Below are 115,343 nucleotides of genomic sequence, written 5' to 3' on the forward strand. Positions count from 1 at the left end.
ACGTAGAGCCGACAGGCATAAGCAGGAAGGTCGCGCGAATTACCCCGGGAGGTCTGATGTTTTGCCTCTGATTTTTTTAGTGTGCTACTGACATCGAGAGATGTTGGGATGGGATATCAGAAGTCAGCCGAGGCCGTAGTAGTGATATTAAACCGATAGCATGAAGGGCTGAACATAATTAACCGTGATTAGGACACTGTTACTCGATGTCGATTAATGATGCACAAGCGCAGAATACCGCGGCCAGTGAGTGCGAAGACGGGCGGAACCTGTCGGGATACGCCACGGGTGCTGAAATTGACACGGCGGTCAGTGGGCGAACGAAAGCGGAACCATCGGTGACGATGGAAGCAGTGACAGACCGAGCCAATATGATGTTGGCCTATCAGCGGGTGGTGGAGAATAAAGGCGCTGCGGGTGTAGATAACCTGAGCACGCTGGATTTAAAACCCTGGTTGAAACAGCATTGGCAAGGTGTGAAGGTCTCACTGACAGAGGGCAGCTATCTACCGCGGGCCATCCGTAAAGTGGACATCCCGAAACCGAATGGCGACGTCAGGACGTTAGGCGTGCCAACGGTGGTAGACAGACTCATCCAGCAAGCGATAGCACAACGGCTAAGTCCGTTGGTGGAACCGCACTTCTCTCAGTCCAGCTACGGATTCAGACCAAACCGCAATGCATGGCAAGCCGTGCAACAAGCACAGCAATACATACGTAGCGGAAAGCGATGGGTTGTAGACATGGATTTGGAGAAGTTCTTCGACCGGGTAGACCATGACATCTTAATGTCGAAACTGGCGCACCTGATAGAAGATAAACGGCTGTTGAAACTCATCCGCCGCTTCCTTGAAGTGGAAATGATGGCCAATGGCCAGCGGGTAACGCGGGACAGAGGCATGCCGCAAGGCGGCCCACTATCACCATTGCTATCAAACATCCTGCTGGATAGCTTAGACAAGGAATTAGAGCAACGAGGTCATAGCTTCTGCCGCTATGCTGATGACTGCAATATTTACGTGAGCAGTCAGAAAGCAGGCGAGAGCTTACTGGCCGATATCACCGACTTCCTGTCTAACGAACTGAAGCAGCAAGTCAATGCCGACAAAAGCGCGGTAGCCCGGCCGTCGGAACGCAAGTTCCTAGGCTATAGCTTTACCCGGCACAAAGAGAGCCGGGTGAAAATCGCCGTGCAAAGTGTAAATCGCTTCAAGGATAAAATCCGCGAAATGACCACAGGGCATTGCTCGCGCTCAGTCAGTGACACGATAAACGCATTAGCACCCGTGCTTCGGGGTTGGATAAGCTACTTCCGCCTGACAAAAGTCAAAGGCGTGCTGGAGGAACTGGACGGTTGGATACGACGAAAACTCCGCTGTTTGCTATGGCGGCAATGGAAACGCGTATACACCCGGGTCAGAAACTTAATGAAGGCAGGCATTGACGAGAATCGGGCATGGTGGTCATCGACCAACCAACGAGGCGCATGGTGGAATGCGGGGGCTAGCCACATGAACCAAGCCTTCAGGAAAGGGTGGTTCGATAAAATGGGGCTGGTGTCACTGCTGGATTGTCACCGACAGTTCCAGTGTTAATATGAACCGCCGTGGTACGGAACCGTATGCCCGGTGGTGTGAGAGGACGGGAGTTGTAAAACTCCCTCCTACTCGATCGGCGTTGGAAAGTTTTACTTAACGGGACTCGCGGGCGTGCCCCTGCCGGTAACCGTGAGTTGCGCTCGCTCTGCTTTTTAGTCTCCAATACGACGGGGTTGGTGTTTCCTGTTAAGGACGGGAAAAGTCAAATATAAGGTCTTAACTTGCTTGGTTTTTACTGTCTGAAAATTGAACAATGGATAAGTTTTTCAATAAGTTATTGTGTTATTATTGGCGTTTTGCGAGACTGGATGTTTAATTCATCATTTACTAATAATAAGGATGTTGTTCAGATGTTTAAGCCGTTGCTGGTTTCCTTATCAGTTGTGGTTGCGACCATACCCGCAATTGCCTCCGCTTCCTACTTAAATTACACAAAAGATGCAGGAACAAACATTATCACAGATGGCTCAGGTCTTGAGTGGATGACTCTTTCTCAAACCAATGTGATGTCGGTAGAAGAAGCTCTTAACTCTTATGCTGAAGATGGGTGGTTTGTTGCATCATCGCAGGAAGTGGACCAACTATACGATGATTTCTTTGGTGAGTTTGACTGGACTGGAGATCGCGGTACTTATGTGTCGCAATACGCCAGTTCTTCACTGACTTCTATTACTAATGAAAGTGTTGATCATTTCTTCGGACTTTTCGGTAAAACAGCTCTGGATGATTACTGCTACGATTTTGTAGGTAGTCTTTACACCTGTGAAATTGAAGGCGAACGATACCCACAAAGTCGCACCAATTTTTTCTTTTCCTCCACAGAGTTAAATGTGTCTGACGATACATTTTATTGGACCTTTAACTCTGCGCGGGTGGTTAGTGAATACGGCCAGGTCAGAACCCATGGTTTAAATGGAAGGATCATTCCTGCCAACGTTGCTATCGACACACGTAATCCGGGTCGTTTTACCTCGAAGAGTGATGGTTATGCTATCGCGCTCACTCGCTCAGTCCCGGATGGCAGTGAAAATAACCAAAATGATGCATCCGAGGTGCCTGCCCCCGGTGCGTTATCTTTATTCGGCCTGGGATTGATAGCAATGATGCTGCGCCGAAAGAAGCTGTAAGCTCAGCTAAAATGGCGCTCCGCTTGGTGCGCCTATGCCTACTGGTGAGCCACGCCCAGCGGATTAAACAGCGGGCTGTCACGTACAATTTGTTCCAGTCGTTTGGTTGCTTCATTGACTTTTTTACCTGTGAATAAAGCAACTTCGGTTTCCGGCAACGGCGGCAACTCCTCATTCAATATCACCAGATCATCCTCCATGGTGTGCAGTGGAATAATACCAATGCCGACACCGGCCCGCACTGCGGCTAATACGCCAGCCCGGCTCTGACTGGTAAAGGCAATCCGGTAGCTAATACCAGCCTCTTCTAAAACCCGTCTGGCATACTGGCGGTGATAGCAGCCTTCATCGAACACCGCTAAGGGTAATACCGGTGAGCCGAGCAGGTGGTGGTCCCGTGAGCCTACCCATACCAGCGAGTCGCGGCGTAAGCGGGTGCCTCCGGTTGAGTCGGCCATCATTTCGACTAAAGCAATATCCAGTTGACCTTTGTCTAATTTTCGTAACAGCGTGTCCGGGCTGTGGTCGCAGAATACTTCTAACTGCGCCTCCGGGTAGCTCAGAATAAACTCCTGCAATAATGGCGATAACGTGCGACTGGCGTATTGATCGTGACTACCGAGGCGCACGGTACCGTCGATATCCATGTTCTGGAACGAACCGACAATCTGATCGTGCAGGTTCAGCAATTGCCTTGCGTGGTTAGTCAGCTGTATGCCTGCCGGCGTTAATCGAACCCCATGCTGACCGCGTTCCATCAACGGGTTGGCTACCAATTCTTCCAGACGGTTGAGCTGCATACTTACCGTGGAGGGCGCTTTATGCAGTAGTCGGGCAGCCTCTGTCAGGTTAAGTGTCTCGGCCACCACCAAAAACGTGCGCAGTAAATTGATTGGCAAATCTCGCATAACCTTAGGCCTTTATCAGAATTCAGAAATACTGAACGTAGATTTGAATATTTATCGATTTACCGAATAAAGGCAAGCGATTACATTTCGTCCAAATCGTAATTTTCATTTCAATGTTGTTTCAGGTTATCGCAAATAGTTAAGGAGTCAGGCAATGAGGATGGCCATCACCTTTGGGTCCAATCAAATTATCAGTCTCGGTTTTGGGTTATTTTTGTTTGCCGCGATGGTGCCGATGATGCAGCAGGATATTGCTATTAGCCATTGGTATCTGGCGACCATCGGCGCAGCTACACAATTGGCATATCTTGGCGGCGCAATGTTGCTGGGGCTATTCGGGCATAAGCTCAACTCTGCCCGGCTGTTACTTTGGTGCGGTGTGATGACCTCTTTGTTACTGTTTGCCATGGCCATTATTCAATCGCCGCTGGCTATGCTGATTGTGTTGGTCTTAATGGCGGCCAGTGCGGCCGTAAGCTGGGGCGGCATTGTTGAGTTAGTCAGCTGTTTTGGTCAACCACAGTACCGCGCAACCAGTTTATCAACCGCTGCCAGTGGCACAGCCTGGGGCTATAGCATTAATGGCCTGATCATTCTGGCTATTGTGCCGCTGGCCGGATGGCAGGGCGGCTGGGTGGCCGCAGCAATCATGGGACTGGTAACGGTAGGCGCTACGGCTTTTATGCTGCGTCGTCTGTGCTGCGTAGCATCGCAGGTGGAGATAGAAGCGCCGCCCTCGATGCCCGCTAAACAATTATTCCGCACTATTTTTAAAGAGCGAATTGCTTTTGTTTGCAGCCTGATGACGTTCCTGGTGGGTTTCGCCACCATGCCGTTTTCAACCTGGCTGAATACGTATCTGGCCGAGCTTTCTTTGCCTGCTGAATTAGGCGGCTATACCTGGTCTTTAATTGGCTTATCAGGCATGGCTGCTGGCTTTTTGGTGGGTAAACTGGCCGATAGCAAAGGCTCAAGTATGGCGTTGCTATTTACTACCTCCGTGTTTGCTATCGGAATTATCGCCTTTCTGCTGGACCCGGCTACCTTTGTGTTACTGGCCGGGTTTAGTTATGGCCTGATGTATTTTCCTATCTGGGGCGTACTGGCCGGCTGGTTGAGTAAGCACTATGGCTCAAAGGCGACCATGCAAATTAACGGTATCGGCATGGTGACCTTTGGTCTTGGCGGAGCATTGGGCAATATGATCGCAGGTGGTTTGTATGAAGCGAGCGGTAGCCTGGCCGATTTATTTGCATTGATCGCCTTTACCAGTGTGTTGCTCACCTTATTGGCTTTGTATATCTTCCGGCTTGAACGTCAGGTTTCGCGGCCTGTTATTGGCGCGGTGTGAGTAACCTATCCTCTGTGCCTGGGTTCACCCCGGGCGTGAGCAGCTTGAAAGCTGTCTCGACAGTACACGGTTCTCGCGGGTAGTAAATGCCAGCTGGTATTTTTGCGTCACTACCTGAAATCGCTGCAGGTACTGACAGCGATAACTCTGATTGGCGGGCATCCATTCAGTGGGGCCTTTAGCCCCCTTAGAACGGTTGGCCGAAAGGCTCACGGCAATAACGTTCAGCGTATCGTTGGCAAAGGCAGCTCTGATGCGTTCAGGCCATTTATCGGCGCCATGCTCGTAGGCCCATTTGAGCGGCACGATGTGGTCGATATCAAGATCATCATCATCGGTAAAGGTATTGTCAGTGTAAGGGTCGTACCAGCGTCCGCTGGTAACCTGACATCCTGCGCCGTCGGCAAAGGCAACGGGCACTTCTGATTGGCGGATAAGTGTCTCGGCCCGGGTGTCACGGCAATTACCATCCTCATCCAGCCAGTGAGGGAACAGGTCCCTGTCGTAGCCATCGGTAATGGTGGCTTGTGAGTTAGTGGCATATCCGGAATAGGCTTTGCCACCGGCCGCCAGGCAATTTCGCATAGTAGCGTACGCGGTAAATTTTCGGGTGCGTTCGTACCACTGACTGTTTTTGTCGTGACACAACCCCGACTCTGAACGTTTAATTACCTCAGCAGCAAAGGCTGTACTAAACGGCAGGCTGACCAGCCAAAGTAAAACAACAAACTTAGTCATGAAAAAGAGATACTTCACTCAATACTACTTCATTGCGGCTAATGTAAATTTACGTGGAGTTGGATTCAAGTATAAAACGTAGGTTTGGCAGGAGTTCAGTTAAAGCGGTCACATAGCACTGATTGCAGGCTCACTTAGCTGGACGGCCTGAGGAAGTAATTAACCTTATGTTTAGCAGGGCTTTTTAATTCAAAGATAGCAACTTGTTTAGGTATGAAAAACTAAAATAGCCCTAATATCCACGAGCCAGTCAGGCTGAGTCAAACTCAATACGTATACAGATCAGCAAGTTTTCTTTTCCCTGCCGAAATCCACATACTCCCAAATAAATAAGCGCTTTAAGCCGTTTTGTCGACTTCTTAGTACGCCATCTTTTCTTATACTAAAGGCTGAATTGTCCGAGTTGTGTGCAATTTTTCGTTGACAATTTGCCAATAAAACTCATAATTCGCGCAGATGTGCATATTGTGACAAATGTGACATTAGGCGCTCGGGTGTGAAGTTACACTGTTTTTTTGCAAAAAAAAAATAATGTGCCACGCTTTGAGCAAGTATAGCGTTTGTGTAGTTTGAGGCGGCCCATGATTGATTTCAGCCAGTTCTCCATTAGAAGTAAGTTTGCTTTCCCTCTCGTCGTCGTAACAGCATTATTGTGTGTTGTTGCGGTTATTTCCGTTTTTTCTCTTAGTAAGCTGAGTGACGATTCTGAGCAAATAGCCAAGCGTTATCTGAATGCTGTCAGCCTTACTCTCAATGCCGACAGGGATTTGTATCAGGCGCAAACGGCTTTGCAGGACGCCATTATTCGGGCCGGTATGCGTGGCCAGGCCATCGATGCTGAAATTACAGACTTCAAAGATAACGCTCAACAAGCCCTCGACCGTATGAACCAAGCGCGCAGTATTGTGCAGGGGGAAGCGGCAAATGTGGGCAGTAGCACTAAATTCAAGAGCGATTATGACAACTGGTTAAGAGATGCCAACGAAGTTGTATCGCTGGTGTCAGCAGGTGATATTGACGGTGCCAATGCGCTGCGCTCAGCCAGTTTAATAGTTAATTTTGAGCAGGTCAGAAGTCATTACGATACCTTTGGTGAGGCAATGAAAAATGCAGCCGATGAGCTTGCTGCGGACATGCAGTCATCCTCACAAAGCAATCAGTTTATGCTGCTGTTAGTGCTGGTTATTGTGCTAATTGTAAGCGCGTTATCTATTATGTATGGCCCCCGTCTGGTGACTGATCGCCTCAATACGCTGATTGATGTGATGCGCGACATAAGCCAGGGCGATGGTGATTTACGCAGCCGTTTAGATAGCAGTGGCAAAGATGAACTGGCAACCCTGGCAAAGACTTTTAACCGTTTCATGGAAAACCTGCAGGAGCTGATCGTAATGATCCAGCAGGATACTGAAAACCTGAAGGGTGCCGCAGCAAATCTAAATGATGCCTCTAATACCGTGAAGTCTGCGTCTCACCAGCAGAATGATAACCTCGACCAAATCGCGACTGCCGTTAACGAGCTAAGCCATGTCGTGGCAGATACAGCCAGCAACAGCCAGGGCGCTATGGAGAAAGTAAAGGTCGCCTCAGAAATCAGTACGTCGTCAAGACAAGTGGTTAATGACTCGGTCAAAAATGTGTCTAATCTTTCAGACTCTATTAGTAACGCTAACGATGTTATTTCAAGCCTGGCCAAAGAGTCCCAAAACATAATCGCCGTGCTGGATGTTATCCGTGGTATCGCAGAGCAAACCAACCTGCTGGCACTGAATGCTGCCATAGAGGCCGCGCGCGCTGGTGAGCAGGGAAGAGGGTTTGCCGTGGTGGCCGATGAGGTCAGAACCCTGGCGAGTCGCACCCAGCAATCAACAGAAAATATCAACGAAATGCTTGGTCGCCTGGAGCACAGCGTGAATGATGCAGTGAATGCAATTGAGCGCGGTGCCAGTGAAGTCGACTCTGTGGTAGCTGTTTCAGAGCAGCTGGCGCGGGCTTTTGATCAGGTAAACGAAGCGGTGAATGATGCTAACGAAACCATTTACCAGATAGCGGCAGCCACTGAAGAACAAAGCCAGGTGGTAACCGATATCAATACCAATGTCACCAACCTCAATACCCTGGGTCAGCAAAATCTCAAAACCATTGAGAATACCGGGAATATTGCAGGCAGTGTTAACGGCACCGTCCAGCAACTGGGGCAAAAAGTCAGTCGTTTTAAAACGTGATGTAACTGACGCCAATCCACATAAAACCAACGTTAAAAATTCCCAGGTGAGAGAAACCGGAGACACCTATGAAATCACTGTATGTAAAATTCGCCAGTATGCTCAGCGTGGCCTGTGCTGCTTCCCTCATGTCACCACTGGTGTTGGCCGAATCGCTTACTTTTGATGTGTCAGGACAGTGGGCCTTACGCTATGAAAATATCACTAACCCGTTATTTCCAACCACCGACGATCGGTTTAATCAGCACAATCAGCGCCTGTCCTCAAAGCTACAGGTGAAAACAGTAATGACATGGTCGCAGTTTGAACTACTCGGCGAATTAGCTGATTCCCGTGTGTATCTGGATAATGATGATCCCACTCTTGGTCGTTCGCAGGTCAACACGCTGGAGCCTGTACAGTTTAACTTCTCATGGCTGGGTAACAGTCAGAATAATGGTGGTCTGAACATGCAGAAGCTCAGCGTTGGCCGGTTTATTCTTGATTTTGGTAGTCGCCGGGTTATTTCCAGCGGGTATTTTAGAAATGCCATGAACACCTTCGATGGGGTAGTCAGTGAATGGCAATGGAACGACTGGAACGTTAACGCTGTTTATTTACTGCCGGTGACCCGCTTACCCGGCGATGCGGCAAGTATCGATGCTAATGAGCGAGGCTTTGATAAGTCGTATTCAGAACGGGCTATGTATGGTGTGTATGCCAGTTCTGCCGATAAAACCTGGCAACTGCAAACTTACTGGTTTGACGAAGAAGATGGTCCGGACCTGAATACTGCCAACCGTGAATTCCTAACGGTGAGTGCGCACTATACCTTACCTAAAGACACCAAATGGCGTGCGGATGCAGAGGTTATCGTGCAGTCTGGTACCCGTCATCAGTCTACCTCGCCCAGTGATGTTACCGAAATCGACCACCAGGCGTGGTTATTCCATGGTGCGTTTGGTCAGATGGTTACCGATACCACTTCTCTGCAGGCTATTGTCGACCTGATAAGTGGTGATAACGACAGCAGTGACGGAAAAAATACCAACTTTGACGCACTTTACGGTGTGCGCCGCTTTGACTTTGGCCCCACCGAAGTGTACCGCACCATGCCACGGCGCAACCTGGTATCACTGGGTCTTAAAATGGTGAGTAAATTTACCAAGAAAGATAACCTGCTGATCCGCTATTTAAATTTAAGTTACCAGAAAACCCCGGTGGGTGGTGAAAGTGACATAGGTAATCAGATTGAGTTTCGCTGGCGTCACCAGTTGTTGCCTAAGTTCCGACTTGAGTTTGGTGGTGCCTACATGGCTAAAGGCGATGCGTTTGCCCAGGGCGATTATCCGGACGATACCGTTTACGGTTATACCGCCTTTTTACTGAAATTCTAGGGCAGGTGTTTTATCGCTGCCGAGCGTGGCAATAGCCCGGCCCACAGTAATGAGAATACCGGGCCGCCCAGGCAAAACAATGCCCAGGGTAAATAATCCACGGTCGCCACTCCCAGTGTGGCGGCCATAAATAAGCCGGAAACCGTCCAGGGCAATACCGGATCCATCAGGGTCACAGAATCTTCAATACTGCGGGATAAATTAACCGGTGCCAGCTTTCTGGCCCGATACCCGGGCTGATACAGGTTACCGATAATTAAGCTGGTCACGCCGCCGTGACTGGTCAGTGACAGTAAAGTAATGCCGCTTACCATAGTGCTTAACACCAAACTAAAAATACCTTTCACCCGCCGGAGCATCGCCTGAATTAATACATTCAGCGCGCCGCTGGCCTGCATGGTTCCGGCGAGTAAGAATGCGGCAATAATGACCACCAGTGTGCCTACCATGGAATACAATCCGCCACGCTCAACCAGTTGCAGAAAGGCTTCATTAGCCATTGCCTCACTGCGCAGTTGCGCAGGTAACATTTCAAGACTAAAGCCATTCAGGTAGGCGTTAACCGCATCCTCTAACCCAAAGGGTTGAACCATTACTGTAAGCACCAAAGCCAGCAGGGTGGAGTAAGTAATGCCGATGACGGGTGGCCATTTTTTAACAATCGCATAAATCACCAGGGCCGGGGGCAACAATTGCCACCACGCCGGGGTGAAAGCGGCTTCGATGAGTTGTTGCATTGCTGCCGTTGCTAACAACGCGTTGCTCTGATCGACCGTGCTTGCGGCCGGGACCAGCATAAACACTATTAGAGCAATCAAAAAAGAAGGCAAGGCTGTGTATACCATGTGGCCGATGTGCTGATATAAGTCGGCTTTGGCCGCAATCGCAGAAATATTGGTTGAATCCGATAAGGGCGACATTTTGTCACCGAAGCAGGCGCCGGAAATCACTGCACCGGCGGTAACCGGTAAAGAGGCCCCCATCACGGTGGCCAGGCCCATTAAAGCAACGCCGATTGTGCCGGCCGAAGCCCATGACGAGCCGGTAAATATGCTCATGATAGCAGCGGCCAGAAAAGCCGAAATATACAGGTAATCCGGATCAATAAGGTGGATGCCGGTCCATACAAAAAACGGGATGGTGCCGCACAGCATCCAGCTACCGATTAAGCCGCCAATGGACAGCAGGATAAGCACTACCGGAAAAACATCTCCAAATTTGGCTACGGCGGCCTGCTCCATTAACTGCCAGCTAATGCCCCGGCTAAAACCTATCAGCCCGGCAACCACCGCGGCCAGTAATATTGCTACCACTACCAGCGTGCCGCCGAGTTCGGTAAACAAAGCGCCACCGGCGAAAACCGTTAACAGCACCACCAGCGGCAGCGCCGCTAACCAAAGCGGCAATGGCTCATTAGGTGAGGCTGACACGGGTTCAGACATGCTGAAAAGCTTGTTCCAGATCGGCTATCAGCGTTTGCGCGGCTTCAAGCCCAACAGACAAACGAATAAGCCCTTGTGGCAGATTCATAGCGGCCAGCTGTTCGGCATTTTCCGGGCGCTGTAATGAGATGGCCAGACTTTCAAACCCGCCCCAGCTAACACCAAGGCGAAAGTGACTCAGGGCATTTAAAAAGCGGGTTACGTTATCGTATGCCGGGTTCTTCAGAGTAAAGCTGATCAGGCCATTGTAGCCGGCCAGCGGGTTGGTCTCGGCTGGCGGCGAATCTTCTTGCCAGGCCGGGTGATAGATCCGCGCTACTTTAGGGTGGTCCTGCAGAAACTCACCAATGGCCAGGGCGCTGGCCTCCTGTTGCTGTAGCCGCACACTCAGGGTACGCAGTCCTCTTTCTATTAACCACGCATCCATGGGGCCTATTGCAGCGCCATTGAGCAAAAAGGTTCGGTAAAAAATCTGTTTAAGCAATGCGTGGCGGGTAATTATCGCACCGGCAATCACATCACTGTGGCCGCCAATGTATTTGGTTAAGGAGTGGGCCACAATGTCGACGCCCATGGTAATGGGCTTCTGGAGCAGCGGCGTTGCCCAGGTGTTGTCGATACCGGTCAGAATGCCGTGTTCGTGGGCAATGGCCACTACCCTGGTAATATCAATGCGCTTAAAAGTCATGGTCGCCGGACTTTCAAACCAGATAAGCCGGGTTTCTGGCCGGATAGCTGCTTGTAGTTGCTCCAGATCGCCTGAGGTCAGGTAAGTAAACGTTACGCCAAACCGCGCGAGTTGCTCAGCGAGCTGAATGGTAGGGCTGTAGACCTGGTTGACAAATATGATGTGGTCGCCCTGATTTACCAACCCGGTAATCGCCGCACTAATAGCGCCCATACCAGAAGCAAACAGTTTGCATGCCTCGCCACGCTCAAGGGCTGCAAGTTTCTTTTCCACACTGGTCATTGTTGGATTTCGCCCACGCGTATAAACCGGTGTGCTGTATTCATTGGCCAGCGCGGCACAGAGGTTCTCAAACTTACTGTAAGAGAACAGTGAAGTCTGGTGAATGGGTTGTGTTACTGGTTGGATATCTGTTTGGGAGACAAAAGCTTCCGGCCCACAACAAATATCGAGATCCTGCTGTGAAATTTTCATGTCGTTGTATTTTTGAATATTTTATACCACCTTACCTGCAATTGCTGGTGGCGTACAAGCTTGTGGTCTTAATATTCTGCTGATTAAGCGACATCATCAAATAAGCCGGCGAATATGCCGGCTTTGTTACAGCAATGATTAACTAAGCCGCTTTTTCCTCAGCAATCCAATTGTCTACCATGCGTTCCAAAATGGTCAGGGGCACAGCGCCACTGCCAAGGATCACATCGTGGAAGGCGCGAATATCAAACTGTTCACCCAGTTCGGTTTCGGCCTTCTCTCGTAGCTCAAGAATTTTCAGCATTCCGATTTTGTAGGAAGTGGCCTGACCCGGCCACACAAAATAGCGCTGAACTTCGGTTTTTATCGCGCCATCAGAAATGGGCGAGTTATCTCTGAAGAACTGATTAGCCTGTTCTTCTGTCCAGCCTTTGGCATGGATACCGGTGTCTACCACCAAACGGATTGCGCGCCACATTTCAGAAACTAAGCGACCAAAGTCAGACATCGGATTCTGGTAGCCACCCATTTCCTTTGCCACCAGCTCAGCATACAACGCCCAGCCTTCAACATAACTGTTAAAGAACGACGTGGTTCTGAATTTAGGTACACCTTCCAGTTCCTGAGCAATGGATATTTGCATATGGTGGCCGGGGTTGCCTTCGTGGTAGGCGATTGCCTCCATTTCGTTCTTAGGCATGGTGGTCATGTCTATCAGGTGAGCATAGTACACACCCGGTGTGCTGCCATCCGGCGAACCGGCAAAGTAATGCTGCGGAGCGCCAGCCTGCTCACGATAAGGTTCTACCCGCTTTACAACTAAATCGGCTTTGGGCAGGATGCCGAAGAATTCCGGTAATTTATCGGCTATGTTATCCAGAAAGGCGGTTGCGTCATCGAGGTAAGCCTGGCGTCCCTCGTCGGTGTTCGGATAATAAAAACGTTCATCGGTGTTATCCGATTTTATGTAGGCAAAGAACTCTTTTAAGGTGCCGTCGAAGCCTTCTGCCTGCTTAATTTTTTCCATCTCAGCCAGAATGCGGTCTACTTCGTTCAAACCAATCTGATGAATTTCATCGGCGGTTAAATCGGTAGTGGTACGTAAGGCCAGCGCAGAGTTGTAATAAGCTTCGCCCTGCGGCAGTGCAGATGCGCCTGTTGCTTCACGAGAAATGTTCGGCAGGTCATTTTCGAACCAGCTAATCAGCTTGCCATAAGCTGGCATGACTTTATCGAGCAGTGCGGTCTCGGCTTCCTCAATATAGGTCGCAGCCTGTTCGGCTGTGATCTCGCCGCTTTCCTCAAGCGCTGCCACCTTGGTTTTTACGTCTGCCAGCAATGAAGAATCCTGGTCACTGTCGGGGTCAAAAGGTTTGCCTGAGATAATCGCTTTGCTTTGTTTGATAACGCCTTCGTAAGCAAAGTACGGCGCTTTAACGCCCTCGTCTGCATTGATGGCAACCCGGCTGGTTAATTGTTCAACCGCCCGGCCAACGCCTTCCAGTCTGGAAATATAGGCTTCCATGTCCGAGGTTTCGGCGACTTTATGATAATTGATCAGCAGAGTTGGCAGCATGGACTGCATGCCATTCATTTGCGTGAGTACGTAATTACGGCGGCGAAATTCAGCCTGCTTTTTGGCCTGTTCAAACTGAAACATCCAGATGTCGTAGGATATTTTAGTGTCTTCATCTAACTTGCTGTAATCAAAATTGGCTTTGAGTTCGTCAACGGTGGCCGCCATCCATTGCAGACGTTTATCCTGGCCTTGTTCCGACATGTCATCAATCTGGTCGTAGAGATCCTTGCGGCCAAGGCGGGTCATCATCAGCGGAGAAAACTGCAGTTGTTGCTCGTATTTTTCTTCAAACCAGGCATTCAACCGCTCGGATTCGCTAAGCTGGGCGCTTTCGGCTGTGGTGGCAGGTTGTGACGCAGTACTGGTTTGTGGTGCTTCGGAACAGGCGGTCAGCGCAAGCGCCACCGCACTGAGTAAAAAGAGTCGTTTCATGGTGTAAGCCCCTGGATAGTGGTCAATTATAATTGCTTTCGGTACCAGTAGACCCTGATGCGGGGCTTATTTCAATCACTTCTGTTGTTCAGCGTTGTGTCAATTTGTCGGTAAATGCTTTGATCCTCGCCAGACCTTCATGCAACAGCGCTTCCGACGTGGCATAAGACAGCCTGACAAACTGGTCGCCACCGACAACACCAAAATCATTGCCGGGTGTCATGGCCACATGAGCCTCACTGAGTAAGCGGTCACAGAACTCCATGGCAGACATGCCTGTCTGGCTAACGTCAATATAAACATAAAACGCGCCGTCGGGCTCAACCGGAACCTTGAGGCCCGCGTCAGCCAGGCCTTGCAGAACGATTTTGCGCCGTGACAGTAAGGACTGCCGCCGTTGCTCACAAAGCGCGAGGGTGGGTGGTGTAAAGCAGGCTAAAGCCGCAAGCTGGGCCGGTGTGGAGGGGCAAATATATAAGTTTTGCGCCAGTCGCTCGATAACCGCCACCATGTCGTCCGGTACAATCATCCAGCCTAACCGCCAACCGGTCATGCCAAAGTATTTTGAAAAGCTGTTGATAATAATCGCATCGTTATCAAACGACAGCGCTGATTGCGGCGGGCCGTTGGTATCGTCACTCAGGTTTAGGTAGATTTCATCGATTATCCGCCACGCGCCGCGGGCTTTGGCAAACTCGCACATTTTGGCAAGGTCGTCAGCAGATACCGCTGTACCGGTGGGATTGGATGGTGTGGCAACCATCAGCGCCCGGGTTGTCTCCTGCCAATGCTGTGCTACCAGTGCAGGCGTTAACTGGAATCGGTCGGCAGCAGCAGTTGGGACCAGATTAACCTTGCCGCCGAAGGTGGTAACAAACTGGCGGTTACAAGGGTAGGAGGGATCGCCCACCATCACTTCATCACCCGGATTAACCAGTGCGGCACATACCAGTAACAGCGCCGCTGACGCACCGGCGGTTACCACTACCCGTCGCGGGTCGATCTCCAGTCCGTGCATGGTCTGGTAAAAGCCTGCAATGGCCTGGCGTAGACGGAAGTCGCCCAGTGCCCCGGTGTAGGGTAACTGATTCTCTGCAACGGCTTGTTGCATGGCTTGCTGAACCGCTGGCGGTGCGCCAAAGTCAGGCTCGCCAATGTTTAAACGAATAACGTTGTGCCCGGCGTGCTCAAGCGCCGTGGCTTTTTCGCCGAAGGCCATCGCATAGAATGGAGTGATGGCCATGGCGCGGTCAGAATACTGCATGAAACTCTCTATTTGTTTTAGTGTAACCAGCCTGCGCGAACACCGCGCTGGCTGATTAGTACCAGTAATAACGCGATGGAAGTTACGATAACAGGCATTACTACAATGCCCCAGCCCATGATGCTGATGGCATCAATGACCACAAAATTATAATACTGCTGCACAATTACCCCGGCGAGGGAGATCACCAACACAGGGAAAGCGAGCTTTTTGCCCAGAGCCAGTAAGATACTGCCTGTTAAGCCGCCAAAAACGGCCAGGGCGTAAGCGCTGTAAGACCACACTGGGATGTCCCGATAGACTGCCTGTTGCGTCTCAGGAAGCTGAGCAATCATCTCCGGCGTCATCATGAGTTGACTGAAAAATGCCGCTACGCCAATACCATTCCAAAGCACCATCAGCCAGGCAAACACCTTAAGGCCGGTTGACATCCGTTTTGTGCTGCTCATTTTGACCCCCTTAAACGAATTCGGTAACAATTATCAGTATTACTATACGTGAATTTTGTGTGATAGATAACGGATTATACCTTCTTATACTTTTGTCTAAAGTGGTGCAATTGGTCAGCTTTTCATCACAAAAAATGTGCAGCATCGATTATTACTCAGGAATAGATTGTTAAGTAATTGTATTAAAGATACTGTATACGATATCTTTTATGTAGACTGTCGGTTGCTGCTGGTAATTTATCCCAAAACAGCCGTCGAATCAGTGAATTGGTACAGGGATTGAAACGCTTGTGTGAATACCGCCTACGGAAAGGCGCAGAATAACAACACGGTCTCGAATTCAAACTCCCTGAAACAAGACTGAGAAAATAACGATATGGCACATAAATACACAAGCAAAACCTTTTCACTTTCCCTACTGGCTGGCGTTATTGGTCAGCTACTGATTGGTTCCCAGGCCTATGCCCAAACCAATAACGAATCAGAAGCTCAAAAAGAAGAGAAAATCGTCGTCGTCGGCCGTCGTATTTCACAAACCGACATCGCTATAGGTACCGATGAAGCAACCAACACGCTGGCCGTTACCCGTGACGAATTGCTTTCTGCACCGTCGGGTATCTCCGGCTTAAAGATGCTCGAAAATTTACCCGGCTTTAACGTACAAACTGATGGGGCGTTAGGGCTTTATGAATTTGGTAACTCGGTGCAGGTTCGGGCTTTCCAGTTAAGCCAGATGGGCTTTGTTCTGGATGGTATTCCTATGGGGCGCTCCGATGCTTTTGGCGGCAGCCCTATCTTCCGTTATGTAGACAATGAAAACCTTGGCGCCGTTGTCGCCTCACCAGGTGCCGGCGATGTATCTGCGCCAACCTATTCATCTTTGGGCCCGATTGCTTCTTACAGCACGGTTCGCCCATCTGAAGACATGGGCGGTATGGTGGCCGTCACTGTGGGTGATTTCGACCTGCAACGGACTTTCGTAAAACTGGAAACCGGTGATATCGATGGCTTCAGAGCCTACGTGAGTCGTTCTAAAACCGATAGTGACCTGTGGCGTGGCCCGGGTACCATCGACCGCGAGCATATCGAAGCCAAAGCGTTGTACGAGTTCGGTGACAGCTATATCCAGGCTACCTATGTAGCAAACGATTTCTTCGATTATGATTCACCATCTGCGCCGGCCTCTACTTTCGCCAGCAACTATTACTACAGCTATGTCGACAGTATCCCGGAAGGGTGTATCAGTCCGGCAGGCAGCGTATATGACTATAATGGTGACGGCAGTATCGATGACGATGACTTTACGCCGGTATTCACCGGCTCAAACTGTACCAGCTATTACGAAGATCGCATCAATATTCGCGATGATAAGCTCTATTCATTAGGTTTTGGTACTTATTTCAGCGAAGATGTAAAGCTCGATGTAACCGCTTATTACGAAGATAAAGACGGTTATGGGGTATCACCAGACAGCTACTCTAACACTCTGGGTATTTACACCCGCCAGGCAGCGGCTGGTCTTGATGTGGTGCATCCACGCGGTGTTCAGTACGGACTTTCCACCGTAGGTGGCGAGCGTGAGGGTATCGTTGCCGGATTAACCTGGTATATGGGCGACCATAAAATCGAGTTCGGTGGCTGGATTGAAGATGATACCTACAACCGTACCCAGGCGCGCCTGAATAAAACCGGCGGCAGCGCCGACGGTGATGTAATCATGGATGAGGTGGCTTATTACCGTCGTAATTACACCGCAGTGCGCGATACCACCCAGCTATATGTAAAAGACAACTTTAGCATGATGGATGACAATCTGATGCTGGAAGTGGGCTTTAAGTCATTGTCTATCGATTACTCACTGGATGGCTACCGTGATTACGCGGATTACGAAATTGACAGTCAGCCGGGTTATGGCCCACAGTCGGTTGAAGCTGAATACAGCGACAACTTCTTACCCATGGTGGGTGCGGTTTACCGGTTAAATGATACCGATCAGATCTTCGCCTCATTCGCACAAAACTATGCGTTACCGGCCGGTACCGACGATATCTTCGATAACGCCGTTGGCTTTGATGCCCCGGATCCTAAAGGGGAAGAAGCCGATAACTATGAGTTCGGTTTCAGAACCAACCGCGAAACATATAACGGTGCGATTGCCTTATTCTATACCCGTTTCGACAACCGCTTAATTGCCAGCAGTGTAATGAATCCGGCCACCGGTCAGCCAGAAGCATTCTACGTGAATGCAGGCGCCTCCAAGGCCTACGGGGTTGAACTGAGCGGTGTGTTCCAGCCAGAAGTCTTTGATCGCGAGCTCTACTTTAATGCCAACTTATCTTATAAAAAAGCTGAGCTGGTGGATGGATTTGGCAGTAACCCTGCTGGCAGTCAGTTACCAGACAGCCCGGAATGGCTGATGACTGGCGGTGTAACCTACGAGCCGACAGAATGGCTGGTAGCCAACTTCTCGGCTAAATATACCGGTAAGCGCTACACCGACTTCGCCGAGTCTATTGAACTGGACAGCTACCTGGTAGCACAGGCTTATGTCGATATCGGCGGTCCTAACAACTTTGGCATGCCTGAAAATATGCGTCTTCGTTTCAACATCGACAACGTGTTCGATAAAGAAGTGATGTCTTTTGGCTTTACCGGTTCGACGTTTGGTCGCCCGCTTAGCCCGCGTACCTTCCAGGCAACCCTGACGGTAGACTTTTAATGAAGATAAAAATTAAACAAACATTGTGCGCGTTAGCTGTGGCTGCTTCATGCAGCCCGGCTTTCGCCGCGGCCGATGCGGCGAAACTGCATGATTCGCTGGTGGTTATGGACACGCATCTTGATACGCCTGCGCTACTCGTGCAACCGGGCTTCGACATAATGCATTCGCACACTTTTGCCGACGATTTCTCCCAGGTGGATGTGCCGCGGATGAATAGTGGTGGTCTGGATGGTGGCTTTTGGGTGATTTACACGCCGCAGGGGCCGGTAACTGAAGCAGGATTTAAGTCGTCCCGTGATACCGCGTTACTGCGCGCTATGGCGATCCATAAAATGGTAGCGGCTAACCCTGATACGTTTGCGCTGGCAACCGAACCGGAAGACGCTAAAGAGATTGCTGAGCAAGGCAAGAAGATTGTCTATGTCAGCATGGAAAATGCGTACCCACTGGGTGAAGACCTGAGTTTGCTGGACACCTTTTATAAAATGGGTCTGCGCATGGTGGGGCCAGTCCACTTTAAAAATAACCAGTTTGGTGACAGCTCTACCGATCCCGATGGTCAGCAGTACGGTGGCCTGTCGCCGCTGGGTAAAGAGCTGGTGAAAAAGGCCAATGAGCTGGGCATTATTCTGGATGGCTCCCATGCCCACGATGATCTGTTGGAAGACATGATTGAGTTATCCAAAACACCGGTGATCCTGTCGCATTCCGGCACCAAAACGATCTATGACCACCCTCGCAATGTGGATGACAGCCTGCTTAAGAAGCTGGTGGAAAGCGGTGGCGTTATTCATGTAAATGCCTATAGCTCTTACCTGAAGGAATTACCTCAGGATCCGGAACGTGGTAAAGCCTACGGCGAGTTATTCCGGCAAATGGGTAACATTGCCCAAATGAGCGAAGCCGAAATTGCAGCGCTTAAAGCAAAACGCAAACAGATCGATATGGAACACCCTGCAGTCAGAGCGACCTTTGAGGATTATATGGAGCATTTCCTTCATATTCTTGAAATCGCCGGACCAAAGCACACCGGTGTAGGCGCCGACTGGGATGGCGGTGGTGGTGTCGAAACCATGATGGATGTGGCCGCGCTGCCTAAAATTACCGAGCGCTTACTGGCCGAGGGATATACCGAAGAAGATTTAGCTGATATCTGGGGGAATAACGTGCTGCGCCTGTTACAACAGGCGAAAGACTACGCACAATCCCTCAAAGAATAGTTTTTATTGCTTGTTCTCCGTAAAAACAGCAATGCGGGCACACTTCGGTGTGCCCTTTTTATTTTTTGTCGCCTGGTCGCATAAAGCGGTTTATTGCGATTTCTCAGTTTCCTCTATCTTTTGCCATAGTGCTTCTGCATCAGCAGTGAGCATTGAATAGGTCTTTATATCGCCATTGCGCTGGGCATGCATGGCCTTCTCCAGCAGGGCAGAATGTTGCTTTCGAAGTTTTGCGGTCGGGTCTTTTTTGAATAATCCAAACATTGTATTTGCCTGTTGGGTTTTCCCTGTTAACGAGTCCCAGACCTTTTGGGATCAACTAAAAAATACCGGCTTGGACGAATAGCGCCAATTTGTGGCGCATCTGTTTCCTTCTGCCTGGTGAATTTTCTTACCTTATATCCACAGACAGCAAGCAACACATAAACCGCTTTGCTCTCTGCCTGTTTAACTTTTGGTTTAAGGAAACGACTATGAAAATTTCTCGATTTGTAAAAATGGCCGGCTTAGCTGGCTCTATTCTGTTTAGCAGCCTGAGCTTTGCGTCAGCGGTAAACATTGCTGAAAACGATGTCGCCATTCACGGCTACGACCCGGTGGCCTACTTTACCCAGCATAAAGCGGTTGAAGGTGCAGCTAAGTATACCGCGACTTACGAAGGGGCTATTTATCGCTTCAGCAGTGCTAAAAACCGCGACATGTTCAAAGCCAATGCGGCCAAATATGCTCCGCAGTTTGGTGGCTACTGCGCAATGGGTGTGGCTCTCAATAAAAAGCTGGATGTCGACCCTGATGCTTTCTACATCGAAGACGACAAGCTGTACCTCAACCTCAACAAGGCTGTCCAGAAAAAGTGGCTGGAAGATGTACCGGCTAACCTAAAAACCGCTTACCGGGTTTGGGATGGCATTGAAACTTTATCGGTGGCCGACGCTAACGCTGAGGAGTAAGCGCAATGGATGTTGGTACTCAGGCCATAACGGCTAATGGCCATCAATACCCTGAACCATTGGTGATGCTGTGGTTCAGTGCCGAATGGTGTGGCCCGTGCAAACAGATTGCGCCGGTCATCAACATGATTGAGCAAGGCTACGCTGGCACCGTCAGAGTGGTAAAGGTTGATGCCGAAGAGGATTTTGAACTGGCCCACCGCCTCGGCGTGCGGGCGGTTCCTACCCTCATACTGCTTGATCACGAAAAGCGACTCGATACCAAAGTGGGGTCGGGTAGCTACGCTGAGCTTACTCAGTGGATTGATTCACATATTAACTTAGTTGCTTAAAGAGGTAATGACTATGACTAACAAACGTACGATTGCAGCGGCAGCCCTGGCGATGGCTTTAACCTCCGTGGTTGCTGCACCGGCCCAGGCGGCTGGCAAAGAGAAGTGTTATGGCATCGCGGCCGCCGGTCAGAACGACTGCGGTAATCTGGCGGGCACCCATAGCTGTGCTGGTCAGTCGACCATGGACAAAGACCCTGGTGAATGGAAACTGGTAGCTAAAGGCAGCTGTGAAGATCTCGGCGGCATGCTTAAAGCTGAAGCGAAAAAGCGTTACGAAGCTGAAAAGCGCCGTAACGGTTAATCGATAGCGGAGGAAAAATGATGGCGGCTTTAAAACCACTTAGTCAGGCTCCAATCAGCTCTACTCCGGTGGGGGTTGGTTTACGTCACGAGCATTATTCGGCGGCTTTATCGCAGCCATCACCTGCGCTTGATTTTGTTGAAATCCATGCCGAAAACTTCTTTGCCGAAGGCGGTGCGGCAAGTCGGTTGCTGGATCAAATTACCGAACACTACGCGGTGAGCATTCATGGCACCGCGATGGGATTAGGCTCTGCCAGCGGTGTAAATCGTCAATATCTTAAGAAGTTTGTCCAACTGGTAAACCGGGTGGACCCGGTACTGGTTTCCGATCACGCCTGTTTTACCTGGGGCGAAGTAGGGCAGGAGCCGGTACATAGTGGCGATCTTCTGCCACTTAAATTTGATAAAGCCACACTGGATATCCTGTGTACCAATATAGATACCGTACAGCAGGCGCTGGGCAGACAACTGCTGGTGGAGAATATCGTCACTTACCTGCCGTTTGACGCAGGCGATTTCAGTGAGGCGGAATTTCTGGCCCGGGTCGCCGAGAGAACCCAATGCGGCTTGCTGGTGGATTTAAACAATATTCTGGTGAATTACCGGAATTTTTCCCGCGGCAACCCGCTGTCACTGGCCTGCGACTGGCTGGCACAACTGCCGGCCAGCGCGGTCAGAGAATTACACCTGGCTGGCAGTTCTGCGGTGGGGCCCGGAATGCTGATTGTGGACGACCACGGGCAACCGGTTTCCGACGACTGTTGGGCACTGTTTCATGAAGCTCACGAACGGTTTCCCCATGCCGCCACGCTGATTGAATGGGATAACAATCTGCCTGTTTGGCAGGAGTTACTCGAAGAGGCTCATCAGGCCCGCTGGCGGATGGACATGGTTACATTAGAGGTTGCCGGATGAGCGACCAGTTACCTACCGTTACCGATTATCAGGCCAGCCTGTTGACCAGCATAATGACGTTTTCTCCCAGTGCGCCGGGCTCGGGGCTGCAGGTCTATCAGCACAACCTGCAAATGACAGCCGTTCGTAGCCTGAGTATTGCTTTTCCGGTTCTGGCAGCGATGCTCGGTGAAGAGGCCGTGTATGTTCTGGCCCGTCGATTATTCACATCGGAGAAGCCATGCAGTGGCGACTGGGCTGACTGGGGGCGTACATTGCCTGCGCTGTTACGTAGCAGTGAACTGCACGAAGAGTATCCTTATCTTGCCGATATAGCGGCGTTTGAATGGGCTTTTCATCGGGCTGCACGCAGCCGGTATGTGGCACTGCAAGCCGATACCCTGAATAGTCTGACTCAGTGCGAGCCGGATACTATCCGTATTCGCCTGCAACCTTCTTTAACCCTGGTCAGCAGTGCCTTTCCCCTGTTTGGCCTGTGGCAACTACATCGTTCTCAACCGCCTGGGCGTGCCCCGGGGCTGGCTGAACTGGAGGCTGTTATGCAAACCGAAGAAAGTGGCTGTTATGTTATTTCACAAAGTACCGCCACCACTCAGGTGATGGTAATTAATGCCCAAGAGTATCAGTGGCTTGAGGGCGTGAAGCAAGGCATGACACTGGGCACACTGCTGGATGTTTACCCCACACTCGATTTTGCTCAATGGCTCACAACGGCACTTACCAATGAGTGGGTAACAGGCCTGAGCTAATACCTGTATGACTCCTGTCGGGGACAATCCTTGTCTCCTGCCTTTGGCGGTGTGCTACTACACCGCCTTTTTTCGCCTGCCACACACATTCTTTTTCGCCTGACAAATGGATAAATTTTCCATACGGACGGCCAATTTTACCCGCTCCCCTCGCTCTACACTTGCGGGCACTTATCAAACCGGATTAACGGAGTCTGACGTGACCCAATCAGAGCGAATATTTCGACGATATGGCCGCTATTTCGCAGCCTTTCTACTCACACTATGCATCTCTTCTTATGCCCAGGCGGCTTCACTGGCGGTGGATTATCTGCGCGGGGAAGGTGATGTGGAGGGCATCAAAGTGGCTTATCAGTATTACCACCAGGCGCTGACTGATTACAGCGATGACTTGTACTGGTATGTGGAAACCAGTGTCAATTTCTGGGAATACGGCGTTGAGCGCCAGCATGACACTAACTTTATCGTGGCTTTGTCGCCGGTGCTGCATAAAACCTTCTTTCATCGCCCTCAGGGGCGCTTCTATGGTGAGTTTGGTATCGGTTTGTCGCTGCTCGATGACACCACTTTTGCCGGCAAAAATGTCAGTACCCATTATCAGTTTGAAGACCGCTTAGGGCTCGGCTACGAGTTTGGTGAGGATCATAAGTACCGGCTCGCGCTGCGCTATTTTCATTATTCCAATGGCGGCGTAAAAAAGCCTAACCCCGGGCTGGATTTCATTAGCTTGTCTTTTGCTATGCGGCTTTAGCAACAAGACCTGGCAGAAAGAAAGTCGGGTTAACTACGGTCATATAAACCATCATCATGAGTAAAAGAAGTAGAGTTATCATGCAAAACACATCGAGCCGTGTAATTGGCATTATTCTGTTACTGCTTGCCGTTAACTGGCCAACAGTAGCTCAGGAGCAGAGGCCGGCAGTGCAGCAGGCGCCGTCTTTTCATTTTAGCGGACTGAATGGTGAATCTTTCGATTTTCCGGCGCAGCGCGCAGACAAACCTGCCTTGCTGTACTTTTGGGCAACCTGGTGTCCGTATTGTAAAAAGGCCACCCCCAGGGTAGTAAAACTGCATGAGCAGTTTTCTGAGCAGATCAACGTACTGGCAGTGAATGTAGGAATTAATGATTCGGTTGCTAAAGCCCAGCAGTACCTGCGGGATTACGATATCCACTTCCCGGTGGCTTTTGATCACGAAAGCCAGATCAGTCAGGCTTACCATGTGTTTGGTACACCGGTGTTCGTAATTGTGTCGCAGAGCGGGCAAATACTTTATCGCGGTCACCGCTATCCTGACGGTATTGAACAGGCGCTGACAAACTAATGGCCACGCCGCGCAAAATGCCCTCACGAAGTGAGTTAACCGGAGCGCTAAAAACGGCTGCCGTAGTGGGTAGCGTGCTGCTACTGATTAACCAGTACGAGGCGGTGATGGGACAGATGGAGTTTAATTTAACCAAAGCCATCCTGAGTTATTGTGTGCCTTTTTCGGTATATTTGTATGGCCGCTTAAGCGTTGCTAGCAGTGGCTAGCAAGGCCTTTTGTTTGTCCTGAATTGATGTATACTGATCTGTGTACTTACTGAGGTGGCAATATGACGCAGGGTCGTAAAAGCAAACGCGAGCATTTGGTTGAAACCGCGCAACAGCTGTTTTATCGAGAGGGCATTAAAGGCACGGGGATTGATACGGTGCTCGAACATGCCGGTGTAGCTAAACGCACGCTGTATAATCATTTTAAATCCAAGGATGAGCTGGTTATTGCTACCTTGCAGCGCCGCGATCAGGAATTTATGGCCATGCTGAAAGCCGGGGTTAAGAAGTTTGAGTCCAGGCAAACCGGCGAACCGGCATTTGCCCGGGTGCTGGCTTATTTTGATGCCATCGAAGAATGGACCACCTCAAAACAGTTTTCCGGTTGTATGTTTATTAATGCGTCGGCCGAATATCCTCGCCAGGATCATCCTGTACATGTCATTTGTGCCATGCATAAGCGTCTGGTGATCCAGTACATTGAAGAGCTGATGTCAGGATTAACCCTGGCCGATCCCCATGACCTGGCCGTACAGTTAGCTGTGCTAACCGATGGCGCAATTGTTAATGCCCATACCACAAGTAACCGCAATGCGGCTCAGGTAGCCAAGCAAATTGCCGTGTCATTACTCACCCTGCATACTCAGCCGGCGCATTAATATCAGGCGCCGCTTATGGTGAAGTAATTGATCAATACCGGGTAAATGTTCGGCAAGAGGCCTTCGGTGATGCTGCCGAACAATGGATCTTACCCATCTCACTGGCATTGTAAGCGCGATAAATCACGACTAAGTAACGTTGGCTGATGCCGGCATAAATCCCTCTATATCGCAGTGTCTGCTCAGGCGGGCCTCAACGTCAGCATGCAGTTTACGACCAACAACCAGCGGTGCACGGTTGCGATCGATACATTCATTATGGGCAGCTAACCGCTGATAGAATTCACTGTGTTTGGCTTCTGTGTTGCGTTGTCGGGTTTGCAGTGACAGGTTAGCCAGACTCACAGCACTATAAGACTGGCTAAAGCGGGCAATGCCCTGGTAAGTAAAGTGTTCGGCCACCTGATCATTGCTGCGTTGAATAAATAAATCCATCAGGGCAAACAGCAGTTCATTGGTTGACGACGATTTAAGCAGCAGCGTATCGGTAGTGACCTGTGTTTCTGCTAGCTCGGCAAGCGCTGTCGGGCGTAGCGCTATATCCACCAGTAATTGGCCGTTATAGCGTTGTTCGATATTAAGTATGGATAGCGCGGCATGGTCAAAACGTAATTGCCTGCACAGGGCTACGGCCTCCCTAAGAAACTGACTCAGCGCCTGGTTGTTTTGCCGGTGGCGTAAGGCATCTGCCTGACGGACAAATAAAGGTAAATCCTGGTGGGTACTGAATGGCGCACTCTGCTGCCCGTTGACAGTGAGTTTAAATCGCTCCCTGACTTCATGCTCGCGGGCTTTTTTGACGGCCAGAAAAATGGTTTGGATGAGTTCAGAAGTTGGAAAATGAGGTTCGATTCGCCAGCGCCGGCCATACACCAGTTTACGTTTTGTTTGTTTGTGGCGCGGCCGGTAAGTATCGAAGCCGATAACACCAATTTGAATGAATAATCCCTGCTGGTCCTCGCCAGCCATGATCAGGTAATCATCGTCAAACTGACAATCACGGATAACCTGTTCGACGGTCTGGCGAGTATGTGTATAGGCCAGGTAATGCTGCGGAATGCAGCGGTCTCCGCTGTCTAAAGTGACAGGCGGAGCGCCGGGTAGGGGTGTTTCACCGGATAAGTGCAGCTTAGTCACGGCAAAAGTCTCACGCTGTGGTTGGGGTAACTTGAATTGGCCGGGCTTTATGTCGGGTAATCACGTGATCCAGCGACAGTTTGCCAGCCCCCCAAACAGTGATATGCAGTAAAATGAGTCCCCAGATAACATGGCCATACAAGGCGGCAGGAGCAATCTCTTCCAGGCTTATCACGGCTACCACATTCACAATACCCAGCCCCAGGGCACTTAATCGACTGACAATCCCAAGGCTTATTAACACCGGTAGCAGCAGCTCGGCAATGGTTGCCAGACAAGCTGCCAGCGCGAAGGGGAGTAGCGGCACGTGGTACTCGTATTCGAACAAAAACAGGGTGGTTTCCCAGTCATTGGTTTTCGTCAGTCCTGAAGCAAAAAACACCCAGGAGACATACAGTCGTCCGGCTACGGAAAGGACTGACTGTAAGGGCGTAAACAGGTTGGTAGTGATGGCACTTAAGCGGCCAAACATTAAGGCTAATGGTTTCACAATGGTCTTCCTACGTTAATAAGCTAATCAATAAGTTCTGGCCTGTTGCCATTGAGATAACTGTAAGGGATCCAGGGTGGGCAAAAGCGACCAATCGTCTGCGCTTTGTATCTATTCGTTTTTATCCGTGGTGAGCTGATGTGCTGTTTTAAGCGGTTCATTGTGACCGGATACAGGCTGCTTTAGCCATTGCTTGGGCGAGATGCCGAGTTTCTTGCGAAACAGCCTGGCCAGCGCGGAGCCGTGCTCATAACCTACCAGGTTGGCCACCAGATTAACCGGCTTGTTGTCCTGCAACATTTCCTGTGCCAGAGCGATGCGAATATCGGTTAAGTAATCGTTGGGAGTCAGGCCCACCACACTTTTAAATGTGGCAGCAAACCGGGAGCGCGACATCGCCGCAATGTCAGCCAGTGAATCCACTGTCCAGTTGACCTCCGGCTGATTGTGCATGGTACTTATCACCTTTGCCATCATGGGATGACTCAGAGCTGCCAGTACCCCGCCTTTCGCCAGGTCGTTTTCCAGAATATAGCGCAGGACCTGCAGCAGAAAGATTTCGCTAAGCTTGTCGATCATCACCCCCCGGGTTACCGAACGACTAAAGGCTTCGTCAAACAGCCATTGCGCCGTTTGCCCGATGTATTGCTCGGTATCCAGCGCCAGGGTAATTAGCGGTGGAAAAGCCTCCAGCAGCAGCTTTTGATGCGCTGATTCCATGCTGATAGTGGCACAAACCATTTCGGCACCGGCCGACTGTTCTGCCAGAATCCGATGTTCAACCGGGCCCGGTATAAAAATCACAGAGGGTTTGTCGATGACCCGTTTAGTGCCATCTTTCATAACTATGGTTAAGCAGCCGGATTTAAGCAGGTGCAGGTGACCTTTCTCGTCGTTGCTGAACGACTGGATCCCGCACAGTTTACCACTAAAAAATACTTCGGCTTTTAACGAAATCCGTCTAACGATGTTTGCTATGTTGTCCATCTTTATCCTCTGAATCGACAGGCGGCTAAACCATGGCCCCCGCTGTTGACGCCTGATTTCCGCGACTTTGTTGCAACCACTGGCGTGGCGATACCCCCAGCTTTTTCTTAAAAATCCTGACCAGCGCCGAGCCGTGCTCGTAGCCCACTTCTCCGGCGACAAAATTGACCGGCTTGTTGTGCCTTAACAGCTGCTGGGCAACGGCTAAACGCAGGTCGGTGATGTAGTCGTTGGGCGTTTGCCCTACCAGGGTTTTAAAACTCTCAGCAAACTTAGACCGGGACATCGCGGCAATACTTGCAAGTTCGTTCAGCGTCCAGTGATGACCCGGTTGATTGTGGATGACTTCGATGACTTTGCGCATTTGCGGGTGATTAAGCGCGGCAATGGCACCCTGGTGCAAACTGCCCTGTTCGGTGGCATGACGCAGTACCTGCAACATAAAAATTTCACCGAGCTTATTGATCATGACGTCCTTACCAAACCGCTGCTCAAAGACTTCGTTAAATAGCCATTGCACGGTGCAGGACAGAGAACAGTCCGGGGAAACCTGCAAGTACACAATGTCCGGTAAGGCGTTGATCAGCAGTGACGAACTGGCAATGGTAAAGGTTACGCTGGCACTGATAAGTCTGGCCGGTTTGTCGCTAACCGACTCCAGGTAATGTGAAGTGCCTTTGGGAAGTAACACAACCGACGGGCGATCCATCAGGATTTCCCGCTGTCCTGGTCGGTTAAGGCGCACGGTGCCTGATTCGAGCAGATGTAATTGGCCGTGCTGGCCAAAGTGTTTTATGCCGCTCAGCTGACCGCTGTGGTTAATGGTGGTAGCGAATGTATGTTGATTAAGAATGCCGCTTAAATTGTCCATGTGATATCTCTCTTTACCGGTTTACAGGTGTGTTGAGATAACCTCAGCGCTGGGAGACGGTAACGAATCACAGCGTGACAGCCGTTATCTTAAAAAAGTAAACAGTTCTGTATAGAAAAAGCAGGTTGAATGGCTTAAAACTAAACTGCTCGCCATACTTTCCGCGTTTGCTATACCGCTTAAAATTAAAAAAAGCGGGGCAGTGTTGCCCCGCAACAGGGGGCTAGAGGCCCAGTTGAGACAAACCCGGATGGTCATCGGGACGTCGTCCCAGTGGCCATTTAAACAGGCGCTCTTGCGACGTGATCGGCAGATCATTCAATGAGGCGTGGCGGTTAACCATCAAGCCCTGGTTGTTGAACTCCCAGTTTTCATTGCCGTAAGAGCGGAACCAGTTAGATGAATCATCCCGCCATTCGTAGGCATAACGCACTGCTATGCGGTTTTCAGTAAATGCCCACAGTTCTTTGATCAATCGGTACTCAAGTTCTTTGTCCCATTTGCGGGCCAGAAACTGAGCGGCCTGATCGCGACCGTGAATAAACTCAGCGCGGTTACGCCATTGGGTGTCGATGCTGTAAGCCTGGGCAACCTTTACCGGATCACGGCTATTCCAGCCATCTTCGGCGAGGCGCACTTTTTCAGTCGCCGTTGCCAGGGTGAACGGCGGCAATGGCGGACGAGGTGGTTCGGTGGTGTTCATGTGCCGATCCTCGCTTACACCGGGTGAACCAGAGGAAAATCAACCTCTGCCCGGCCAGCGTTATTGAGATAATTAGTAAAGATATTCAGCGCAACATGCTGTACTACCTCTACAATTTCGGCGTCATTCAATCCGGCTTCACGTATTCTTGCCAGGCTGTCATCGCTGACCTTGCCCCGCTGTGAAACCACTTCGCCGGTAAACTGCAATATCGCCTGAGTTTGACGATCCCTGGACAGCCCTTTGCGGTTGGCAGTAATTTCACTGTCTTCCACCTTGACCAGGTTCGCGGCCAGAAAAGCGTGGGCCGACAGGCAATAATCACATTCGTTCAGCTGTGCAACCAGCAGCGCAATAGCTTCGCGGACGGAGGCCGGTAATACGCCTTTGCCCAGTGACTGAGACATTTCAAGGTAGCCATTGAGAGCGGCCGGACTGTTGGCAATCATGCGAAATAAATTAGGTACACTGCCGAGTTGCTTAAGCACGCCCTGTAACGGGATTTGCGAAGCAGCCGGAGCATCATCGATAGAAGCGGGTACATGTAAACCTGACACTGACATAACATTTCTCCAAATAGGAACTGTGAATAAACCTGAGGCGCTTTTGAGCGACCGTTCAAGTGGTGTTATTTAAAATACACAGATCTGTCTACTTTGTGCAATGGGCAGGAGTAAGAAAAATTGCTCAAAATTGAGAAGCGATTGTTTTTTCTATAAATATACTTTTCTGTCTACTATTGAATTTGTGGCTGTACAGCTGGATTTTGGGATTTAAGAGGGGCTAGGTATACTTTTTTGTCTAGCGGTTTATGTGCTACCGGGGCGGATCGGATTTACCAAGCTGTGCTTCGTTCTACCTGGCTGGGGGACATGCCTATGACCCGCTTGAACGCTCGCGAGAAGGCGGCTTCAGACTCGTACCCACAGTTCAGGGCGAGTTCGATAAGCGGCACTTTAACACTTTTAAGCTGGTAATAAGCCAGGGTTAAGCGCCATTCGGTGAGATAGTTTTTGGCACTGGTACCCACCAGTTCGGTAAATCTTGCCGCAAAAGCAGAGCGGGACATGCAGGCAATGGCGGCGAGACTTTCTACCGTCCATTTTTCTTCCGGCTGCTGATGAATGGCTTTTAGCGCGGCGCCGATTCGGCTATCACGCATAGCCGCAAACCAGCCTTCATTTGCCAGCGGATCGTTGTTCAGCCAGTACCTGAGTAATTGAATTAACATGATTTCGGCGAGCCGGGTAATTATGGTTTCACTGCCCGCGGCGAGGTCTGTGGCCTCGCGTTTAATTAATTCCAGGGTGGATGTCAGCCAGGCCTGATCCTGATAATCATCAGCCGTCAGGCAAATGACTTCGGGTAACTGATCAAGCAGGTAATGGCCAATCAGAGGATCAAAAGACACCACTGAGCAAATCAGTTTTGTGGTTTCACCCGAACCCGGAATATCCAGTACCTCAAGGTTGGGCGAAAGTTGCTTTACTCCGGAATCAAAAAACGGCACATCCCGGACGTGAGCAGCAGATTTGAGGCTGTGACCCTTGCCATGGGGGATTAACACCAATGCCCCGGCAGACAGTGCTAATTGTGATGTTTCGGTGGTGATCAGGCAGTCGCCGCTCATTACCACATGCAGCATCAGACGTCCCGGCATGGCGGGTAAGGCTAGTCCCCAGGGAGCGGCAAGGGTTGAAAAACAGTAAAGACTGTTCTGCGGTTTCAATTGCTCGATGAACGGACCAAAAGGGTCATTATTGGCCGGGAAGACCGGTGAGTTTATCGTGTCAGTCATGGGAGCGCGTCTCTGCTGGGTCCTTGCAATCTGCCTGTTTACTATACGATTGATTGGTAGCTTAAGTCTAATTTGGCCATCGCTGGACGAACGGTAAGGTATTGTGGACCCCTGGCTATGTCCGCTTAAAGGCTCTGTTCATACTATAAGCACTGCATAAATGTTAAAGCCGTAGCAGGAGCTCAGATGACACAGTTAGTTAATTCCTCAAAACGTTTTCTGGTACTCGGAGGTTCCGGTAAAACCGGCCGCCGGGTGGTTAAACAGTTACGCCAGAAAGGTGAAGAGGTCTGCGGGGTGTCCAGAACTACCACGCCGGCTTTTCACTGGCACGACAGCACACATAGCTGGCAGCAGCTACTTGATGGCTTTGACAGCGTCTATGTTACTTACCAGCCGGATCTGGCTATTCCGCGTGCCGCCGATGACATTGCTCGTCTGGTGGTAGCAGCCCGGCAAGCCGGTGTTAGCCATATGGTATTGCTCTCCGGGCGGGGTGAAAAAGGTGCGGAGGAGGCCGAACAGGTAGTTGCTGACAGTGGCTTGCATTATCACATTCTCCGTGCCAGCTGGTTTTATCAGAATTTCAGTGAAGGATTTCTCCGCGACATGATAGAGGCTGGCGAGGTGGCTTTGCCGTGTGGCGATACGCCGGAGCCTTTTATTGATGCCGGTGATATCGCTGCCGCAGCGGTACGCTGTCTCACCGATCCTGATATCGCCGCGGGGCTGTATGAAGTAACCGGCCCGCATCTGCTGACATTTAAACAGTGCATAGGGCAGATAGGCGCAATAACCGGCCAGCCACTGTCATTCGCAGACCTTAGCGTTGACGCCATGGTGGACGCATTAACTTCGGCAGGCTTCGAACGCGATATGGTGTGGCTCATGGGGCACCTTTTCAGTGAGGTGCTCGATGGTCGTAACAGCCATACAACCGATACGCTGGAAAAATTGCTGGGCAGGGCTCCGGTTTCTTTTAGTGAATATACAAACCGCGCTTTTGCGGCAAGTTCGGCTGAAGCAACTTTCAGCAAGCTTTCGCATATTGAAGAAGGAGCAGGCCAGTGATCTTTTATCTGACTATGCTAGCCGCCTTACTCTGCGCTTTGATGGCGGGGATTTATTTTGCTTTTTCTGTGGTCGTAATGCCCGCTCTGCGCCGCCTTGGTGATGAGCAGGGAGTCAGGGTAATGCAGCAGGTAAACCGGGATATCCTGCAGTCTTTGTTCATGCCGCTGTTCTGGATGTCCAGTCTGGTGTGTCTGATTTTGCTGGTGGGTGGTCAGTCAGAAATGACCATGTTCGCAGGCGCTATTTACCTTGCCGGAATGCTCGGCGTGACCGCATTGTTCAATGTGCCGTTGAACAACCAACTGGAACAGGCCAGAGAGAACGAAATCCACGAAGTCTGGCCACACTATCTTAGTCGCTGGCAATGGTTTAATCACATACGAACGGTAAGTGCTGCGCTAAGTGCCTTGTTATTCGTCACCGCAGCATAATCCGAACAGGAGGAAGAATGGCTAACGTCAGGTTATTTTCAACTTACACCAGTAAAGGAGACGCGCATGGCTGATCTTCTTTACTGGATATTGATGCAGGTGCAACAGACGTTGTTCTGGGCTTTATTTTGGTTTAGGAGTCTCACGGACTATGCCCCTACCGCGCTGCTCGCCTGAGTGACTTAAGCGTTAGTCAACGCTCTGCCACCATGGCTTGCTGGCAGGCGGCGATGCCAGGTTTATAGGCTGGCCAATCAGCGGCGTATGAAGCTGATAAGGCGCATTTTCGCTGAGTGCCCGAATTTCTTCGAAGGGTTCTTTCCAGGGATGGCGTGCCAGCGCAAAGCGACCAATGTGAATGGGTAGCAGTGCCCTGGCGTTAACATCTATCGCTGCCTGCTTTGACTCACTGGCGGTCATGTGAATATAAGGCCAGCGTGGATCGTATTGCCCGGTATCAAGCGCCACCAGATCGAAGCCGCCAAAGCGTTCGCCAATGGCTTTAAAGTGCGGGCCGTAACCTGAATCCCCGCCCAGCAAGAGACGGAATTGCGGGCTGGTAATAACAAATCCGCCCCACAAGGTCTGATTGCGTGTCAGGCTGCGTCCTGAATAGTGTCTGGCCGGTACCAGGTGAATCTGTACGTCATTGTCTAACTCCAGGCTGTCATACCAGTCTGCTTCGTGCAGCTGCTCTGGTGTGTAGTCCCAGTGAGAAAAATGGGCGCCGATACCCAGCGGAACAAACACCTTTTTTACCTTGTTTTTCAGCGCTACGGCGGTGTTGTAGTCGAGGTGGTCATAGTGGTCATGGGAGATCAGCAATACATCAATCTCTGGTAAATCATCCACCGTAAAGATAGTCGTCCCCTTAAACGCTTTAACCATAAACGAGAACGGGGAGGCGTAGTCGCTGAAGACCGGATCTACCAGAATGCGCTGGCCGTTAAGTTGCAGATAGAAGCCTGAGTGGCCTAGCCAGACCATCAGGTTTTCCTCGCGGGGCAGGCTTTTAAAGTCTACTTTGTTTACCGGTATCGCACCTTGCGGTGCCAGATTATCGGCCGAGGAGGTAAGGTTACCCCACATCACTGACCAGGTACTGACGCCTTCTTTAAGTACCGGCGTGGTTACCTGATTATGAAAAGCTTGTTCCCCGGCATTGTAGTTAGCCGACCCCATATAAGCCTTCTGCTGTTGTGCGTCCGGCGCCGCGCCAAACCGCGCGAGGTTGAGGACCACACAACCACCCAGAATTAGTGTGGCTGCGATAATCAGTAATACTGTTATAACGCTTTTCATTTTGAGTCTTCTCTTTGCTGCTGCCGGGTCTGATATTGCCATGCTACCGGGTCATTATCACAGACCATTGCTGCCCCTGACAGCCACAAAACGCGGTATCTCTTGCCTGATACTCCTGTTCAGGCAACTGCCGAAGGTTTAAATAGGTATTGTGAATTGTTGATCCAAATCTAAGTTATTTCATTCATAGCCAAAGGGATAAGAGTGCTCTGGGGCCACTTTGTGGTGAGATAAGCGGGTAGTTGTTGAGAGGTCTAAGATAATCCCATGCACAGTAAATCCCACCCTGCGGAAGTTCCTTTAAATGACACGGATGTGTTGCTTTCCACAACGGACATGGATAGCCGGATAACCTATGCGAACAGCGATTTTTGTCGTATCGCCGGATTCAGTACAGAGGACATGTATGGTCAGCCCCATAATCTGGTGCGCCACCCGGACATGCCGGCGCAAGCTTTTGCCAACATGTGGCAAACCATCCGGGCTGGTCAGTCGTGGATGGGGCCGGTTAAAAACCGCTGTCGTAATGGCGATTACTATTGGGTTAATGCCTTTGTTACTCCCATTCGCGATAGCGCAGGCAATATTTGCGAATATCAGTCGGTGCGCACCAAGCCGGATCCGGAAGTGATAAAAAGAGCCGAACAGACTTATCAGCAACTGAGTAATCATAAGGATAAACCGCAGTTGTCGGATCACGCCAATGCGCTTCCTCAACTCAAATGGGGGCTGATATTACTGGCCGGATTAAGCTTTTTGTCTGCCTTTTATAGTGAGCTTTCTCTCTATGTGAATTGGGTTGTAGGGCTGCTGGCGGTGGTAATGTTTAGCGTTTTCATGCGCTGGTCCGCCCGCCTGCAGGCGCTGACTGAAAAGTCCCGCCGGATTTTTGATAACCCTCTGATGAGCTTTCTTTACTCGGGGCACCGGGATAGTCTGGCGGCTATTAATCTGGCGATTGAAATGCAGCAGGCACAGTTAAAAGCGGTAGTTGGCCGGGTGAATGATGCGTCACTTAATGTGTGTGAAAATTCTGCCAGCAGTCTGCAGTGTAGTGACGAAGTCAGTTTGCATTTACAGCGTCAGATCGGTGAAGTCAGCCAGGTTGTTGCGGCAATGGAGCAACTGTCGCAGACCATCGGTGAAATATCGGGTAACGTTAACGGAGCCGCCGAAGTGGCAAATGAGTCTGAGGCCAGCACCTTTTTCGGCAAAGGCAATGTCGAGGCAACGATTCAGAATATTCAGAGCCTTAATCGCCACCTGCAGCTCGCTGATCAACAGGTCGCTGGCATGAGCAAAAGTGTGGCGGATATCAGTCAGGCCCTGCAGGTCATCGAGGGGATTGCCGAGCAAACCAACTTGCTGGCAGTCAATGCGGCCATCGAGGCTGCGCACAGTGGTGAGTCAGGTAATGGTTTTGTAGTGGTGGCCACTGAAGTCAGAGAACTGGCAACCCGAACGCAGAAGGCTACAGATTCCATTAAACAGGTGCTCGAATCTCTTTCTTCCCATTCAGGCAGTGCCCGTCATGGAATGCAGCAGGCTCTTAACTCGTCCCTTGATTGTGTGGGGCTGGCAGAAAGTTGCGGCTCGAGCCTGATGACGATTCAAAATGAAGTGAGTCGTCTGGCCGACCTCAACCGCAGTATCGCCGCGGCCATTGAACAACAGTCAGCAGTTGCCACCGAAGTGACTGGCAGTATCAACAATATCATGGCGCTGGCATCACAAAGTGGTGAAGTGAGTTCGCAAGCCAAGGCGCTGAATGCGTCACTGATGGATAAAGTTGAAGAACAAAGCGCGTTAATACGGCAGTTTGTGTAGGTAGAACATTCAGGTGGGGAAAACCTGGCTCCGAAGTGAACCGTAGCGGCGCTTTTACGGTACTCATACCACAATCAAATAATGAGGCAGTTTATGTGGTGTGCAGAGTGTGAGTCGATTGACGAGTATTTTTATTCTAATACTTACTTTTGGTTGTTTTTACCCACCAGCGAAGCCATCGATAAAGTCACTAAGATGGCTGAGTATGCGAAGTATCCGCTGGAAAGCGTTGAGCATAAGTGTTTGCGGGTGCAGGTTGAGAAAGGTCAGACGGGGAACTTTCTCAATCAGCTCAATGGTTGCCTCGATGGGCCTGAATTTGGCGGTACCAAGGTAACCACTTCTGCCCAGCCTTCACAGCTTGCCATTGAAGAGATAGGCAGGATGACTACGGCTGAGGTGCTTACCCGCCGCTATCAGGCCCAATGGCTGGCTGAAGCCATGGACAAGCACACTTATGAAAGCTGGTTTCAACCTATCGTCAGGGCGGGCAGCGATGTGGCAGACCCGTCGATCTTTGCCCATGAGTCACTGTTCCGTATCTTTGATGCTAATGAGTCTTTAATACCGCCTGGCTTTGCGTTCTCGCTGGCCGAGCAAAGTAACTTACTGTTCGCGCTGGATCTTACTGCCAGACGTTCGGCAGTTGAGTATTTCTCACGGGCTAAACTGAAGGGTAAGGTGTTCATTAATTTTAACCCCTCAAGTATTTACGATCCGGCTTATTGCTTACGTGCCACGGCTTCAGCTATCAATGAACTGGGTCTCAAGCCCGCAGATGTGGTGTTTGAAATTGTAGAAACCCACCGCGCAAATGACATGAACCACTTAAAGGGGATCCTGTCATTTTACCGCAGCTCAGGATTTGGGGTGGCGCTCGATGATATTGGCTCAGGCTGGTCTGGTTTAAATCTGCTGGAGCAGTTGAGACCGGACTACGTGAAAATTGATATGGAGTTAATCAGTGGTATTGACGAAAACGCTTACAAGCAAAATATCGTTAAACACCTGATTCAGATAGCCCGTAAAAATCGTACGGAAGTGATTGCTGAGGGGATAGAAACTGAAGCCGAGGCGGAAATGCTCAACGAGCTGGGAGCGGACTACTTGCAAGGGTATTACTTCGCTAAACCAAAACGTTACAGTGACCGGATCAGCGCTGAAGAACGTGAGTCGATTTATCAGTCAACCCGGCCTATTGAAGAGGCAAAGAAAGCACACCAATTCTCATAGTTCGCCCTGAGAGCGGTGCATATTTGAATAAAAAAAGACAAGTATTATTTACATTTGTCTTTTTTTAAACTACATTAAGTAAAGTTTGTTTTACTTAGTGGAAGGTTTAATTGATATGGGTGACTCTCAGGAACTTAGCCGCCGGCAGCGCAATCAGCTTAATCACCGCCGACTGGCCGGTTATACACTGGTATGGCTGGTGTCGTTAGCTCTGGTGTATTTTGGCCACCGCTACTTATGGGCTGGATCAGCTCTGGTGACCACTGCAATGGTCGGGCTCAATATTATTGCGGGTATCGCAATGATGATGGCCAACAAAAAACTGCTTGCCGGGCTGGATGAGCTGGAGCAGAAAGTTCAGCTGGAAGCCATGGCCCTGGCGTTAGGTGCTGGCTTGGTCGGAGGGTTTGCTTATTCAGCGCTGACTCAGACCGGGGTATTGCCGTTCCATGCGGACATCTCACACCTTGCCGTTTTTATTGCGCTGACTTATCTGGTTGCCATGGTTAAGGGAGTGAAGAAGTATCAATGAAAAACCGATTGAAAGTGCTCAGAGCAGAACGAGACTGGACCCAGGCCGATTTGGCCGAGCGACTGGATGTGTCCCGGCAAACTATCAACGCTATCGAGAAGGGCAAGTTTGACCCGAGTCTGCCCCTGGCGTTTAAAGCATCACGGTTATTTGGCTTAACCATCGAAGAAATATTTCAGGACGAGTAACCCTTAGCAAGCGGAGAAAATTATGTACAACCTAAACTGTAATACAAAAAATCATATCATTATCGCACTGATATTTGCTGCCGCAATGCTGTTGAGCAGTTGGCTTATGCAAGGTCAGGAGAACTCAGCGGCGGTGTTTATTGGCCTAATTAGTGCCTATCCAATCCTGACTCGTTTGCTTAAAGACAAACGCTCAGCTGGGTGCTAGTGATGCGTAGTGGTGTGCCTGGCATGAAGGTATGGGTCTGTCATTCCTCCCCTTCGCCAGGCTTCATTTCAGGAGCGCGGCTGTAAGTATCCGGCCAGTTGCTCAAACAGCTTCAGACGTTCCACCGGCTTGCTGATGACATCAGTAAAGCCAGCTTCGAGGTAGGCGCGAACATCGTCCTGCATTACATTGGCAGTGAAAGCCAAAATGGGGATGTCAGGGTTGAATTCGCGTATTTTGGTGCAGGCCTCAATACCACCCATAACGGGCATTCTGATATCGCACAGGATCAAATCATATTGTGCCGACTTTACCGCCTCGACCAACCTGGCGCCGTTATCCACAAACGTTGCCTGAGTACCACACTCCTGCAAAAAAGCCTCTACAACCAGTTGGTTAATCTCATTGTCTTCTGCAATCAACACCCTTAAATGACTCATATCCGGTGCTTCAGGAGCAGATGGTTGAGTGCTTATGGGGTCAGATATTGCTTCGAGATGGCAAGCTGTGCGCGGCAGTAATATGGTAAAGCAGCTACCAATATCGGGCGTGCTTTCTACCTGTACTTCTCCGCCCATCAGTTGTACCAGTTGTTCAACAATGCTCAAACCAAGACCTGAGCCGCCATACTGACGGGTTGTGGTAACATCCCCTTGCGTAAAGGGCGTGAAAAGCTTTGCCAACTGCTCCTGGCAGATACCAATGCCGGTGTCTTTGACCTGTATTACTACCAGGGGCTCGGGTGTGGTCCGGGTTTCCACAGCGACTAAAACGTAGCCCTCATGGGTAAATTTAATCGCATTACTTACCAGGTTAGACATCACCTGTTTAAAACGAAGCGGATCAATTTTAAAACTGCTGGGTTCATCGTCGGGGTAGGCCAGGGTTAACGCTATCTGTTTTTGTCGGGCAACGGCAGACTGTTCATTAACGACCTGGTTAAGCAGTTCCTTAAGGTTTACCGGCAGCTCTTCCAGCGTCATTCGATTTTCTGCTGCTTTTGAATAATCCAGAATGTCGTTGATAATAGCTACCAACGTGCGGGCGCTGCTCAGCGACTGAGTAATGAACTGACTTTCGCGATTACCCGTCGCCAGGCCTTCCAGAATTTGTAAACTGCCGATGAGACCGTTAAGTGGTGTGCGGACTTCATGTGACATCAGGGCTAAGAAGCGTGATTGTGCATGATTGGCGGCTTCAGCGGCCTCTTTGGCTCTCTCTAACTGCAGGGTGCGTTCTACATCCGCTGTGATATCCAGGTTGACGCCAATCAACTGTCTGACTTTACCCTCATTATCGTGCAGCACAGATGCCATGGTCCTGATGTATTTTAGCGTATTCTGTGGTGTGATAATCCTGAATTCCCGGATATACGGTTTGCCGGTCAGCATGGTCTCTTTAAAGGATTGCAAGGTAGCGTGTAGGTCCTCCGGGTGTACGGTTTTTCGCCAGTCCTCCAACTCGCCCGCGAAGAGCTCAACGGGCGTTTCGTAAATGGCAAACATGCGGGAATCCCAGACCAGTGTGTCGTTATCTACCTGATATTCCCACACGCCGATTTTAGAAAATTCCAGCGCCAGCGCCATACGGGTATGCATGCGCTGTTCTTCCTCGTGCTTACTGACTTCTTCGGTAATATCCTTAAATGTGCCGTACAACCGAACCACTTTATTACCTATTTTCTGCGCATAGCCGTGAGCATTCACTATTCGTTCATCACCCTTAGCCGATACAAAAGGCAGTTGCAGGTCGTATGGTGTGCCATCTGCCTCGAGTTTGGCCAACGCTGTTTTCAACGAGGACTGCGCGGCAGGCGGGAAAAAAGACAACGCATCGTCAATGCGGGGCGTGAAGTGTTGGCTGTCGGTTTGATGAATCTGATGGGTCTTTTTAGACCAGTAGGGCGTATTGGTTTGTTTGTCGAGCTCCCAAACGCCCGTGGCGGTTACTTCCTCGAGAATTTCCAGCGAGGCAGTGCTGCGTTTTAATTCTGTGACGTCCTGACCAATCCAATACATGTGTTCGTTACTTTGATCGATATCCGTATGCCAGAGCAACCAACGGATACCCGAGGCGCTGGCATAGCGAGTCAGAAATTTGTTACCTACGCCGGAGGCTGCCGACTGTGCTAACTGAAAAGAAAAAAAGTGTAGTTCGTCGGCACTGACAAAGTCAAAAATCGTAGCGGGTGTTTGCTCTTTGCCAGCCTGCTTATACAACAGCTGCGCGGCGGGATTGCAATGCACAATATCACCATTATAAACGGTGACTAACTGGAGGTCTGCCGAGAGTCGGTTAAACCTTTCAAAGTTGATGTTCTGGCTCACAGGGGTCTCATTTAGTCGCTTATTAACGTACTGCAACCGCTAACAGCGGTTTACGTTTAGTGCAGAGCCGGGCTTATAATTCCCTGTATTGCCATAAAAATGATCAACCCATTCAACGGACTCCGTTACAAGCGTAGGAAACTTTGCGCAGATTTTCTAATTTCTACTATCTTTGAATTATGCATGGCAGGTAATTGTTAAGGCTTATGATTGATAACATTGACAGATGAAATGGATGGCACGATGAATCCGAAGGCGAAAGTATCAAATCAACCACCGCAAGCAATCAACAGCGCCCAACATTGTGTCGGCTGCTACCTGCGTCACGCCAACGTTAACAATGCAACTTCAGCCTGTCGTTACTGTTTTACCGGAAAAATTGTGGCGCCGGACACGCTTGTTCTGCCGCCGGTCTGGACTGGGTTAAATGCCCTGTCGGTGTTCTCGGCGATGCAAGACCTGCCTCTGGAAGCACTGCAAAACAAGACGCTTAAAATTGATTTTTCACAGGTTGAATTTCTCGATTCGTCAGGGTTGGGGGCGTTGGTAGGACTGCAAAAACAACTGGTGGAAAACCAGATTGTTATTCAGATTATTGGTGCTGATGCGCATGCCCGGCGGTTACTGAAAACCGCCAACCTGCATCAGATGTTCTTTATTAATTAGCGGATAGTCCGGCTAGATGAATTTACTCAAATGAGGGTGTGCAAGCTCGATCCACTGCTTTAAACAGGGTTCATCGATGAAGCTGAAATCAGCAAAGTCAAAGCCCGGCGCAACCGAGCAACCTACCAGTGAATAGTCTCCGGTAGTAGTGGCTGCCTGATAGTGGCCTCCGGGGACCACAGTTGCCAAGTCATCCTCCGGTCCACCAATGCGTTTTTCATGTAGCTGTTGCTGGTGCAACTGGTACAGCGTGAGCGGCGCGCCATCATAGTGGTTCCATATTTCGTCGTGCAGAACTCTGTGAAAGCGACTCACCTGACCCTTTAACAGCAAAAAGTAAATATGCGTAACAGCGGGCCGGGGCAAACCGTGTTTAGGTGAACTGACCTGGTCTGCAGAGCGGTAGATTTGACGATAGTAGCCGCCCTCCGGATGAGGTTCCAGACCGAGTTTATTAACTAAAGGATGCATTTATTACTCCACTGAGGACATGACCAATATTCCCGTTATTGGCAGAAAAGTCTTAAATACAGGCCGTAGCGGCTTGATTAAGATTTAAGCATACATAAGGGAAACGCAATGTGCATCTGTTTTATTAATTTATTGTTAATTTATTGCTACGAAATAGGGCGTAAAACAAGGCTTTGAACTTATTACACACCCGGGTACGTATAAATTTCATAAAATCGTTCAGGTGTAATACTGTTTATATGTAAGTGTAAGAAATTTATGAGGTTATTGACTGGTTAGGAAAATGCATGAACGGTTAAAGGCAAGTAATCACAGCAATGAAAAAGGAAGCGTAAAACATGAAATATCAAACCTATTCGCCGCTAAAGGTGAATGATCATTCCTATTCTGCGATCAGTTTTGACAAGCTTTCCGAACAGCACGACCTGGCAAGACTGCCGTTTTGCGTCAAAATTCTCCTCGAAAATCTGTTAAGGCACGAGCACACAGACTTTGTCAGTGATACCGATATTGAAACCATCGCCCGATGGGATACCAGCGACGGCGATGACCATGAAATTTCTTTTGTGCCAGCCCGGGTCATTCTGCAGGACTTCACCGGCGTGCCGGCAATTGTTGATTTAGCCGCCATGCGCGATGCCATTAACCGTTTAGGTGGTGACGCGCAGGCGATCAATCCGCTCAATCCGGTTGAACTGGTGATTGACCACTCGGTAATGGTAGACCATTTCGCCGAGGAAGATGCGCTTAAAAAGAACACCGCTATCGAGGTAGAGCGTAACAAGGAACGCTATCAGTTTTTAAAATGGGGACAATCGTCCTTCGATAATTTTAAGGTGGTGCCACCGGGCCGCGGGATCGTGCATCAGGTTAACCTTGAGTACCTGGCACGATGCGTATTTGCCAAAGAGCAGGGTGATGAGACTCTGGTTTATCCCGACACGCTGGTGGGAACCGATTCCCACACCACTATGATTAATGGTCTTGGCGTACTGGGCTGGGGCGTTGGCGGCATCGAAGCAGAAGCCGCGATGCTGGGCCAACCGGTTACCATGTTACTACCTCGTGTGGTGGGTTTCAGACTAACCGGCAAATTGCCTGCCGGCGTGACGGCAACCGACATGGTACTTACCATTACCGAGCAATTACGTAACCATGGCGTAGTGGGTAAATTTGTCGAATTCTATGGTCCGGGCCTCAGCTCGCTGACGACCGCAGACCGCGCGACCATTGCCAATATGGCCCCTGAGTATGGTGCAACCTGTGGTATTTTCCCGCTTGATGATGTTGCACTGGATTACCTGCGTCTGACCGGCCGTGATGAACAGCAAATCGAGCTGGTGGAGGCATATGCTAAACAAACCGGCTTATGGCACGACGATAACAGCAAAGATGCGGAATATCATGAAACCCTGGAGCTTGATCTGGGCGAAGTGGTGCCGTCCGTTGCCGGGCCAAAACGTCCACAAGATCGTATTGCACTGGACAACGCTGCAGCGGCGTACAATGAATGGTTGTCGCAGCAAATCGATGTCGCTGATGTTACTGAAGAGGCCGATTTTGTTGCCGAAGGCGGTGATGCGCCGGTGGTCGACGAGGATCACGCTTCCTATGTGAAGCTGGATGACAATGCCTTCAATCTGGAAGATGGTGCGGTGGTCATCGCAGCCATTACCAGTTGTACCAATACTTCTAACCCGTCGGTGCTGATTGCAGCCGGTCTGGTGGCCAAGAAGGCTGCTGAACTTGGTCTTACCCGTAAACCCTGGGTGAAAACCTCACTGGCACCTGGTTCGCAGGTGGTCACTCAGTATCTGGAAGACGCGGGCCTGATGCCTTATCTGGAACAGCTGGGCTTCAATCTTGTTGGTTATGGTTGTACTACCTGTATCGGTAACTCAGGACCACTACCTGATGCTATTGAAACGGCAATTCGCAAAGCCAAACTGTCGGTGACTTCAGTACTTTCTGGTAACCGTAACTTTGAGGGGCGTATCCATCCTGATGTAGCCGCTAACTATCTTGCCTCACCACCGCTGGTGGTCGCCTATGCGCTGGCAGGTAACATGAAGATGGATATCGCTAACAGCCCGATAGGTAAAGACTCTCAGGGCAGCGATGTATATCTTAAAGATCTGTGGCCAACGCCTGAAGAGGTTCAGCAATACATTAAAGACAATGTGTCGGGCGAGCTGTTTAAAGCCAAGTACGCCGACGTGTTTAAAGGCAGCGGTGTTTGGAATGAACTGGAAGTCTCTGATACCTCTGTGTATGACTGGCCGGACTCTACTTACATTGAACATCCGCCGTTTTTTGAAACGATGTCGACGACACCGGATCCTATTGGCGCCATTAAAGACGCCCGCTGTCTGGTAAAAGTAGGGGACTCTATCACTACCGACCATATTTCACCGGCAGGCGCCATTGCGCCGGACAGCCCCGCAGGTGAGTACCTGCAGGAACTGGGTGTAACGCCGGAGCACTTTAACTCTTATGGCTCACGCCGGGGTAACCATGAAGTGATGATGCGCGGTACTTTTGCTAATGTACGCCTGAAAAACCAACTGGCGCCGGGCACCAGTGGCAGTGCTACCACGCACTTCCCTAGCGGCGATGCCATGTCGATTTATCATGCTGCCATGCGTTACAAGGAAGAAAAGGTACCGGCTATTGTTATCGGTGGTAAGGAATACGGTACCGGTTCCAGCCGCGACTGGGCAGCCAAGGGGCCATCGCTGATGGGCGTTAAGGCAGTGATTGCCGAAAGCTTTGAGCGTATTCACCGCTCCAACCTGATTGGGATGGGGATTTTGCCGTTGCAGTTCAGTGACGGTGACAGTGCCGAATCCTTAGGTCTTGAGGGTAATGAGCAGTTCTCTATCGAGCCGGTGGAACGTGGTCAGAAAAGCACGCAAATGACCGTTACCAAGGTCGACGGCAGCACGCTGACTGTTGATTTAACGGTGCGAATTGATACCGCCAATGAATTTACTTATTACGAGCACGGCGGCATCCTGCATTACGTGATCCGTGAGTATCTTAAGGCGTAAATGCTGACAACAAAAAAAGGGGCCGAGGCCCCTTTTTTTATGCTTGCTAACAGACTTAGTACTTATCGTTCAGACGACTAACCGTCAGGTAGCCCTGCTTGATGGTTTCGACCATATCGTCGGTTTTGTCTCGTTCAACAAATTTATGCTCAATACCCGATAACTCACCATGGGCGAAAATATCGTCAAAGTTAATGGTGCCTTTACCCACGTCGGCAAATTCGCCCTGAGCATCCATGTCTTTCACATGCCACAGCTTAAAGCGCCCCGGATTACGCTTGAAATAATCTACCGGATTCAGGCCCGCTTTGACTGTCCAGTATAAGTCCAGTTCCATGGCAAGCAGGTCGGCATCACACTCATCCAGCAGCACGTCGTATGGCACCTGGCCGTTCATGTTCTCAAACTCAAAATCATGGTTGTGGTAGGCAAGCTGAATACCGTTGGCCTTAAAGGTTTCGCCCAGTTTGTTTAAACGCTCGGCAAGGCGCTGATAGCCGGCAATATCAGTACTGCGATCTTCAGGGAAGATATACGGCACTACCACGTATTTGTGACCCATGGTTTTAGCGATTTCGATTTGCTTTTCGACGTCAGCGTCGGTAGACATAAATTTAAGTAAAACGTGAGAGGACGGAGCGGTTAAACCCAGTTCGTCCATTAACGCTTTAACGTCTTTAGGGTCGTTGTCGTAGAAACCGGCAAACTCCAGCTCTTTGTAGCCTACGCTGGCAACCAGTTTTAAGGTGTCAGTTACGCTTTTTTCCATCATGCTGCGCAGCGTGTACAGTTGCAGGCCAACGCGATTGTCTTTGGCGGCAGTGGTCACCGTGGATGCTCCGCCACAGGCTGCGGCACCAAAGAGTGCGCCAACGCCGGTGGCCGACATTTGCATAAAACGACGGCGACTCAGCTTGCTGGCAGAGGCGGTGGTGATGATTGAGCTGTTTTTACGGTGTTGCGACATAGGTTGTCTCCCTTTTATTGGCATATTCACAGCCTTACCGGGTTAGGTTTACCGGTTGCGCCGGGGCTGGCCCTGTGCTGTTTCGGATAATTAACTGGTACGGCAGAATGACTTTTACTGCACGTTTGGCTTTGCCCTTTAAAACATCAATGAGCAGGTTAATGGCGGTCTCACCAAATTCCTCTGCCGGCTGAGCGATAGTGGTTAATGGTGGATCGCTGAATTTTGCAAAGGCGATATTGTCGAAGCCGGATACTGAAATGTCTTCAGGAATGCGTAAACCGGCGGCTTTCAGGCGGCTGATAGCGCCCAGCGCCATTTCATCGTTTTCGCAAAAAATGGCGCTAACAGGATGTGACTGGCTAAGGATGCGGTCGGCGGCATCGTACCCGGATTGCAGCGTAAAGTCGCCGTCGAACATCAGCTCTTCGCAGAATTTGAGCCCGGCAGTTTGCAGGGCATCCTTAAAGCCCAGCATCCGCTCACGGGTTAAGGGGCTGGAAGCCGGGCCTTTGATCATGGCGATGTGCTGATGGCCGAGTTCAACCAGATGTTCGGTCATTGCCGTAGCGGCCAGACGGTTGTCCAGTGAGACAGTGGGGCATTGGGGCGTATCGAGGATCTCACAGGCGTTAACCATGGGTAATAACCCCTGCTCATCTGCGTCATTATCACTGAAGGGGTTAAAGGCGCGAAGTTGCACAACACCATCAGCCTGGGAGGTATGGATCATCCGCGCGTAAATTTGTTCGGTCGCGTTATCGCCCATGGTATTTACTAACAATAAAGAGTAACCCTCAGCAGCAGCTGCTTCCTGCATGCCACGGATCACCCTGGCGAAAAACACGTTAGCTACGGTGGGCACCAGTACCACAATGTTGTGGGTTTTTCCTGAACGAAACTTCACCGCCATCAGGTTAGGCTTGTAATTGAGTTCTTCGATGGCGCGGGTCACTTTAGCCCGGGTTTTTGGCGATACCAATTCTGGTTGCTGTAACGTTCGTGACACCGTGGCCACCGAAACGCCTGCTAGGTCAGCAACTTCTCTTATATTCGACAACTAATCGCCCTCACAAGCTTGAATAAACAATGTAACCGATAACATTTATTGTTTTTTTATGTTAACAAAGTTTCTGTTTTCAGCTAGCTAAAAATGCGTGTTCTCCGCGCATTAACCAAAAAATACTCCATTTGATTAACATATTTGTCATCAATTTGGACTAGATCTGGTGAATAATCTTGTTATACTCCGATGTAATCCGTTACATTTTTACATCATTAACAAAAAGTACACAAGTGCGTTTTGGACGAAAACTGCAAATCGAGGTTTGAACGTGGCAAAAACTGCGAAAATTCGCTTAGGCATGATCGGCGGCGGTCAGGGTGCTTTCATTGGTGCGGTGCACCGTCATGCAGCCGGGCTGGATGGACATTACGAACTGGTGTGTGGCGCGTTTAGCCGCAACCAGGAAAATAACCTGGAAACTGCCGAGTCACTGAGTATTTCAGCGGACCGCGCTTATGACAGCTGGCAGGCGCTTATCGAACAAGAGTCGAAGCTGCCCGAAGAGCAGCGCGTACAGGTGCTGGCGGTAGTAACGCCTAATCACCTCCACGTGGAAGTTACCAAGGCTGCACTGGAAGCCGGCATCCATGTGTTCTGCGAAAAGCCACTGGCTATTTCCCTGGATGAAGCCAAAACACTCAAGTCAGTGTTGCAGGAAAAACCGGTATTACTGGGTCTGGCGCATACCTATATTGGTTATCCCATGGTATGGCAGGCGCGGCACATGGTCGCTAACGGCGAACTGGGTAAAATCCGCAAAGTGTTTGTGGAGTATCCGCAGGGCTGGTTAAGCGAAGGTATCGAGTTACAAGACAACAAACAGGCTGGCTGGCGGACCGATCCGAGCAAATCCGGCGGCAGTGGCTGTATGGGCGATATTGGCACCCATGCGCTGAACATGGCGGAATTTGTGGCTGGTGATAAGGTCACCAAACTGTGCGCCGACATGCATACCCACGTGGAGGGGCGCCGTCTGGATGATGATGGTGCGGCACTGCTGCGCTTTGAAAACGGCGCATCTGGTGTGCTGATGGCCAGCCAGGTGTGTGCAGGTGAAGAAAACGGCCTGAAAATCCGAGTTTACGGTGAAAAAGGCGGCTTAGAGTGGATGCAGATGAACCCTAATTCACTGCTGGTACGTTCGCTGAGCGGTCCGATGGTCACTCTGCGCGCAGGTGGCGGCATGCCTGGTCTGTGTGATGAAGCCAACGCCCGTTGCCGCATTCCGGGTGGTCACCCGGAAGGGTACCTGGAAGCCATGGCTAATCTGTATACCTTTTTTGCCAAAGCGGTTCGCAGCGGGCAAACCGGTAAAGCCGAAGGGGTGCCGGGTCTGGAAGACGGTTTACGCGGTAACGCCTTTATCGAAACCATGCTGGCGAGCACGGCAAGTGACGCCAAATGGACCGACTTTTTCGACGCTGAATAACACGCACCTAATTAACGAATTAAGCAGGAGAGTAAACCATGTCTGCGATTAAAGGCCCGGCTATCTTTTTAGCCCAGTTTGTCAGTGATAAAGCGCCATTTAATAAATTGGATACCATTGTTAAGTGGGCTGCTGAGAATGGCTATAAAGGCATTCAGATGCCTACCGGCAACGACGATATTTTTAATTTAGAACTGGCTGCTAACAGCCAGGATTACTGTGATGAAGTGATGGGCATTTGTCGCGATGCCGGCATTGAGATCACCGAACTTTCAACGCATCTGCAAGGTCAACTGGTGGCGGTGCATCCGGCTTATGACGAGCTGTTTGATAACTTTGCACCCAAACACCTGCACGGTAAACCGCAGGAACGCACGGAATGGGCAATTGAGCAATTAAAGTTTGCCGCTAAGGCAAGCGAACGGTTGGGACTGAAAGCTCATGCAACCTTTTCCGGTGCGTTGCTGTGGCACCTTGTTTACCCATGGCCACAGCGTCCCGCTGGCCTGGTTGAACAAGGCTTTGCTGAACTGGCTAAACGCTGGAAGCCAATTCTGGATGCATTTGATGAAGCTGGTGTGGATGTGTGTTATGAAATTCACCCCGGTGAAGACCTGCATGACGGCGCAACCTTTGAACGTTTCCTGAAAGCGGTGGATAACCATCCCCGTGCCAACATTCTGTTTGACCCCAGCCACTTTGTGCTGCAGCAACTGGATTACCTGGACTTTATCGACCGTTATCACGAGCGCATTAAAATGTTCCACGTTAAGGATGCTGAGTTTAACCCTACCGGTCGTTCCGGCGTGTACGGCGGCTATGAAGACTGGAAGGGACGTCCCGGACGTTTCCGTTCACTGGGGGATGGTCAGGTTGATTTCAAATCCATCTTCAGCAAGCTGACCCAGTACGGGTTTGATGGCTGGGCGGTGCTGGAATGGGAATGCTGCCTGAAAGACTCTGCGCAGGGTGCCGCCGAGGGCGCGCCGTTTATTGCCAGCCATATCATTGAGCCTACCAAACATGCGTTTGATGACTTTGCCGGCGCTGAGGCGAGCGAAGAGCGTAACCGCCGGATCCTGGGTTTAAAAGATTAATAACAACACGTAACTGGTACAAAAAGTACGGTCAGTACAGACATTTGGCGAGGAGCCTATGAACACAATAACAATACGTCTGAGTATTATGATGTTTCTCCAGTTTTTTATCTGGGGTGGTTGGTTTGTAACGCTGGGAACCTTTCTCGGCGGCACGCTCGGTGCGTCGGGCAGTGAAATCGGTATGGCATTCTCAACCCAGTCATGGGGCGCGATCATTGCACCGTTTATCATTGGTCTGATTGCTGACCGGTTCTTTAATGCCGAGCGTATTCTGGGTATTCTGCACCTGGTGGGCGCGGCATTAATGTACATGATGTACATGTCGACCGACTTTGCCGGCTTCTATCCTTACGTACTGGGTTACATGATTGCGTACATGCCAACCCTGGCACTGGTTAACTCGGTATCGTTCGGACAAATGGCTGATCCGTCTAAAGAGTTTGGTAAAATTCGTGTGTGGGGCACCATTGGCTGGATCGTTGCTGGTCTGGTTATCAGCTACGTGTTCTCGTGGGATTCACAGCAAGGTATTGCCGACGGTATGCTGCGTAACACCTTTATGCTGTGTGCAATTGCCTCACTGGCGCTGGGCATTTACAGCTTTACGCTGCCAGCCACACCACCTGCTGCAAAAGGTTCAGAAGCGGCCAGCCTTGGCCAGTTACTGGGCCTGGATGCGCTGGCAATGCTTAAAGACCGTAACTTCTTTGTATTCTTTGCATCAAGCGTGCTGATTTGTATTCCACTGGCCTTCTACTACCAGAACGCTAACCCGTTTCTTACGGAGATCGGCGTTGAGAATGCCACGGGTAAAATGACCTTAGGCCAGGTGTCTGAAGTGCTGTTTATGCTGGCGCTGCCGGTATTCCTGAATCGCTTTGGCATTAAAATGACGCTATTGCTGGGCATGGCTGCCTGGGTACTTCGTTATGCATTATTTGCGTTTGGTGACGCCGAGTCGGGATTATTCCTGCTGATCATCGGTATTGCCTTGCATGGTATCTGCTACGACTTCTTCTTTGTGTCGGGCCAAATCTATACCAATGCTAAAGCGGGCGACAAAGTAAAAAGTGCTGCACAGGGCCTGATAACACTGGCGACTTACGGGGTAGGTATGCTGGTAGGTTTCTGGGTGGCCGGTCAGATTACCGATAACTATGCTGGTGACGCAGGCCATGCCTGGCAGCAAATCTGGCTGTTCCCGGCAGCGTTTGCCGCAGTGGTACTGGTACTGTTCCTGTTAATCTTCAAGAAAGAAGAGGTTAAGGCTGATGTCTGATAATTCAAGGCAATCTGCTTTGTCCGACGCGCTTATCGCGCGTCGCGACCTACTTAAAAAACTGGTGCTCGGGGTAGCCGGCGCCAGTTTAAGCTCGTCGGCGCTGGCGACATTGCCGGATGACATTGCGGGATTAAAGCTGAAAGGAAATATCAATCATTCCGTGGCTCGCTGGACATACAGAGAACTGAGTGTGGAAGAATTATGCATTGTCACCAAAGCCATTGGCTTTAGTGCCATCGATCTGATTGGTCCTGCTGACTGGCCAACGCTTAAAAAGTACGACATCGACAGCTCCATGTGTAATGGTGCCGAACTCAACCTGGAAGATGGTTGGGCCGATCCGAAGTTTCACGACCAACTGACAGAGCGTTACTTACAGCATATTGATTTAGTCGCCGATGCGGGTTATCGCAACCTGATTTGTTTTAGCGGTAACAAGCGCGGTGCGACCCCGGAAGAGGGGCTTGAGCATGCCGTAAACGGGCTTAAACGCATTATCGGACACGCAGAAAAACGTGGCGTAGTGCTGCAAATGGAGCTGTTTAACAGCAAGGTGGATCACCCGGATTACTTCGCGGATAACTCGGCGTGGGGGATAGCTCTGTGCAAACAGCTTGGTTCAGCTAATTTTAAGCTTTTATATGATATCTATCATATGCAAATCAGTGAAGGTGACATCATTCGTACCATCCGGGATAACCATGAGTACTTTGGTCACTATCATACTGCCGGTGTACCTGGCAGACATGAGATAAACGACACCCAGGAGCTTTACTATCCGGCGATTATCAAAGCCATAAATGAAACCGGCTTTAACGGGTACGTGGCTCAGGAATTTATACCAACCCCAAAAACCATTCAGGATCAGATAGAGTCGCTGCGCGAGGCCATTCTGATTTGTGATGTGTGATTGGGCAACACACAAAAATCGATGACCGTAAATAGTCGATTTAAGGGGAGAAGTAATGGCAGATAATGTCTATGATGCAATCGTAGTTGGTTCAGGGATCAGCGGCGGTTGGGCAGCTAAAGAGCTGGCCGAAAAAGGGCTTAAGGTCCTGATGCTGGAACGTGGCCGTAATATTGAGCATATCAAGGATTACGTAAACGCTCACAATGAAGCGTGGAATTACCCGCACCGGGATCTGGCTACCCAGGAAATGAAAGAGCTGGAGCCGGTGATCAAGCGTGACTACCCGCTGAATGAATCCACTTATGGCATGTGGGAAAGTCACCAGACGTCACCTTATGTCGAGAAAAAACGTTTCGACTGGTATCGTGGCTACCACGTGGGCGGGCGCTCGCTGTTATGGGGCCGTCAAAGCTATCGTCTGAATGAAGAAGACTTCATGGCCAATGCCAAAGAAGGTGTTGGTGTAGACTGGCCAATCCGTTATAACGATTTAGCGCCCTGGTATGATTATGTAGAACGTTTTGCCGGCATCAGCGGTAACCGCGATGGCCTGGACGTACTGCCTGATGGCCAGTACCAGCCGCCAATGCCACTCAACGTGGTAGAAAAAGACCTCGCCAAGCGTTTGCAGAAGGCCTTTAAAGGCACTCGCCATATTATCAATGGCCGCAGTGCGAACATGACTGAGCCAAAGCCTGAACAAAACCGGGTGAACTGTCAGTACCGTAACAAGTGCTGGCTGGGGTGTCCGTTTGGTGGCTACTTCTCTACACAGTCGTCAACACTGCCGGTAGCGATGGCCACCGGAAATCTGACCGTGCGTCCTTTCTCTATCGTCACCCGCGTGCTGTACGACAAAGACAAAAAACGTGCAACCGGTGTTGAAATCCTTGATTCGGAAAATAATCAGACTTACGAATTTAAGAGCAAGATTGTCTTCCTTAATGCATCAGCGCTTAACTCGGTATGGATGCTGATGAACTCAGCCACCGATGTTTGGGATGGCGGCCTGGGCAGCAGCAGCGGTGAGCTGGGCCATAACATCATGGATCACCACTTCCGCGTAGGCGCATCAGCCGACATCGAAGGTTTTGAAGATAAATACTATTACGGACGCCGTCCGTCTGGCTTTTACATCCCGCGCTTTCGTAACTGGGGTGATGATAAGCGTGACTATCTGCGTGGCTTTGGTTATCAGGGCTCTGCAAGTCGTCAGGGCTGGAACCGCAACGTGGCCGAAATGGGCATTGGTGCCGATCTGAAAAATATCCTGAGTGAGCCGGGTAGCTGGTCCATTGGTATGACGGCCTTTGGCGAAATGCTGCCGAATCACGACAACAAGGTATATCTCAACAAAGCACAAAAAGACAAGTGGGGCTTACCAGTGCTGGAGATGGACGTTGAGATCAAAGAAAACGAATTTGCCATGCGTAAAGATATGATGAATGACGCAGTGGAAATGTTCGAAAAAATGGGTCTTAAGAATGTTCAGGGTTACGACGCGGATTACGCGCCGGGCATGGGTATTCATGAAATGGGCGGTGCACGCATGGGCCGCGATCCTAAGTCTTCAGTGCTTAACGCACACAACCAGGTATGGGATGCGCCCAACGTATTTGTTACCGATGGTGCGGCGATGACTTCGGCTTCTTGTGTTAACCCATCGTTGACTTACATGGCATTAACTGCACGGGCTGCTAACTTTGCTGTTGAAGAACTGAAAAAGGGGAACATCTAAGATGGATAGACGCGACCTTCTTAAAATGATTGCGGCCTCAACCGGCGCTGCCTTTGTAGGCAGTAATGCTATGGCCTGGGGTTTAAAGGTGCCAGCTACAGACCCGTCTAAGGTGGGCCTCAGTAAGGACGATATCAGCCTTATGAGCGAAGTGGCTGAAACCATTATGCCACGCACGGACACACCGGGAGCTAAAGATGCCCAGTGTGCACAAATGATGGCGGTACTGGTAGCAGACTGTTACACGCCCGTTCAGCAACAGGCGTTTAAAGATGGCCTGCGTAAGCTCAACCTGGCCAGTGACGAACGCTTCGATACGCCGTTCCTAGTCTTAAGCAATGCACAGCGTTTTGAGTTGCTGACCGAGCTCGATGCCGAAGCAAGGAAATACAATGCCGAGCGTAACCTGTGGGGCGCAGTTAATCAGCGGCCTAACAGCCGTGATGCCGATGATACCGATCCGTTACCGCATTACTTCACGATGTTTAAGCAGCTAACCCTGTTTACTTTCTTTACGTCAGAAGTAGGCGCTACCAAGGTACTGCGTTACGTGGGTATTCCTGGCAAGTTTGATGGCGATCTGCCCTATGAGAAGGGCGACAGAGCCTGGGCGACCTGATTTCAGGTCGTTGATGAATTGCCAATTAAGAGGACACAATTTATGCGTAACAATCATTTAGCAACAGTCGCCGGCCTGGCGCTGTTAACGCCTGCATTGGCGGCTTGTGCTGCCCCGCAGGAAAATCTTGAGCCCTGGCAACAGGCACAAAAAACCGAAGTCTGGGAACCTGTACCAGAAGCAGTAGAAACGCCGGTTGGCAAAGCGCCGTCTGATGCGGTTGTACTGTTTGACGGTACCGATCTGTCGGCCTGGGAATCAGTGAAAGGCGGTGAAGCGAACTGGACTCTCGGTGGTGACACGGTCACTGTGAAACCTGGCACGGGTAACATCCGTACCAAGCAATCTTTCTGTGATGTACAGTTGCACGTTGAATGGCGAGCACCACAGCCAGAAGAAGATATGGACGGGCAGAAACGCAACAACAGTGGCGTATTCTTCCAGGAACGCTATGAGATTCAGGTGCTCGATTCTTACCAGAATAAAACCTATCCCAACGGCCAGGCTGCATCGGTCTATAAGCAAACCATTCCACTGGTGAATGCCACCCGCCCACCAGGTGAATGGCAGGAGTACGACATTATCTTTACCGCGCCCAGATTCGACGGTGAAGCTCTGGAATCGCCCGGCTATGTAACGGTTATCCATAATGGTGTCGTGGTACAAAACCATGTGGAAATCCAGGGCACGACAGAATGGATTGGTGCGCCGAAGTATAAAGCCCACGGCTGCGCGCCTATCCAGTTGCAGGATCACGACAATCTGGTGAGCTTCAGGAATATCTGGCTCCGCGAACTCTAAGCTGTCAAACTAGCTGCAAATAATATACCCGGCTTTGCCGGGTATTTTTTTGCGGTAAATTTGGGGAACAGATTATGATTGGCGAATTTGCCGCGCTGGCTGCGGCGCTCTGCTGGGCGGTGTCTGCCCGTTTATTCAGGGTACTGGGCAGTGCTTTTTCACCACTGGCGCTAAATTTCTGGAAAGGACTGCTGTCTGCCGGATTGCTCCTGGCTGTGTCAGTGGTGTTGTTTCCTCCCATAGAAGCTCCGGGCGCAGTTTGGGGCTGGTTGTTGCTTAGTGGCGTTATTGGTATCGGCCTGGGCGATACTTTTTTCTTTCAGGCGCTTAGTAAAATCGGTGACGCCCAGTCTATTTTGATTGCTGAAACACTGGCACCGGTATTAACCGCCTTACTGGCCATGGCATGGATTGGTGAGTGGTTAAGCTGGCAGCAGTGGCTGGCGGTGGCGCTGGTAATCATCTCGGTGGACGTGATTGTAAGAATCCACAAGCCCGCGGCGTTAACCTTATTTTAGCCAACCGGTTATGTTTATGCTGCGCTGGCAGCGCTTTGTCAGGCGGTCGGGGCTGTTATTAGCCGCGATGTGCTGACTTCCTTTTGAGATTGGTGCCTTTAATGCCAGCCTTATCCGGCTTCTGGGCGGCCTGCTGATTATTTGTTTGCTGATGGTGCTTACCAGACAGCGCTGGTTGCCTACAACCACTGATAAGGGCAAAACCTGGCGACTGTTTACGCTCGCAGTGTTTATCGGCACCTTTATGGCGCTGACCTTACAAATGCTGGCGTTCAGTTATACCAAAGCGACCGTCGCACAAACCCTGCTGGCAGCCAGTGTGTTGCTTTCTCTGGGCATTGGCTGGTGGCTGGGCGACAGAGTAAGTCGTAATGTCTCTGTCTGGTCCGCGCTGGCGGTTGCCGGGATTGCCATGTTGGTGTGGCTGGAGTAACTTACTCTTATTACTGATAGGCCAGAGTACATCATGTTTGACGTTATCAATGTTATCCCGTTTATCTTTGCCTGCCTGCTATTAAACATTCTGCCCGGGCCGGATTCGTTATACATCATTGCCCGCAGTGCTACTCAGGGCGCTCGCGCCGGGGTAGTAGCCTTACTTGGCATTATGTCGGGTGTCAGCGTACATATTGTGGCAGCAGCGCTGGGACTCAGTGCTTTGCTGGCCACTTCCGCCTGGGCATTTACGGTTATTAAGGTAGCCGGGTGCGCTTACCTGTTATACCTCGGCTTTTCTATGCTAATGGCAAAACGGCCACAGCAGGGCAGCACTGAGACAGAGGGAGAGCTACAGGCAGAACAAGAAGTGGAGTTACCTCGCACCGCCAGTTTGCAGCGAATTTTTGCCGGTGGCTTTTTAACGAATGTATTAAACCCCAAGGTTGCGCTGTTCTTTCTGGCTTTCGTACCACAATTTATACCGGCCGAAGTTGCTGATAAAACCACAATGTTCCTGGCCCTTGGCGGCATATTTACGCTGACCGGGACGTCCTGGTGTTTGCTATTGGTTATCGGTACCGTATGGCTCCGTAAGCGCCTGTTCGGTGTTGGCCGCTTAAGCTTCTGGTTAAATAAGGCGGCTGGCGGTCTGTTTGTGTATTTTGCCGTGAAACTGGGACTAGCCAGTGCCTGATGGCGCTGGTTAATTATACAGTTCTGGTTGATCAAAAATGCTGCCGGCGCTATGCTCTGGCTAAATAATATACAATCAATATAGCTAAATTATAACGTTTGATGGTTACTGCAGTTCGCTAGCGATTGGGTGTAACGTTATATAAGCCGGACGCTTATGACGCCATTCAAACGCAACCTTTCCAAGCTTCTGTTTATAGCGCTGGTGCTGGCCCTGGGCACAATCATTTCAGGCGTTATTTATTATTTTAAAATGGATAGCAACGAGGATACCCTCAACACGTTGCTATTTCGCGAACTCAAGCAGATAGAAGGCACGCTACACCGCAGTTTCGACAAGGTGAAAGTCACGTCTCAGTATATTCTTGCCGATGACAATGACCAGCAACAGTGTGCTGTTAACCAGGATGTGTTGAAAACCGCCATCGAAAAACTCTCGGTGTCAGACGACCTGGCCGCCATTCGGGTGGAGGAAAAAGCCACGATTCCCTCACCGCCGTCATCTTCCTATACGCTTTTGTTTGAGCCTTTCGACCAGGCAAATTTTATTAGTTATAAAGCCTGTGAAGCCCCGGATAATAAGAGCGCTTATTTTAAACTTCATTTGTCGGGTAAAGTCAGTGATTCTCTGGGCCAGCGGGTCGCCCGCTTCCAGACAGTTGCTCTGGTTGATGAACATGGCAAGGTGCTATCAGTGGTGAATCATGCATCGCAGTTAAGTGATGAAACCGAGCTGCTGATCAAGCGCATTACCCATTTACATCCACCCGTACAGTCATCTACAGCCGAGGCTGCCCCGCCCACTACCGTGATTGAGGGAACAAATTTTATCGATACTCAGGTGAGCGATATCGACTTCAGAGTGTACGTGCACCCGGTAATGGAAACCGCCTTAACAGCAGCAGGGCAGGAGCTGTATCTGGTTGGGGTGATAGAAAAAAGCGCCATCAACCAACAAAAACTGAAGCTGTCTCCCACGCTGCTCATGTGGCTGATTTTAGGCCTGCTGTTTTTAATTGCCATTACTCCGCTGATTAAACTGCGCTATATCAGTACCACTCATGCCATCGCCAGAGGCGACAAAAGCCAGATAATGCTCGGAATGACCATAGCCATTGGGATTGTCACCATCGGTTTAATTCAGGAGTTGTTTTTTAATTATTTTGAAGAGGTAAAAGCTCAGCAGCTGCATTTGATGCATCGCGAAATCAGCCATGACTTTGTGGAAGAAGTGAGCACTGTGCTCGACATTGTGGAACAGGCGACTGATGAAAAGTGTAAACGTCATCGCTCCGCCAGTGGCGAGACTGACGTGTATGACAATCAAATATGTGAGGGAACCCTGACTGCTGAGAGTCATCTCTCACCAGGCGCACTGGCGCACAAGCGAATTGTTGAAACGGTGGCGGTAATCGATGCAACTGGCACGGTGAGTACCGATTATCCAGTGCTGTATAGCTCGGAGCATCTGGTTTTCGAGCAAACCATCAACCTGGCCAGGCGAAACTATGTGAAAGCCGGTTTGGCTGGTCAGTTCTGGCAGTTGTCCCACTCAGAGGATGGCAGGATGTCGCAGTTTTTTATCCAGAGGGTGTTTAATATTGAAGATGGCCGTAAAAATGCCATGTTGTCGATCCCGTTTGCAGCAGGTAGGTTTGATGATGAACCGGCGCCTTATAGTGTAGAAGCGTACAGCCAGTTCCGGCTGGCCCAGACTTTCTCTAGTTACCAGAAAAAAGGTTTCCAGAAGCCACTCCAGCAAAGTGCTAATGCTGAGCCAAAGTTAATTATAGCCGGCACCCGGTTGGGTAGTCTGGTTGATCGGGTTATGCCTAATAACTTTGGCTTTGCAGTGATAGATGAAGACGGCAACGTGTTGTTTCACAGTGATGACTCACTCAGCCTGATTGAAAACTTCTTCACCGAAACCAACCGTAACCCGGAGCTGTTAGTCGCCTCTGAGCACAATCAGTTGCTTTCACCTACGTTAATAGAGCTGGACTATAAAGGCAGCCCGCATACGGTGCTTATTGGCCCGATGAAAGCTAATGGCTCCGGCGCAGCAGCGGTGAACAGCGTGCCCTGGCGACTGGCTGTGTTTTTTAACCCGGAAGCATTGCAAACCAATAACATGATCCTGGTTTTTCTGGCGGTCCTGCTATTTATGCTGGTAGTGATCCCGGCATTTATTGTACTGCGTTATGGCATATTGCAACGTTTCTGGCAGGAAGTGGGCTACTTCGATACTGCACATGTCACGCGTTATAAAACCTATGCGCTTATTTTGTTTGCTACCGGGCTTGGCATTCAGTATCAGACCGGAGTGATTCTGCCGTTTACCAGTCGTATGGTGATGTGGGCCGGCTGTTGCGCACTCATTGGTGTGTTTCTGGCGAACAGGTTTCGGGTAAATGCGGCTCACTATAGTTTGTGGAAACGCCCGATTACCGGCTTTGTGCTGATTACCGCGTTGTTATTCATGATTGATGTCATTAATCAGTCGGGAGTACAGCGCGAACTGCTTGCGGTGAATCAGTTATTTGCGGTGACAGGGTTAGTCATCATTGCCGCTGCGGTAGAAGCGTTTCGAATATGGGGCAGGCAACCGATAGCGGACCGACATCCGCGTAATAGCAAGCCAGCAGAGCAGCGCCGTTATACGTCAGGTTACGTATGGTATCTGAGTGGTTTATTTTATCTGGCCGCCGTAGTGCCATCATCGTTAGTTGCCTTTACGGCCCATGACTATTTACTGCAACGTCAGGCGAGTTTTGAAGCCAGTCATATCAGGCAGAGCATGCTGACCAACCAGTTTGGTTATGAGGATTATCTGAGTTTCTTAAACGCCCGGCCCTGCGCCCCATCAGACACCTCGTTTCCCTGTGCTATGGCAGCCGGATATCGGTTACCGGAGTTAACCAGTAGTTTTTATCCTGATGCCATACAAACCTCTTCCACCGCCAATTGTGATTTACTGTGTAACAAATGGGTGTTGATAAACCGTTCTCCTGACAGTGCACCCGCAAGACCGGATAGTTTCTTTAATCAGATGTTCAGTATTACGCCGAGCCAGACCGAGTTTGTCAGCCATTTAACCTTTGCGGCGAAACAAGATCTTACCGGTACCAGCGCAGCGATGCATGGTAACGATTTAGGCTATCGCGCCGATCTGCTTATGCTGGCTGCTGTCAGAGAGGGGAGTGGGCCGTTAATAGCGCTCATCATGTTCTTAGGTTTGCCCTTTGGGATTTATCTGGCGGTGAGGCAACTACTCGTCCAGCGTCTGATGGGAGAGCATTTACAGGATCAGTACCGGGTGCAGCCGGACTGCTCTGAGCTAACAGGCACTACAGCGTGTTTCCCGGATATTGTTGGAGGGGAAACGCAACCAAAAGGCCAGTCGTATCTGATTCTGAATGCGACGCGGCTTCAGGCTGAAAAAGCCCTCAACCAACAAACTGACAACCTGTTTCAGAACCGGGTATTCCGTCTGCCTGAATGCCTGAGAGGTAGTGATGGCGGAGATTATTTACTGGCTGAAGTTGAGCAGGCCGTAAACAGCGTATCACCCCGGCAGCTGGTAGTGGCCATATCAGCGATAGAGCAGGTCAGTGGCGACGATGCCTTACGCCAGCAGGCGTTGGTTTTTTTGTATGCGCTGCATAATCAAACAGGCGTAACTCTGTTGATAGTATCGGAAACTGCGCCTCTTTATCGTTTACTAAATCCTGGCGCGTATGAAAATGAAGAGTCTGCTAATACCCTTTCAAGCGATGAAAAAAGTGGCTGGAGTAAGCTGTTTTCAGAAATGACCAAGCGCTATGCCTGGTCTCCCGTCCAAAAGCAGCGCCTGAGTAACCCTTTTGATGTGAATTTACTTATTACGTCTGAATGTCAGGCCTGGCCGGAAATTCATCATTTAGCTACTGCGCTGGAGCAGCAAACCACCTGCTTTAAAGAGATGGCGGGCGATGACAGCAACGAGGCGCAGAGAGGCGATTACTGGGTGCCAGAACAGGTAATCGAGTTTATGCTGGAACATGCCGGCGCTCTTTACCGGCGCAAGTGGGAAGAGTGTACCCGCCAGGAAAAGCTTATCTTATGGAAGCTGGCGAATGGTGCCAGTATTAACCCCGCCAATGCCGTAATTATTGAGCGGCTGGTGCGGCGGGGATACCTGTTTCGTGATAAAGGCTGGCACATTGTTAACGAAAGTTTCCGGCAATTTATACTAACAGCCGAGAATGAAGCGGTTATTGGCCATTGGCTCGATAACGCAAATAGTGGCGCCTGGAGCGTATTACGCATCCCCGTCTTTGCATTGTTGCTGGTATTGCTGGTGATCTTTGTTTATTCCAGCGGCAGCTCCCTGAATACACTATTAAGCGTGGCAACTGCCGCTCTGGGCCTCATCCCTTTATTGCTGAAAAACCTCTCTTTACTCAAAGGCGGAGTCACTACAGACCTTGAGTAAGGCTAAGCGGTAGTAATCAGGCGCTCTATTGCTTCGCTTAAGGGCTCATTACCATCGGTAAGCTCGATAATTTGCCGGCGGATGGTGGGCTTAGCAATGAGTGCTGCCAGGGTATTGGCCACATTGCCTCGTTTTACTGAACCATAGGTGAGGGCATAGTCGACACTTACCTTATCATCAGCATCTTCATCGAGCAGCGTGCCCGGGCGCAGAATGACCCAGTCCAGTGATGATTTTACTAGGCGGGCATCGGCCGCTTTCTTCACCTGCATATAATGTTCAAACCCTTCGCCGAGTCCTTTAGTACGCCCCGCCTCCGGAAAGGCTGAAACTAAATAAAAACGTTGGATACCCAGCTCCTCGGCTAATTCCGTCAGTAGTGCCGGGGTGTCGCCGTCTATTTTGCTGGTGCGGTCCTTACCGCTGCCGGCAGCGCCAGCGGAGAAAACAATAATCTCCTGGTCTTGTAGCGGCGCTTTATAGTCGTCGCGGGTAAGGCTCATCATATCGCCTTCAACCGGTTTCGCACCTTGCTGTTTTAGCGAATCGGCCTGTTCAGGCTTGCGGTGTAGTGCTGTTACCTCATGCCCCTGGGCAATCAGTTGCGGAAGAAGACGGTGACCAACACCGCCGGTAGCACCAATAAAAAATACCCGACTCATAACACCTCCTTGGTAGAAAAATTCATAGTTCATAATGGGAGTGGGGATAACACTAAGTGTTTTCTACCCGGAAATGGCAAATTAGGATTAACAGGCAATGGTTACGGAGGATTACTCAAACAAACGATATTCGTTGAATAAAGCTTGTGCAGTCATAAGAAGCTCTATATAATGCGCGCCCTTACAGCCACCCAAATTAAGTTCCTTGTCTCCATGCAGATGGCTGTACTGCGCGAGGCTACAACCGTAAGGAGCGTTTTAATGCGTCATTACGAAATCGTTTTTATGGTTCACCCTGACCAGAGTGAACAAGTACCAGGTATGATCGAGCGTTATACCACAATCCTGAAAGCAGATGGCGGACAAATCCATCGCTTGGAAGACTGGGGCCGTCGTCAACTGGCTTACCCAATCGAAAAACTGCATAAAGCACACTACGTTCTGATCAACGCTGAAGCGACTGCTGAAGCTGTTGCTGAACTGGAAACTGCTTTCCGTTTCAACGATGTTATCCTGCGTAACATGGTTATGCGTACCAAAGGTGCGGTAACTGAAGCTTCTCCTATGATGAAGGAAGAGCGTCGCGAACGTCGTGAAGATTCTGCACCTCGTGGCGAGCGCGCAGAAAAACCTGCAGCATCAAGCGAAGAATAAGGAGAATTAATCATGGCTCGTTTTTTCAGACGTCGTAAATTCTGCCGTTTCTCTGCAGAAGGTGTTGTTGAGATTGATTACAAAGATATCGCTACGTTGAAAAACTACGTAACAGAAAGCGGTAAAATTGTACCTAGCCGTATTACCGGCACCAGCGCTAAATACCAGCGCCAACTGTCTAGTGCTATCAAGCGTGCACGTTTTCTTGCACTGCTTCCGTACACTGACTCTCATAAGTAATCTGGCGAAGAATAAGGGGTAGCATCGATGGAAATCATTCTACTGGATAAAATCGCCAACTTAGGCGGTCTGGGTGACACTGTCACAGTTAAATCTGGTTTTGCACGTAACTTCCTTTTCCCACAAGGTAAAGCAGTTCCAGCAACCAAAGCAAACGTTGAAAAATTTGAAGCGCGTCGCGCAGAGCTGGAAGCGAAAATCGCTGAACAGCTGGCTGCTGCTCAGGCGCGTGCCGACAAAGTTGCTGAGCTGGGCGAAGTAACTATTGCTGCACCAGCTGGTGATGAAGGCAAACTGTTCGGTTCTGTTGGTACTCAGGATATCGCTGATGCGATTACTGCAGCTGGCGTAGAAGTAGCTAAAGCAGAAGTTAAACTGCCTACTGGTACACTGCGTGAAACTGGCGAGTACGACATCGACCTGCAATTACACTCTGACGTAATGGCAACTGCTAAAGTAGTTATCATCGCTCAGGCGTAAGCGCTAAGTGATTTAAAAAAACCGCGCTCCGGCGCGGTTTTTTTATGTCTAAAATAATACTTTCTAGCGACGCCCCAGTTTACGCGGGCCAAAGCGGCGCCGTGATATTACCTGCTGTTCATCTTCCTGTTGCATCTCGGTAATCTTCGCCTGTAACGCCTTTCTGCTTTGGTTATCTTCTGCGTTGGGTGCGCCGTCTTCCTTAACGTGGATCAGCGCTGCCTCCACCACAGGATTAACCTGATTAGCCCGGGAGGTATCAAAGTCGGACTCTTTCGCCAGGGTATCGCCAAACACTTTGTCGGGCTCATCGTTATTCATTTCCAGCTTTCTGAATTCTGCTTTGGTTTCTATCAGCGCCTTAACTGCCTGGGCCTGGGTCTCACTAAACCTAAACTGCTGGCTTTTTAGCTGCATTCTGCCACCGAAGTAAAAGGCAATAATCACGCTTAGTAAGGTCCAGTAGCCGTCGGGAATCGAACTTAATGCCAGGGTAATCTCGGCAAGATGGGATGGCGAAAAATAAGCGATTACAAAAATGAACAGGATCAGGGATACTATCATGGGCCGGATAAGGCGGTTAAATGCATCGGCCAGTGAGTCAGCCCAGGTACGGTTCTGACGAGCGTTAAACTCGGCCTGATAGGTTTTTAACAGCGCCATTTGTTCATCGGCAGAACGCTGGGCGTCTTTTTCTTTGTTGGAGGTAAATACGCCTGCGACGGTTTCTACACCTTTGGATACGGAATCAGTAATCGCCGAGATGGGGTTTTCAAAGAGTTTACTCATAACGGTTCTGCCTTATGCCACACGGTAATCAGGTAAGAAGCTTCTGGCTCTGGCCAGCCAGCCTTTCAGAAAGGCATTCTGACTGGCGTCATTGGTGACAATATCGGCGTAGAACATCTGGCGCTCTTCAACCAGTGCTGCAATCATCCAGTCGCCCAGTTCCTGTAAACACGCGTATGCCTGGGCTTTACTTTTAGGCCCCATCAGGCCATCTACCACTAACGGGCCATAGCCTGCGTCATTACAGACTTCCTGCAAAAATTTGATGGCTCGCCGAGGCCCGTGATTTACCGCACTGTCGAACAGGAAAGGCTGAATTGGCGGCGGTAATTTGTCGATGCGAGGGATACGGTAATAATTGAGTTCGTAAATATCTCTGGCGGTTTCCACATCCAGGGCTTTTACCATTTCAGCCGTTACAGCCACTTCGAGGTAGCGCGAGAGGGTCTTTTGGGTAATGCCAAAATTAGTGGGGCCGCCACGGTCTGCAGGATGGTTAACATAGCCGCCCTCCTTAACCAGGATTTCGTCGATCATTGTTTCTACATCCATGTTGCCTCCGGCTCTGCTACGTAGTGGTTAATAATTAAACACATAAATCAGGTGATTTGCCACCTTTGTGGTTAATTAATGTACAGCTTGGCGGGGCTAAGCGTGAAAGCGATGGCTGTATGAGCGAATCACCAGAGGGGCACTGGTATGGGTTGTATAGAGTTGTACCGGACAGGGGCGGCCCTTACCTTGCCGGCGGGTGTAAATCCAGACCTTGATGGCTTTATTGCGTGAACGCAGACAAACGCTTTCCCGTTGGTAGTAGGGGACGTCCTCCCAGTTGTCAGCCGCTTCCAGTTGTTCAGGTGTTAACCAGAGGAGTGAGCCGCGTACGCTTTGGTGCGGCGAAGGCTGGATAAACCGATAGCCGTCGTAGCCCATGCGCAAGCGCCAACCGCGTAAAACCGCAGGTGAGGCGGTGAACTTGCGGCCAAATAAGCGGCGCTGATAGCGCGGCAGCAGCAATGTGCCGTAACAGAATACCGCTGCCGATTTGCGTAGCAGGGCTTGGGGATCAGCGCCCTGCTTTAGCCATGGCTTTTTCACACTTGCCCCGCCACTCATCATCCAGCACCTCAAGGCCAACGTAATCGCTGGCTTTGGCAAAATTGTCGGGGTTGTAAACGCTGCGCATCAGCTCGCCAACGCTAACAGTTTGCGCCGGCCTGCTTTCAAGAGAAACGCTATCGCCGGTATGGATAATGCCGGTTTGCAGTACCCGGTAATACCAGCCGGTAATGCCATGATTGCCGGTAAAACGGTCGAGATTAGGAGTATTAAATCGCTGGTTAATTTTATTACACGGCGCGCGGGGGGCACCCACTTGCACAACCACTTCACCAAAGGTGTAGACATCACCAATCATAACATTTTCATCGGTCATGCCTTCGACGGTGATATTTTCACCAATACTGCCGGCTATAGCTTGCTCAGCAAGAGCCGGATAATGTTGCTTTATTAACTCGTAACCTGCGAGACTGTACTGATGAAGCACTTTTTCCGGGCCGCCATGCAAGCGTTTATTGGCCTGGGTGTCTTCGTTGGTTCTGTCCTGATGAACGGTAAGAAAATAGGCCGGCTGTTTACAGATGGCTGATAGCGCTTTTCTGGGCCCGAGCGGGGCGGGTTTTCCGGCATATAACGCGGCTACTTGCATAATCGTTCCTCTTTAACGGCTGGGGGGAGTATCCCGGCGCCAACCAGTATAGCGAAATTGATAGTAATACTTCAGCCAGCAAAACCGTTTCGTGCAAAAAAATGCTGAAATTTATTTTTGCCATTTAAACCTTTCAGCACAACCGGACGACAAAGCTTTTGACAACACTAAAGATAAGTAAGCAGACACACTCAGTATGACGGTAGAACAGGGAAATGTAGTAAATGCCGAAGCAGCATTTACCCAACATCAACTGCAGCAGCAAATAGAAGCTGCACAGCAGGGCGATATGGTTGCCTATCGGCAATTGTACGACCGGTTTGTAGGCAAGGTGTACGCGTTGAGCTACCGCTTAACCGGCGATGCAGCGATGGCAGAAGATGCCACCCAGGAAGTGTTTGTTCAGGTATGGCAGAAGTTAGGCAATTTTTCCGGAAAGAGCCAGTTTGCCACCTGGCTACACAGCGTGACAGCCAACATCACCATTAGCTATTTGCGCAAGCAAAAAGGTTGGTTAAAAAGAATGTTTTCCATGGAGATGGAAACGGATCAGCAGTTGCTGGCTGAACCGGCAACCGATCTCACGCAACTGGACAAATGTATTGTGAGGTTGCCGGAGCGGGCGCGGCTGGTATTTGTGCTGCACGCAGTAGAAGGTTATCGGCATGAGGAAATTGGTCGCATGCTCAATATGGCAACCGGTACCAGTAAGGCCCAGTATCACCGGGCCAGAACATTATTAGAGGAATGGTTGGGAGAAGGCAGTGAATAATCAACCTGGCAATTTAAAGCAACAACTCGACAAGCTGCCCGAGGATATTAAGCCATCACGGGATTTATGGCAGGGCATCGAACTGGCCATTACTCATGATGCGCCTGCCCAGCCTGCGCGTTCGCGGTGGCCGTTGGCGGCTGCAGCTGGCTTAGTTTTACCGGCAGTACTGGTATGGCTGTTTATGAGCGGTGGGCAGCAACCGGTGGGATCTACCAATCCAACGGTGGTTGCCCAGATGAGTAAACAATTTGAAACTCAGAAAGCTTCACTTCTGGTGGCCTACCAGGACCAGAATGCCGTGGCTGATAACTGGCAGGGGCAGCTGGCTGAACTTGAGTCGGCGGCCGATGCTATTAAGGCTGCACTGGAAAACGATCCGAATAACATGGCGCTTTTGCGAATGCTGCAAAGCGTTTATCAACAACAGATTGACCTGATTGAGCGAGTGCACGCGCCCAAATGGCAACAAATTTAATAGGTGAATTATGCAAACTTTAACGACTAGACGTTTTACAAAAAAATTATGTTGGGGCGCAGCAGTGGCAGGCGTACTGCTTTCTGTAAATGCTTTTGCGCAGGAGAAAATAGACCGGGTGCTGGATACCGACAGCAAGCCATTTGTGGAAATGGAGCACGTGTATGGCAAGGCCGATATTAAGACCTGGGATAAAAATCAGGTAAGAATCACCGGTACCCTGGGAGAACTGACTGAGGAGTTTACCTTCGAAAAACGCGGTAATTCCGTGGTAATCGATGTAGAGGTTAAAAATAATCACTATCGCTGGGAAGATAAAGACGAAGCGAAGGATAATCTAACCGTATATGTACCGGTAGGCAGTCGCTTTGCCTATGAAACGGTAAACGCCAATGTGAAGATAGAAGGACTACAGGGCGGTACCTCAGTTGAAGTCGTGAACGGCGATATTGAGGGCCGTAATTTAGGCGGTAAGGTTAATGTTGAATCTGTTAATGGCGACATAGAGCTCAAAGGGATTACCGGCATGCTGACCGTTGAAGCAGTGAATGGCGATATTGAAGTGGAACATGGCAGCACAGAGTCACTCGAGGTAGTGAGTGTTAACGGTAAAATTGACCTGAAAAGTAACAGCCGGGAAGTGACTGTGGAAACCGTGAACGGTGATTCATCTCTGGAACTGGTTGAGGTGGACGATCTGGAAATGACCTCGGTAAACGGTGATGCGCGGGTATCGATGAGTCTGGCGGATAATGCTGATGTAGAAGTTGATACCGTGGGCGGTAGCATTACATTGAACTTCAGTGGTGATGTGTCAGCCCGCTTTGAACTCGAAGCCCACGCAGGTGGCAGCATTCGCAATCAAATCAACAATAGCAAGGTCAGCAAGGCCAAGTATGGCCCGGGCCAGTGGATAGACTTTACCGAAGGCAGTGGCAACAGCCGGGTAAGAGTCTCCACAGTAAACGGCCGCGTCACTGTTGCTAAATGAATGAGCGACGCAGTCGCTCATTCATCCCGGAGATTTCGTAAGAAATCATCCGGGATCCCCTGAAAAGTCTGGCTCAGCCAAAAGTCCTTTAACTCACTCCCCGGAAGCGCAAAGCGCTATCCGGGATCTCTTTTGTCTGTCATACCGGAAGATACGCAGTATCTATCCGGTATCTCCTGAACAGGCTTACTCATCCAAACGAACATTTACAGGTAACAAGGGTGTTAAGGAGATACCGGCTCGGAGGCCGGTATGACGGGGTAATTTTACAGCCCCAGTAATCTCCACATTTTGTCGGGGTGCCGACTGCACCCAAAGGGGAGGTGGCTCCCCTTTGGAAACCTTCCAGTTCTTAAATCGCGAAAAGCATACTGTAAATGGGCAGGTAAAACCTATCGGCCAGAGAGGGCGTCCTGCCCTCGCTGGCCGGAGTCGTCATCCATGACGCCTCTACGCTTTTACTGAATCTGCCCATTGACAGTATCTCGAGATAACAAGAACCAAAGAAAAAGCCAAAGCGCGCTGACGCGCCTTTATCCGCAGCTACTCGAACATTCCTGAACAGGCTTACTTAGCCAAAAGAACATTTACATGCTGCAAGGCTGTTACGGAAAGAAACGTTACCCCTCGCGATCTCTTTGGAAATCTTTGTTACCCTGACTAGCCTGTTAATCACCTCACAACTTCATGGCAAAACCAAATAAAAAAGGGCCGGTAAAAACCGTCCAGATATCCTGTTTACAATGCAAGGCGCCGCTTTTTAAGTATCGAAAAGGCGGTAAAGGATCACTGGTAAAGTGCTTCAGGGAAAGGATTGTTGAAGACTACACTTCAACACCTTGTCACTGCCCCGGCTGTGGTCAGGAATTTGCCAGGGAGACGCTAATTCGGGGCGTGCCCGCCTATAAAATGATAGGCGGTAAAGTACACATGAAGTGAGGGGCTTTAAATCTGTGGCGGCTTACTGACTCAGCAAGGCTTTAACTTTATCGATGGGTAAAGCCTGGGTTTTACCGTGATGTCCATCCACATCTTCGGCCATCAGTAAACTGTTATAAATAGCCTCTTCGGTGGCTTCTATTACTGCCTGAAACAACGGCGATACTTCGTTGTTCGACAAAGACGGAGCAAGATGAGTACTGTCTTTTTCGCTGCGGCGCAGAGCCTCGGCGGTACTGAACGCGATAACGTAATCGCCGGAGCCGTTAGTCAGACTGGCGCCGGTTCTGGCTACGCCGCCCATAGCGCGCTTCGCAAGGCGGTAGAGGTTACGGTCTGACAGCGGCGCATCAGTGGCAACCACTATCATAATCGAACCGTCTGCTGAGCTATCATTGTTGAGAGTATCTGACAGATAATACTGGCCTAGTTTTTCACCTATCGGCTGACCATCGATTTGCAAAATGCCGCCAAAGTTACTCTGTACCAATACACCAAGGGTATAGCTGCCCAGACTTGCTGGCAGTTTACGACTGCTGGTTCCGATACCGCCTTTAAAACCAAATGCACGGGTACCAGCGCCTGCGCCGACGTTGCCCTCTGCGACAATGCCACTATCAGCACTTTCAATGGCCTGAATAACCCGTTGTGAGGTAACGAACCTCGCTCGGATATCATTAAGGTAGCCATCGTTGGTTTCACCGACCACGGCATTCACCGAGCGCACCTGCTCGTTGCCGGGCTGTTTCAGCGTCCACTCCACCACGCCTGCAATGCCCTCGGCTACATTTAGGGTATTGGTGAGCACAATGGGGGTTTCGATTTCTCCGAGTTCCTGTACCTGGCTGATGCCGGCCATTTTGCCGTAACCGTTGCCCACAAAAACCGCCGCAGGCACTTTGTTCTGGCGTAAATTGCCACTGGCCGGAATGATTGCAGTCACGCCCGTGTGCTGTGCTTTGCCCTGATGCAAGGTTACGTGGCCCACTTTGACACCGGCCACGTCTGTAATGGCGTTGAGCTTACCCGGGGGTAAGACGCCGGGCTTAATGTTTAAGTCTCTGGCCCGAAGCTGTTCGGCATGCGAGACACTGGCTGATAAGAGAGCGATACAGGCAAGGAAATGAATAGCCCATGGATACTTCATTGTGTGATCCCTGATGGATAGGTAAAAACGAAAATACCACCATAGCATAAACCTGGGATAGCTGATTGCGGGAAGTAGGAGAGTGTTTCTTTGAATCTGAGCGGAGAATCGATAAGGACGCTAAGACAGAGCCTTAGTTTGGCTCTGCCTCTGCGTTGAAAGGTTTACGGCATAAGCACCAGTTTCTGCACCCGTCTGCCGGTGGAGACTTCCGAGGTGTAGAGGTTGCCTTTACTGTCGGCCACCACGCTGTGCAACCAGGTAAACTGGCCGGGGTAACGGCCGGGGCGGCCAAAGCTGCCAAGTACTTCATAGGTGTCGTGCCAGAGTACCCAGATTCGGCCGTTCATCATATCGGCCACATACATGTACTTGTTGTCTGGGGAAAACGCCACATCGGTGGCAGTGCCAAGGCCCATGGTGTCACCTGCGATCACTAAATCCCGCACGAAAACAGCTTTACCGCTGGCATCGTTTTTAAACACCTGCAGGCGATTATTACGCCGGTCGCACACGTAAATCAGGCCATTATCTGACTTTGTTACACAGTGCACTATATCGCCAAAGTTAGGTGCATCGGTGTTGATGTTATCAGCACCCGCGGTGGCCTGTGATACATCAAAGTCACCTGCGCGGGTGCCGCCACCGGGGATGGAGGCATAGGCGCCCCAATATTGCGAAAACGCATTGTCGTTGGTGTGAAAACCAATGATACGCTTATTAATATAGCCATCGGCGATGACGACTTCATTGGTATGGGTATCGTGATAGATATCCGCAGGATTACCCAGCGACTCTTTGCTTTGGTTACCCTCTGTACTGTTGCGCTTACCAAACTGGCGAATGAATCTACCCTCCGCCGTAAAATTAAGTACCACGTGATCGCCCTTGCCGTTGCCGCCCAGCCAAACTGTATTGTTATCGTCGACAAATAAGCCGTGCACGGTTTGTGGCCACTGGTTAACACCGTCAATCTCTGGCGCAATGGACTCGCCGCCCCAGCTGTTTTTCACTTGTCCGGTTGGGGAAATTTGCACCACATGGGGAGCGGCTTCACAGCAAACACCGGTAGGCGGCGTTTGTTCCAGTGCCAAATCCAGCGGACTCAGCGAGTTGGGGCGGTGCAGTAACCACAGGTTATCGGCCTTATCCACCGCCAAGCCGGGCACTTGTCCGATAATCCAGGTATCGGGTAAATCAGGCCAGCTGGCATCCACTTTAAATTCTGGCATCGGGCGCGACGCGCCTGGTTCAGGGTAACTTTCCAGCGCTACCAGTGTCTCACTGGCAGTCGCACAGATTGAAACAAGCCCGGAAATTAGCAGTAATAACGACGTTTTCTTCATGACATTCCTGTTTGGCGAGCGGCCTTTGTTTTGAACTTTAGTATATAGGCTTCGCCATGATAAAGGATCATTTTCCCTTAACAAACGATGCAAGCAGGCGCTAAATATCGCATAATAACCTCCTTGCAAATTATTCAGGTATATCGTCAGGTGAAAGTTGTTCCGGCCAGTTCCGATAAAAGCGTAGAAAAACTCAAGGTGCCGCCGCACAGCATTGAAGCTGAGCAGGCCGTGCTGGGCAGTATGCTTATCGATCCGGAATCCTGGGATAAGGTGTCTGAACTGGTAACAGATGCCGAGTTTTATAACCGCTCCCATCAAATCGTGTTTAAGGCGATCCTTGATTTGCTGGCGCAGAGTCAGCCGGTTGACCTGATTACCGTATCTGAATTACTTGAAAATAACGACCAGCTCGAAGACGCAGGTGGCTTTGCCTATTTAGGAGAACTGGCCCGCAACACGCCAAGTTCTGCCAACGTCACCGCCTATGCGAAGATTATCCGTGAGCGGGCTATTACCCGGGAGTTGATTGGTGTAGCTAACGAAATCGCCGAAGTTGGTTACAATCCGGAAGGCCGCGACAGCGCTGATATTCTGGATATGGCCGAGAGCAAAGTGTTTGAGATTGCTGAACGGCGCACCGGGGCCTCTGAAGGGCCTCAGAGCATCGAGTCGGTGCTGGGTAAAACCATCGACCGTCTTGAAGCACTGATCAAAGACAACCGGGAAGTAACCGGGGTGACTACCGGGTTTTCCGATCTGGATAAAAAAACCAGTGGTATGCAGCCTTCCGATCTGATTATCGTTGCCGCTCGTCCTTCAATGGGTAAAACCACCTTTGCTATGAACCTGGCAGAAAATGCCATGCTGGCGGAAGACAAACCGGTACTGGTATTCAGTTTAGAGATGCCATCGGAACAGATCATGATGCGTATGCTGGCATCACTCAGCCGGGTGGATCAAACCAAGATCCGTACCGCACAGCTCGATGACGAGGACTGGGCGCGTATTTCAAACACCATGGCGATGCTCAAAGAAAAAGACAATATCTATGTGGATGACTCCTCTGGTCTGACGCCAATGGACGTGCGTAGCCGCGCCAGAAAGCTGGCCCGGGAACGGGGCGGACTGAGCATGATCATGGTGGATTACCTGCAACTTATGCGGGTGCCTTCCTTAAGTGATAACCGTACGCTGGAAATTGCGGAGATTTCACGCTCTCTTAAAGCGCTGGCTAAAGAGCTCAACATCCCGGTAATTGCGCTTTCACAGCTAAACCGGAGCCTGGAACAACGGGCCGATAAACGCCCGGTTAACTCGGATCTGCGGGAATCGGGCTCGATTGAGCAGGATGCCGACTTGATCATGTTCATTTATCGTGACGAGGTGTATCACGAAAACAGTGAAGATAAAGGCGTGGCCGAAATCATCATCGGTAAGCAGCGTAACGGTCCTATCGGAACTTGTCGCCTGACCTTCCAGGGCCAGTTCTCGCGCTTCGATAATTACGCCGGTCCAGCTGTACCTGACGAGTATTAAACGTCAGGACATTAAAGCCTGTCGCAGAACGCCTTAGCTATTTGAAGAACTATCAGCAGTGGCCACGTGTAAGCTTTGATCTGTTATTTGCTCGCTTACTGCGCCACGCTTCCACTGACCACGTATATTGCACACGTCTGCATTAGCCGCTACTCTGATGACCGCTTAATCCCCGCGAAAAGCCAGGGGGTACCGTGAGAATCAAATACAGAGCAGAAGAGAAGCCATTTATGATAAGAATAATTAGCCTGCTGACGGCACTGGTGGTTCTACAGGCATGTCAGACAAGCCCGCAACGTTCAGCGGAAAAGCCTAAGAATGTGCCGTACGGTGAAGTGATGAGTCAGCGCTATCAGATAGCGGCGTCTAACATCACCTACGCAGACAGTAACCTGCAACGTATTTACTATTGGCCGGCTCAGTCCAAAACCCAAAGTGCACTTATTTTTATCCATGGTGGTTGCTGGCTGAATGCTTATGATTACACCCATGCCCGGGGCCTGTTCACGGCGCTGGCAAAACAAGGCGTAGCTACCTTTGCCATTGAGTATCGCCGGACAGGTGATGCTGGTGGCGGCTGGCCGGGCACGCTAACAGATATTCAACAGGCCTTGCCGGCAGTTAAACAATGGCTGAATGAAAAAGCTCTGGGTGACGTTCCGGTTTACCTGGCTGGTCACTCGGCAGGCGGGCATCTGGCCCTGCTGGCTGCGCAGTCTGTGACGTTCCCGATAGAAAAAGTCATCGGCCTGGCTGCCATTACCGATCCCGCTACTTATGCCAAAGGTGCTAACAGTTGTCAGACGGCGACGCCGCAATTTTTTAACGGTATGCCAGATGAACTCGCCGAGGCATATGCGGCTGCCACACCGAATGTTGCGAGTATCGAGGCGCCGGTAATTCTGCTTCAGGGCGATGCCGATGCCATCGTACCAGTTACTCAGGGTCAGCTGGCGGGCAGTGAAGTTATTATCAGCGAAGGGGCCGGTCACTTCGACTGGTTACACAGCCAGACCCCGGCTTATCAGCTGTTGCTGGAGCAATTACTGGAGGGAGCTGAATGATGCTGTCCATCGCACAGAATCTCGATGAGCAAGACATTCTCGCTCCACTACGCGAGCAGTTCTATATTCCAGCGAACACCATTTATCTCGATGGTAATTCACTCGGGCCTTTACCCGTTGCAGCCAAAGAGCGTGCTATCGACGTTGTGAATCAGCAGTGGGGTGATGACCTTATCACCAGCTGGAACAAACACGCCTGGATTGATTTGCCCCGCCAGTGTGGCGAGCTGATTGCGCCGGTTATTGGCGCCGCTCCCGGACAGGTTATTTGCTGCGACTCGATATCGGTAAACTTATTCAAGGTGCTCAGCGGTGCCCTACGAATGCAGGCAGGGCGCAACAAAGTACTAACCACAGCAGATAATTTCCCTACCGACATTTATGTTATTGAGGGGCTTAAACAACAGTTGGGTGAGGCGAATTGCGAGCTGGTGCTATGCGAGGAAAGTGATATCGAAGCGCAACTGGATGAAAGTATCGCTATTCTGTTACTCACCCAGGTGAATTTCAGGAGCGGGCGATTGCTGGATATGCAGAGGATCACTGAGTTAGCTCATGCAAGGGGCATTCTGGTGGTCTGGGATCTGGCCCATTCTGCCGGCGCGCTGCCAGTGAAGCTCGATGACTGCAAAGTGGATTTTGCCGTAGGATGCACCTACAAATACCTAAATGGCGGCCCTGGCGCACCGGCATTTATTTATGTGGCTGAGCGTCATCAGAGCGCTTTTCAGCAACCGCTTAGCGGCTGGATGGGGCACGCCACACCTTTTAGCTTTGACTCAGCTTACACGCCCGTAGCCGGAGTGAAGCAAAACCTCTCCGGCACGCCGGCAGTAATAGCTATGAGTGTGCTGGAAGCGGCACTTAAGCTTTGGTCAAACGTAGACATGCTGCAAGTGAGACAGAAATCCATGGCCATGGGCGAGTTTTTTCTGGAGTGCCTTAAAGCCTGCGGACTGGATGAGGATTTTACTTGTGTGTCGCCAGACGCAGCTACAGAAAGGGGCAGTCAGCTGGCCTTTCAGCATGAACACGCCTATGCGATTTGCCAGGCCTGGATTGATGCTGGCGTGATCGCCGACTTCAGAGCGCCAGACCTGCTCAGAATTGGCTTTACGCCGCTGTATATTAGTTTTGAGGAGCTGTGGCTTGCAGCAGAGAAGCTGCAAAAAATTGTCAGCGAACAAACCTATTTAGCACCGAAGTACCAGCAAAAACTGGCTGTGACTTAACTCCATTAGCGATAACGCTGAGTATACTTATCCCGCGCATTTAAAATTGGATTGATATTGACTTCAATCCAGTTCACCAGCTCTTCAACCCGCTTTGCTACCTCGCGGCCGGACTCTGTCAGACTGTAGTCTACATGCGGCGGGATAACAGGATGCGCGGTGCGCAATACAAAACCATCAGCTTCCAGAGCGTGAAGGGTCTGAGAAAGCATTTTCTCACTCACTCCGGTGATGGATTTACGAAGTTCGCTGAAACGGTGAGTTCCCCGCAGGAGGGCAAATAAGACCAGCACTCCCCATCGGCTGGTGACATCTTGTAATACACCACGAGAAGGGCAACCGCTGGCCAACACATTCCCTCGCTGAAATTTGTCTGTCAGTGTAGGCTCTGAGGTGCTTTTTACGCTGTTATTCATCGTTCAAATCCCGTTATTAATAGTAAATTTAATACTTACTAAAAGGTGTGTACTTTCTTTTGGTAAGTATGGGCGCAAAATAGTCACTAATCCAGCGTAATGACTAACCAAGGAGTATCTTATGATTGCTGTGACTGGTGCTACCGGCCAATTAGGCCGGCTTGTGATTCAATATTTACTGAAAGGGCGGGATGCCAGCCAAATTGTGGCCATTGTACGCAACCCGGAAAAAGCGAAAGAGCTGAAGGCGCAGGGGATTGTGGTTCGTACCGCGGACTATTCATCACCTGAAGCTTTAAAGACAGCCCTTACCGGGGTAGACAAACTGCTGTTAATTTCTTCCAGTGAGGTAGGACAGCGCCTGCCACAACATCAAAACGTCATTGACGCGGCGCAACACGCAGGTGTAAACCTGCTAGCCTACACCAGCCTATTGAAAGTAAATGACTCGCCTTTAATGCTGGGAGCCGAGCATAAGGAAACAGAATCCTACCTGCAGCAAAGTGGTATAGATTTTGTGTTGCTGCGAAATGGCTGGTACACCGAAAACTATCTCGCAAGTATAGCGCCAGCCCTCGAAAATGGTGGCTTTATTGGCAGCGCCAAAGAAGGGCTTATCAGCTCTGCTGCTCGTGAAGACTATGCTGAAGCGGCTGCAAAGGTATTACTGAGCGGTGAACCTCAGGCCGGAAGGGTCTACGAATTGGCTGGCGACGAGAGTTATACTCTGGCTCAGCTGGCCAGTGTCATTAGAGAGGAGGCCGGTAAAACTATCCCATACATTGATTTGCCGCCCGCGGAGTTCACTGCTGCATTACAACAAGCCGGATTGCCGGCGCCTCTGGCAGACATGCTGGCTGATTCAGATGCCGGAGCTGCTCAGGGGGCGTTATTTGATGATAGTAAAACGTTGAGTCAGTTACTGGGGCATCCTACCCGCACACTACGAGAACTGGTTAAAGCGGGTTTGCCTCCAATCCGATAACGGGCTTCTCAAACAAAAACGCCTGCAATCGCAGGCGTTTTTTTACTCATCGGATAGGTTAAAGCTTATTGAGCTGGGACTTCGATAGTCTCGCTTACTTTAACTTCAATACGACGGTTAATGTGGTGTGCTTCTTTGGTGTTAGCTGTATCTAACAGGCGCTCTTCACCGTAACCCACAGTGTCTAAACGGCTTGCATCGATGTCGTACTGGTTCACCAATACTGATTTCAGTGCATTAGCGCGGCGCAGAGACAAGTCTTTGTTGTACGGTGCGGCGCCTGGCGCTGAAGAGTGGCCTTCAATAGTAGCTGAAGTGCTACCGTAACGGCTCAGGAACTCGGCCAGATCAACGATTTGCGGATCGCTGGTGTCTTCAATGTCGGCACTGTTGTTAGCAAACAGGATACGTACCTCAATGGATACTTCTTTATCGGTGAAAACGGTACAGCCGTTAGGATGAACCTTATCGCCTTCTGGCGTATCCGGACAAGCATCCTGACTGTCGATAACACCGTCATTATCTGAGTCGGGCTCAATTGCACAGCCTACCCCGTCAACGGCCACACCGGCACGAGTATTCGGGCACTGGTCCTGGCTGTTAATAACGCCGTCACCATCTTTATCCGCGTTACAGCCCATGCTGTCTACTACAGTACCAGAAGGCGTTCCAGGGCATTTGTCCAGAGAATCCACCACGCCATCGTAGTCTGAGTCAGCCGGTGCTGCTGTGGTCATCGGCGCAGGCGTTGGCTCTGAATAGCTTGAGGTACTGCCGAAAGTGTAAGAGACACCCAGCTTCACGCTATAGTCGTATAAATTGTCGCTCAGATCGCGGTAGGCCGCAATTTCACTGATAACGGCAACATCGTCGTTAACGGCCCAATGTTTACCCATACCGTAACCCAGCATTTGGTAATCATCGCCGACGTCCTGATGGTATAAACCACCGAAAACATAGAAAAGGTCGTCCTGGAAGAAGTACATGGCATCAACACCCAACATCGGGCCGCTTTCATCGCTGCCGCCATTGGTACCATCTAAATCAAGATACGAAGCTGAAATTCTTGCAGCCCAGCTTTCATCGAAACGGAAACCGTATTCAGCCCCCAGACCAAAACCATCATCCAGCTGTCCGGTCGGCTCTGGTTTGCCTTCGTCCGTGCTGTAGTAGAGCCCATAGATACCGGCCCAGTCTTTCGCTTCTGATTCCTGAGCGAATGACGGAGCAGAAACTAAGCCTGCGGCAATGAGTGCGAGAGTAATAGTTGATTTTTTCATTATTGACTTCCTGTGTTGGTAATAAAGTGTGTCCTGTAGCTCTATGCTAAAGCTGTGCCAGCATTAAACTATAGTTTAACAATTATACGCCTGACTGGCCCTGGAGAGTAGCAATAATTGAGCGTGAGCCCCCGCTGTCGCGGTGTTCGCCGAGGATGATACCTTGCCAGGTTCCGAGCGCCAGTCGTCCTTGTTGTACGGGGATGGTTAACTGACATCCCATGAGGCTGCTTTTGATATGAGCGGGCATATCATCAGGCCCTTCGTAAGTATGAATGAAATACGGTGTGTTTTCTTTAACTGTATGATTAAAAAAGGATTCTAAATCTTTCCTTACCGAGGGATCGGCATTTTCGTTAATGGTTAAACTGGCGCTGGTATGTTGCAGCATAAGGTGCAACAACCCCACCTCAACGTCACGAATCTGCGGTAACGCGCTGGTGATTGAATCGGTAATTAAATGAAAGCCTCTGGGGTGAGGTGGTAGGGTAATTTTTTCAGAGTACCAGTAATTATTTATCAAAGCAGATTTCCAGGTACGCTTTTCCGAGATCGTGGTTAAACGGCAAAATAATCTTCGGTCCGTCTACCTGATGGCTTATGCTGTGTTGCTTTCCAGAGACAACAACCGGCGTAGCCATACCAAACTCATAACCTTTCTCGGCCAGATCGCGCTTGGCGTTACCACAAATCATGTTGGTAATTTCGCCTACCATGTCGGCAACTTCTGCATCAATTTCACTGGACGCTTCGCCCAGCATGTTTTGCATGATGCTCAGAATTAACCCTTCATCGAAGGTGATGGACATTGAGCCTTTAACATTGGGCCCTACCATGCCAATTAATCCTGATACGTCGCCGTGGGCCACATCATCACTTTTTTTCTTGGGTTTACCAGGGGTTAGCGTGGTCTGAGCCATAGTTTCTAAAACGTTTAGCAGACCGCCGATAAAAGGGTTTACGAACTCAGCATTCATGTTGTTCCTCTCCCAGTGTAGTTGACTCACTCTCCTGACAATCTGCACAAAGGCCGTGGGCTTCAATGGTTTGCTTGGAAATTTTGAAGCCGTGTTGTTTTGCCTGGTTATCCAGGGTTTCTTTCAAACCTTCAGACTGTATCTCTGAGACGTCACCACAACTGTCGCAAATTAGAAACTGTACCGGGTGATGGCAACCAAAATGATAACAGGCCACAAACGCATTCGTGGACTCAAGACGATGGATCAGGCCAAAGTCGAGCAGAAAATCCAGTGCCCGGTATACGGTTGCCGGTTTGGCGCTGGACTCGGTTTCTTTCAGGCCGTCGAGCAGCTCGTAGGCACCCATGGGGCCGTGCTTCTCCAGCATGAGTTCATACACTTTTTCCCTTAGTGGGGTAAATCGTGCTCCCCGTTGCTCACAGTAGGCTCTTGCTTTACTTATTATAGTGCTATTTTTCATGCTGAATTTTAATAATTTTGATACGAATTAGTGGCATAAGAAATTATGATAACTGTTTAAGGACCAGGACGCTAACTGCTACCCGGTGACAGAGTCGTTGACGAGGCCATGCATCCTCTGGATTAACCTGTCTTCCAATTCGAAGCGGTCATCCAGGGCTTCCCCTAATTGAGTAATGGCGACTTCAAACTCCCCGGTATTCTGTGCGTTAAAGCCTTCGGCATATTGATCGTTAAAATCCAGCGCCTGGTCGGTAGTCGCGCTGATTTTCGGAAATAACTCCTGCTTCAGGGCTTGTCCATCGGCATCATCGCTCACCAGCATTTCGTATACCTCAAAATGGCCTACCGACAGGTAATCCATAAGCAATGCGCAAAATTCGTTTACCTCGGCTTCATCAGGCAGAGTATTGGCTGATTGGTAATTGACCCCGGCTAAATGGCAATACTGGATCAGTAACTGCCGGCGTTCATCCAGCCAGTTATCAATGGTTTTATTCGCGCCGCCCCAGCGTTGCCGGGCTATTTCTACCTGATTTAACACTCTGAACTTCCTCATGAGGTTATCATCAATCTAATTTGAGTATAACACTGCCTCAGAGTCTCACAAATGACAGTCGGAAATAATTCAACTTAACCATCTAAAGGATAATAGAAATTAACTGTGCAGTAAGTAAAAAGGCAGCGCTTCTTGGCTCAATTAAATGCCACTGTGTTAGGATATACTCAACGTCGTAATGGTAGCTGATATGTTAAAGTTTACAGGAAACTCCATAGTGCAGCCGGGTCACTGGCTTATCTTCAATCGCGATCAGTTGCTGGTGCCTGAAGAAGGGGAACTGCTGCCATTAATGAGTTGGTCAGATTTGCCTTTCTTGCATCATTATCAGGATCAGATTCACCACCTGCATGCCGCTGACTTACCGCTCTCTCATCCGTTATATATAATCGACCTGGGTGCCGAGAATATCAGTGCTGCCGGTTGGCGCAATGCCGGTTTACGGGAATTAATGACCAGTGAGCCGCCGGTAACTTATGAAACCCTGTCCCGGGCCTGGCAATATGTACACTTTCAGCGCACGCATCGATTTTGTGGCCGCTGTGGCTCACCTACCCAGCCCGTGGATTGGGAGATGGCAGTACAGTGCCATCAGTGTGGGCACCGTTGCTACCCGCGTGTTTCGCCGTGCACGATTGTGGCGGTTTACCGCGGTAAAGAAATTCTGTTAGCCAGAGGTGTGCGTCACAGTAACCCCAAAATGTATTCGATTATTGCCGGCTTTGTTGAAAGCGGCGAAAGTGTCGAACAGGCTACGCACCGGGAAGTTGGTGAAGAGGTGGGAGTTAAAATTAAAAACCTGGAATACTTTGGCAGCCAGGCATGGCCATTCCCGCATTCACTGATGATGGGTTACATCGCCGAATATGACAGTGGCGATATTGTTATTGATGAAAAAGAAATTGTTGATGCAGACTGGTATCACATTGATAACCTGCCAATGCTGCCACCTAAACTGTCGATTGCGGGCAAGATTCTCGAAGCATTAATTGAGCGTCTTCGCCAGGCGCCTTAATCCGTAAAAATGCAATAAAAAACCCCGCAAAGTGCGGGGTTTGAGTATGTTTAGCTGAGGGCCCGTTGGCGAGCTTCTGTATTTATGCTTATTAGTAGTAGCAAAGCATTTGCGATAAATCAAGTAAATCGCTGCAATTTTCATCAGGCTGTTCATTTATACGCATCATTCGCCAAATCTTGCTATACTCGCCGCCAATTTTTTGTAGTGTAATTGATTCCGGGGATCCCCATGGCAGAAACCAATGGCAGCCTTGAGCGCCCAGCTTTAAAAAATGACCGCTATCTGCGTGCGTTGCTCAAGCAACCTGTAGACGTAACGCCGGTATGGATGATGCGTCAGGCTGGTCGTTATTTACCAGAATATAAAGCCACCCGCGCCGTTGCCGGCGACTTTATGTCGTTGTGTAAAAACGCCGAACTCGCTTGCGAAGTAACCTTGCAACCACTGCGTCGTTTCCCGTTGGACGCTGCTATCCTGTTTTCGGATATTCTTACCATTCCTGACGCAATGGGACTGGGCTTATATTTTGAAACCGGTGAAGGTCCGCGTTTTGAACGCCCGATTACCTGTAAAGCCGATGTCGACCGTATTGGTGTACCTGATCCAGAAGGCGAGCTTCAGTATGTGATGAACGCCGTGCGTACCATTCGCCGTGAGCTTAAAGGCGATGTGCCGCTGATCGGTTTTTCCGGCAGTCCGTGGACACTGGCAACCTATATGGTTGAAGGTGGTTCGAGCAAGGCATTTACCAAAATTAAGAAAATGGCGTTTGCTGAGCCGCAGGTATTGCACGCGCTGCTGGGCAAACTGGCAGACTCTGTAACCAGCTACTTAAATGCACAAATTGCCGCCGGTGCACAATCAGTAATGGTGTTTGATACCTGGGGCGGCGTGTTGTCACCACGGGATTACAAAGAATTCTCGCTACAATATATGCAGCGTATTGTGGAAGGCTTAACCCGTGAGAGCGAAGGACGTCGCGTTCCGGTCACGCTGTTTACTAAAAACGGCGGCATGTGGCTGGAAGCGATCGCAGCAACCGGCTGTGATGCAGTAGGTCTCGACTGGACCATCGATATTGCTGAGGCAAAAGCCCGGGTTGGCGACAAAGTTGCCCTGCAAGGCAATATGGACCCGTCGATGTTATATGCACCACCAGCGCGTATCGAGCAGGAAGTCGGCGATATTCTGGCTGGCTTTGGTGAAGGAACCGGCCACGTTTTCAACCTTGGTCACGGTATTCACCTGGACGTGCCGCCTGAGCACGCCGGTGTGTTTGTGGATGCAGTACACCGCTTAAGCGCCCAGTATCACAAGTAAAAGCGTAAACCTGCCGCGTGACGTTATGCGTCGCGCGGCAATCCTTTCTCAATAGTTCGGGTTAACCTGGCTAACTGGCGGTTCTCGTCACTGCTCGCTTGCTGCTTACGGAGTTGTTGCTCGAGCGCCCACTCTAAATGGGGCGAAACCAGCTCGCAGGCTTCATCTTTCGCGGCATTTAGCGCTGCAATATAATCTTCTGAATACGGTGCATTGCCGATAGCAACGCACAGATTTCGCTGCCATTTTGCATAACCAATGCGACGAATGGGCGAGCCTTCGGTGTTTTGCAAAAAAGTATTTTCGTCCCACTTAAATAAGGTCAGTAGTGATTGCCCGTGCAACACCTGGCGGGGATGAAAATCACTTTCTGTCGTGATCGGGGCATAGCGATTCCACGGACAAACCAACTGACAATCATCGCAACCGTAAATACGATTACCCATGGCCGCTCGTAACTCCTCGGGGATAACGCCGTTATATTCTATGGTCAGATACGAAATGCAGCGTCTGGCGTCTACCTGATAGGGCGCAACGATGGCCTGGGTGGGGCACATGGTCATACAGGCGGTGCAGGTACCACAGTTTTCTTCCACCGGCTCATCTACCGGTAGTGGCAGATTAATAAATAACTCACCAAGGAAAAACCACGAACCAGCTTGTTTATTCAGGGTAAGAGAGTGCTTGCCAGTCCAGCCCAGTCCGGCTTTTTCGGCTATGGCATGTTCCAGTACCGGTGCCGAATCCACAAACGGACGGTACTGGGTATCTGCCAGCCGTTCACTGATCTGCTCGCCAAGCTGTTTGAGCTTTTTGCGTAATACCTTGTGATAATCGCGGCCCAGGGCATAGCGGGAGATGTAGGCAATGTCGCCGTCTTTAAGATGGCGGGCAAATGATGCATCAGGAGGGAGGTAGTCCATTCTTACGGAGATTACCCGAACGGTGCCCGGCACCAATTCTGCCGGCCGTGCCCGCTTCATTCCATGGCTGGCCATGTAGTCCATTTCGCCGTGATACTGGTTATCCAGCCACTGTTGCAGGGCATATTCATGCTGACTAAGATCAATATCACTGATACCAACCTGCTGAAAGCCTAGCGCAACGGCCCAAGCCTTGATATCGTCTACCAAATTGACCAGATCTATCGATTGTAAAGTGGACATGTACACATGCTAGATACTCAACTGCTCGACAGCTTACCATATAAACTCTATCGCGCCGACCAGGTTCGGGAAAATGAACGTACCGCGGCTGAACAGTCCGGTGTGGAAATGTTTGAGCTGATGCAGCGCGCCGGTAAGGCGGTATTTAAGCAGTGTCAGTTGTTACTGCCCAACACCGACGTGTTTTTAGTACTGGTAGGCCAGGGCAACAACGCCGGCGACGGTTACATTGCTGCGTTACATGCGAAAGAAGCCGGGAAGCAGGTCTTGCTGTGTGCTGTTGAACCGCACCGTATTCTCGAGGGCGATGCTGGCACGGCGCAGCAAAAATGGCTCGATGCCGGCGGCAAAATTGAGCCTTTTACCGCGGCCCATCTGGATAAATGTGAACTTATCGTTGATGCGCTGTTAGGCACCGGCATTAACAGTTATATCCGCAATGAGTTTGCCGATATTATCGATGCGGTTAATCAGGCCGATAAGCCGGTGGTGAGTATTGATGTGCCTTCCGGCCTTGATTCTAACACCGGTCAGTCGCTGGGACGCTGCATTGAGGCCGACGTAACCGTTACCTTTGTTGGCATTAAACCCGGGTTAACCACCGGCGCTGGTAAACAATCCTGTGGCCGATTAGTGTTCGACGATCTGGGCATTGGTAAAGCTTTTGTTGAGCTAGCTCGTTCCTCTGCCACGTTACTGACTATCGAACAGTTCCAGGGCATGGCTCCGCGAGAAATCCACAGCCATAAAGGCACCTATGGCAGGTTGTTGTGCATCGGCGGTAATCGCGGCACCGCAGGTGCTATACGCCTGGCCAGTGAAGCGGCTTTGCGCTGCGGCACCGGGCTGGTGAAAGTATTCTGCCATGAGGCCTCAACGATTCAGGTCAGTGCCGGCCGACCAGAGCTGATGGTGTCTCATGAGAACCTGCAGGATGCGCTTAACTGGGCATCCTGCGTGGTAATTGGCCCGGGACTTGGTCAGGATGACTGGGCGCTGGCAGCGTTTGAACAAGCTATGAAGCATTGTCAGACCCATCCTAAACCCATGGTGATCGATGCCGATGCATTGAATCTGTTAAGCAAACATGCACTGTCGTACACCATCACCGATTGCATTATTACGCCCCATGCCGGTGAAGCGGCGCGGCTACTTAATACCAGCGTGGATGAAGTGGAAGCCGACCGCTTTAACAGTACCAAACAATGTGCGCAGAAATTCCATGCTACCTGTGTGCTCAAAGGCGCCGGTTCGATTATCGATAACGAAACCCAGACCTGGGTATGTCAGCACGGTAATCCGGGGATGGCCACTGCTGGTATGGGCGATGTGTTAAGTGGTATTCTTGGGTCATTGCTGGCTCAGGGGCTTAGCAAGGATATTGCAACCAAATACGGCGTTTCTATTCATGCCAAAGCCGGCGATGAGGTAGCACGTCTGTATGGTCAGCGCGGGATGCTTGCCAGTGATTTGTTCGAGTCACTGCGGGCGTTGGTTAATCAGTAATCATTGAGTAGTAGTAATCGGTATGGCATTAGCGCAAGGGGCGTTTTACGCGGCAACTGAACAGGATACGGCGAAACTGGCCACTGATCTGGCGCAGGCGGTAAAGCAGCAGTTACCGCAAGGAATAGTGGTTTATCTGCAAGGCGATCTGGGAGCCGGTAAAACCACATTCAGCCGTCATTTTATTCAGGCTCTTGGTCATTCAGGCAATGTTAAGAGTCCTACCTATACGCTGGTTGAACCGTATTCGCTGGCGGGCCTGGAAGTCTTTCATTTCGACCTGTACCGACTGGCGGATCCTGAAGAGCTCGAGTTTATGGGGATCCGCGATTATTTTGGTGATAATCGCGTTTGTCTTATTGAGTGGCCGCAAAATGGTGGTCAAAACTTGGCACCAGCGGATTTAGTGATTAGTATAGAACCAGATAAGTCTGGAAGACGATTCAGTATTGCGGCGATCTCGCTAATAGGGCGAGCTGCCTTGCAGCTGTGTAAAAGGATATAGCCTGGCGCTGGATCCGATCGTTCTTCGGGGGAATTTACGGCCTGATAAATATAATTCAACACCAGGGCTAAGTATGTTGCGCGACAAATTACTACTATTAATAAGTTTGTGCTTACTTACCTTTAGTGTGAGTGCTGCAAACGACATAAACAATATGCGTGTATGGCCTTCTGAGGGCAGTACGCGGGTGGTTTTTGATCTCAAAAGTTCCCCTGAGTTTACCTATTTTACCCTTCGTAATCCGGATCGGCTGGTGATCGATCTGGCCGCAACCAAAAGCGATACGTCGCTGGATATCGATAAGCAGGGGCCGCTGCTTAAACGGGTCAGATACTCCACACCAAAAGACAATTCATCTACCCGCATCGTACTGGAATTAAACCGCAAGGCGGAAACCGCGTTGTTTGCTATTCCGCCGGCCGAAAACAAAGGCCACCGGCTGGTAGTTGATCTGGTGGACACCGCGCCCACCGGTGAGCCGGGAGTAGTGCTGGATATGAACCAATCCAGTCGCGACCGCGATATTATTGTGGCAATTGACGCCGGTCATGGCGGTAAGGATCCCGGCTCAATCGGCCCGGCTGGCAGCTTTGAAAAAAATATTACTCTGAGTATCGCTAAAATGCTCGAGAGCCGAATTAACGCCGAAACCGGTATGCGTGCGGTAATGACGCGCAGTGGCGATTATTACATCTCGCCCAATGGTCGTCCGGAAGTAGCCCGTAAGCATAAAGCGGATTTGCTGATTTCGATTCACGCTGATGCGTTTAGTCAGCCTCAGCCCCGCGGGGCATCAGTATGGGTACTGTCTATGCGTCGTGCCGACAGTGAGCTGGGTCGCTGGCTGGAAAAAAGCGAACGCCACTCAGAATTGCTCGGCGGTGCGGCAGAAGTCATCTCGGATAATGCATCAGAGCGTTATCTGGCCGAAACGATCCTGGGTTTATCCATGGACCACTCCATGTCGACCAGTTACGACCTGAGTAAGAAAGTCATCAGTGAGTTAAAAGGGATTACACGCCTGCACAAACGTGCGCCTCAGGCGGCAAGTTTTGCGGTACTTACGGCACCGGATATTCCTTCTATTCTGGTCGAGGTCGGGTTTATTTCGAATCCGCAGGAAGAGAAAAACCTCAACTGGTCCAAATACCGCCAACAACTGGCAGATGCGTTGTTGGCGGCAACTAAGCGCTATTTTCGACAAACACCGCCGGATGGCACGCTTTGGGCCTCGATAAAATCGGAAACCCGCACGCATAAAGTACGCAGTGGGGAGTCTTTATCCCTGCTGGCACAACGCTATAATGTTAAAGTCAGCAGCATTAAAGCCGCCAATAATCTCAATAGTGACATGGTCCGCATCGGGCAGGTGCTCACTATTCCAAGTACCTAAGCAAAACGTTAACAGGATTTTCTTTGCCCATTAAATTATTGCCGCCCCGACTGGCAAACCAGATTGCTGCCGGTGAAGTGGTGGAACGCCCCGCCTCAGTCGTAAAGGAGCTGGTGGAAAACAGCCTGGATGCCGGTGCTACGCGTATTGAGCTCGATATCGAAAAAGGTGGTCATAAGCGTATTAAATTGCGGGATAACGGCACAGGCATCGCTAAAGACGAGCTGGAGCTGGCTTTGTCGCGGCACGCTACCAGTAAGATTGCAACGCTCGACGACCTCGAGCAGATTTTGTCACTGGGGTTTCGGGGTGAGGCGCTGGCCAGTATTTCGTCTGTCAGCCGCCTGTCGCTAACCTCGAAGCCGGCTGGGCAGGAGCAGGCATGGCAGGCAAACTGCGAGGGCCGCGATATGGCGGTAAGCCTACAACCCGCGGCTCATCCCGACGGCACTACCATTGACGTGGCGGATATTTTTTACAACACCCCGGCACGGCGCAAGTTCTTGCGCACCGAAAAAACCGAATACCAGCATATTGAAGACGTCATCAAGCGCATTGCGTTGAGTCGCCCGGATGTGGCTTTTATGCTGCGTCACAATGGTAAGGTAACCAAGCGGTTCACCGCGGTGGGTGAGGATCAGCTCGCCTCACGAGTAGGGCAGGTCTGTGGCCAGGCGTTTTTACAACATGCTATCCACACCCGGTGTGAGTACGATTCCATCACGCTTGAGGCCTGGCTGGGCGATGCCAGTCAGATGCGCAGTAGCAATGACTGTCAGTATAGCTTTGTAAATGGGCGCGGTATGCGCGATAAGCTTATTCTCCACGCATTACGTCAGGCCTATGAATCAGTACTGGCACTGCCTGAGCAACCGGCGTTTGTGGTGTACTTATCCATCGACCCGAAAGAAGTGGATGTGAATGTACACCCTGCAAAGCACGAGGTAAGGTTTCAGCAAAGTCGGCTGGTGCACGATTTTATCTGCAAGGCTATCTGCGATGCCCTAAGCAGCAGTGCAGGAGCACAGGACGCCATGTTGCAGGAGCCTCCACCACAGCCCAGTCATGATTACATTCGCCCTCTCGTGCAACGTAGCGACAATGATTACAATCCGCCAGCCGGAGGAACGTCTCATCAGGTGCGTTCGGGTAGTACAGGTAATCCGGCAGGGCGCGGTGCATCGTATACACCTGCAGGCAGCCGGGTAAGTGGTCAGTATCAGCAGCATTATCAGCAACTGATGACGCCAGCTCCCGAGCAGGCAGATGACGCAGGGAGCGCATTACGCTTTGTAGAATTAGCAGGGGCGAGGCTATACGTCCAAACCGGCCAATGTGTGCTGCTGGAGTCCCAACAGTTAATTAAACCCTGGTTAATTGATAAGTTTAATCAGGCGAGTGTCGCTCAACCGTTGTTGATGCCGGTGGCCGTCAGTCAGACTCTGGCTGCTCAAAGCGCGGCATTTTTAACTGAGCAAGGCTTTGAAATTAGTAGTGCTGGCGGAAAATCGCGCCTGCTTAAAGTGCCAGGCGGGCTGCGTCAGCTTCCCTGGGCAGGTCTATTTCCGGCACTGGTAGAAGCATCTCCACAACAGGAAGAAGCGCTCCATTTGGCGTTAGCGGAGGCGCTGCAAAATCAGGAAACTAAACAATTGCCTTTGTGGCAGTGGTTTGATCAGCTGGCGGTTTCGGCGCAAGCTGACATACTTGAACAATATGGCCTTGGTGTGGCGCAGCAAAAGCTTATTCACTGGATAACAACAAACAATGAGTAATCAAACCGGCCCGGTGGTATCGATAATGGGCCCGACCGCATCCGGCAAGACCGGATTGGCGCTGGAACTGGCCAGTCAGGTACCCGCTGAGATAATCAGTGTCGACTCGGCACTGGTTTATAAACACATGAATATTGGTACGGCCAAGCCGACGGCCGAGGAGATGGCCGTTGCGCCACACTGGCTGGTGGATATCATTGAGCCAACAGAGGCGTACTCTGTGGCAGACTTTGTGGCCGACACCACACGTCTGATCAGTGAAATTCACGGCCGTGGAAAGCTGCCGATTCTGGTCGGCGGTACAATTATGTACTTTAATGCCTTGATAAATGGTATTTCGCCCCTACCTAAGTCTGACCAAGAGATTCGTGAAGCGATTCTCAGTGAAGCTAATGAGCGGGGCTGGCAGGCAATGCATGCCGACCTTGAAACGGTCGACCCGGTCAGTGCAGGGCGCATTCATCCGAATGATCCGCAACGACTGACCAGGGCGCTGGAAGTGTATCGCAGTTCGGGGAAATCACTAACCCACTGGCAGCAAAAGGCAATTTATCGTTGCCCGTACAAGATTGACCAGTTTGCGATTGCACCACAGGAGCGAGCCGTGTTACATGATCGCATTGCACAAAGGTTTGATTTGATGTTAGCGCAAGGATTGGTGGACGAAGTGAAAGCGTTGTACGAACGCGGTGACCTTCATGAGGACATGCCAGCAATCCGGGCTGTGGGGTATCGTCAGGTATGGCAGTATCTTAAAGGCGAGTTAAGCTATGCAGAAATGCGTGATAAAGGTATCATTGCAACCAGGCAGTTAGCGAAAAGACAGTTAACCTGGTTACGAGGATGGCCTGACTTAACCTGGCTTGACACATTTGCTAAAGATAATTTGACTAAAATTACTGCAAAAGTCACACTTTAGTTTGGACAAGTGTGATATAAACTTAATTAGCGCTGGGACAATTTTTTTGAGTTGTCGGTTTAATAATAAAAATTAAGGATCTGAGATGGCTAAAGGGCAATCATTACAAGACCCGTTTTTAAACGCATTACGGAAGGAGCGGATTCCGGTTTCTATTTATTTAGTTAACGGTATTAAACTCCAGGGGCAGGTAGAGTCATTCGACCAGTTTGTTATCCTGTTAAAGAACACAGTGAGTCAGATGGTTTACAAGCATGCTATCTCAACGGTCGTGCCTTCACGAGCTATTACGATGCCAAGCGCGCAAGGGGATTCTGAGAACAAAAGTGAGTAATTACAAAGGTAACCTGCTTGTTTGACCGTTATGAAGCCGGTGAACAGGCTATACTTGTTCATGTAAATTTTGCCGATGAAGACAGTCGTGAAGACTTGGCTGAGCTGGAATTACTGGTTTCATCGGCGGGCGTTAATGCTGTTGATGTACTAACCACGTCCCGGGGCGCCCCTCATCCAAAATACTTTGTTGGATCGGGGAAAGCCGAAGAGATCGCTGCTGCTGTGAAAGCCCATGAGGCCAATGTGGTGATCTTTAACCATGCCCTGACTCCTTCACAGGAACGAAACCTCGAAGCAATCTGCAAGTGCCGGGTGATCGATCGCACCGGTCTTATTCTTGATATTTTTGCGCAGCGTGCCCGGACTCACGAGGGTAAGCTTCAGGTTGAACTCGCCCAGTTACGGCATATATCCACGCGTTTGATTCGGGGCTGGACACACCTCGAGCGTCAAAAAGGCGGGATTGGCTTGCGTGGGCCGGGTGAAACCCAGCTCGAAACTGACCGTCGTTTATTGCGTGGCCGAATCAAGACGATTTTGCGCCGCCTGGAGAAGGTCGCCAAGCAACGGGAACAAGGTCGACGTTCGCGCAAGCGGGCAGAAATTCCCACCATGTCCCTTGTCGGATATACCAACGCCGGTAAATCCACCCTTTTCAATCATATTACTGATGCCGATGTGTATGCGGCCGACCAGTTGTTTGCCACACTGGATCCGACCCTGCGTAAACTCGATCTTAAGGAAGTTGGCCCGGTGATTCTGGCCGATACGGTTGGTTTTATTCGTCATCTCCCCCATGATCTGGTAGCGGCCTTTAAAGCCACGTTGCAGGAAACCCAGGAAGCAGACCTGTTGCTGCATGTAGTGGATTATTCTGCCAACAACTATCTGGAAACCATGGACGAGGTGAACACGGTGCTCGATGAAATTGACGCCGGCGAAATTCAACAGCTGATTATTTGCAATAAAATTGATCAGTTGGAAGAAGTTGAACCTAAAATTGATCGGGACGAGGACGGCATGCCAATCCGTGTGTGGCTGTCTGCGAAAACCGGTCAGGGCACTGAGCTGCTGTTCGAGGCAATTAATGATTGTCTGGCGCAGAGCATGGTAAGTTATACCCTGAAAATCCCTCCGGCACAGAGCCGTTTGCGCGGTGTTCTGTACGAACTGGATTGTATATCCGAACAATCCTACGATGCTCAGGGGGACTGGGTGGTTGATGTGCGAATGCCGGCAGCCGATTGGAACCGGTTAGAAAAGCGTTTGGATCATGGTTTATCAGAGTTTGTAGTAAAACACTGATTTGACAGTTTCATATATTTTGAAATCTAAAAACAATAGAATTCAGTATTAAATAATTAAATTTTCGGAGTACTAGCATGGCTTGGAATGAGCCGGGTGATAAAAATAATGACCCGTGGAAAAATCGCGGAGGACGAGATCAAGGTCCCCCGGATTTGGATGATGTGTTTAAGAACCTGTTCGGTAAGCTCGGTAAAATGGGCGGCGGCGGTGATGGCGGCTCAGGCAAAAAGCTGGGCGGCATCGGCGCGGCATTCCTGATTGGCTTGCTGGCGATCGTTTATTTTGTTAGTGGTTTCTACACCATCCGCGAAGCAGAATCCGGTGTTGTGCTGCGGTTCGGTGAATATAATTCACTGGTCGAGCCAGGCCTGCGTTGGAAACCAACCTTTGTTGACTCGGTTATTCCGGTCGATGTGCAATCCATTCGCTATCAATCATCTTCAGGTTCAATGCTGACCGAAGACGAAAACGTGGTAAGTGTACAAATGGAAGTGCAGTACCGGGTTGTCGACCCGTACCGCTGGACGTTTGCGGTAACCAGTCCGGAAATGAGTCTGAGTCAGGCCTTGGATAGTGCGATACGTTACGTAGTGGGTCATTCCACCATGGATGATGTGCTGACCGATGGACGTGAAATGACCCGTCAGCGTGTCTGGGAAGAATTGGAAGGTATACTTGAACCCTACAACATCGGCGTAGCCATTGTTGATATGAACTTCAAGGATGCCCGACCGCCAGAGCAGGTGAAAGATGCGTTTGATGACGCCATTGCCGCCCAGGAAGACCAGCAGCGCTTTATCCGTGAAGCCGAGGCGTATGCCCGTGAGATAGAACCGCGTGCCCGAGGTCAGGTCAATCGTATGAACGAGGAAGCCCAGGCTTACAAAGAGCGTGTAACGCTGGAAGCACAGGGTGAAGTGGCACGCTTCGAAGAGTTACTGCCGCAATACGAGAAAGCACCAGAAGTAACTCGTCAGCGTATTTATCTGGAAACCATGGAGCAGGTGTTCTCAAGCACCAGCAAAATCATGGTCGACAGTGGTGAGGGTGGTAATAACATTATGTACCTGCCGCTGGATAAAATAATGCAAAATCAGGGCTCCGGCAGTTCTACACTGGACCGCATGCGCAATACGCTGGAAGGTCTGCAGAACAATGTTGCCAACTCCTCTGGTAACAACACGCGTAGCTCGACTTCATCAACTTCCGGTTTACGCAGTGACAGCGGCCGTGGTGGGAGATAAGAACTGATGAAAAATTTTATAATCGCAATTTTAATCACCTTACTGGTGCTCGCGACCGGCTCATTGTTTGTAGTCCGCGAAGGACAACGCGCTATTGTTATCCAGTTTGGTAAAGTTCAACGCGATGCCGATACCGGCGACACCAGAGTATTTGAACCAGGTCTGCACTTTAAACTGCCGTTTATTGATTCGGTACGCCAGCTTGACGCACGTATTCAAACGCTGGATGATTCGCCGGATCGTTTCGTTACATCAGAGAAAAAAGACTTAATCGTTGATTCCTATGTGAAGTGGCGTATCAAAGACTTTGCGCGTTACTACCTGTCGACTAACGGCGGTAATAAACTACAGGCCGAAGCGCTGTTAAAGCAGAAAGTGAACAACGGTCTGCGTACCGAGTTTGGTAGCCGTACCATTGCACAGATTGTCTCGGGTGAGCGGACCGAACTGATGGAGCAAGCCATGATCCAGGCATCCAGTTCATCTGACGAGCTGGGTATCGAAATAGTTGATGTGCGGGTTAAACAAATCAATCTACCAACTGAAGTCAGTAACTCGATTTTCCAGCGCATGCGTGCTGAGCGTGCTGCTGTAGCGCGTGAACACCGTTCAGAAGGTCAGGAACAGGCGGAAGTTATTAAGGCGAATATCGAAGCCAAAGTGACTGTAATGCTCGCAGATGCTGAACGTAATGCTCGTCAACTACGTGGTGAAGGTGATGCAACAGCAGCGCAGATTTACGCTGAAGCATACTCGAAAAACCCTGAGTTTTACGGTTTCCTGCGCAGTATGGATGCCTACCGCGCCAGCTTCAACAGCAAGGATGATATCCTGGTGGTTGAGCCGGACAGCGACTTCTTCCGTTATATGAATAAGCGCTCAGGTCAGTAAATAATTCGATTTAAGTTAGAAACCGGCTTTTACAGCCGGTTTTTTTATGCGCAAATTTTGCTGCTAAAAGTGGCCAACTCTGCCAAAGGGCACCGATTTAAGGTAAACTGCCGCTATAAAAATAATGGCCTTCAGAGCCGACACAATAGACCAACTTCCGGTCACGGACTGCCGGACTGTAGTCGTCTTCCATTGCATTGCAAGGTTGGCAATGACTACAGCAATAATAAGAAAGACTGAGGAATCGTTTTGACAGAAAAAAGTATTACCACGACAGACAATAATAAGGGCTGGTTTTCCCGATTTTTAGCAACGGTTGAATGGTTAGGTAACCTGTTACCTCATCCCGTTACGTTGTTTGCCATCTTAACCGTGTTCATTGTGTTGCTGAGCGGCTTCTTAAGCTGGCTCGGTGTATCCGTTGCCGACCCAAGACCAGAAGACGCGCAAACCGCCTCCGGCACTATCGAAGTGGTTTCGTTAATGAGCGTGGAAGGTCTGCACTGGATCATGACACACATAGTGACCAACTTTACCGGCTTTGCTCCGCTAGGGACGGTACTGGTGGCGTTGTTGGGCGTTTCTGTAGCGGAACATTCCGGGCTGTTATCTACTGCCATGCGCGCCCTGGTGCTGAATGCGCCACGCCGGTTGGTTACTTTTATTGTGGTGTTGAGCGGTATTCTCTCCAATACGGCTTCAGAGTTGGGCTACGTCGTACTTATTCCGCTGGCTGCGATGATATTCCACTCTCTTGGGCGCCATCCTCTGGCGGGACTTGCCGCTGCCTTTGCGGGCGTGTCTGCCGGTTACAGTGCCAACCTGTTTTTAGGCACCATCGACCCGTTACTGGCCGGGATAACAACGCCTGCAGCGCAGATGATTGATCCAAACTATGTGGTTGGTGCAGAGTCCAATCACTTCTTTATGATTGCCAGTACGTTTGTTATCGCGGCGTTGGGTTTCTTTGTCACCGATCGTATTGTTGAGCCGCGACTAGGCAAATTTGATGAGTCGAAGTCAACTATGGTGCTCGACGAAAAAGCCATGGCATCGCCCAGCGCGCAGGAAATGAAAGCTATGAAAATGGCCGGGCTGGCATTTCTGGGACTGTGCATATTAGTGGCACTGGCTGTGGTACCTGAAAATGGTGTGCTGCGTAACCCCGAAACCGGCGGATTGAAAGGTTCGCCCTTCCTGAAAGGAATAGTGGTATTAATTTTCGTCATGTTTGCTATCCCGGGGTTCGTTTACGGCAAGGTCGCCGGCACTATGAAGAATGACCGTGATGTCATCGAGGGCATGGCGCGCAGCATGAGCAGTATGGGGCTTTATATTGCGCTGGTTTTCTTTGCCGCCCAGTTTGTGGCCTTTTTCAAGTACACCAATTTAGGCACAGTGTTAGCTGTTGAAGGTGCTGCACTGCTTATCCAGCTGGATTTGAAAGGCCCGGAAGTCTTCCTGTTATTTATTCTGATGTGTGGACTGGTAAACCTTTCGCTGGGTAGCGCCTCAGCGCAATGGGCCGTCACAGCACCAGTGTTTGTGCCAATGCTAATGCTGCTTGGCTATGCGCCGGAGGTGATTCAGGCCGCTTACCGTATCGGTGACTCGGTAACTAATGTGATTTCACCGATGATGAGCTACTTCGGATTGATCATGGCGATGGCGGCCAAGTACAAGAAAGATGTCGGTATGGGAACACTCATTGCCATGATGCTGCCTTATTCGATGGTGTTTATTGTCGGCTGGACACTGCTGTTTTATCTGTGGGTGTTCGTATTGGGTCTGCCAGTAGGCTGGGAAACCCCCACCTATTATCAGCCATAGCAGTCCAATTTAGTCGTTGCGCCGTATTATTAGTAGTTAACTATTTTACTATTGAGATTAAATATTTATGAAGTACACCGGTAACGCGGGATTCAGCCATCATCAGGCAGATAAAATTGGTGTTTTAATTACCAACCTGGGTACCCCTCAGGCGCCGACGAAAGGTGCACTGAAACCGTACCTCAAAGAGTTTTTATCTGATCCCCGGGTGGTAGAGGTACCACGTCTTATCTGGTGGTTTATTCTCAATGGCATTATTTTAAATATACGTCCAAAACGGTCAGCCGAGGCCTACGCCTCGGTATGGTCTGAGCAGGGTTCTCCATTGATGGTGCATACCAAAGCACAGGCCGAAGCATTGGCTAAACGCTGCGAGCGGGAGTTTGGTGACGATGTGATAGTGGATTTTGCCATGCGTTATGGTGAACCCGCGGTTAGCAAAGTGATTGAGCGTATGCTCAGTACCGGGGTGCGAAAACTGTTGGTGGTCCCGCTTTACCCGCAATATAGCGCCTCAACCGTCGGCTCTACCTTTGATGCTATCGCCGCCGATTTTCAACAGCGCCGGTGGTTGCCGGACTTCCGGTTTGTCAGCCATTATCATGACCGCCCGGGTTATATAAAGGCAGTTGCCGAAACGATACGTCAGCATTGGGAAATAAACGGCCAGGCTGAGAAGCTGATATTGTCCTATCATGGTGTGCCGCGCCGTTATCTGGATAACGGCGATCCTTATCACTGTGAGTGTCTTAAAACCTCCCGTCTGATAGCTGAGGAACTAGGGCTTGAAAATAGCCAGTACATGACGACCTTTCAGTCGCGGTTTGGCCGCGAAGAATGGTTAAAACCCTACACTGATGAAACGCTTAAGGCTCTGCCTGCAGAGGGCGTAAAGTCGGTGCAGGTGGTTTGTCCGGGCTTTTCCGCGGACTGTCTGGAAACCATCGAAGAGATTGGCGAAGAGAACCGCGAATACTTTATGGATGCCGGTGGCGAGCGCTATGAATACATCCCGGCCCTCAACAGTGAACCGGCGCATATCTCAATGCTGTTCGACCTCGTAAAGGAAAACCTGCACGGCTGGCAGGCAGACTCTGACGTTGAACTGCGTGCACAACTGGCCAAAAAGCACGGATGTCCAAGATGAAAGATTACTCCGGTACGGCACCAAAACCGTTACTGAAAGCACAAAAGCTGGCGAACCTGCTGGATACGTCGGTGAAAATTCCACTGATTAATTTCCGCATCGGGTTAGACGCTCTCGTAGGGTTAATTCCCGGTGTGGGCGATGTGTTGATGTTAGTGGTGTCGTTTCGGATCGTGCAGCTTGGTAAGCAGATGGGGCTCCCCAGGGGACTGATTAAAGTGATGATCCGTAATTGTCTGCTCGACTTTGGTTTGGGGTTTATCCCGGTGGTCGGGGATATTGCGGACTTCTTTTATAAAGCCAACCAGGCCAATGTGCGGGTTATGGAAAAATACTGGGTCAGCAATAACAAGGATGCCATCGATAAGCATACCCAGGACATGTTGGAAAATTGGAAAGCCGCTCAGTAAATCGCCCTGATTCATTGTCGAACTAAACTATTTTTCGTGGTCTGCGTAGCAACTAGTATTCTAAGCCAATAAGCAGAAGGAATATGAAAGCAGCAGATTTGTTTGTTCAAGCCCTGGAAGCCGAGGGCGTCGAGTATATCTTCGGCATACCTGGTGAAGAAAACCTGGATTTACTTGAGTCACTTCGCCATTCATCCATTAAGCTGGTACTTACCCGACATGAGCAAGGTGCGGGGTTTATGGCTGCAACCTACGGTCGACTCACCGGTAAGGTGGGCGTCTGCCTGTCCACGCTCGGTCCCGGCGCTACCAACCTGGTAACGCCGGCTGCCTATGCACAGCTTGGCGCTATGCCCATGCTGATGATTACCGGCCAGAAGCCAATCAAAACCAGTAAGCAAGGGCGTTTTCAGGTCGTTGACGTAGTCGATATGATGCGGCCCATTACCAAGTACACCACACAAATTGTCAGTGGTGAGCGCATTCCTTCGGTGATTCGAGAAGCCTTCAGACTCGCGGCTGAAGAACGCCCCGGCGCAGCACATATCGAAATTCCCGAAGATATTGCCCGGGAGTCCACTACCGCACCCCTGCTGAAGCAAAGCCAGTCGCGTCGCCCGGTTGCTGAGGAGAAGGCGGTAGAGCGAGCCAAAACCATGATTGAGCAGGCTTCTGCGCCGTTATTGCTGATTGGTGCCGGCGCTAACCGCAAACTCACGGCTAAAATGTTGCGCCGCTTTGTGGATCATACCGGGATCCCATTTGTGACTACGCAAATGGGGAAGGGCGTATTAAATGAATCAGATCCTCTGTTTGTGGGCAATACGGCGTTATCTGATGGTGATTTTGTACACAAGGCAATTGAGCGGGCGGACCTGATCATCAATGTGGGTCATGATGTGGTTGAGAAGCCACCATTCTTTATGCATCAAAATGGTAAGCAGGTAATCCATATTAACTTTGAGCCTGCGGCCGTGGATCCGGTTTATTTTCCACAACTGGAAGTCGTTGGCGATATTGCTAACAGCGTCTGGCAGATTAATGAGCGTATAACACCGCAGGGTCACTGGAAACGTGATCTTTATAAAGATGTGCATGATGCCTATGTAGAGCATCGGCAGGAGTCAGACCGTGATGACAGATTTCCGGTGCTGCCGGAAAGACTGGTTAGTGAAGTTCGCGCTGTTATGCCTGAACACGGTGTGGTAGCGCTTGATAATGGCATCTATAAAATCTGGTTTGCCCGCAATTATCCCGCCTACGCGCCCAATACTCTGTTACTCGACAACGCTCTTGCGTCTATGGGCGCTGGCCTGCCTTCGGCCATGGCTGCAAAACTGGTCAATCCCGATGAACCAGTAATGGCGGTTTGTGGCGACGGCGGCTTTATGATGAACAGTCAGGAAATCGAAACCGCAGTAAGGCTCAAGCTGGATTTGGTAGTGCTGATCCTGCGTGATGATGCCTATGGTATGATCAAATGGAAACAGGCACATATGGAGTTTGATAACTTCGGCCTGGATTACGGCAATCCTGACTTTGTGACATATGCCCAAAGCTATGGGGCTAAAGGTCACCGGGTAACCGCTACTGAGGAATTAGGGCCACTGATGCGCCAGTGTATCGCCGAGCCTGGTGTGCACATTATCGATTGTCCGGTAGATTATAGCGAGAATGACCGTAAATTAAATCTGGATATCCGCCGTTTGAGTGAGCAGTTGTAAGTGAAGTATCGCCATGCTGGATAAAAGCAAAGTCACAGGTAGCGTTAGCAATGATAACGTTTCGGAACAAGAAATCGCCCGCTTTAATGCGTTGGCCCAGGAATGGTGGGATCCCAACGGGAAATACAAAACCGCCCTGGCATTTAACGCGGCGCGGACCGAATATATGATTGCCCAACTTGCGAGCTGTCACGGGCGCGATCCATCATCACCAGATTGTCTGGAAGGGCTGCGCATTCTCGACGTTGGTTGCGGTGGCGGTCTTATCAGTGAGGCGCTGGCCAAACGGGGCGCAATAGTGACGGGTGTGGATGCCAGTGCCATGAGTATCGAAGTGGCCCGCCGCCATGCACAGCAATCCGGACTTTTAGTGGACTACCGGCATTGTCTGGCGGGCCAGCTTCTGGCCGAGGATGAACGATTCGATGTGGTCATTAATGCTGAGGTGGTAGAGCATGTACCGGATCAGGCTGCGCTGATAAACGACTGTGCCAGGCTGGTAAAACCGTCGGGCAGTCTGGTACTTGCTACGTTGAACCGCACCGTAAAGTCGTGGATCATTGCTATCCTGGGTGCAGAGTACGTTATGCGCTATCTGCCGATAGGCACACACGACTGGAAAATGTTTGTGAAACCCGAAGAACTGGCTGGCTGGGTAGCCCCCGAACACTTTAAACTGGTTAACGAAACCGGCATGAAGCTGAACCCTATTACCGGTGTCTGGCGGTTATCATACTCGCTGGCGGTAAATTATATTCAGGTTTACCGGCGCTAAACTTTTGGCCGGTGGCCGGGCAGGCATGCCAATGGCCGGCGGCCTGTGATGCTAATCTTATTGATTCTTAATAGTAATTCAAGGATTCTGTTGACAAAGACAGGGGGCGAGTATATTGATTGAGGTGACCGGACTGTTTCGATAACAGCTTTTCCAACCAGGGTAAACCATGACGGATAATGTAACAGCTTGCAAGGTAGCAAAACCCGACATCGCGACACGGTTGCGGCGGGAAACCCGCGACGCACATTGCCAGATCGAAGCAGTGATGAGCGACCTGCTGTTTGCAACACCGCTGGATCTGCAGGCCTATCAACACATGCTTACAATGCATCGTTGGTATTACGAGCTGGTTGAAGCCAGGCTCGGGCAATTTCACAGTACCGCAGCCATGTTGCAAGAGCGCTGCAAACTTAGCTGGCTCGATAGCGATATCAGGTACCTGAAAAAAGACTGCGGACAGAGTGTTTCTGACCACGGATCTTATGCAAGTGAAGCACTTGAGTTGCCAGAAAACGAGGCCCAGGCATGGGGCTTTTTATACGTGTTTGAGGGCGCCACCCTAGGCGGCGGACATATCCTCGACAGATTACGTCATCAGCCCTATTTTAAAGGGCGCTCAGGGTTGCGCTTTTTCCACAGTTACGGGCCGAAAACACCGGCCATGTGGCGGGAATTTCAATTATCCCTGCAGCAGTTTGCGGCCGCAAATCCTGGCTGTGAAAAGCAGATCATTAACGGCGCCAACCTGTCATTTTCAAATATGTATGCGTTGATGAAAGGAGTTCAGGTTGACTGATAACTTTGAAGTAACGCTGGATAACTGCCACAAAGAGCCAATTCATATCCCTGGTTCGATACAGTCCCATGGTTATTTGCTGGTTGTTGATCCGGCCACCATGACGCTGAGTTGTGTTAGTGAGAATGTCACCGGGTTGTGCGGCGCAGGGTTGTCAGACTGCATTGGCAAAAGCCTGGCTGACGTTGTCGATGCAGACTACTGCGCTATCATCAACAATCACTGGCAAAGCGAGAAATTACAGCTTTTTAATCCCACATCGGTGCAAGTTAAGCATGCTGACGCCAGTCTTCGCAAGATGACCGCTATCGCCACCTATAATGGTTCGCAGATACTGATTGCGCTGGAGCCGGACAGTAAGGTGAGTGATAAAGCCTATGAGTCGGTGCTTAAAATGCTGAAGAACTCCGTTCAGTCGTTAATGGGTGTGCATAAACTCGACCTGATTTACCAGACCGTAGTGGAAGAGGTTAAGCGGTTCTCTGGCTTTGACCGGGTGATGCTGTACCAGTTTGATCATGAATATAATGGTGAGGTGATTGCCGAGGCCAAAGAGCCTCACCTTAATGCGTTTTTAAAGCAGCATTTTCCTGAGTCGGATATTCCCAAACAAGCCCGCGAGCTATACATCAAAAACCCTATCAGGCTGTTGTGTGATGTAGAGGCCGAAGTGTCCCGCTTGTACCCGGCTCAACCCCACGTGGATTTAAGTTATTGCTCGCTGCGCAGCGTGTCACCGATCCATATACAGTATTTGCGTAATATGGGCGTCAAAGCCTCAATGTCCATTAGTATCATTATTAATGGTAGGTTATGGGGGCTTATCGCCTGTCACCATTATTCGAGTAAGTTCGTGCCTTTTGAGGTGCGTGAAATCGCCCAGTACATCTCTGTCATGCTGTCACAGCTGATCTCAGTCAAAATTCAGGAAGAAGATACCCAACGAAATGCCCGGCAGCTGGCTATGCTTGGCCAGATCTCAGCGGCTATGGCCGAGGAGCAGGAATATCAGAATGCACTGAGGATAAAAGCCGAACAGCTGCTCGCGCTGGTGGACGCCAGTGGCGCGGTATGGTGCCTTGATGGCTCGCTACAAAGTGCTGGGGAAGTGCCTGAACAGAATATAATAAAGCACTTACACCAGTGGCTGGCTAAACAAATAAGCGAGCAAGAAGAGGCCTACTTTACGCACCAGCTTGGCATCGACAATCCACAATTTGCTGAACTTGCCGATATAGCCAGTGGCGTTATGATGGTGTCGCTCTCGGCGGATAACAGTTCGTATATACTGTGGTTTCGCAAAGAAATTATTCAGGCGAAGAACTGGGGCGGCAAACCGGAGAAGGTCATTGAGTTTACCGATGATGGCAGTCACCGGTTAATGCCGAGAAGTTCATTTGAGCTCTGGAAACAAAACGTTTATAAGAAATCTGCGCCCTGGCAGGAAGCCGAGCGGGAAGGTGCATTAAAGCTGCGCAGTATGATTCAAAGTAAGATGATTATTGAATCTGAGAAAGTGCAGCAGATGAACAATATGCTCGAAGAGCTGGTAACCCATCGAACTGCCGAGTTAAATCTGGAAATCAAGCAGCGCAAAACTGCCGAGTTGCATCTGCTTGAGGCACTGGAGAATGCGGAGACGTCCAACCGTGAGTTGGAGCGCTTTGCGTTTATCGCTTCCCATGATTTACAAGAACCGTTGCGAAAAATTCAAACCTTTGGTGACCGGATCCAGCGTTCTGGCGACACTTTCTCAGAAAAGAACCAGTCTTATCTGATAAGAATGCGGGCGTCTGCCGAGCGAATGCAGACGTTGATTAAAAATACCCTGAGTTTTTCACGGCTGAGCAGTGACGCCATGAAATTCCGTTCCATTAACGCTAACAGTGCCATTCAAACGGTGCTCGACGATATCTCACTCCTGGTGAATGATAAGCAGGCGGATATCAGGGTCGACAATATTGGTGTTATTCTTGCTGATAAAGGGCATATAATGCGGGTTTTCCAGAATTTACTGCAGAATTCCCTTAAATTTGTTGCACCAGAGCGACACCCGGTCATCGAAATTACGGTGATGGACCGAACGGAGGACCATATTACCCTGGCATTCAAAGACAATGGTATTGGCTTTGACAATCAGTATGCCACAAGAATTTTTAACTTATTTGAACGCCTGCATGGCAAAAGTGAGTTTGAAGGAACCGGAATGGGCCTCGCAATTTGTAGAAAAATTGTAGAAAAACACAATGGAAGTATCTGGGCCGAAGGCCGTGAGAACGAAGGTAGTGTTTTTTACATGCAACTACCGGTGAAGTAAGACGTCAGTGAGGTTGTTGAGATAAGATGTTATAATGTATGAGCTATGAACAGATTAGAAATTAATCAAAAGAAGATCAGTGAGCTAAATTTCATCTACATCGTTGATGACGATGAGGATGATCGCGAGCTGATCACCGATGCCTTAATCGACAGTAATTTAATGCAAACCCAGATCAAGACCGCCGTGGATGGCGTGGATTTGATGGAGCAGTTAACCACTACCGGTTCGCTGCCGTCGTTCATTATTCTTGATCTGAATATGCCAAGAATGGGCGGCCGCGAGGTGCTATCTGCGATCCGGGAAAATACCGATTTGAAACATATTCCGGTAATAATGTTCTCGACGTCAGATACCGATGTGGACGTAAAAGACTGTTACGATTTAGGCTGTAACACTTATATGACCAAACCCTGCGACTATTTGAGTCTGACCGACGCGATGCAGTTAATCCTCCTTTACTGGACCGGCAATTCAACGCTGTTAACCGTTCAGTAATCCACTCTTCACCGGTTTTACGGGCATGGTTTGCCCGTGAAGCAGGGTTTACTCTCCAATCATTCATCTTAACCTACACAATTGTGAGTTGATTTGGTCACCAAATCCATTAGTCTGATTGTTCTTCACTGAACAGGAGATCGCGATGAAAATCTACGATACGCAAACGGCACCCAACCCGCGCCGGGTCAGAATGTTTCTGGCTGAAAAGGGCGTTAGTGCCGAGTACATACAGGTAGACCTTAAGGGCGGCGAAAACCTCTCCCAGGAAATGCTAAACAAAAATCCTATGGGTAAGTTGCCTATACTCGAGCTCGATGATGGCACCTGTATCAGCGAAAGCGACGCAATCTGCGCCTATATTGAGGCGGCCTTTCCAAATCCGCCTCTATGTGGCGAAAGTGCCATTGAAAAAGGCATTATTGCCATGTGGCAGCGGCGGGTCGATTTATGTCTGATGTTGCCTGTGGTGCACTGCTTTCAGCATACCACCGGGTACTTCAGCGACCGTATGACGCCCGTTGGCGATTATGGCGTGGTAGCGGGAAAAGACGCAGTAAAGTTTCTTGATGTGCTGGATAAACAGCTGGCAGACTCTACCTACATTGCCGGAGAGAGCTTCTCCATCGCTGATATTATCGCGTTATGTGCTATCGACTTTGCCCGGGTGGTGAAGATTCGAATTGGCGAAGAACAGAAAAACCTGCAGCGCTGGTATAAGCTGGTGAGTGAACGGCCAAGCGCCACCGCGTAACGTCATTGGCAAGTAGTCCCTGTAGCTACCTGGCCTGGTTGCAGGGAAAAGCTAACGCGCAGCAGATGCCCGGCGCTGTTTAACCTTAAAAGTCAGCAGAAATTCAACTCCTTCGCCAATGTCGCTGCGGCATTCTATGCTGCCACCCAGCGCGCTGGTAATAATATTGTAAGTGACATTTAAACCTAAGCCGGTACCTCCGTTTGCCCGGTTAGTGGTAAAAAACGGATTAAATATCTGTGGCAGATGCTCGGCGCTAATGCTTCTGCCATTATCACGGTAGTTAAGCGAAAATTGTGTGTTGCCGCTATCTTCAATGACTATCAGGATCTGTCCTGCCGGAGTGTCTTTAAAGCCGTGATTAATTGAAATCATTATCAGGTTACTCAACACCTGATAGAGCAGCCCCGGGTTAAGAACAACCACAATGTTGTCGGGGCAGGTCAGCGTGACGGCGGCCTGGGATTTTTTCAGCACCGAATTTAAACTGGCAATCACTTCTGATACATAGTGAGACAGGTTGACTTCTCTGTCTTCCTCGCTGGTCTGATCGACGGCTATTTGCTTAAAGCCTTTAACCAGTTGCGCGGTTCGGTCAAGGTTAGTTTTTACCAGTTCACAAATTTCATTAGCGTCGGTGAGAAAAGCTTCAAAGTCGGTGGGTGTGAGTTTGCGGTTATTATAGCGTTTGGTAATGGCGTCGATGTCTTCCTTAAACTGAGTAATCCCCATCAGCCCTACGCCCACCGGAGTATTAATTTCGTGGGCCACGCCGGCGACTAAAGAGCCCAGGCTGGCCATTTTTTCCGACTCAATAAGTTTGTCCTGAGCTTCTTTTAAGCTCACCAGCATGTTTTCCAGTTCGGTATTAGAGGCATTCAGATCGTGATTACGCTCCTGTAACTTCATGGCCAGTTCTTTCTTCTCCGAAATATCACGGGTAATGGCATAGCGTACTTTTTTGCCATTGAGCATAATTCGGCTCAGAATAATTTCTGCCCAGAACTCAGTCCCATCAACTTTTTTATGTTTCCATTCAAAGCGGACGCTTTCCTGGCTATCGGTTGCGCCAAGGCGTTCAGGGACCAGGATTTTGGAAGGCACACCCTGTTCCTGAAACTCGGCTGAAATGTCCATGGGAGTAAGACCCACCACTTCCTCCTTGGATTGAAAGCCAAACAGCGTCAGGAACGCTTTGTTGCAGTCGATATAACGGTCGCCCTCGAGCCAGCAAAGGCCGTCAACGGATTCATTAAACAGGGTCTCGAAGCTTTCTTTTTGTTGCGAAAGCTTGATTTCCAGTTCTTTCTTCTCAGAAATATCCCGGGTACTGATGTAACGAACCTTTTTACCGTTCAATAAGGTAGTAGTGATCAGAACTTCAGCCCAGAACTCCGAACCGTCTACCCGCTTGTGCTTCCATTCGAATCTGACGCTTTCGTTATCCTCAGCTTCTTTGAGCCGGGCTGGTACAGACTCGCTGAGCGGTTTACCATCGGCCTGAATAGCTGAGGAAATATCGGCAGGGTGGAGGCCTATGACCTGCTCTTTGCAGGTAAAACCGAACAGGCTCAAGAAAGCTTTGTTGCAATCGGTATAAAGCTCGTCCTCCAACAGGCATAATCCGTCCACCGAATCATTAAATAAGATCTCAAAGCTCTCTTTTTATTCGGCGAGCTTGAACTCGAGCTCCTTCTTTTCAGAGATATCGCGCCAGTTGGTATGAATAACCACCTCACCTTCGACCACCATCTTGGTGATCAGGACTTCTGCCCAGAAAGGCTGGGCATCAATGGTTTGGTGTACCCACTCAAATCGCACACTGCCTTGGTCAAGACAGTGATTAATATATTCGAGGCCTTTCTCTTCTGAATCCCGCCCGTCTGGTTGCTGCGGCGGGGAAAAATCGAACGGAGTTTTGCCTATAAGTTCTTCTTTGCGGGTCAGACCAACCATCTGCAGCATGGATGGATTACAGTCAACAAAGGCTCCCTGTTTGAAAATGGCCAGTCCGTCTTTGGAGTTTTGAAAAACCGTTTCAAAGCCATTTTGTCGGGTTGAGTCCTGCATCTTGCATTGCCTGTGCGAAGAGTAAATAAATTGTCATTAATTCAAGCTAGCAAAAATACCCGAAAGTGCCACTCAGATTACTCAATAATGAGTGCTCTGGCATTGGCCAGGGTGTCGGCTTCGCTAGCGGGTTTGTCCCAGCGGATGCGGTGAAAGCGAGGAAAGCGCAGGGCTACACCGGATTTATGTCGGGTGGACGGATGGATGGCATCAAAGGCGACTTCCACTACTAATTCCTTTTTTACTTCCCGGACCGGTCCAAACCGGCCCATTGCATTGCGCCGCACCCAGTTATCCAGTTTTTTCAGTTCTTCGTCAGTAAAGCCCGAGTAGGCTTTGCCGATGGGTAACAAGGTGTCGTCCTGCCATACCCCAAAGGTAAAGTCAGAATAAAAACTGGAGCGTTTACCATGCCCGCGTTGGGCGTACATGACCACGGCATCAAGATGCAGAGCCTCACGCTTCCACTTATACCACTGACCGCTCGGGCGGCCTGGCTGATAACTGCTGTCTTTACGTTTCAGCATCAGGCCTTCAACACCGGCATCTTCTGCTGCGTCGGCATAAGTTTGCTGAAGCTGGGCATTGCTATCTACTGACAGTAAAGGCGATATTAGCAGGTGGTTGGCTGAGGCCCGGGAGAGCCAGTGTTCGAGTCGCTGACGTCTTTTAATCAGTGGTAAGGACGTAATGTCCTCATCGTTATCTGTGAGCAGGTCGTAAACCACTATACCGGCGGGGCGTTCGGCGATGAGCTTCTTTGTCGGTTTCTTGCGATTAAGCCGTTGTTGTAGAGCATTGAAATATTCAATTTTACCGTCGTTTATTACCAGCAGTTCACCGTCAATAACGCCGGGTTCTTCGATGCCTGCCAGGACGTCGGGAAAAGACTCACTGATGTCGTCACCGGTGCGGCTGTAAAGGGCTTTGCCCTGCTCAGTGATTACCAGTTGGACGCGTATACCGTCGTACTTGTATTCAACCAGCCAGTCTTCAACGGATAGTTGCGTGGCTTTATCGTCAGGTAGCGGGTGCGACAGCATAACCGGATGGAAGGTGACTGCGCCGGAAATATCGGGTTTCTCTGCACGGCCTTCCAGCCAGTCAAATAATTCGCGGTAAGGGGGCTTAAGCGCGTGCCATAGGGTTTCAATTTCACTAACCGGTACATCGCCGTACTCAGCGAGGATACGTTTAACACTCCGCGCCGACAAACCAACCCTAAGACCCCGGGTGCCCAGCTTAAGCAACGACCAGCGCTGCTCGGCCGTTATACCGGATAGGTAATGCAGCAGCAGTGCTTTTACCTGTTCGCGATTAGCCTGGCGAAACTGGTCGATGAGTTCTGCCAGCCCGGGTAACTCAATGCTGGTGGTCGCGTCGGGCCACAAATGAGCTACCGTTTCACTCATTTCACCTACATAGTCATAACTCATGGCGAAGAGGTCGGGGTCTACCCGCTCCAGCATAAGATTTTTTACCGCATTGCGTTTAAAAAACTCAAACTTTAAGGTGCCGGCCAGTGCCGCAATCGCCCAGCCGCGATCTGGGTCTGCCGTGTGCGCCAGGTAATGGCGGAGCAGTCTGCTTTTCTCATTATTACTGCTGGTAAAATACAGCTGCTGAAGGAGTTGCGAAAAAGCTTCCATTAGTCTGTGGCATCCTCGTCATAGCCAATCAGCGACAATGCCCGGGCTTTTACACCCTTAGTAGTGAGCTGATGCAGCAAAGCGTCCTCTCGCCCATGGGTAATCCACACTTCTCCCGGACTGACTTCGTCGATGGTATCCAGCAATGCCTGCCAGTCACAGTGGTCAGACACTATCAGAGGGAGCTCGACCTGACGCTGATGGGCCCGGGCACGGATTTGCATCCAGCCGGATGCCATGGCTTTGCGTACTTCAGGTAACGACCGCGACCAGCGATCGCTTAGGGCAGACGGTGGCGCCAGCACTATCTCACCGGCCAGCTCCGACTTATCGGCAACATCCGCCACGTCAATTAGCTGACCGAGTCTGATGCCGTGTTCTTCATATAAATCACAAAGCCTGCGTTGGGCGCCGTGCAGATAAATTGGCTGGTTGTAGCCCAGGGCCCGCAGGCCAAGGATCATCCGTTGGCATTTTCCCAGCGCATAAACGCCTACCAGATGGCAGCGTTCAGGAAACAGAGCAAGTGATTGCAGCAGTTTTTTACACTCCTGCTCAATAGGCGGGTGCTTAAACACCGGCAGGGCGAAGGTCGCCTCGGTAATAAAAACATCGCAGTCTATGGCGGTAAAGGGCGGGCATGTGGGATCCGGCTGGCGTTTATAATCGCCGGAAATCACCACCCGGGTGCCGCGGTAACTTAGCAGAATTTGGGCGGAGCCGAGGATATGCCCGGCGGGGTAAAACGTGCAGCTGACCGGATCGTCCGGATCGCCCAACTCAATAGTGTGGCCGTAGTCGAGCGCCTCAACGGTTTGCGCCATATCCTCACCGTAACGGGTACGCATAATAGCAATGGTAGGCGCTGTAGCCACTACGCTGTGATGCCCGCTAATAGCATGGTCGGCGTGCCCATGGGTGATGAGGGCGCGATTTACCGGTGCGGTAGGATCGATGTAACAATCAGCGGCAACGCAATAAAGGCCGTTATCCCGTGGTTGTAGCCACTTGTCTGCTTGCAAAAACACTCCGTTAAATTAGCCATTTGGCTTCTTTTACGCGGTGTTAGTCAGAAAAGCTCAATAGCCGCCTTTAACGATGTAATATTCGCCGTCAGAGGTCAATGAAACATGCAATTCAGCCACTTCGTCGATGGTTTTACGGCCGATTTTTTTCCCTGTATTCAGGCAGGTGAATTGCTGATAGGCCATACCGTCGGCAAACGGGGCTTCAAAAGACACATTTTCTAAAAAACGATAGCATTTTTGCTGGCTGTCAAAAGTAATTAATCGGCTCATGGGCACATCACCATGGGTCCGGCCGATGGTCGGTAATGGCCCCTCACTGCAGGCAGTGATGAGTCCGGCAAGGCCAATAAGTAAGCAACGTCGTGCGGTAAATAAATTCATTCAGATGAACACATTAACAAAATGAACCGGCAGTATAGCGAATGTTGCGAAGGGTATTAAACCGCTTTGTGTCAGGACACGTATACTCTTAACACATAACTAATTGGATTTGTTGCTGCTTTTGAGTTTGCCGTTACCCGCCGAATTTACCGCATGGTTTACCCGTCAGGGCTGGTCATTGCGAGCCTATCAACAGGACATGCTTAACCGTGGGGAAACGGAGCAGTCGACGCTGCTGATAGCCCCTACCGGCGCCGGTAAAACCTTGTCAGGGTTTCTGCCGTCACTGGTAGACTTACAGCATGAAACCGCAGAATATCTGCATACGCTATACATTTCGCCTTTAAAAGCATTAACCCAGGATATTCATCGTAATTTGTTGCGCCCCATAGAAGAAATGGAGCTGCCAATTACGGTGGAGACACGCACCGGTGATACGCCGTCGCACAAACGTCAGCGCCAGCGTAAGCGTCCCCCGCATATTCTGCTTACGACCCCTGAATCGTTAATGCTGATGCTCTCTTATACTGATGCACCGAAAATATTTGGCAAGCTAAAAACTGTTATTATCGACGAAGTTCACAGCCTGATTGGCAACAAACGCGGCGATTTCACTACCCTTGCCCTGGCCCGGCTGGAATCGCTGGCACCCGGTTTCAAGCGCATCGGTTTGTCGGCGACGGTAGCTAAACCGAAGCTGGTGGCCGACTGGTTGGGGCCTACCGGAGAACCTGCCGCGCTGCTTGAGGTTGAAGATACTGCCAAACCAGCCATCAACATTTTACGCTCAGAGCAGCGCATGCCCTTCGGCGGCTTTATGGCCAAATACGCCATTGGGGATATTTATCAGGCTATCGCCAATGCCGCGACTACCCTGGTGTTTGTGAACACACGTGCACAGGCTGAATTGTTGTTTCAGTTGTTATGGTCAGAGAACGCCCAGGTACTGCCTATCGCCCTCTACCATGGTTCGCTGAGTAAGGAGCAGCGCCGTAAAACCGAAGAAATGATGGCCTCCGGAAAGCTTCGGGCTATCGTAACCACGTCCGCCCTTGAACTGGGCATAGACTGGGGGGATGTGGATTTGGTTATTCAGGTTGGCGCCCCAAAAGGGGTTAGTCGCCTGCTACAACGTATCGGGCGGGCTAATCACCGGTTTGAGGAAGCCAGTGAAGCCTTGCTGGTGCCGGCTAACCGCTTTGAGGCGCTGGAGTGTCAGGCCGCCATTGAGGCGATTAATCAGGGCGCGCGTGACGGTGCTTTGGTGCAGCCCGGCGCTATGGATATTATCCCGCAGTTTATCATTAACTGTGCCTGCTCCGGTGCGGTGACGCCTGAAGCTCTGTATCAACAAATTCTCAATGCTTCACCTTATCAGGGGCTGGCAGCCGATGAGTTCAATCAATTGTGGCAATTCAGTGTGGATGGTGGTTATGCACTGCAAGGGTATGAACGCTATCAGCGATTAACCCAGCAACCAGACGGTACCTTTAAACCGGCCAGTCAGCGGGTGGTCCAGCGTCATCGGCAGAATATCGGCACCATTGTGGAAGCGGGGAAGCTTAAAGTGAAGCGGATCCGGCGCGGTAATCAGGGCAAGATTATCGGCGAGGTGGAAGAGTACTTTGCGCAGCAGCTTACGCCGGGCGATACGTTTTTGTTTGCCGGTGAAATGCTGCGCTTTGAGGCCATACGGGATATGCAGTTACATGCCAGGCCAGATAAAGGCAAAGAGCCGAAAATTCCAAGTTATGTGGGTGGTCAGTTACCGCTTTCAACCTATCTGGCCGATGGGGTACGGGCGTTATTAAATGAGCGCGCTCAGTGGCAGGCGTTACCCGGGCAGGTGCGTGAGTGGCTTAGCCTGCAACAGGCTTTCTCGCAAATTCCGGCCCGGGATAAGGTGCTTATCGAACAGTTTCCTTACCGCCGCGCGTTTTATTCACTGTATTACACCTTTGAGGGCCGCAAGGCTAATCAGACGCTGGGCATGTTGCTGACCCGGCGGATGGAAAAGCTTGGCCTTAAGCCACTAAGTTTCAGTGTAACAGATTACGGGTTGTCGGTATGTGCGCTCAAGCCGCTGGATGAAAGTCATATCGCTACGTTATTCCAGCCGGATATTCTCGGCGATGAACTGGAAGACTGGATGCTTAACGCGCCTATGCTTAAACGCTCATTCCGCCAGGTGGCTATTGTCAGCGGGCTTACCGAACAGCGCTATCACAGTACACGCAAAACCATGAAGCAGGTGACCTTTTCCACCGATTTAATTTACGATACGCTGCGTGAATACGAGCCCGATCATATTCTGCTCAAGGTAGCCCGCGAAGATGCCGAGCGTGAGTTGCTCGATCTCCGGCGACTAGCAGATACTTTGATACGATTTGTCGGGAAAACCCAGTTTATTGATTTACCCAAGGTGTCACCCATGGCGATCCCCATTGTGCTGGATGTACGCAGTGAACAGGTTAAAGGCGCTGGCGAGCAGGCGCTGCTTGATCAGGCTGCACTCTATGCCGAAGCCGAATCCATGCTTGATGAGGTCAGAGCGTTGCTGTCAGGTGACGGCTAAACATGCTTTCAACTCCTCAGTTACAACAGTTAACCGAAACCAGACAGGTATTCCCTGTCCGGTTTGGCGGTAGCTTATGGCTACTCGATAGCCGAGCGGCGCTGTACTGGCCGGAACAGGACTGTCTGCTACTGGCCGACCTGCATTTTGAAAAAGGCAGTTACCTTTCGCAATATGCTTCGCCGGTGCCTCGTTACGACTCCAGGGCAACGCTGAAGAGCATTGCGACCCTGCTGGCATGTTACAAACCTGAGCGCGTGCTCTGTCTGGGTGATAGCTTCCATGATATTCACGCATTTGATCGCTTTTTAGCCGATGATGTCGCCCAACTTAAGGCGTTAGTGCTGAGTGTGAAAGAGTGGATTTGGCTGGAAGGGAACCATGATCCCCAGGTGCCTGAAGCGCTGGGTGGGCTGCGGGCCGAGAGTTATCCACTCCGCACTCAGCAGGGCAGCCTGATTCATTGCCGGCATATTCCACAGCATAACAATGGCTTGCAGATTGTCGGTCACTTCCACCCTAAAGCCGGGTTTGCTTCAGGCAAGCGGCGTTTTAGCGGCAAAAGCCTGGTGACCACTGATACCCTGATGCTGATGCCGGCACTCGGTCAGTATACCGGTGGGTTGAATATAGAGGATGAGGTACTAACGGCACTGGCGCCTAAACCGCAGCGCCAGTGCTATGTATTGTGTGAGCAGCGCGTTATTGCGCTGCCTGCTGGTAGCTAGGCTAATCGCGCCAGCGTTTTACCAGATCATCGTAGGCGTCGATGCGGCGGTCGCGGAAGTAAGGCCAGATTCGCTTAACCTGTTCAGTGCGGGTCATATCCAGATCCACCAGTAAGGTTTCTTCCTTATCACTGCTCGCCTGGGCAAGGATCTCACCCTGTGGACCGGCAACAAAGCTCTGTCCCCAGAACTGAATACCCGGATCGCCTTCGGTTGGCGATGTTTCAAAACCGGTGCGGTTAGCCACGATCACCGGCACCGAATTGGCTACGGCATGGGCACGCTGAATGGTGTGCCAGGCATCGTGCTGGCGCTTACGCTCATCTTCACTATCGGTCATGTCCCAACCGATGGCGGTGGGATAAAACAGAATTTCAGCACCGGCCATGGCCATCAGGCGCGCGGCTTCCGGGTACCACTGGTCCCAGCATACCAACACGCCCAGTTTACCCACACTGGTTTTAATCGGCTCAAAACCCATATCGCCTGGGGTAAAATAAAACTTCTCATAAAAACCCGGATCATCCGGAATGTGCATTTTGCGATACTTTCCGGCAATCTCGCGACTGCGGTCGAACACTACCGCAGTGTTGTGATAGAGCCCGGAGCCGCGTTTTTCAAACAATGAGGTCACCAGCACGATATTGTGCTGTTCAGCGATTTCGCCAAAAAAGTCGGTCGCCGGGCCGGGAATCGGTTCGGCCAAATCAAAGGCGTCGGTATCTTCGTTCTGGCAGAAGTACAATGTGCTGTGCAGCTCTTGCAGTAAAATCAGCTCGGCGCCTTGTTCAGCCAGCTCGGCAATTTTGGCCGCGCTTTTATTCCAGTTGGTGGCTTTATCGTTGTCGGCGACAGACTGTTGTACCAGCCCAACCTTTAAGGTGCGCTCAGACATAACGGGTCACTCCTGAGTTTAATTGGTGAATGACATCGGTTTTTAAGGTGTTACAGGGGACCTGCATGGAAATGCAATGCAGGCTGCCAAACTGTTGAACCAGCGTAGCACAATTAACCGGCACTATTTCGTGATGCGGAAAAGCCTGTTGCATCACCGCTACTGCCTCACTGTCTTCAGGCTGGCCGTAAACCGGTAATAAAACGGTATGATTACAGATAAGGTAATTCGCATAAGATGCCGGCAATCTGTCGCCATCGTCGTTAAACATGGCCGGTAAGGGCAGTAAATAGCGGGTATGATCAGGTAAAGCTTCAGCGCATTCCTGTACCAGCGCAGATAAGCCCTGATAATGGCTGTCTTCCGGGCGATTTGCGGCCGCCTGGATCACCAGGCCGCTGGTGGGCGTGAAACGCACCAGTGTGTCAATATGACCATCGGTATCGTCGCCTTCGAGGTGCCCGTGGGCAAATATCGACAGCTGCGCACAGCCCAGATAAGCGGTAAATTCCTCCCGGTACGCATCGCCGCTCATATCGCCGTTTCGGGCAGGGTTATAGAGGCAGGATGCGGTGGATAGCAGGTGACCGCTTTCGTCAATTTCTAACGCACCACCTTCAGCTACAATCGCTGACGTACGCAGTTTTTCGCGGCAAAGTGGTGCCAGATAACGCTGATTGACCAGATTATCCTTGCTGGCGTCAAACTTATTGCCCCAGCCATTAAAGGTAAACTCTACCGGGTAGGGGGCTTCTGGATTGCCGCAGCTTAAAAATGCAAAATCCCGTGCCCAGGTATCATTGTAATCAGCTTTAATTAGCATCACCCGGGCATCGGCTGCCAGTCGGCTTTCCACATCGTCCATATCTTCTTCGCGGCACAACAATAGAACACCGGCTTGATTGGCGTTGACAATGCGGATGATAGACAGATAAGTTTGACGAGCATCTTCCAGCCACGGCGCCCAGTCAGTGTCCTGATGAGGCCAGGCCAGAATAACCGCTTCGCTGGCTTTCCATTCTGGGATAAGTGAGGTGGTCACAGTGTTTCCTGATTAAGTACTTAACGGGGCAAGTATACGCTGTCGGCCCTTGTGGGCCAACAACTTAGGCGCAGGATGTTGGCTATTTTAAGTTTCTGCCGCCATTTAAATGCAGGGTCTGACCGGTGACATATTCAGCGGTGAGCAGATAGTTCACCGCTTTAACTGCTTCCTGCGCGCCGGGAACAAGACCCAACAGGTTTTTGTTGAGGGCCTTCTCGCGATATTCCTGAGTGTCGTCGTCGTTAAACATCACCAGTGACGGCGCAATGCTATTGACCTTTACGTACGGCGCATAAACCCGGGCAAACGACAGAGTAAGATTATGCAGCGCAGCTTTGCTCGCTGCATAAGCAATATGGTTTTCGCTGCCGGTGTCCTGCACATAGTCTGTCATGTGGATGATGTCTGCCAGCGTACCGTTTTCAGAATGCAACGCGTCTCTCAGGGCAAGGTTTAGTTGATAAGGTGCATTGGCATGTACCATCATCATGTCATGCATCAAATCGCCGGGTGCGGTTTCGGGATTTTCCGGCACCCAGTCAGACGCGTTGTGGATTATGCCGCGTAACTTTGGCGCAGTGCGTTTTATTTCTTCTATTGCTCGCGAAATACCCGCCTGAGTGCTAAAATCCGCCTCCAACACAATTGCACCGGCATTTTTCAGTTCGTCAACAGACGGCTTGTGTCGTCGGTATGTGATGATAACCGGTTGGTCGTTGGCCAGCAGATCCTGCGCAATCGCTAGTCCGAGACGCTGACTTCCACCGGTGATGAGTATAGGTAAAGACAAAAAAATACCTCCGATAATTTTGGTACTAATTACGACTTTACACGGATTGCAGATCGTTTTAATAACAAATTAACAGGTTATTTTAATCCTAATCTGCGGTCTGGTTAGTATAAGCAGGGTTAGTCGTTGTTACGGAATGAGTGAATGTTAGCAAAAGAAGCTGTAGTTGTGCGCGATGCGGTAAAACTGGGCATTTCCAAAGAGGCGTTGCTGGTGCATGAAACACTGGTAGAAAAAGGCCTGGAAACACCTATGTTAGAAAATGGTCTGAGCGACGAGGCAAAGCGCCAGCGGATAGAGAACGCCATGCGCGACGTGATGGAAACGCTCGGCCTTGATTTGTCTGATGACAGCCTGTCAGAGACGCCAGAGCGTATCGCTAAAATGTATGTTGATGAAATATTCTCCGGCCTGGATTATCGTAAGTTTCCCAAGATCACCCAGATCGAAAACAAGATGCAGGTGGGTCAGCCGGTTCAGATAAGTGATATCAGCCTTACCAGTACCTGTGAACACCACTTTGTCACTATCGATGGGACTGCCACGGTAGCCTACATTCCAAAAGACACTGTGATTGGTTTGTCTAAAATTAATCGTCTGGTAGGTTTCTTTGCCCAGCGCCCTCAGGTGCAGGAACGTCTGACTCAACAAGTGCTGGTGGCCTTACAGGCTCTGACCGGTACCGAAGACGTGGCGGTAGTCATTAACGCTACGCATTATTGTGTAAAGGCCAGAGGCATACGCGATAGTCTTTCTTACACCAAAACATCGGCACTGGGCGGCCAATTTCTTGCCGACCCACAACTGCGCCGGGAGTTTTTTGGCGGCTAGCCACTTAAAGAAAAAGTTTAAAGCAAAAAGGGGATGCTGAAACAGCATCCCCTTTTTTGTTTTTTGATGGTTATTTCGCGCCGTCTTCCTGTTCTGAAACGATAAGGTTAATTTGATCATTGATCCCGTTGGCAGCAATAATTTCGAGCTTTTGCTGACAGTGCTGACACGCATCGGACTGTTCCTTATACATGTCTAAAACGGTTTCTCTGGCTATGGCATTAATATAACCACAGCGAGGACAGCGATATTCCAAATAAGCCTGGCTTAGCATTTTCCGTTTGCTCCTTGTTTTACCGAAACAGTGATTCCTTCTCTAACAACCAAAATCTGGCTGCCCTGCTTCTTACTGTACCTGGGTATATAAGTGATACCCGACGCCCCATTATCTCAGTAATGAGCATATTTATGTGAAACGCAGCTTCACAATGCAAAGTATAGCAGCTCTGTGAAATGTCACCGGCGGATCGGGAACTTAATTGGTGATTTTTACTGTGTAAACGGCTGGTTGGATCAATTCGCGGCGGAATGTAACAGAAAAGGAGGCATGAAATTTACTTTATTCTGTTATCAGGCCTCCCTTTTTATGTTCTGGTTAGCTGAGTAACCAGTATTGTTGGTAAGGCG

At 50.3% G+C, this 115,343-nt stretch carries 113 protein-coding genes (1 of these 113 running past the window's edge); 69 read left to right on the plus strand and 44 right to left on the minus strand.

Going from position 1 to position 115,343, the window contains the following annotated elements:
- Nucleotides 1-344 precede the first annotated feature (344 nt).
- The gene (ltrA, locus tag D9T21_RS04245) at nt 345-1,595 is read left to right on the plus strand and encodes a group II intron reverse transcriptase/maturase (protein ID WP_241155627.1); all 1,251 of its coding nucleotides are present in this window, start codon (nt 345-347) and stop codon (nt 1,593-1,595) included.
- A 224-nt stretch (nt 1,596-1,819) separates the two neighbouring features.
- Nucleotides 1,820-2,725 carry a PEP-CTERM sorting domain-containing protein gene (locus tag D9T21_RS04250; RefSeq protein ID WP_123323877.1) on the plus strand — a complete coding sequence of 302 codons (906 nt, stop codon included), beginning with the start codon at nt 1,820-1,822 and terminating at the stop codon, nt 2,723-2,725.
- A gap of 38 nt (nt 2,726-2,763) precedes the next feature.
- Here the strand turns inward: D9T21_RS04250 and D9T21_RS04255 are convergent, their stop codons facing one another.
- Nucleotides 2,764-3,633: a LysR substrate-binding domain-containing protein gene (locus D9T21_RS04255; protein ID WP_123323878.1), complete on the minus strand. Its 870-nt coding sequence runs from the start codon at nt 3,631-3,633 to the stop codon at nt 2,764-2,766.
- A 154-nt stretch (nt 3,634-3,787) separates the two neighbouring features.
- Here D9T21_RS04255 and D9T21_RS04260 point away from each other — a divergent pair, with 154 nt between their 5' ends.
- On the plus strand, nt 3,788-4,984 hold the full coding sequence (locus D9T21_RS04260) for an MFS transporter (RefSeq protein ID WP_123323879.1): 1,197 nt from the start codon (nt 3,788-3,790) through the stop codon (nt 4,982-4,984).
- A gap of 24 nt (nt 4,985-5,008) precedes the next feature.
- Here D9T21_RS04260 and D9T21_RS04265 read toward each other — a convergent pair whose 3' ends face one another.
- Nucleotides 5,009-5,722 (minus strand): HNH endonuclease family protein, encoded by a 714-nt coding sequence (locus D9T21_RS04265; protein WP_123323880.1) that lies wholly within the window; start codon nt 5,720-5,722, stop codon nt 5,009-5,011.
- A 581-nt stretch (nt 5,723-6,303) separates the two neighbouring features.
- Here D9T21_RS04265 and D9T21_RS04270 point away from each other — a divergent pair.
- Together D9T21_RS04270 and D9T21_RS04275 are read left to right on the plus strand one after the other, a co-directional pair.
- Entirely contained in the window at nt 6,304-7,947 is a 1,644-nt protein-coding gene (locus tag D9T21_RS04270) for a methyl-accepting chemotaxis protein (RefSeq protein ID WP_123323881.1), read from the plus strand.
- Nucleotides 7,948-8,015: 68 nt separating this feature from the next.
- The gene (locus D9T21_RS04275; RefSeq protein WP_123323882.1) at nt 8,016-9,323 is read left to right on the plus strand and encodes an alginate export family protein; all 1,308 of its coding nucleotides are present in this window, start codon (nt 8,016-8,018) and stop codon (nt 9,321-9,323) included.
- Here D9T21_RS04275 and nhaC read toward each other — a convergent pair.
- The 5 genes from nhaC to D9T21_RS04300 all read right to left on the minus strand — a co-directional run bounded on the left by nhaC (nt 9,320) and on the right by D9T21_RS04300 (nt 15,651).
- Nucleotides 9,320-10,765 (minus strand): Na+/H+ antiporter NhaC, encoded by a 1,446-nt coding sequence (gene nhaC / locus D9T21_RS04280; protein ID WP_123323883.1) that lies wholly within the window; start codon nt 10,763-10,765, stop codon nt 9,320-9,322. The two genes, D9T21_RS04275 and nhaC, sit on opposite strands and share 4 nt — an antisense overlap.
- A complete protein-coding gene (locus D9T21_RS04285) occupies nt 10,758-11,927 on the minus strand; it encodes a trans-sulfuration enzyme family protein (protein ID WP_123323884.1) in 1,170 nt (389 codons plus the stop codon). Before D9T21_RS04285 ends, nhaC begins: the two co-directional genes overlap by 8 nt.
- Nucleotides 11,928-12,069: 142 nt before the next feature.
- Nucleotides 12,070-13,938 (minus strand): DUF885 domain-containing protein, encoded by a 1,869-nt coding sequence (locus tag D9T21_RS04290; protein ID WP_123323885.1) that lies wholly within the window; start codon nt 13,936-13,938, stop codon nt 12,070-12,072.
- Between the two features lie 88 nt (nt 13,939-14,026).
- Nucleotides 14,027-15,202 carry a pyridoxal phosphate-dependent aminotransferase gene (locus D9T21_RS04295; protein WP_123323886.1) on the minus strand — a complete coding sequence of 392 codons (1,176 nt, stop codon included), beginning with the start codon at nt 15,200-15,202 and terminating at the stop codon, nt 14,027-14,029.
- 17 nt (nt 15,203-15,219) lie between these two features.
- Nucleotides 15,220-15,651 (minus strand): hypothetical protein, encoded by a 432-nt coding sequence (locus tag D9T21_RS04300; RefSeq protein WP_241155620.1) that lies wholly within the window; start codon nt 15,649-15,651, stop codon nt 15,220-15,222.
- A gap of 376 nt (nt 15,652-16,027) precedes the next feature.
- Here D9T21_RS04300 and D9T21_RS04305 point away from each other — a divergent pair, with 376 nt between their 5' ends.
- Both D9T21_RS04305 and D9T21_RS04310 read left to right on the plus strand, forming a co-directional pair.
- A complete protein-coding gene (locus tag D9T21_RS04305; RefSeq protein WP_123323887.1) occupies nt 16,028-18,370 on the plus strand; it encodes a TonB-dependent receptor in 2,343 nt (780 codons plus the stop codon).
- Nucleotides 18,370-19,593: a dipeptidase gene (locus D9T21_RS04310; RefSeq protein ID WP_123323888.1), complete on the plus strand. Its 1,224-nt coding sequence runs from the start codon at nt 18,370-18,372 to the stop codon at nt 19,591-19,593. Before D9T21_RS04305 ends, D9T21_RS04310 begins: the two co-directional genes overlap by 1 nt.
- Nucleotides 19,594-19,683: 90 nt before the next feature.
- Here the strand turns inward: D9T21_RS04310 and D9T21_RS04315 are convergent, their stop codons facing one another.
- Nucleotides 19,684-19,857: a DUF6435 family protein gene (locus tag D9T21_RS04315; protein WP_105932932.1), complete on the minus strand. Its 174-nt coding sequence runs from the start codon at nt 19,855-19,857 to the stop codon at nt 19,684-19,686.
- 209 nt (nt 19,858-20,066) lie between these two features.
- On the opposite strand from D9T21_RS04315, the gene D9T21_RS04320 reads away from it, so the two are divergent.
- The 9 genes from D9T21_RS04320 to D9T21_RS04360 all read left to right on the plus strand — a co-directional run bounded on the left by D9T21_RS04320 (nt 20,067) and on the right by D9T21_RS04360 (nt 25,036).
- Complete coding sequence (locus D9T21_RS04320) at nt 20,067-20,543, plus strand: YHS domain-containing (seleno)protein (protein WP_123323889.1); 477 nt, start codon at nt 20,067-20,069, stop codon at nt 20,541-20,543.
- Nucleotides 20,544-20,548: 5 nt separating this feature from the next.
- Nucleotides 20,549-20,875, plus strand: a complete 327-nt coding sequence (locus tag D9T21_RS04325; protein ID WP_123323890.1) for a thioredoxin family protein — start codon at nt 20,549-20,551, stop codon at nt 20,873-20,875.
- A 13-nt stretch (nt 20,876-20,888) separates the two neighbouring features.
- Nucleotides 20,889-21,179 (plus strand): BufA1 family periplasmic bufferin-type metallophore, encoded by a 291-nt coding sequence (locus D9T21_RS04330; protein ID WP_123323891.1) that lies wholly within the window; start codon nt 20,889-20,891, stop codon nt 21,177-21,179.
- Nucleotides 21,180-21,196: 17 nt separating this feature from the next.
- Nucleotides 21,197-22,096: an MbnB/TglH/ChrH family RiPP precursor modification enzyme gene (locus D9T21_RS04335; protein ID WP_206427227.1), complete on the plus strand. Its 900-nt coding sequence runs from the start codon at nt 21,197-21,199 to the stop codon at nt 22,094-22,096.
- Nucleotides 22,093-22,845 (plus strand): HvfC/BufC family peptide modification chaperone, encoded by a 753-nt coding sequence (locus D9T21_RS04340; protein WP_123323893.1) that lies wholly within the window; start codon nt 22,093-22,095, stop codon nt 22,843-22,845. Before D9T21_RS04335 ends, D9T21_RS04340 begins: the two co-directional genes overlap by 4 nt.
- A gap of 199 nt (nt 22,846-23,044) precedes the next feature.
- On the plus strand, nt 23,045-23,596 hold the full coding sequence (locus D9T21_RS04345; protein ID WP_241155621.1) for an acyloxyacyl hydrolase: 552 nt from the start codon (nt 23,045-23,047) through the stop codon (nt 23,594-23,596).
- A gap of 80 nt (nt 23,597-23,676) precedes the next feature.
- A complete protein-coding gene (locus D9T21_RS04350; RefSeq protein WP_164464571.1) occupies nt 23,677-24,168 on the plus strand; it encodes a TlpA family protein disulfide reductase in 492 nt (163 codons plus the stop codon).
- Nucleotides 24,168-24,377, plus strand: coding sequence for a nitrate/nitrite transporter NrtS (nrtS, locus tag D9T21_RS04355; RefSeq protein ID WP_241155622.1), 210 nt, complete (start codon nt 24,168-24,170; stop codon nt 24,375-24,377). Before D9T21_RS04350 ends, nrtS begins: the two co-directional genes overlap by 1 nt.
- A 62-nt stretch (nt 24,378-24,439) precedes the next feature.
- The gene (locus D9T21_RS04360; protein WP_123323896.1) at nt 24,440-25,036 is read left to right on the plus strand and encodes a TetR/AcrR family transcriptional regulator; all 597 of its coding nucleotides are present in this window, start codon (nt 24,440-24,442) and stop codon (nt 25,034-25,036) included.
- Nucleotides 25,037-25,165: 129 nt separating this feature from the next.
- Here D9T21_RS04360 and D9T21_RS04365 read toward each other — a convergent pair whose 3' ends face one another.
- From D9T21_RS04365 to D9T21_RS04395, 7 genes are all read right to left on the minus strand, one after another.
- Entirely contained in the window at nt 25,166-26,173 is a 1,008-nt protein-coding gene (locus D9T21_RS04365) for a hypothetical protein (RefSeq protein WP_123323897.1), read from the minus strand.
- Between the two features lie 10 nt (nt 26,174-26,183).
- Nucleotides 26,184-26,663, minus strand: coding sequence for a DoxX family protein (locus tag D9T21_RS04370; protein WP_241155623.1), 480 nt, complete (start codon nt 26,661-26,663; stop codon nt 26,184-26,186).
- 111 nt (nt 26,664-26,774) lie between these two features.
- Nucleotides 26,775-27,650, minus strand: coding sequence for an AraC family transcriptional regulator (locus D9T21_RS04375; protein ID WP_123323898.1), 876 nt, complete (start codon nt 27,648-27,650; stop codon nt 26,775-26,777).
- A gap of 25 nt (nt 27,651-27,675) precedes the next feature.
- A complete protein-coding gene (locus D9T21_RS04380) occupies nt 27,676-28,521 on the minus strand; it encodes a helix-turn-helix domain-containing protein (RefSeq protein WP_123323899.1) in 846 nt (281 codons plus the stop codon).
- 223 nt (nt 28,522-28,744) lie between these two features.
- Nucleotides 28,745-29,224 carry a nuclear transport factor 2 family protein gene (locus D9T21_RS04385; RefSeq protein ID WP_123323900.1) on the minus strand — a complete coding sequence of 160 codons (480 nt, stop codon included), beginning with the start codon at nt 29,222-29,224 and terminating at the stop codon, nt 28,745-28,747.
- 14 nt (nt 29,225-29,238) lie between these two features.
- Nucleotides 29,239-29,787, minus strand: coding sequence for a carboxymuconolactone decarboxylase family protein (locus D9T21_RS04390; RefSeq protein WP_206427228.1), 549 nt, complete (start codon nt 29,785-29,787; stop codon nt 29,239-29,241).
- 272 nt (nt 29,788-30,059) lie between these two features.
- On the minus strand, nt 30,060-31,022 hold the full coding sequence (locus D9T21_RS04395) for an AraC family transcriptional regulator (protein WP_123323901.1): 963 nt from the start codon (nt 31,020-31,022) through the stop codon (nt 30,060-30,062).
- 186 nt (nt 31,023-31,208) lie between these two features.
- Between D9T21_RS04395 and D9T21_RS04400 the strand changes: the two genes are divergently transcribed.
- Nucleotides 31,209-32,093 carry an SDR family oxidoreductase gene (locus D9T21_RS04400; protein WP_123323902.1) on the plus strand — a complete coding sequence of 295 codons (885 nt, stop codon included), beginning with the start codon at nt 31,209-31,211 and terminating at the stop codon, nt 32,091-32,093.
- Nucleotides 32,090-32,527 (plus strand): anthrone oxygenase family protein, encoded by a 438-nt coding sequence (locus D9T21_RS04405; RefSeq protein ID WP_123323903.1) that lies wholly within the window; start codon nt 32,090-32,092, stop codon nt 32,525-32,527. Before D9T21_RS04400 ends, D9T21_RS04405 begins: the two co-directional genes overlap by 4 nt.
- A 189-nt stretch (nt 32,528-32,716) precedes the next feature.
- Here D9T21_RS04405 and D9T21_RS04410 read toward each other — a convergent pair whose 3' ends face one another.
- Nucleotides 32,717-33,829 (minus strand): MBL fold metallo-hydrolase, encoded by a 1,113-nt coding sequence (locus D9T21_RS04410; RefSeq protein WP_123323904.1) that lies wholly within the window; start codon nt 33,827-33,829, stop codon nt 32,717-32,719.
- Between the two features lie 267 nt (nt 33,830-34,096).
- Here D9T21_RS04410 and D9T21_RS04415 point away from each other — a divergent pair, with 267 nt between their 5' ends.
- The 4 genes from D9T21_RS04415 (at nt 34,097) to D9T21_RS04430 (ending at nt 37,609) form a co-directional block, all read left to right on the plus strand.
- Nucleotides 34,097-35,656 (plus strand): methyl-accepting chemotaxis protein, encoded by a 1,560-nt coding sequence (locus D9T21_RS04415; protein WP_123323905.1) that lies wholly within the window; start codon nt 34,097-34,099, stop codon nt 35,654-35,656.
- A 93-nt stretch (nt 35,657-35,749) separates the two neighbouring features.
- Nucleotides 35,750-36,889 carry an EAL domain-containing protein gene (locus D9T21_RS04420; protein WP_123323906.1) on the plus strand — a complete coding sequence of 380 codons (1,140 nt, stop codon included), beginning with the start codon at nt 35,750-35,752 and terminating at the stop codon, nt 36,887-36,889.
- 115 nt (nt 36,890-37,004) lie between these two features.
- Nucleotides 37,005-37,421 carry a hypothetical protein gene (locus D9T21_RS04425; RefSeq protein ID WP_123323907.1) on the plus strand — a complete coding sequence of 139 codons (417 nt, stop codon included), beginning with the start codon at nt 37,005-37,007 and terminating at the stop codon, nt 37,419-37,421.
- Nucleotides 37,418-37,609: a helix-turn-helix transcriptional regulator gene (locus tag D9T21_RS04430; RefSeq protein ID WP_123323908.1), complete on the plus strand. Its 192-nt coding sequence runs from the start codon at nt 37,418-37,420 to the stop codon at nt 37,607-37,609. The genes D9T21_RS04425 and D9T21_RS04430 overlap by 4 nt, the downstream gene beginning before the upstream one ends.
- A 276-nt stretch (nt 37,610-37,885) precedes the next feature.
- Here the strand turns inward: D9T21_RS04430 and D9T21_RS04440 are convergent, their stop codons facing one another.
- Entirely contained in the window at nt 37,886-40,144 is a 2,259-nt protein-coding gene (locus D9T21_RS04440; protein WP_123323910.1) for a hybrid sensor histidine kinase/response regulator, read from the minus strand.
- A gap of 210 nt (nt 40,145-40,354) precedes the next feature.
- Between D9T21_RS04440 and D9T21_RS22840 the strand changes: the two genes are divergently transcribed.
- Nucleotides 40,355-40,810, plus strand: a complete 456-nt coding sequence (locus tag D9T21_RS22840) for an STAS domain-containing protein (protein WP_206427229.1) — start codon at nt 40,355-40,357, stop codon at nt 40,808-40,810.
- Nucleotides 40,811-40,822: 12 nt separating this feature from the next.
- Here the strand turns inward: D9T21_RS22840 and D9T21_RS04450 are convergent, their stop codons facing one another.
- Nucleotides 40,823-41,281: a cupin domain-containing protein gene (locus D9T21_RS04450; protein ID WP_123323911.1), complete on the minus strand. Its 459-nt coding sequence runs from the start codon at nt 41,279-41,281 to the stop codon at nt 40,823-40,825.
- Nucleotides 41,282-41,619: 338 nt separating this feature from the next.
- On the opposite strand from D9T21_RS04450, the gene acnA reads away from it, so the two are divergent.
- Nucleotides 41,620-44,331 (plus strand): aconitate hydratase AcnA, encoded by a 2,712-nt coding sequence (gene acnA / locus D9T21_RS04455; protein ID WP_123323912.1) that lies wholly within the window; start codon nt 41,620-41,622, stop codon nt 44,329-44,331.
- A gap of 55 nt (nt 44,332-44,386) precedes the next feature.
- Here acnA and D9T21_RS04460 read toward each other — a convergent pair whose 3' ends face one another.
- Nucleotides 44,387-45,298 (minus strand): sugar phosphate isomerase/epimerase family protein, encoded by a 912-nt coding sequence (locus D9T21_RS04460; protein WP_105934604.1) that lies wholly within the window; start codon nt 45,296-45,298, stop codon nt 44,387-44,389.
- 34 nt (nt 45,299-45,332) lie between these two features.
- Nucleotides 45,333-46,358, minus strand: a complete 1,026-nt coding sequence (locus D9T21_RS04465; RefSeq protein WP_123323913.1) for a LacI family DNA-binding transcriptional regulator — start codon at nt 46,356-46,358, stop codon at nt 45,333-45,335.
- Nucleotides 46,359-46,662: 304 nt separating this feature from the next.
- Between D9T21_RS04465 and D9T21_RS04470 the strand changes: the two genes are divergently transcribed.
- From D9T21_RS04470 to D9T21_RS04515, 11 genes are all read left to right on the plus strand, one after another.
- A complete protein-coding gene (locus D9T21_RS04470; protein ID WP_123324005.1) occupies nt 46,663-47,793 on the plus strand; it encodes a Gfo/Idh/MocA family protein in 1,131 nt (376 codons plus the stop codon).
- A gap of 38 nt (nt 47,794-47,831) precedes the next feature.
- Nucleotides 47,832-48,890 (plus strand): sugar phosphate isomerase/epimerase family protein, encoded by a 1,059-nt coding sequence (locus tag D9T21_RS04475; RefSeq protein WP_123323914.1) that lies wholly within the window; start codon nt 47,832-47,834, stop codon nt 48,888-48,890.
- Between the two features lie 58 nt (nt 48,891-48,948).
- The gene (locus tag D9T21_RS04480) at nt 48,949-50,172 is read left to right on the plus strand and encodes a nucleoside permease (RefSeq protein ID WP_123323915.1); all 1,224 of its coding nucleotides are present in this window, start codon (nt 48,949-48,951) and stop codon (nt 50,170-50,172) included.
- Nucleotides 50,165-51,085 carry a hydroxypyruvate isomerase family protein gene (locus D9T21_RS04485; protein ID WP_123323916.1) on the plus strand — a complete coding sequence of 307 codons (921 nt, stop codon included), beginning with the start codon at nt 50,165-50,167 and terminating at the stop codon, nt 51,083-51,085. The genes D9T21_RS04480 and D9T21_RS04485 overlap by 8 nt, the downstream gene beginning before the upstream one ends.
- A 55-nt stretch (nt 51,086-51,140) precedes the next feature.
- Nucleotides 51,141-52,826 carry a GMC oxidoreductase gene (locus D9T21_RS04490; protein ID WP_123323917.1) on the plus strand — a complete coding sequence of 562 codons (1,686 nt, stop codon included), beginning with the start codon at nt 51,141-51,143 and terminating at the stop codon, nt 52,824-52,826.
- Between the two features lies 1 nt (nt 52,827).
- Nucleotides 52,828-53,445, plus strand: a complete 618-nt coding sequence (locus D9T21_RS04495) for a gluconate 2-dehydrogenase subunit 3 family protein (RefSeq protein WP_123323918.1) — start codon at nt 52,828-52,830, stop codon at nt 53,443-53,445.
- 42 nt (nt 53,446-53,487) lie between these two features.
- Nucleotides 53,488-54,246, plus strand: a complete 759-nt coding sequence (locus tag D9T21_RS04500; protein ID WP_206427230.1) for a 3-keto-disaccharide hydrolase — start codon at nt 53,488-53,490, stop codon at nt 54,244-54,246.
- A gap of 74 nt (nt 54,247-54,320) precedes the next feature.
- On the plus strand, nt 54,321-54,764 hold the full coding sequence (locus tag D9T21_RS23205) for a DMT family transporter (RefSeq protein ID WP_338134008.1): 444 nt from the start codon (nt 54,321-54,323) through the stop codon (nt 54,762-54,764).
- Between the two features lie 151 nt (nt 54,765-54,915).
- Entirely contained in the window at nt 54,916-55,197 is a 282-nt protein-coding gene (locus tag D9T21_RS23210; protein ID WP_338134009.1) for an EamA family transporter, read from the plus strand.
- A gap of 33 nt (nt 55,198-55,230) precedes the next feature.
- A complete protein-coding gene (locus tag D9T21_RS04510; protein ID WP_123323919.1) occupies nt 55,231-55,896 on the plus strand; it encodes a LysE family translocator in 666 nt (221 codons plus the stop codon).
- A 156-nt stretch (nt 55,897-56,052) separates the two neighbouring features.
- Nucleotides 56,053-60,369, plus strand: coding sequence for a hypothetical protein (locus D9T21_RS04515; RefSeq protein WP_123323920.1), 4,317 nt, complete (start codon nt 56,053-56,055; stop codon nt 60,367-60,369).
- Between the two features lie 2 nt (nt 60,370-60,371).
- On the opposite strand, the gene D9T21_RS04520 is transcribed toward D9T21_RS04515, so the two are convergent.
- Entirely contained in the window at nt 60,372-61,031 is a 660-nt protein-coding gene (locus tag D9T21_RS04520; protein WP_123323921.1) for an NAD(P)H-binding protein, read from the minus strand.
- Nucleotides 61,032-61,292: 261 nt separating this feature from the next.
- Here D9T21_RS04520 and rpsF point away from each other — a divergent pair, with 261 nt between their 5' ends.
- From rpsF to rplI, 3 genes are read left to right on the plus strand one after another with little or no spacing between them, the layout of a single operon-like run.
- Nucleotides 61,293-61,685 carry a 30S ribosomal protein S6 gene (rpsF, locus tag D9T21_RS04525; RefSeq protein ID WP_123323922.1) on the plus strand — a complete coding sequence of 131 codons (393 nt, stop codon included), beginning with the start codon at nt 61,293-61,295 and terminating at the stop codon, nt 61,683-61,685.
- 12 nt (nt 61,686-61,697) lie between these two features.
- A complete protein-coding gene (rpsR, locus tag D9T21_RS04530; RefSeq protein ID WP_070178620.1) occupies nt 61,698-61,925 on the plus strand; it encodes a 30S ribosomal protein S18 in 228 nt (75 codons plus the stop codon).
- Nucleotides 61,926-61,952: 27 nt separating this feature from the next.
- Entirely contained in the window at nt 61,953-62,405 is a 453-nt protein-coding gene (gene rplI, locus D9T21_RS04535; protein ID WP_123323923.1) for a 50S ribosomal protein L9, read from the plus strand.
- 63 nt (nt 62,406-62,468) lie between these two features.
- Here rplI and D9T21_RS04540 read toward each other — a convergent pair whose 3' ends face one another.
- From D9T21_RS04540 to D9T21_RS04555, 4 genes are all read right to left on the minus strand, one after another.
- Nucleotides 62,469-63,194: a 3TM-type holin gene (locus D9T21_RS04540; protein ID WP_123323924.1), complete on the minus strand. Its 726-nt coding sequence runs from the start codon at nt 63,192-63,194 to the stop codon at nt 62,469-62,471.
- Between the two features lie 12 nt (nt 63,195-63,206).
- Nucleotides 63,207-63,746 carry a glycoside hydrolase family 108 protein gene (locus tag D9T21_RS04545; RefSeq protein WP_123323925.1) on the minus strand — a complete coding sequence of 180 codons (540 nt, stop codon included), beginning with the start codon at nt 63,744-63,746 and terminating at the stop codon, nt 63,207-63,209.
- Nucleotides 63,747-63,842: 96 nt separating this feature from the next.
- On the minus strand, nt 63,843-64,292 hold the full coding sequence (locus tag D9T21_RS04550) for a gamma-glutamylcyclotransferase family protein (protein WP_164464572.1): 450 nt from the start codon (nt 64,290-64,292) through the stop codon (nt 63,843-63,845).
- Nucleotides 64,261-64,902, minus strand: a complete 642-nt coding sequence (locus D9T21_RS04555) for an MOSC domain-containing protein (protein WP_123323927.1) — start codon at nt 64,900-64,902, stop codon at nt 64,261-64,263. The genes D9T21_RS04550 and D9T21_RS04555 overlap by 32 nt, the downstream gene beginning before the upstream one ends.
- A 196-nt stretch (nt 64,903-65,098) precedes the next feature.
- Here D9T21_RS04555 and D9T21_RS04560 point away from each other — a divergent pair, with 196 nt between their 5' ends.
- From D9T21_RS04560 to D9T21_RS22915, 4 genes are all read left to right on the plus strand, one after another.
- Entirely contained in the window at nt 65,099-65,674 is a 576-nt protein-coding gene (locus tag D9T21_RS04560; protein ID WP_123323928.1) for an RNA polymerase sigma factor, read from the plus strand.
- Nucleotides 65,667-66,152 (plus strand): hypothetical protein, encoded by a 486-nt coding sequence (locus tag D9T21_RS04565; protein ID WP_123323929.1) that lies wholly within the window; start codon nt 65,667-65,669, stop codon nt 66,150-66,152. The genes D9T21_RS04560 and D9T21_RS04565 overlap by 8 nt, the downstream gene beginning before the upstream one ends.
- A gap of 64 nt (nt 66,153-66,216) precedes the next feature.
- Nucleotides 66,217-67,143: a DUF4097 family beta strand repeat-containing protein gene (locus tag D9T21_RS04570; RefSeq protein ID WP_164464573.1), complete on the plus strand. Its 927-nt coding sequence runs from the start codon at nt 66,217-66,219 to the stop codon at nt 67,141-67,143.
- 687 nt (nt 67,144-67,830) lie between these two features.
- Nucleotides 67,831-68,082: a hypothetical protein gene (locus D9T21_RS22915; RefSeq protein WP_123323931.1), complete on the plus strand. Its 252-nt coding sequence runs from the start codon at nt 67,831-67,833 to the stop codon at nt 68,080-68,082.
- 22 nt (nt 68,083-68,104) lie between these two features.
- On the opposite strand, the gene D9T21_RS04580 is transcribed toward D9T21_RS22915, so the two are convergent.
- Both D9T21_RS04580 and D9T21_RS04585 read right to left on the minus strand, forming a co-directional pair.
- A complete protein-coding gene (locus D9T21_RS04580) occupies nt 68,105-69,229 on the minus strand; it encodes a DmpA family aminopeptidase (protein ID WP_123323932.1) in 1,125 nt (374 codons plus the stop codon).
- A 164-nt stretch (nt 69,230-69,393) separates the two neighbouring features.
- Nucleotides 69,394-70,575: an NHL repeat-containing protein gene (locus tag D9T21_RS04585; protein ID WP_123323933.1), complete on the minus strand. Its 1,182-nt coding sequence runs from the start codon at nt 70,573-70,575 to the stop codon at nt 69,394-69,396.
- Nucleotides 70,576-70,725: 150 nt separating this feature from the next.
- Here D9T21_RS04585 and dnaB point away from each other — a divergent pair, with 150 nt between their 5' ends.
- From dnaB to kynU, 3 genes are all read left to right on the plus strand, one after another.
- A complete protein-coding gene (gene dnaB / locus D9T21_RS04590; protein WP_105935178.1) occupies nt 70,726-72,114 on the plus strand; it encodes a replicative DNA helicase in 1,389 nt (462 codons plus the stop codon).
- Nucleotides 72,115-72,344: 230 nt separating this feature from the next.
- Entirely contained in the window at nt 72,345-73,178 is an 834-nt protein-coding gene (locus tag D9T21_RS04595; RefSeq protein ID WP_164464574.1) for an alpha/beta hydrolase family protein, read from the plus strand.
- A complete protein-coding gene (gene kynU, locus D9T21_RS04600; protein WP_377907622.1) occupies nt 73,175-74,410 on the plus strand; it encodes a kynureninase in 1,236 nt (411 codons plus the stop codon). Before D9T21_RS04595 ends, kynU begins: the two co-directional genes overlap by 4 nt.
- A 5-nt stretch (nt 74,411-74,415) precedes the next feature.
- Here kynU and D9T21_RS04605 read toward each other — a convergent pair whose 3' ends face one another.
- On the minus strand, nt 74,416-74,826 hold the full coding sequence (locus D9T21_RS04605; RefSeq protein ID WP_123323935.1) for a winged helix-turn-helix transcriptional regulator: 411 nt from the start codon (nt 74,824-74,826) through the stop codon (nt 74,416-74,418).
- 121 nt (nt 74,827-74,947) lie between these two features.
- Between D9T21_RS04605 and D9T21_RS04610 the strand changes: the two genes are divergently transcribed.
- Entirely contained in the window at nt 74,948-75,811 is an 864-nt protein-coding gene (locus D9T21_RS04610; protein ID WP_123323936.1) for an SDR family oxidoreductase, read from the plus strand.
- 65 nt (nt 75,812-75,876) lie between these two features.
- On the opposite strand, the gene D9T21_RS04615 is transcribed toward D9T21_RS04610, so the two are convergent.
- From D9T21_RS04615 to rsd, 5 genes are all read right to left on the minus strand, one after another.
- Complete coding sequence (locus tag D9T21_RS04615) at nt 75,877-77,091, minus strand: OmpA family protein (RefSeq protein ID WP_123323937.1); 1,215 nt, start codon at nt 77,089-77,091, stop codon at nt 75,877-75,879.
- An 82-nt stretch (nt 77,092-77,173) separates the two neighbouring features.
- Nucleotides 77,174-77,614, minus strand: coding sequence for a secondary thiamine-phosphate synthase enzyme YjbQ (locus D9T21_RS04620; RefSeq protein ID WP_123323938.1), 441 nt, complete (start codon nt 77,612-77,614; stop codon nt 77,174-77,176).
- Complete coding sequence (locus tag D9T21_RS04625) at nt 77,604-78,068, minus strand: chemotaxis protein CheX (protein ID WP_123323939.1); 465 nt, start codon at nt 78,066-78,068, stop codon at nt 77,604-77,606. Before D9T21_RS04625 ends, D9T21_RS04620 begins: the two co-directional genes overlap by 11 nt.
- The gene (locus tag D9T21_RS04630; protein WP_105935147.1) at nt 78,058-78,531 is read right to left on the minus strand and encodes a transcriptional repressor; all 474 of its coding nucleotides are present in this window, start codon (nt 78,529-78,531) and stop codon (nt 78,058-78,060) included. Before D9T21_RS04630 ends, D9T21_RS04625 begins: the two co-directional genes overlap by 11 nt.
- 78 nt (nt 78,532-78,609) lie before the next feature.
- Nucleotides 78,610-79,074, minus strand: coding sequence for a sigma D regulator (gene rsd / locus D9T21_RS04635; RefSeq protein WP_123323940.1), 465 nt, complete (start codon nt 79,072-79,074; stop codon nt 78,610-78,612).
- A 205-nt stretch (nt 79,075-79,279) separates the two neighbouring features.
- Here rsd and nudC point away from each other — a divergent pair, with 205 nt between their 5' ends.
- Both nudC and hemE read left to right on the plus strand, forming a co-directional pair.
- Nucleotides 79,280-80,104 (plus strand): NAD(+) diphosphatase, encoded by an 825-nt coding sequence (nudC, locus tag D9T21_RS04640; protein ID WP_123324008.1) that lies wholly within the window; start codon nt 79,280-79,282, stop codon nt 80,102-80,104.
- 231 nt (nt 80,105-80,335) lie between these two features.
- Entirely contained in the window at nt 80,336-81,427 is a 1,092-nt protein-coding gene (hemE, locus tag D9T21_RS04645; protein ID WP_123323941.1) for a uroporphyrinogen decarboxylase, read from the plus strand.
- Between the two features lie 23 nt (nt 81,428-81,450).
- On the opposite strand, the gene queG is transcribed toward hemE, so the two are convergent.
- On the minus strand, nt 81,451-82,593 hold the full coding sequence (gene queG, locus D9T21_RS04650) for a tRNA epoxyqueuosine(34) reductase QueG (protein WP_123323942.1): 1,143 nt from the start codon (nt 82,591-82,593) through the stop codon (nt 81,451-81,453).
- A 6-nt stretch (nt 82,594-82,599) separates the two neighbouring features.
- Here queG and D9T21_RS04655 point away from each other — a divergent pair, with 6 nt between their 5' ends.
- The 18 genes from D9T21_RS04655 to D9T21_RS04740 all read left to right on the plus strand — a co-directional run bounded on the left by D9T21_RS04655 (nt 82,600) and on the right by D9T21_RS04740 (nt 102,724).
- A complete protein-coding gene (locus D9T21_RS04655; RefSeq protein ID WP_123323943.1) occupies nt 82,600-84,099 on the plus strand; it encodes an NAD(P)H-hydrate dehydratase in 1,500 nt (499 codons plus the stop codon).
- A 22-nt stretch (nt 84,100-84,121) separates the two neighbouring features.
- On the plus strand, nt 84,122-84,604 hold the full coding sequence (gene tsaE, locus D9T21_RS04660) for a tRNA (adenosine(37)-N6)-threonylcarbamoyltransferase complex ATPase subunit type 1 TsaE (protein WP_123323944.1): 483 nt from the start codon (nt 84,122-84,124) through the stop codon (nt 84,602-84,604).
- 73 nt (nt 84,605-84,677) lie between these two features.
- Nucleotides 84,678-85,997 (plus strand): N-acetylmuramoyl-L-alanine amidase, encoded by a 1,320-nt coding sequence (locus D9T21_RS04665; RefSeq protein WP_123323945.1) that lies wholly within the window; start codon nt 84,678-84,680, stop codon nt 85,995-85,997.
- A gap of 23 nt (nt 85,998-86,020) precedes the next feature.
- The gene (gene mutL / locus D9T21_RS04670) at nt 86,021-87,772 is read left to right on the plus strand and encodes a DNA mismatch repair endonuclease MutL (protein ID WP_123323946.1); all 1,752 of its coding nucleotides are present in this window, start codon (nt 86,021-86,023) and stop codon (nt 87,770-87,772) included.
- Nucleotides 87,765-88,691: a tRNA (adenosine(37)-N6)-dimethylallyltransferase MiaA gene (gene miaA / locus D9T21_RS04675; protein WP_123323947.1), complete on the plus strand. Its 927-nt coding sequence runs from the start codon at nt 87,765-87,767 to the stop codon at nt 88,689-88,691. The genes mutL and miaA overlap by 8 nt, the downstream gene beginning before the upstream one ends.
- Before the next feature lie 85 nt (nt 88,692-88,776).
- A complete protein-coding gene (gene hfq / locus D9T21_RS04680) occupies nt 88,777-89,025 on the plus strand; it encodes an RNA chaperone Hfq (protein WP_105935156.1) in 249 nt (82 codons plus the stop codon).
- Nucleotides 89,026-89,042: 17 nt separating this feature from the next.
- Nucleotides 89,043-90,332 (plus strand): ribosome rescue GTPase HflX, encoded by a 1,290-nt coding sequence (gene hflX / locus D9T21_RS04685; RefSeq protein ID WP_123323948.1) that lies wholly within the window; start codon nt 89,043-89,045, stop codon nt 90,330-90,332.
- Nucleotides 90,333-90,409: 77 nt separating this feature from the next.
- Nucleotides 90,410-91,579, plus strand: a complete 1,170-nt coding sequence (gene hflK / locus D9T21_RS04690; protein ID WP_123323949.1) for an FtsH protease activity modulator HflK — start codon at nt 90,410-90,412, stop codon at nt 91,577-91,579.
- 6 nt (nt 91,580-91,585) lie between these two features.
- Nucleotides 91,586-92,470 carry a protease modulator HflC gene (hflC, locus tag D9T21_RS04695; RefSeq protein WP_123323950.1) on the plus strand — a complete coding sequence of 295 codons (885 nt, stop codon included), beginning with the start codon at nt 91,586-91,588 and terminating at the stop codon, nt 92,468-92,470.
- Between the two features lie 249 nt (nt 92,471-92,719).
- The gene (locus tag D9T21_RS04700; RefSeq protein ID WP_241155624.1) at nt 92,720-94,300 is read left to right on the plus strand and encodes an AbgT family transporter; all 1,581 of its coding nucleotides are present in this window, start codon (nt 92,720-92,722) and stop codon (nt 94,298-94,300) included.
- A 67-nt stretch (nt 94,301-94,367) separates the two neighbouring features.
- Complete coding sequence (gene hemH / locus D9T21_RS04705) at nt 94,368-95,447, plus strand: ferrochelatase (protein WP_105935161.1); 1,080 nt, start codon at nt 94,368-94,370, stop codon at nt 95,445-95,447.
- Entirely contained in the window at nt 95,444-95,857 is a 414-nt protein-coding gene (locus D9T21_RS04710) for a DUF4112 domain-containing protein (RefSeq protein WP_105935162.1), read from the plus strand. Before hemH ends, D9T21_RS04710 begins: the two co-directional genes overlap by 4 nt.
- An 83-nt stretch (nt 95,858-95,940) precedes the next feature.
- Nucleotides 95,941-97,581 (plus strand): acetolactate synthase large subunit, encoded by a 1,641-nt coding sequence (locus D9T21_RS04715; protein ID WP_123323952.1) that lies wholly within the window; start codon nt 95,941-95,943, stop codon nt 97,579-97,581.
- Nucleotides 97,582-97,594: 13 nt separating this feature from the next.
- Complete coding sequence (gene ubiG, locus D9T21_RS04720) at nt 97,595-98,356, plus strand: bifunctional 2-polyprenyl-6-hydroxyphenol methylase/3-demethylubiquinol 3-O-methyltransferase UbiG (RefSeq protein WP_123323953.1); 762 nt, start codon at nt 97,595-97,597, stop codon at nt 98,354-98,356.
- Nucleotides 98,357-98,525: 169 nt separating this feature from the next.
- Nucleotides 98,526-99,155 carry a biliverdin-producing heme oxygenase gene (locus D9T21_RS04725; RefSeq protein ID WP_123323954.1) on the plus strand — a complete coding sequence of 210 codons (630 nt, stop codon included), beginning with the start codon at nt 98,526-98,528 and terminating at the stop codon, nt 99,153-99,155.
- On the plus strand, nt 99,148-101,472 hold the full coding sequence (locus tag D9T21_RS04730) for an ATP-binding protein (protein WP_123323955.1): 2,325 nt from the start codon (nt 99,148-99,150) through the stop codon (nt 101,470-101,472). The genes D9T21_RS04725 and D9T21_RS04730 overlap by 8 nt, the downstream gene beginning before the upstream one ends.
- A gap of 45 nt (nt 101,473-101,517) precedes the next feature.
- A complete protein-coding gene (locus tag D9T21_RS04735; protein ID WP_123323956.1) occupies nt 101,518-101,970 on the plus strand; it encodes a response regulator in 453 nt (150 codons plus the stop codon).
- 145 nt (nt 101,971-102,115) lie between these two features.
- Complete coding sequence (locus D9T21_RS04740; protein WP_123323957.1) at nt 102,116-102,724, plus strand: glutathione S-transferase family protein; 609 nt, start codon at nt 102,116-102,118, stop codon at nt 102,722-102,724.
- A 51-nt stretch (nt 102,725-102,775) separates the two neighbouring features.
- Here the strand turns inward: D9T21_RS04740 and D9T21_RS04745 are convergent, their stop codons facing one another.
- The 5 genes from D9T21_RS04745 to D9T21_RS04765 all read right to left on the minus strand — a co-directional run bounded on the left by D9T21_RS04745 (nt 102,776) and on the right by D9T21_RS04765 (nt 107,852).
- Nucleotides 102,776-104,374, minus strand: coding sequence for a PAS domain-containing sensor histidine kinase (locus D9T21_RS04745; RefSeq protein ID WP_277423850.1), 1,599 nt, complete (start codon nt 104,372-104,374; stop codon nt 102,776-102,778).
- A 15-nt stretch (nt 104,375-104,389) separates the two neighbouring features.
- The gene (locus tag D9T21_RS04750; RefSeq protein ID WP_123323959.1) at nt 104,390-104,794 is read right to left on the minus strand and encodes a PAS domain-containing protein; all 405 of its coding nucleotides are present in this window, start codon (nt 104,792-104,794) and stop codon (nt 104,390-104,392) included.
- Between the two features lie 77 nt (nt 104,795-104,871).
- A complete protein-coding gene (locus D9T21_RS04755; protein ID WP_123323960.1) occupies nt 104,872-106,443 on the minus strand; it encodes a cisplatin damage response ATP-dependent DNA ligase in 1,572 nt (523 codons plus the stop codon).
- The gene (locus D9T21_RS04760; protein WP_123323961.1) at nt 106,443-107,465 is read right to left on the minus strand and encodes a ligase-associated DNA damage response exonuclease; all 1,023 of its coding nucleotides are present in this window, start codon (nt 107,463-107,465) and stop codon (nt 106,443-106,445) included. The genes D9T21_RS04755 and D9T21_RS04760 overlap by 1 nt, the downstream gene beginning before the upstream one ends.
- A gap of 57 nt (nt 107,466-107,522) precedes the next feature.
- On the minus strand, nt 107,523-107,852 hold the full coding sequence (locus D9T21_RS04765) for a hypothetical protein (protein WP_123323962.1): 330 nt from the start codon (nt 107,850-107,852) through the stop codon (nt 107,523-107,525).
- Nucleotides 107,853-107,973: 121 nt separating this feature from the next.
- Here D9T21_RS04765 and D9T21_RS04770 point away from each other — a divergent pair, with 121 nt between their 5' ends.
- Nucleotides 107,974-110,427, plus strand: coding sequence for a ligase-associated DNA damage response DEXH box helicase (locus D9T21_RS04770; protein WP_241155626.1), 2,454 nt, complete (start codon nt 107,974-107,976; stop codon nt 110,425-110,427).
- 2 nt (nt 110,428-110,429) lie between these two features.
- On the plus strand, nt 110,430-111,155 hold the full coding sequence (gene pdeM, locus D9T21_RS04775; RefSeq protein WP_123323963.1) for a ligase-associated DNA damage response endonuclease PdeM: 726 nt from the start codon (nt 110,430-110,432) through the stop codon (nt 111,153-111,155).
- A gap of 1 nt (nt 111,156) precedes the next feature.
- Here the strand turns inward: pdeM and D9T21_RS04780 are convergent, their stop codons facing one another.
- The 3 genes from D9T21_RS04780 to folM form a co-directional block, all read right to left on the minus strand.
- Entirely contained in the window at nt 111,157-112,050 is an 894-nt protein-coding gene (locus D9T21_RS04780) for a carbon-nitrogen hydrolase (protein ID WP_123323964.1), read from the minus strand.
- Nucleotides 112,043-113,092, minus strand: coding sequence for an agmatine deiminase family protein (locus D9T21_RS04785; protein ID WP_123323965.1), 1,050 nt, complete (start codon nt 113,090-113,092; stop codon nt 112,043-112,045). Before D9T21_RS04785 ends, D9T21_RS04780 begins: the two co-directional genes overlap by 8 nt.
- An 82-nt stretch (nt 113,093-113,174) precedes the next feature.
- The gene (gene folM, locus D9T21_RS04790) at nt 113,175-113,885 is read right to left on the minus strand and encodes a dihydromonapterin reductase (protein WP_123323966.1); all 711 of its coding nucleotides are present in this window, start codon (nt 113,883-113,885) and stop codon (nt 113,175-113,177) included.
- 144 nt (nt 113,886-114,029) lie between these two features.
- Here folM and folE point away from each other — a divergent pair, with 144 nt between their 5' ends.
- A complete protein-coding gene (gene folE / locus D9T21_RS04795; RefSeq protein ID WP_123323967.1) occupies nt 114,030-114,716 on the plus strand; it encodes a GTP cyclohydrolase I FolE in 687 nt (228 codons plus the stop codon).
- Nucleotides 114,717-114,786: 70 nt separating this feature from the next.
- Here the strand turns inward: folE and D9T21_RS04800 are convergent, their stop codons facing one another.
- Together D9T21_RS04800 and D9T21_RS04805 are read right to left on the minus strand one after the other, a co-directional pair.
- A complete protein-coding gene (locus tag D9T21_RS04800) occupies nt 114,787-114,990 on the minus strand; it encodes a hypothetical protein (protein WP_105934587.1) in 204 nt (67 codons plus the stop codon).
- Nucleotides 114,991-115,311: 321 nt separating this feature from the next.
- On the minus strand, nt 115,312-115,343 hold the 3' end of the coding sequence (locus D9T21_RS04805; protein WP_123323968.1) for an alpha-amylase family protein. The gene runs 1,918 nt beyond the window's last position; only the last 32 of its 1,950 coding nucleotides appear in the window; its start codon lies off the right edge, out of view — the gene reads right to left on this strand; its stop codon occupies nt 115,312-115,314.

It is taken from the genome of Marisediminitalea oceani, assembly GCF_003731635.1.
GTDB classification, from domain to species: domain Bacteria; phylum Pseudomonadota; class Gammaproteobacteria; order Enterobacterales; family Alteromonadaceae; genus Alteromonas; species Alteromonas oceani.

Bases quoted from the DNA above. Each gene is read 5' to 3' on its own strand.
- D9T21_RS04485 (WP_123323916.1), top strand. From the start codon at position 50,165: ATGTCTGATAATTCAAGGCAATCTGCTTTGTCCGACGCGCTTATCGCG.
- queG (WP_123323942.1), bottom strand. From the start codon at position 82,593: ATGTCCACTTTACAATCGATAGATCTGGTCAATTTGGTAGACGATATC.
- D9T21_RS04380 (WP_123323899.1), bottom strand. From the start codon at position 28,521: ATGGACAATTTAAGCGGCATTCTTAATCAACATACATTCGCTACCACC.
- pdeM (WP_123323963.1), top strand. From the start codon at position 110,430: ATGCTTTCAACTCCTCAGTTACAACAGTTAACCGAAACCAGACAGGTA.
- D9T21_RS04325 (WP_123323890.1), top strand. From the start codon at position 20,549: ATGGATGTTGGTACTCAGGCCATAACGGCTAATGGCCATCAATACCCT.
- D9T21_RS04540 (WP_123323924.1), bottom strand. From the start codon at position 63,194: ATGAGTAAACTCTTTGAAAACCCCATCTCGGCGATTACTGATTCCGTA.
- D9T21_RS04665 (WP_123323945.1), top strand. From the start codon at position 84,678: ATGTTGCGCGACAAATTACTACTATTAATAAGTTTGTGCTTACTTACC.
- D9T21_RS04710 (WP_105935162.1), top strand. From the start codon at position 95,444: ATGAAAGATTACTCCGGTACGGCACCAAAACCGTTACTGAAAGCACAA.
- hemH (WP_105935161.1), top strand. From the start codon at position 94,368: ATGAAGTACACCGGTAACGCGGGATTCAGCCATCATCAGGCAGATAAA.
- D9T21_RS04555 (WP_123323927.1), bottom strand. From the start codon at position 64,902: ATGCAAGTAGCCGCGTTATATGCCGGAAAACCCGCCCCGCTCGGGCCC.
- D9T21_RS04510 (WP_123323919.1), top strand. From the start codon at position 55,231: ATGTTTGACGTTATCAATGTTATCCCGTTTATCTTTGCCTGCCTGCTA.
- D9T21_RS04320 (WP_123323889.1), top strand. From the start codon at position 20,067: ATGAAAATTTCTCGATTTGTAAAAATGGCCGGCTTAGCTGGCTCTATT.
- D9T21_RS04725 (WP_123323954.1), top strand. From the start codon at position 98,526: ATGACGGATAATGTAACAGCTTGCAAGGTAGCAAAACCCGACATCGCG.
- D9T21_RS04415 (WP_123323905.1), top strand. From the start codon at position 34,097: ATGCACAGTAAATCCCACCCTGCGGAAGTTCCTTTAAATGACACGGAT.
- D9T21_RS04335 (WP_206427227.1), top strand. From the start codon at position 21,197: ATGATGGCGGCTTTAAAACCACTTAGTCAGGCTCCAATCAGCTCTACT.
- D9T21_RS04330 (WP_123323891.1), top strand. From the start codon at position 20,889: ATGACTAACAAACGTACGATTGCAGCGGCAGCCCTGGCGATGGCTTTA.
- D9T21_RS04715 (WP_123323952.1), top strand. From the start codon at position 95,941: ATGAAAGCAGCAGATTTGTTTGTTCAAGCCCTGGAAGCCGAGGGCGTC.
- D9T21_RS04765 (WP_123323962.1), bottom strand. From the start codon at position 107,852: ATGAATTTATTTACCGCACGACGTTGCTTACTTATTGGCCTTGCCGGA.
- rpsF (WP_123323922.1), top strand. From the start codon at position 61,293: ATGCGTCATTACGAAATCGTTTTTATGGTTCACCCTGACCAGAGTGAA.
- D9T21_RS04495 (WP_123323918.1), top strand. From the start codon at position 52,828: ATGGATAGACGCGACCTTCTTAAAATGATTGCGGCCTCAACCGGCGCT.
- D9T21_RS04800 (WP_105934587.1), bottom strand. From the start codon at position 114,990: ATGCTAAGCCAGGCTTATTTGGAATATCGCTGTCCTCGCTGTGGTTAT.
- D9T21_RS04780 (WP_123323964.1), bottom strand. From the start codon at position 112,050: ATGTCTGAGCGCACCTTAAAGGTTGGGCTGGTACAACAGTCTGTCGCC.
- D9T21_RS04350 (WP_164464571.1), top strand. From the start codon at position 23,677: ATGCAAAACACATCGAGCCGTGTAATTGGCATTATTCTGTTACTGCTT.
- D9T21_RS04340 (WP_123323893.1), top strand. From the start codon at position 22,093: ATGAGCGACCAGTTACCTACCGTTACCGATTATCAGGCCAGCCTGTTG.
- D9T21_RS04755 (WP_123323960.1), bottom strand. From the start codon at position 106,443: ATGGAAGCTTTTTCGCAACTCCTTCAGCAGCTGTATTTTACCAGCAGT.
- D9T21_RS04580 (WP_123323932.1), bottom strand. From the start codon at position 69,229: ATGAAGTATCCATGGGCTATTCATTTCCTTGCCTGTATCGCTCTCTTA.
- D9T21_RS04360 (WP_123323896.1), top strand. From the start codon at position 24,440: ATGACGCAGGGTCGTAAAAGCAAACGCGAGCATTTGGTTGAAACCGCG.
- D9T21_RS04450 (WP_123323911.1), bottom strand. From the start codon at position 41,281: ATGCATCCTTTAGTTAATAAACTCGGTCTGGAACCTCATCCGGAGGGC.
- D9T21_RS04410 (WP_123323904.1), bottom strand. From the start codon at position 33,829: ATGAAAAGCGTTATAACAGTATTACTGATTATCGCAGCCACACTAATT.
- D9T21_RS04270 (WP_123323881.1), top strand. From the start codon at position 6,304: ATGATTGATTTCAGCCAGTTCTCCATTAGAAGTAAGTTTGCTTTCCCT.
- D9T21_RS04385 (WP_123323900.1), bottom strand. From the start codon at position 29,224: ATGAACACCACCGAACCACCTCGTCCGCCATTGCCGCCGTTCACCCTG.
- D9T21_RS04420 (WP_123323906.1), top strand. From the start codon at position 35,750: ATGTGGTGTGCAGAGTGTGAGTCGATTGACGAGTATTTTTATTCTAAT.
- D9T21_RS04625 (WP_123323939.1), bottom strand. From the start codon at position 78,068: ATGAATGCTGAGTTCGTAAACCCTTTTATCGGCGGTCTGCTAAACGTT.
- D9T21_RS04740 (WP_123323957.1), top strand. From the start codon at position 102,116: ATGAAAATCTACGATACGCAAACGGCACCCAACCCGCGCCGGGTCAGA.
- D9T21_RS04310 (WP_123323888.1), top strand. From the start codon at position 18,370: ATGAAGATAAAAATTAAACAAACATTGTGCGCGTTAGCTGTGGCTGCT.
- D9T21_RS04560 (WP_123323928.1), top strand. From the start codon at position 65,099: ATGACGGTAGAACAGGGAAATGTAGTAAATGCCGAAGCAGCATTTACC.
- D9T21_RS04515 (WP_123323920.1), top strand. From the start codon at position 56,053: ATGACGCCATTCAAACGCAACCTTTCCAAGCTTCTGTTTATAGCGCTG.
- D9T21_RS04260 (WP_123323879.1), top strand. From the start codon at position 3,788: ATGAGGATGGCCATCACCTTTGGGTCCAATCAAATTATCAGTCTCGGT.
- D9T21_RS04470 (WP_123324005.1), top strand. From the start codon at position 46,663: ATGATCGGCGGCGGTCAGGGTGCTTTCATTGGTGCGGTGCACCGTCAT.
- hflK (WP_123323949.1), top strand. From the start codon at position 90,410: ATGGCTTGGAATGAGCCGGGTGATAAAAATAATGACCCGTGGAAAAAT.
- D9T21_RS04595 (WP_164464574.1), top strand. From the start codon at position 72,345: ATGATAAGAATAATTAGCCTGCTGACGGCACTGGTGGTTCTACAGGCA.
- D9T21_RS04655 (WP_123323943.1), top strand. From the start codon at position 82,600: ATGCTAGATACTCAACTGCTCGACAGCTTACCATATAAACTCTATCGC.
- D9T21_RS04400 (WP_123323902.1), top strand. From the start codon at position 31,209: ATGACACAGTTAGTTAATTCCTCAAAACGTTTTCTGGTACTCGGAGGT.
- D9T21_RS04545 (WP_123323925.1), bottom strand. From the start codon at position 63,746: ATGGATGTAGAAACAATGATCGACGAAATCCTGGTTAAGGAGGGCGGC.
- D9T21_RS04490 (WP_123323917.1), top strand. From the start codon at position 51,141: ATGGCAGATAATGTCTATGATGCAATCGTAGTTGGTTCAGGGATCAGC.
- hemE (WP_123323941.1), top strand. From the start codon at position 80,336: ATGGCAGAAACCAATGGCAGCCTTGAGCGCCCAGCTTTAAAAAATGAC.
- D9T21_RS04750 (WP_123323959.1), bottom strand. From the start codon at position 104,794: ATGCAGGACTCAACCCGACAAAATGGCTTTGAAACGGTTTTTCAAAAC.
- ltrA (WP_241155627.1), top strand. From the start codon at position 345: ATGGAAGCAGTGACAGACCGAGCCAATATGATGTTGGCCTATCAGCGG.
- miaA (WP_123323947.1), top strand. From the start codon at position 87,765: ATGAGTAATCAAACCGGCCCGGTGGTATCGATAATGGGCCCGACCGCA.
- tsaE (WP_123323944.1), top strand. From the start codon at position 84,122: ATGGCATTAGCGCAAGGGGCGTTTTACGCGGCAACTGAACAGGATACG.
- D9T21_RS22915 (WP_123323931.1), top strand. From the start codon at position 67,831: ATGGCAAAACCAAATAAAAAAGGGCCGGTAAAAACCGTCCAGATATCC.
- D9T21_RS04480 (WP_123323915.1), top strand. From the start codon at position 48,949: ATGAACACAATAACAATACGTCTGAGTATTATGATGTTTCTCCAGTTT.
- D9T21_RS04265 (WP_123323880.1), bottom strand. From the start codon at position 5,722: ATGACTAAGTTTGTTGTTTTACTTTGGCTGGTCAGCCTGCCGTTTAGT.
- D9T21_RS04425 (WP_123323907.1), top strand. From the start codon at position 37,005: ATGGGTGACTCTCAGGAACTTAGCCGCCGGCAGCGCAATCAGCTTAAT.
- nrtS (WP_241155622.1), top strand. From the start codon at position 24,168: ATGGCCACGCCGCGCAAAATGCCCTCACGAAGTGAGTTAACCGGAGCG.
- D9T21_RS04275 (WP_123323882.1), top strand. From the start codon at position 8,016: ATGAAATCACTGTATGTAAAATTCGCCAGTATGCTCAGCGTGGCCTGT.
- D9T21_RS23210 (WP_338134009.1), top strand. From the start codon at position 54,916: ATGGTGCTTACCAGACAGCGCTGGTTGCCTACAACCACTGATAAGGGC.
- D9T21_RS04255 (WP_123323878.1), bottom strand. From the start codon at position 3,633: ATGCGAGATTTGCCAATCAATTTACTGCGCACGTTTTTGGTGGTGGCC.
- D9T21_RS04475 (WP_123323914.1), top strand. From the start codon at position 47,832: ATGTCTGCGATTAAAGGCCCGGCTATCTTTTTAGCCCAGTTTGTCAGT.
- nhaC (WP_123323883.1), bottom strand. From the start codon at position 10,765: ATGTCTGAACCCGTGTCAGCCTCACCTAATGAGCCATTGCCGCTTTGG.
- D9T21_RS04375 (WP_123323898.1), bottom strand. From the start codon at position 27,650: ATGGACAACATAGCAAACATCGTTAGACGGATTTCGTTAAAAGCCGAA.
- hfq (WP_105935156.1), top strand. From the start codon at position 88,777: ATGGCTAAAGGGCAATCATTACAAGACCCGTTTTTAAACGCATTACGG.
- folE (WP_123323967.1), top strand. From the start codon at position 114,030: ATGTTAGCAAAAGAAGCTGTAGTTGTGCGCGATGCGGTAAAACTGGGC.
- D9T21_RS04315 (WP_105932932.1), bottom strand. From the start codon at position 19,857: ATGTTTGGATTATTCAAAAAAGACCCGACCGCAAAACTTCGAAAGCAA.
- acnA (WP_123323912.1), top strand. From the start codon at position 41,620: ATGAAATATCAAACCTATTCGCCGCTAAAGGTGAATGATCATTCCTAT.
- D9T21_RS04605 (WP_123323935.1), bottom strand. From the start codon at position 74,826: ATGAATAACAGCGTAAAAAGCACCTCAGAGCCTACACTGACAGACAAA.
- D9T21_RS04285 (WP_123323884.1), bottom strand. From the start codon at position 11,927: ATGAAAATTTCACAGCAGGATCTCGATATTTGTTGTGGGCCGGAAGCT.
- rplI (WP_123323923.1), top strand. From the start codon at position 61,953: ATGGAAATCATTCTACTGGATAAAATCGCCAACTTAGGCGGTCTGGGT.
- D9T21_RS04500 (WP_206427230.1), top strand. From the start codon at position 53,488: ATGCGTAACAATCATTTAGCAACAGTCGCCGGCCTGGCGCTGTTAACG.
- D9T21_RS04630 (WP_105935147.1), bottom strand. From the start codon at position 78,531: ATGAAAAATAGCACTATAATAAGTAAAGCAAGAGCCTACTGTGAGCAA.
- ubiG (WP_123323953.1), top strand. From the start codon at position 97,595: ATGCTGGATAAAAGCAAAGTCACAGGTAGCGTTAGCAATGATAACGTT.
- nudC (WP_123324008.1), top strand. From the start codon at position 79,280: ATGTTAAAGTTTACAGGAAACTCCATAGTGCAGCCGGGTCACTGGCTT.
- hflC (WP_123323950.1), top strand. From the start codon at position 91,586: ATGAAAAATTTTATAATCGCAATTTTAATCACCTTACTGGTGCTCGCG.
- D9T21_RS04300 (WP_241155620.1), bottom strand. From the start codon at position 15,651: ATGAGCAGCACAAAACGGATGTCAACCGGCCTTAAGGTGTTTGCCTGG.
- D9T21_RS04395 (WP_123323901.1), bottom strand. From the start codon at position 31,022: ATGACTGACACGATAAACTCACCGGTCTTCCCGGCCAATAATGACCCT.
- D9T21_RS04460 (WP_105934604.1), bottom strand. From the start codon at position 45,298: ATGTCGCAACACCGTAAAAACAGCTCAATCATCACCACCGCCTCTGCC.
- D9T21_RS23205 (WP_338134008.1), top strand. From the start codon at position 54,321: ATGATTGGCGAATTTGCCGCGCTGGCTGCGGCGCTCTGCTGGGCGGTG.
- D9T21_RS04615 (WP_123323937.1), bottom strand. From the start codon at position 77,091: ATGAAAAAATCAACTATTACTCTCGCACTCATTGCCGCAGGCTTAGTT.
- D9T21_RS04735 (WP_123323956.1), top strand. From the start codon at position 101,518: ATGAACAGATTAGAAATTAATCAAAAGAAGATCAGTGAGCTAAATTTC.
- rpsR (WP_070178620.1), top strand. From the start codon at position 61,698: ATGGCTCGTTTTTTCAGACGTCGTAAATTCTGCCGTTTCTCTGCAGAA.
- D9T21_RS04305 (WP_123323887.1), top strand. From the start codon at position 16,028: ATGGCACATAAATACACAAGCAAAACCTTTTCACTTTCCCTACTGGCT.
- D9T21_RS04610 (WP_123323936.1), top strand. From the start codon at position 74,948: ATGATTGCTGTGACTGGTGCTACCGGCCAATTAGGCCGGCTTGTGATT.
- D9T21_RS04585 (WP_123323933.1), bottom strand. From the start codon at position 70,575: ATGAAGAAAACGTCGTTATTACTGCTAATTTCCGGGCTTGTTTCAATC.
- kynU (WP_377907622.1), top strand. From the start codon at position 73,175: ATGATGCTGTCCATCGCACAGAATCTCGATGAGCAAGACATTCTCGCT.
- D9T21_RS04295 (WP_123323886.1), bottom strand. From the start codon at position 15,202: ATGCAGTATTCTGACCGCGCCATGGCCATCACTCCATTCTATGCGATG.
- D9T21_RS04290 (WP_123323885.1), bottom strand. From the start codon at position 13,938: ATGAAACGACTCTTTTTACTCAGTGCGGTGGCGCTTGCGCTGACCGCC.
- D9T21_RS04520 (WP_123323921.1), bottom strand. From the start codon at position 61,031: ATGAGTCGGGTATTTTTTATTGGTGCTACCGGCGGTGTTGGTCACCGT.
- D9T21_RS04390 (WP_206427228.1), bottom strand. From the start codon at position 29,787: ATGTCAGTGTCAGGTTTACATGTACCCGCTTCTATCGATGATGCTCCG.
- D9T21_RS04430 (WP_123323908.1), top strand. From the start codon at position 37,418: ATGAAAAACCGATTGAAAGTGCTCAGAGCAGAACGAGACTGGACCCAG.